The sequence below is a fragment of the Pseudomonas sp. zfem004 genome (assembly GCF_032621715.1).
Taxonomy (GTDB): Bacteria; Pseudomonadota; Gammaproteobacteria; order Pseudomonadales; family Pseudomonadaceae; genus Aquipseudomonas; species Aquipseudomonas sichuanensis.
The window spans coordinates 1-101,112 of sequence record NZ_JAVYJF010000024.1 but is presented as its reverse complement, the minus strand read 5'-3'; the positions used below and the strand labels follow the sequence as shown (position 1 = coordinate 101,112).

Annotated in this window: 90 protein-coding genes and 2 pseudogenes; 42 read left to right on the top strand and 50 right to left on the bottom strand. The window is 62.7% G+C overall.

The features are described 5' to 3' along the window. A partial coding sequence (locus tag RTH46_RS22170; protein ID WP_316906639.1) for an IS3 family transposase occupies positions 1–114 on the top strand: 114 nt, incomplete at its 5' end. Between the two features lie 124 nt (positions 115–238). Here RTH46_RS22170 and RTH46_RS22165 read toward each other — a convergent pair. The 4 genes from RTH46_RS22165 to RTH46_RS22150 all read right to left on the bottom strand — a co-directional run bounded on the left by RTH46_RS22165 (position 239) and on the right by RTH46_RS22150 (position 2,990). After that, positions 239–1,462, bottom strand: coding sequence for an amidohydrolase family protein (locus RTH46_RS22165; RefSeq protein WP_316906634.1), 1,224 nt, complete (start codon positions 1,460–1,462; stop codon positions 239–241). A gap of 47 nt (positions 1,463–1,509) precedes the next feature. Further along, positions 1,510–1,767, bottom strand: coding sequence for a DUF2790 domain-containing protein (locus RTH46_RS22160; RefSeq protein ID WP_316906633.1), 258 nt, complete (start codon positions 1,765–1,767; stop codon positions 1,510–1,512). Between the two features lie 66 nt (positions 1,768–1,833). Further along, a complete protein-coding gene (gene cynS / locus RTH46_RS22155; RefSeq protein ID WP_153786485.1) occupies positions 1,834–2,304 on the bottom strand; it encodes a cyanase in 471 nt (156 codons plus the stop codon). A 26-nt stretch (positions 2,305–2,330) separates the two neighbouring features. Next, entirely contained in the window at positions 2,331–2,990 is a 660-nt protein-coding gene (locus RTH46_RS22150) for a carbonic anhydrase (RefSeq protein ID WP_110993676.1), read from the bottom strand. Between the two features lie 112 nt (positions 2,991–3,102). Between RTH46_RS22150 and cynR the strand changes: the two genes are divergently transcribed. Beyond that, positions 3,103–4,014, top strand: coding sequence for a transcriptional regulator CynR (gene cynR, locus RTH46_RS22145; RefSeq protein WP_316906632.1), 912 nt, complete (start codon positions 3,103–3,105; stop codon positions 4,012–4,014). Positions 4,015–4,109: 95 nt separating this feature from the next. Here cynR and RTH46_RS22140 read toward each other — a convergent pair whose 3' ends face one another. Next, positions 4,110–5,024 carry a LysR family transcriptional regulator gene (locus RTH46_RS22140; RefSeq protein WP_153786475.1) on the bottom strand — a complete coding sequence of 305 codons (915 nt, stop codon included), beginning with the start codon at positions 5,022–5,024 and terminating at the stop codon, positions 4,110–4,112. 102 nt (positions 5,025–5,126) lie between these two features. On the opposite strand from RTH46_RS22140, the gene RTH46_RS22135 reads away from it, so the two are divergent. The 4 genes from RTH46_RS22135 (at position 5,127) to hutH (ending at position 9,387) form a co-directional block, all read left to right on the top strand. Beyond that, positions 5,127–6,095: an ABC transporter substrate-binding protein gene (locus tag RTH46_RS22135; RefSeq protein WP_153786474.1), complete on the top strand. Its 969-nt coding sequence runs from the start codon at positions 5,127–5,129 to the stop codon at positions 6,093–6,095. Between the two features lie 74 nt (positions 6,096–6,169). Next, positions 6,170–7,021, top strand: a complete 852-nt coding sequence (locus RTH46_RS22130; RefSeq protein ID WP_125463585.1) for an ABC transporter permease — start codon at positions 6,170–6,172, stop codon at positions 7,019–7,021. Further along, positions 7,018–7,851, top strand: a complete 834-nt coding sequence (locus RTH46_RS22125) for a glycine betaine/L-proline ABC transporter ATP-binding protein (RefSeq protein ID WP_316906631.1) — start codon at positions 7,018–7,020, stop codon at positions 7,849–7,851. Before RTH46_RS22130 ends, RTH46_RS22125 begins: the two co-directional genes overlap by 4 nt. Before the next feature lie 12 nt (positions 7,852–7,863). Next, a complete protein-coding gene (hutH, locus tag RTH46_RS22120; RefSeq protein ID WP_316906630.1) occupies positions 7,864–9,387 on the top strand; it encodes a histidine ammonia-lyase in 1,524 nt (507 codons plus the stop codon). A gap of 86 nt (positions 9,388–9,473) precedes the next feature. Here hutH and RTH46_RS22115 read toward each other — a convergent pair whose 3' ends face one another. From RTH46_RS22115 to RTH46_RS22105, 3 genes are all read right to left on the bottom strand, one after another. Continuing rightward, entirely contained in the window at positions 9,474–9,785 is a 312-nt protein-coding gene (locus tag RTH46_RS22115; protein WP_316906629.1) for a cupin, read from the bottom strand. 81 nt (positions 9,786–9,866) lie between these two features. Next, on the bottom strand, positions 9,867–10,361 hold the full coding sequence (locus tag RTH46_RS22110) for a GNAT family N-acetyltransferase (protein ID WP_316906628.1): 495 nt from the start codon (positions 10,359–10,361) through the stop codon (positions 9,867–9,869). Between the two features lie 269 nt (positions 10,362–10,630). After that, positions 10,631–11,062, bottom strand: a complete 432-nt coding sequence (locus tag RTH46_RS22105; RefSeq protein ID WP_316906627.1) for a GFA family protein — start codon at positions 11,060–11,062, stop codon at positions 10,631–10,633. Positions 11,063–11,103: 41 nt separating this feature from the next. Between RTH46_RS22105 and RTH46_RS22100 the strand changes: the two genes are divergently transcribed. Continuing rightward, on the top strand, positions 11,104–12,060 hold the full coding sequence (locus tag RTH46_RS22100; RefSeq protein WP_316906626.1) for a LysR family transcriptional regulator: 957 nt from the start codon (positions 11,104–11,106) through the stop codon (positions 12,058–12,060). A 255-nt stretch (positions 12,061–12,315) separates the two neighbouring features. Here the strand turns inward: RTH46_RS22100 and RTH46_RS22095 are convergent, their stop codons facing one another. After that, positions 12,316–13,272, bottom strand: a complete 957-nt coding sequence (locus RTH46_RS22095) for a GlxA family transcriptional regulator (RefSeq protein WP_316906625.1) — start codon at positions 13,270–13,272, stop codon at positions 12,316–12,318. Between RTH46_RS22095 and RTH46_RS22090 the strand changes: the two genes are divergently transcribed. The 6 genes from RTH46_RS22090 (at position 13,271) to RTH46_RS22065 (ending at position 18,974) form a co-directional block, all read left to right on the top strand. Next, positions 13,271–14,389 (top strand): SLAC1 anion channel family protein, encoded by a 1,119-nt coding sequence (locus RTH46_RS22090; RefSeq protein ID WP_316906624.1) that lies wholly within the window; start codon positions 13,271–13,273, stop codon positions 14,387–14,389. The two genes, RTH46_RS22095 and RTH46_RS22090, sit on opposite strands and share 2 nt — an antisense overlap. A gap of 77 nt (positions 14,390–14,466) precedes the next feature. Continuing rightward, the gene (locus tag RTH46_RS22085; RefSeq protein ID WP_316906623.1) at positions 14,467–14,793 is read left to right on the top strand and encodes a multidrug efflux SMR transporter; all 327 of its coding nucleotides are present in this window, start codon (positions 14,467–14,469) and stop codon (positions 14,791–14,793) included. 278 nt (positions 14,794–15,071) lie between these two features. After that, complete coding sequence (locus RTH46_RS22080) at positions 15,072–15,221, top strand: hypothetical protein (RefSeq protein ID WP_316906622.1); 150 nt, start codon at positions 15,072–15,074, stop codon at positions 15,219–15,221. A 236-nt stretch (positions 15,222–15,457) separates the two neighbouring features. Continuing rightward, the gene (locus RTH46_RS22075; RefSeq protein ID WP_316906621.1) at positions 15,458–17,482 is read left to right on the top strand and encodes an alkyl/aryl-sulfatase; all 2,025 of its coding nucleotides are present in this window, start codon (positions 15,458–15,460) and stop codon (positions 17,480–17,482) included. 432 nt (positions 17,483–17,914) lie between these two features. Beyond that, entirely contained in the window at positions 17,915–18,109 is a 195-nt protein-coding gene (locus RTH46_RS22070; RefSeq protein WP_153786459.1) for a hypothetical protein, read from the top strand. A gap of 481 nt (positions 18,110–18,590) precedes the next feature. Beyond that, on the top strand, positions 18,591–18,974 hold the full coding sequence (locus RTH46_RS22065) for a hypothetical protein (RefSeq protein WP_153788586.1): 384 nt from the start codon (positions 18,591–18,593) through the stop codon (positions 18,972–18,974). 64 nt (positions 18,975–19,038) lie between these two features. Here the strand turns inward: RTH46_RS22065 and RTH46_RS22060 are convergent, their stop codons facing one another. Beyond that, complete coding sequence (locus tag RTH46_RS22060; RefSeq protein WP_153788587.1) at positions 19,039–20,295, bottom strand: NADH:flavin oxidoreductase/NADH oxidase family protein; 1,257 nt, start codon at positions 20,293–20,295, stop codon at positions 19,039–19,041. Between the two features lie 106 nt (positions 20,296–20,401). Here RTH46_RS22060 and RTH46_RS22055 point away from each other — a divergent pair, with 106 nt between their 5' ends. Both RTH46_RS22055 and RTH46_RS22050 read left to right on the top strand, forming a co-directional pair. Then, a complete protein-coding gene (locus RTH46_RS22055; RefSeq protein ID WP_153788588.1) occupies positions 20,402–20,842 on the top strand; it encodes a MerR family transcriptional regulator in 441 nt (146 codons plus the stop codon). Between the two features lie 121 nt (positions 20,843–20,963). Beyond that, positions 20,964–21,881, top strand: coding sequence for an acetoacetate decarboxylase (locus RTH46_RS22050; RefSeq protein WP_153788589.1), 918 nt, complete (start codon positions 20,964–20,966; stop codon positions 21,879–21,881). Here RTH46_RS22050 and RTH46_RS22045 read toward each other — a convergent pair. Continuing rightward, positions 21,869–22,261 (bottom strand): hypothetical protein, encoded by a 393-nt coding sequence (locus RTH46_RS22045; RefSeq protein ID WP_153788590.1) that lies wholly within the window; start codon positions 22,259–22,261, stop codon positions 21,869–21,871. The two genes, RTH46_RS22050 and RTH46_RS22045, sit on opposite strands and share 13 nt — an antisense overlap. A 187-nt stretch (positions 22,262–22,448) precedes the next feature. On the opposite strand from RTH46_RS22045, the gene RTH46_RS22040 reads away from it, so the two are divergent. From RTH46_RS22040 to RTH46_RS22020, 5 genes are all read left to right on the top strand, one after another. Then, complete coding sequence (locus RTH46_RS22040; RefSeq protein ID WP_153788591.1) at positions 22,449–23,342, top strand: LysR substrate-binding domain-containing protein; 894 nt, start codon at positions 22,449–22,451, stop codon at positions 23,340–23,342. Positions 23,343–23,494: 152 nt separating this feature from the next. Beyond that, positions 23,495–24,199 (top strand): SDR family oxidoreductase, encoded by a 705-nt coding sequence (locus tag RTH46_RS22035; protein ID WP_125463622.1) that lies wholly within the window; start codon positions 23,495–23,497, stop codon positions 24,197–24,199. 78 nt (positions 24,200–24,277) lie between these two features. Then, on the top strand, positions 24,278–24,781 hold the full coding sequence (locus tag RTH46_RS22030; RefSeq protein WP_153788593.1) for a sigma-70 family RNA polymerase sigma factor: 504 nt from the start codon (positions 24,278–24,280) through the stop codon (positions 24,779–24,781). Further along, positions 24,778–25,740, top strand: coding sequence for a DUF4880 domain-containing protein (locus tag RTH46_RS22025; RefSeq protein ID WP_153788594.1), 963 nt, complete (start codon positions 24,778–24,780; stop codon positions 25,738–25,740). The genes RTH46_RS22030 and RTH46_RS22025 overlap by 4 nt, the downstream gene beginning before the upstream one ends. Before the next feature lie 121 nt (positions 25,741–25,861). Continuing rightward, complete coding sequence (locus tag RTH46_RS22020) at positions 25,862–28,270, top strand: TonB-dependent siderophore receptor (protein ID WP_316906620.1); 2,409 nt, start codon at positions 25,862–25,864, stop codon at positions 28,268–28,270. A 3-nt stretch (positions 28,271–28,273) separates the two neighbouring features. Here RTH46_RS22020 and RTH46_RS22015 read toward each other — a convergent pair whose 3' ends face one another. Together RTH46_RS22015 and RTH46_RS22010 are read right to left on the bottom strand one after the other, a co-directional pair. After that, the gene (locus RTH46_RS22015; protein ID WP_153788596.1) at positions 28,274–29,137 is read right to left on the bottom strand and encodes a sensor domain-containing diguanylate cyclase; all 864 of its coding nucleotides are present in this window, start codon (positions 29,135–29,137) and stop codon (positions 28,274–28,276) included. A 246-nt stretch (positions 29,138–29,383) separates the two neighbouring features. After that, positions 29,384–29,812 (bottom strand): molybdopterin-binding protein, encoded by a 429-nt coding sequence (locus RTH46_RS22010; RefSeq protein WP_316906619.1) that lies wholly within the window; start codon positions 29,810–29,812, stop codon positions 29,384–29,386. Between the two features lie 482 nt (positions 29,813–30,294). On the opposite strand from RTH46_RS22010, the gene RTH46_RS22005 reads away from it, so the two are divergent. Next, on the top strand, positions 30,295–31,653 hold the full coding sequence (locus RTH46_RS22005) for an 8-oxoguanine deaminase (RefSeq protein ID WP_153788598.1): 1,359 nt from the start codon (positions 30,295–30,297) through the stop codon (positions 31,651–31,653). A gap of 67 nt (positions 31,654–31,720) precedes the next feature. On the opposite strand, the gene RTH46_RS22000 is transcribed toward RTH46_RS22005, so the two are convergent. From RTH46_RS22000 to RTH46_RS21990, 3 genes are read right to left on the bottom strand one after another with little or no spacing between them, the layout of a single operon-like run. Then, positions 31,721–33,049: a TolC family outer membrane protein gene (locus tag RTH46_RS22000; protein ID WP_279847381.1), complete on the bottom strand. Its 1,329-nt coding sequence runs from the start codon at positions 33,047–33,049 to the stop codon at positions 31,721–31,723. Position 33,050: 1 nt separating this feature from the next. Then, positions 33,051–34,385 carry an HlyD family type I secretion periplasmic adaptor subunit gene (locus RTH46_RS21995; protein WP_256671405.1) on the bottom strand — a complete coding sequence of 445 codons (1,335 nt, stop codon included), beginning with the start codon at positions 34,383–34,385 and terminating at the stop codon, positions 33,051–33,053. Positions 34,386–34,397: 12 nt separating this feature from the next. Beyond that, positions 34,398–36,140 carry a type I secretion system permease/ATPase gene (locus RTH46_RS21990; protein WP_316906618.1) on the bottom strand — a complete coding sequence of 581 codons (1,743 nt, stop codon included), beginning with the start codon at positions 36,138–36,140 and terminating at the stop codon, positions 34,398–34,400. A gap of 652 nt (positions 36,141–36,792) precedes the next feature. Here RTH46_RS21990 and RTH46_RS21985 point away from each other — a divergent pair. Then, entirely contained in the window at positions 36,793–47,619 is a 10,827-nt protein-coding gene (locus tag RTH46_RS21985; protein ID WP_316906617.1) for a peroxidase family protein, read from the top strand. A 184-nt stretch (positions 47,620–47,803) separates the two neighbouring features. Here the strand turns inward: RTH46_RS21985 and RTH46_RS21980 are convergent, their stop codons facing one another. Beyond that, positions 47,804–48,157, bottom strand: a complete 354-nt coding sequence (locus tag RTH46_RS21980; protein ID WP_316906616.1) for a hypothetical protein — start codon at positions 48,155–48,157, stop codon at positions 47,804–47,806. Between the two features lie 233 nt (positions 48,158–48,390). Then, positions 48,391–48,846 carry a VOC family protein gene (locus RTH46_RS21975; RefSeq protein WP_316906615.1) on the bottom strand — a complete coding sequence of 152 codons (456 nt, stop codon included), beginning with the start codon at positions 48,844–48,846 and terminating at the stop codon, positions 48,391–48,393. 665 nt (positions 48,847–49,511) lie between these two features. Between RTH46_RS21975 and RTH46_RS21970 the strand changes: the two genes are divergently transcribed. Continuing rightward, positions 49,512–50,849, top strand: a complete 1,338-nt coding sequence (locus RTH46_RS21970; RefSeq protein WP_316906614.1) for a DUF1254 domain-containing protein — start codon at positions 49,512–49,514, stop codon at positions 50,847–50,849. Positions 50,850–50,891: 42 nt separating this feature from the next. Then, complete coding sequence (locus tag RTH46_RS21965) at positions 50,892–52,379, top strand: DUF1254 domain-containing protein (protein WP_316906613.1); 1,488 nt, start codon at positions 50,892–50,894, stop codon at positions 52,377–52,379. Between the two features lie 367 nt (positions 52,380–52,746). Here the strand turns inward: RTH46_RS21965 and RTH46_RS21960 are convergent, their stop codons facing one another. From RTH46_RS21960 to RTH46_RS21935, 6 genes are all read right to left on the bottom strand, one after another. Continuing rightward, positions 52,747–55,398, bottom strand: a complete 2,652-nt coding sequence (locus RTH46_RS21960) for an excinuclease ABC subunit UvrA (protein WP_316906612.1) — start codon at positions 55,396–55,398, stop codon at positions 52,747–52,749. A gap of 92 nt (positions 55,399–55,490) precedes the next feature. Next, positions 55,491–56,798 carry an NAD(P)/FAD-dependent oxidoreductase gene (locus tag RTH46_RS21955; RefSeq protein ID WP_316906611.1) on the bottom strand — a complete coding sequence of 436 codons (1,308 nt, stop codon included), beginning with the start codon at positions 56,796–56,798 and terminating at the stop codon, positions 55,491–55,493. Between the two features lie 18 nt (positions 56,799–56,816). Continuing rightward, complete coding sequence (fghA, locus tag RTH46_RS21950; RefSeq protein WP_316906610.1) at positions 56,817–57,647, bottom strand: S-formylglutathione hydrolase; 831 nt, start codon at positions 57,645–57,647, stop codon at positions 56,817–56,819. Positions 57,648–57,705: 58 nt separating this feature from the next. After that, positions 57,706–59,040: a DUF3422 family protein gene (locus RTH46_RS21945; protein WP_316906638.1), complete on the bottom strand. Its 1,335-nt coding sequence runs from the start codon at positions 59,038–59,040 to the stop codon at positions 57,706–57,708. Between the two features lie 157 nt (positions 59,041–59,197). Next, a complete protein-coding gene (locus RTH46_RS21940) occupies positions 59,198–59,596 on the bottom strand; it encodes a VOC family protein (RefSeq protein WP_316906609.1) in 399 nt (132 codons plus the stop codon). A 43-nt stretch (positions 59,597–59,639) separates the two neighbouring features. Beyond that, positions 59,640–60,749 (bottom strand): S-(hydroxymethyl)glutathione dehydrogenase/class III alcohol dehydrogenase, encoded by a 1,110-nt coding sequence (locus RTH46_RS21935; protein ID WP_316906608.1) that lies wholly within the window; start codon positions 60,747–60,749, stop codon positions 59,640–59,642. Between the two features lie 158 nt (positions 60,750–60,907). Between RTH46_RS21935 and RTH46_RS21930 the strand changes: the two genes are divergently transcribed. Then, positions 60,908–61,813 (top strand): LysR family transcriptional regulator, encoded by a 906-nt coding sequence (locus RTH46_RS21930; protein ID WP_316906607.1) that lies wholly within the window; start codon positions 60,908–60,910, stop codon positions 61,811–61,813. A gap of 53 nt (positions 61,814–61,866) precedes the next feature. Here the strand turns inward: RTH46_RS21930 and RTH46_RS21925 are convergent, their stop codons facing one another. The 3 genes from RTH46_RS21925 to RTH46_RS21915 all read right to left on the bottom strand — a co-directional run bounded on the left by RTH46_RS21925 (position 61,867) and on the right by RTH46_RS21915 (position 63,741). After that, a complete protein-coding gene (locus RTH46_RS21925) occupies positions 61,867–62,565 on the bottom strand; it encodes an anti-sigma factor domain-containing protein (RefSeq protein ID WP_316906606.1) in 699 nt (232 codons plus the stop codon). Then, positions 62,562–63,110, bottom strand: a complete 549-nt coding sequence (locus tag RTH46_RS21920) for a sigma-70 family RNA polymerase sigma factor (protein WP_279847365.1) — start codon at positions 63,108–63,110, stop codon at positions 62,562–62,564. The genes RTH46_RS21925 and RTH46_RS21920 overlap by 4 nt, the downstream gene beginning before the upstream one ends. Positions 63,111–63,213: 103 nt before the next feature. Further along, on the bottom strand, positions 63,214–63,741 hold the full coding sequence (locus RTH46_RS21915; RefSeq protein WP_316906605.1) for a DUF3455 domain-containing protein: 528 nt from the start codon (positions 63,739–63,741) through the stop codon (positions 63,214–63,216). A 319-nt stretch (positions 63,742–64,060) separates the two neighbouring features. On the opposite strand from RTH46_RS21915, the gene RTH46_RS21910 reads away from it, so the two are divergent. Then, positions 64,061–65,023, top strand: a complete 963-nt coding sequence (locus RTH46_RS21910) for a fimbrial protein (RefSeq protein ID WP_316906604.1) — start codon at positions 64,061–64,063, stop codon at positions 65,021–65,023. 380 nt (positions 65,024–65,403) lie between these two features. On the opposite strand, the gene RTH46_RS21905 is transcribed toward RTH46_RS21910, so the two are convergent. The 4 genes from RTH46_RS21905 to RTH46_RS21890 all read right to left on the bottom strand — a co-directional run bounded on the left by RTH46_RS21905 (position 65,404) and on the right by RTH46_RS21890 (position 71,629). Further along, the gene (locus RTH46_RS21905) at positions 65,404–66,537 is read right to left on the bottom strand and encodes an aminotransferase class V-fold PLP-dependent enzyme (protein WP_316906603.1); all 1,134 of its coding nucleotides are present in this window, start codon (positions 66,535–66,537) and stop codon (positions 65,404–65,406) included. 106 nt (positions 66,538–66,643) lie between these two features. After that, positions 66,644–67,723, bottom strand: a complete 1,080-nt coding sequence (locus RTH46_RS21900; RefSeq protein ID WP_316906637.1) for an alpha/beta hydrolase family protein — start codon at positions 67,721–67,723, stop codon at positions 66,644–66,646. 109 nt (positions 67,724–67,832) lie between these two features. After that, positions 67,833–70,136, bottom strand: coding sequence for a WD40 repeat domain-containing protein (locus RTH46_RS21895; RefSeq protein WP_316906602.1), 2,304 nt, complete (start codon positions 70,134–70,136; stop codon positions 67,833–67,835). A 266-nt stretch (positions 70,137–70,402) separates the two neighbouring features. After that, positions 70,403–71,629 (bottom strand): MFS transporter, encoded by a 1,227-nt coding sequence (locus RTH46_RS21890; RefSeq protein WP_316906601.1) that lies wholly within the window; start codon positions 71,627–71,629, stop codon positions 70,403–70,405. 218 nt (positions 71,630–71,847) lie between these two features. On the opposite strand from RTH46_RS21890, the pseudogene RTH46_RS21885 reads away from it, so the two are divergent. After that, positions 71,848–72,285, top strand: a pseudogene (locus RTH46_RS21885) (GNAT family N-acetyltransferase); the annotation flags it as partial. Positions 72,286–72,294: 9 nt separating this feature from the next. After that, positions 72,295–72,774: a GNAT family N-acetyltransferase gene (locus tag RTH46_RS21880; RefSeq protein WP_316906636.1), complete on the top strand. Its 480-nt coding sequence runs from the start codon at positions 72,295–72,297 to the stop codon at positions 72,772–72,774. Positions 72,775–72,816: 42 nt separating this feature from the next. Here the strand turns inward: RTH46_RS21880 and RTH46_RS21875 are convergent, their stop codons facing one another. The 4 genes from RTH46_RS21875 to RTH46_RS21860 are packed head-to-tail and all read right to left on the bottom strand — an operon-like array spanning position 72,817 to position 76,140. Continuing rightward, positions 72,817–73,200 (bottom strand): tautomerase family protein, encoded by a 384-nt coding sequence (locus RTH46_RS21875; RefSeq protein WP_153789109.1) that lies wholly within the window; start codon positions 73,198–73,200, stop codon positions 72,817–72,819. A 46-nt stretch (positions 73,201–73,246) separates the two neighbouring features. Continuing rightward, a complete protein-coding gene (locus RTH46_RS21870; protein WP_316906600.1) occupies positions 73,247–74,851 on the bottom strand; it encodes a hypothetical protein in 1,605 nt (534 codons plus the stop codon). Continuing rightward, complete coding sequence (locus RTH46_RS21865; protein ID WP_316906599.1) at positions 74,841–75,455, bottom strand: hypothetical protein; 615 nt, start codon at positions 75,453–75,455, stop codon at positions 74,841–74,843. The genes RTH46_RS21870 and RTH46_RS21865 overlap by 11 nt, the downstream gene beginning before the upstream one ends. After that, positions 75,439–76,140, bottom strand: a complete 702-nt coding sequence (locus RTH46_RS21860; protein ID WP_316906598.1) for a hypothetical protein — start codon at positions 76,138–76,140, stop codon at positions 75,439–75,441. Before RTH46_RS21860 ends, RTH46_RS21865 begins: the two co-directional genes overlap by 17 nt. A gap of 180 nt (positions 76,141–76,320) precedes the next feature. Here RTH46_RS21860 and RTH46_RS21855 point away from each other — a divergent pair, with 180 nt between their 5' ends. Beyond that, entirely contained in the window at positions 76,321–76,521 is a 201-nt protein-coding gene (locus tag RTH46_RS21855) for a DUF1289 domain-containing protein (protein WP_153789105.1), read from the top strand. A gap of 8 nt (positions 76,522–76,529) precedes the next feature. Here the strand turns inward: RTH46_RS21855 and RTH46_RS21850 are convergent, their stop codons facing one another. Next, complete coding sequence (locus RTH46_RS21850; RefSeq protein WP_316906597.1) at positions 76,530–77,096, bottom strand: hypothetical protein; 567 nt, start codon at positions 77,094–77,096, stop codon at positions 76,530–76,532. Between the two features lie 453 nt (positions 77,097–77,549). Further along, a complete protein-coding gene (locus RTH46_RS21845) occupies positions 77,550–77,996 on the bottom strand; it encodes a MarR family transcriptional regulator (RefSeq protein WP_316906596.1) in 447 nt (148 codons plus the stop codon). 81 nt (positions 77,997–78,077) lie between these two features. On the opposite strand from RTH46_RS21845, the gene RTH46_RS21840 reads away from it, so the two are divergent. The 8 genes from RTH46_RS21840 (at position 78,078) to RTH46_RS21805 (ending at position 83,951) form a co-directional block, all read left to right on the top strand. Then, positions 78,078–79,244, top strand: coding sequence for a PLP-dependent aminotransferase family protein (locus RTH46_RS21840; protein ID WP_316906595.1), 1,167 nt, complete (start codon positions 78,078–78,080; stop codon positions 79,242–79,244). A 160-nt stretch (positions 79,245–79,404) separates the two neighbouring features. After that, a complete protein-coding gene (locus RTH46_RS21835) occupies positions 79,405–79,809 on the top strand; it encodes a hypothetical protein (protein WP_153789101.1) in 405 nt (134 codons plus the stop codon). Positions 79,810–79,825: 16 nt separating this feature from the next. Beyond that, positions 79,826–80,170 carry a hypothetical protein gene (locus RTH46_RS21830; RefSeq protein ID WP_110995236.1) on the top strand — a complete coding sequence of 115 codons (345 nt, stop codon included), beginning with the start codon at positions 79,826–79,828 and terminating at the stop codon, positions 80,168–80,170. 465 nt (positions 80,171–80,635) lie between these two features. Then, entirely contained in the window at positions 80,636–80,893 is a 258-nt protein-coding gene (locus tag RTH46_RS21825; RefSeq protein ID WP_316906594.1) for a hypothetical protein, read from the top strand. Between the two features lie 34 nt (positions 80,894–80,927). After that, positions 80,928–81,215 carry a DUF3077 domain-containing protein gene (locus tag RTH46_RS21820; protein WP_153789099.1) on the top strand — a complete coding sequence of 96 codons (288 nt, stop codon included), beginning with the start codon at positions 80,928–80,930 and terminating at the stop codon, positions 81,213–81,215. A gap of 112 nt (positions 81,216–81,327) precedes the next feature. Further along, positions 81,328–83,526, top strand: a complete 2,199-nt coding sequence (locus tag RTH46_RS21815; protein ID WP_316906593.1) for an OsmC domain/YcaO domain-containing protein — start codon at positions 81,328–81,330, stop codon at positions 83,524–83,526. 105 nt (positions 83,527–83,631) lie between these two features. Then, entirely contained in the window at positions 83,632–83,772 is a 141-nt protein-coding gene (locus tag RTH46_RS21810; protein WP_153789117.1) for a PA0050 family protein, read from the top strand. A gap of 41 nt (positions 83,773–83,813) precedes the next feature. After that, on the top strand, positions 83,814–83,951 hold the full coding sequence (locus RTH46_RS21805; protein ID WP_167409849.1) for a PA0050 family protein: 138 nt from the start codon (positions 83,814–83,816) through the stop codon (positions 83,949–83,951). Positions 83,952–84,077: 126 nt separating this feature from the next. On the opposite strand, the gene RTH46_RS21800 is transcribed toward RTH46_RS21805, so the two are convergent. From RTH46_RS21800 to RTH46_RS21785, 4 genes are all read right to left on the bottom strand, one after another. Next, positions 84,078–84,365: a hypothetical protein gene (locus RTH46_RS21800; protein WP_316906592.1), complete on the bottom strand. Its 288-nt coding sequence runs from the start codon at positions 84,363–84,365 to the stop codon at positions 84,078–84,080. Positions 84,366–84,720: 355 nt separating this feature from the next. Further along, positions 84,721–85,005, bottom strand: a complete 285-nt coding sequence (locus RTH46_RS21795; RefSeq protein WP_316906591.1) for a hypothetical protein — start codon at positions 85,003–85,005, stop codon at positions 84,721–84,723. Further along, complete coding sequence (locus tag RTH46_RS21790; protein WP_316906590.1) at positions 85,002–85,718, bottom strand: DUF4225 domain-containing protein; 717 nt, start codon at positions 85,716–85,718, stop codon at positions 85,002–85,004. Before RTH46_RS21790 ends, RTH46_RS21795 begins: the two co-directional genes overlap by 4 nt. Next, positions 85,715–86,200, bottom strand: coding sequence for an Hcp family type VI secretion system effector (locus tag RTH46_RS21785; RefSeq protein ID WP_316906589.1), 486 nt, complete (start codon positions 86,198–86,200; stop codon positions 85,715–85,717). Before RTH46_RS21785 ends, RTH46_RS21790 begins: the two co-directional genes overlap by 4 nt. 522 nt (positions 86,201–86,722) lie before the next feature. Here RTH46_RS21785 and RTH46_RS21780 point away from each other — a divergent pair. The 3 genes and pseudogenes from RTH46_RS21780 to RTH46_RS21770 all read left to right on the top strand — a co-directional run bounded on the left by RTH46_RS21780 (position 86,723) and on the right by RTH46_RS21770 (position 88,765). After that, a complete protein-coding gene (locus RTH46_RS21780) occupies positions 86,723–87,625 on the top strand; it encodes a DMT family transporter (protein ID WP_316906588.1) in 903 nt (300 codons plus the stop codon). A gap of 72 nt (positions 87,626–87,697) precedes the next feature. After that, positions 87,698–88,255: pseudogene (locus tag RTH46_RS21775) on the top strand (HD domain-containing protein); the annotation flags it as partial. Further along, entirely contained in the window at positions 88,253–88,765 is a 513-nt protein-coding gene (locus RTH46_RS21770; protein ID WP_316906635.1) for an N-acetyltransferase, read from the top strand. The pseudogene RTH46_RS21775 and the gene RTH46_RS21770, both read left to right, overlap by 3 nt. A gap of 239 nt (positions 88,766–89,004) precedes the next feature. On the opposite strand, the gene dsdC is transcribed toward RTH46_RS21770, so the two are convergent. The 4 genes from dsdC to RTH46_RS21750 form a co-directional block, all read right to left on the bottom strand. Beyond that, complete coding sequence (gene dsdC / locus RTH46_RS21765) at positions 89,005–89,946, bottom strand: DNA-binding transcriptional regulator DsdC (protein ID WP_316906587.1); 942 nt, start codon at positions 89,944–89,946, stop codon at positions 89,005–89,007. Positions 89,947–89,958: 12 nt separating this feature from the next. After that, entirely contained in the window at positions 89,959–91,293 is a 1,335-nt protein-coding gene (locus RTH46_RS21760) for a D-serine ammonia-lyase (RefSeq protein ID WP_316906586.1), read from the bottom strand. 126 nt (positions 91,294–91,419) lie between these two features. Further along, complete coding sequence (locus RTH46_RS21755; protein WP_316906585.1) at positions 91,420–92,922, bottom strand: MDR family MFS transporter; 1,503 nt, start codon at positions 92,920–92,922, stop codon at positions 91,420–91,422. Then, the gene (locus RTH46_RS21750) at positions 92,919–93,578 is read right to left on the bottom strand and encodes a TetR/AcrR family transcriptional regulator (RefSeq protein WP_316906584.1); all 660 of its coding nucleotides are present in this window, start codon (positions 93,576–93,578) and stop codon (positions 92,919–92,921) included. Before RTH46_RS21750 ends, RTH46_RS21755 begins: the two co-directional genes overlap by 4 nt. A gap of 162 nt (positions 93,579–93,740) precedes the next feature. Between RTH46_RS21750 and RTH46_RS21745 the strand changes: the two genes are divergently transcribed. Next, entirely contained in the window at positions 93,741–94,181 is a 441-nt protein-coding gene (locus RTH46_RS21745) for a YMGG-like glycine zipper-containing protein (RefSeq protein WP_153789092.1), read from the top strand. Here the strand turns inward: RTH46_RS21745 and RTH46_RS21740 are convergent. Beyond that, positions 94,171–94,650 (bottom strand): cysteine hydrolase family protein, encoded by a 480-nt coding sequence (locus RTH46_RS21740; RefSeq protein WP_153789091.1) that lies wholly within the window; start codon positions 94,648–94,650, stop codon positions 94,171–94,173. The two genes, RTH46_RS21745 and RTH46_RS21740, sit on opposite strands and share 11 nt — an antisense overlap. A 204-nt stretch (positions 94,651–94,854) precedes the next feature. On the opposite strand from RTH46_RS21740, the gene RTH46_RS21735 reads away from it, so the two are divergent. After that, the gene (locus tag RTH46_RS21735) at positions 94,855–95,421 is read left to right on the top strand and encodes an AAA family ATPase (protein WP_279849169.1); all 567 of its coding nucleotides are present in this window, start codon (positions 94,855–94,857) and stop codon (positions 95,419–95,421) included. A 917-nt stretch (positions 95,422–96,338) separates the two neighbouring features. Here the strand turns inward: RTH46_RS21735 and RTH46_RS21730 are convergent. Genes RTH46_RS21730 through RTH46_RS21715 form a run of 4 tightly spaced genes read right to left on the bottom strand, consistent with a single transcriptional unit; the run spans position 96,339 to position 100,262 of the window. Beyond that, positions 96,339–97,487: an ABC transporter ATP-binding protein gene (locus tag RTH46_RS21730; protein ID WP_279847639.1), complete on the bottom strand. Its 1,149-nt coding sequence runs from the start codon at positions 97,485–97,487 to the stop codon at positions 96,339–96,341. Positions 97,488–97,506: 19 nt separating this feature from the next. Further along, positions 97,507–98,316 carry an ABC transporter permease gene (locus RTH46_RS21725; RefSeq protein WP_110996573.1) on the bottom strand — a complete coding sequence of 270 codons (810 nt, stop codon included), beginning with the start codon at positions 98,314–98,316 and terminating at the stop codon, positions 97,507–97,509. Between the two features lie 6 nt (positions 98,317–98,322). Next, positions 98,323–99,240, bottom strand: coding sequence for an ABC transporter permease (locus tag RTH46_RS21720; RefSeq protein ID WP_232881756.1), 918 nt, complete (start codon positions 99,238–99,240; stop codon positions 98,323–98,325). Continuing rightward, entirely contained in the window at positions 99,237–100,262 is a 1,026-nt protein-coding gene (locus RTH46_RS21715) for an ABC transporter substrate-binding protein (RefSeq protein ID WP_125858432.1), read from the bottom strand. Before RTH46_RS21715 ends, RTH46_RS21720 begins: the two co-directional genes overlap by 4 nt. Between the last annotated feature and the right edge of the window lie 850 nt (positions 100,263–101,112).

Genomic DNA, 101,112 nt, shown 5'->3' with positions numbered 1-101,112 from the left:
GAAGAACTGAAAGCGGGTCTGGACGAGTACATCCGCTACTACAACCATGACCGCATAAAGCAGAAACTGAACGGCCTGAGCCCTGTCGAGTACAGGGCCCAGGCCGCTAGCTAATCTGTCCAACTTTTTGGGGGCAGTCCAGAATCACTGCCAGCCTCACCGGCAGCTTTCGACCTAAAGCTGCCTTGCGATGATGCTGCTCTTGCTCATTCTTGACCACGAAATCTTCAAGACGGCCTCAAAATGCGACTGACCTACGATGCTCAGCCGTTGCCACCACCTTGCCGCGCTTGAGCACCATCAACCGTGTCGGTAGGTCGAGAATGACATCGGCCACAGCTCGGCAATCGACCAGCACCAGGTCGGCATCATTGCCCACCGCCAAACCGTGGTGTTTCAACCCCAAGGCTTTGGCCGGGTTTGTCGTGAGCATCGACAACACGGTGGCCTGATCATCCGCGCCGCCCAAGTGGCACGCCGGAATGGCCAGTTGCGCAATGTGTAGCAGGTCGCCAGTACCATACGGTGTGAATGCGTTCCGAATGTTGTTGGTGGCCAGACAAACCGTGACACCGCCGTCGCGCAACGCACGCACTGGCGTCAGGGCGCGCCTTACATTGTGACTGTCACCCCGAGCGCCCAGGTGCAGGTCGGTGGCGGGCAGGCACATCACGCTGATGTCGGCCTCACGCAGCAACGCGATGATTTCTGCCTGCCGCGCTGGCGAGACGGCGGCCAGGCTGGTCAGGTGCCCAACGCAGACCCGCCCTTGGTAGCCTTCGGCAATGGTTCGACGTGCCACGTACTCGATGGTCATGTGCTCGGCGTCATCGGCGAAGTCCTGGTGCAAGTCGATGTCCTTGCCGTAGCGCTTGGCCAAGTCAAAGACGAAATCAATGTGCTCCTGCGGCGACACGTCGTTGTAGGGAATGCCGCCCACCACATCAGCCCCCATCTCCATGGCCTGGGCCATCATGGCCTGCATGCCAGGCAGCTTGAGAATGCCTTCTTGCGGAAAGGCCACGACCTGGATGTCGATCACCTCGCGAAACTGCTCGCGCAGCTCCAGCACCACTTCGAGCCCGGTGAAGCCTTGGGCGGGGTCGAACTCGGCATGGGCGCGCACATGCGTGGTACCGGCTTGAACCAATGCGCGCAGCACCTGGATCGAACGTTCGCGGATATCCTCACGGGTCAGTGTGGGCTTCAGTTCGGCGGTGACGGCGATCGCTTCCTTCAAGGTGCCGGAACGATTGGCCTTGCGCTGCATGACGTTGGCTTTTTCCAGGTGCAGGTGGCCTTCGACAAAACCAGCAACAAGCACCTTGCCGTCGCCTTGGATTTCGCGTCCTGCCGTGGTGGTGATGTGTTGCGCGATCTCGGCGATTTTGCCTGCTTGCACAGCCACATCTACCAGTGTCTTGGCGTCGTCAATGCGTACATTTCGAAAGATAAGGTCCATCAACTTCAGTCCTCATGTTCAGTGCTGCAGCGCTGCGAAGGCCGGGCTCAGTTATTCGAGCAACCATTGCCCATCACGCGGTACTCAAGCACATGCTTATTGCCTTGAGAGTCTTCGTACGTCATGCGAGCGGGCACTACCTGGCAGACATCGGGGACCTCGCTCATGGAAATGACACGAGCTACATCGAGGTGCTGGGAGTAGCTGTACTGTTCAACCGGTACCTGCTCGACCTGTTGCTCAACGTCAGCAGCCATCGCCACGTTGCACAGCGCGCCGAGTATCAATGCGAACAACGCTTTCAATTTTGATCACCTTCAGGTTATGGCTCGGCCGCAAAATTGCGGCCGAGCCCATGTGTTGCAGCCAAATCAGAACGGTTTGGTGGGCAGGTATTTGCCATCCAGGGTGATCACTGCGCGCGAGCCGCCCTCGGGGTCTTCGACTTTCTTGATGTCCAGCTTGAAGTTGATGGCACTGATGATGCCGTCGCCGAACTTTTCATGAACCAGCGCCTTCAAGGTGGTGCCGTACACCTGCAACATCTCGTAAAAGCGGTAGATGGTCGGGTCGGTCGGGATACCATTTTGGATGCTGCCGCGCAGTGGCACGGTCTGCAGCAGTGCAATGCCGTCCGCGTCGAGGCCGAGCTTGTCACCCACCACCTGGGCAGCGCTCGCCGGCAACGGGTGCTGGCCCAACAGTGCCGCGGTGACGAACGCTTCGGACAAACCGGTGCCTTCGGTGATCTGGGCGAACGAGAGGTCTTTGCGGGCTTTGGCCAGCAAGATGACTTCGCTCAGGGCAAGGCGGGCGTTCTGGCTGATTTGCGATTGGATCATGGTGTTTCTCCTTGGTTGAAAGATGGTCAGGCAACGCGCTTGGGTTGGTGGGAAACGGCGTGCACTTCGGGGTTGTCGGCGAGGGATACGAATGTGCCGGTACTGCCATCGAAGGCCTCGATCAGCCCGCTTTCGATGTCGTAGATCCAGCCATGCAATGTCACGCGGCCTTCTTCCAGGGCCAGGCGCACCGAGGGGTGGGTCTGGATGTTGGCAAGCTGGGCGATCACGTTTTCGCGCACCATGGCTTCGACCTTGGCCTGCGGGCCGAAATGGTTGCGGGCTTCGTTAACCACTCGGGCGGAATCGGCGTAGCGCAGCCAGCCGGCCACAGCGGGCATGTGGTCCAGGCATTTGCAGGTGGCGATGGCCGTCATGGCGCCGCAATCGGAGTGGCCGCAGATGACGATGTCGGAAACCTGCAAGGCCGCCACGGCATATTCGACCGAGGCCGATACGCCCCCAGGCTCGGGCCCGTAGGACGGCACGATGTTGCCTGCATTGCGAATGACGAACAGGTCCCCGGGTTCGCGCTGGGTGACCAGCTCCGGTACCAGGCGGCTGTCGGAGCATGAGATGAACAGGGCACGTGGGCTCTGCTGGCTGGCCAGATCCTTGAACAGTTTGACGCGTTCGGGATAGGCGTCTTTCTGGAACTTCAGAAACCCGTCGATGATGTCTTTCATGGCTGACTCCTTGAGTGACGCGATGTGTTGAAGCAAAGGTTACGCAGCACTTTGAATAAGGTAAAAGTCTGATTTATGATCAGGCGGATCAGATAATCTTATAGGTGCAGCCATGCTTGCCCGGCACATCCAGTACTTCATCGCAGTGGCAAACCACCTCAGTTTCACGCGCGCCGCAGCGGCCTTGCATGTGTCTCAACCGGCCTTGTCGCAGCAGGTCCGGCAGTTGGAAGAGAGTCTCGGCACACCGTTGTTCGATCGTTCTGGCCGGACCACGCGATTGACGGATGCCGGCGAGGTGTACCTGCGCTATGCCAAGCGAGCCGCGCAGGAACTGCAGGAGGCAAAACGAGCCATTGATGATCTGGGTGATCTAAGCCGCGGATCACTTCGGCTGGGGGTAACACCGACATTCACCAGCTACCTCGTTGGCCCGCTGGTTGAAGCGTTCCATAGTCGGTACCCGAACATCACGCTGGTGCTGCGAGAGATCGCTCAAGAGGCGCTGGAAGAAATGTTGTTGGCCGACGAGGTTGACGTGGGCATTGCGTTCGACAACGGCCATCATCTGGATCTGGATACCCAAGCGCTACTGGTCGAAACCCTCGCGCTGGTGGTCGGCAAGCATCATCCGCTAGCCACGACGGGCAGCATTGATCTGGAGGCGTTGAGCTCAGAATCGTTGATACTCTTGAGCGCCGAATTCGCCACGCGTGAGCAGATCGACAGCTACTGCCGCCAGCACAACATTCGCCCTCACGTGCAAGTGGAAGCCAATACCATCAGTGCGCTTATCGAAGTGGTCAGCAGGACCACGCTCTCGACCTTGTTGCCGGCCAACATCGCCCTGGCTCACGAGCAGTTGGTCGCTATCGAGCTGGACCAGCAGCGCTTGCAACGCACTGCTGTTCTGATGCAACGAAAAGGGGTTTACCAAACGGCTGCAGCGAGGGCCTTTGTCGAACTGGCAATGAAAGTGGCCAAGCAATTTGAGGAGCTAGGCTGCTCCGATCAGCTGATGTAGACGGGGGCCAAATTCATTAGGCCAGCTCAGTTTACCTACGTACACGGGCGAAGCCTTTCCGCTAGCAGTCGTCATGTGGCATTCGCCCCCGTTGTTCATTCAGACGCAAACGACGGTCGCTCCGCAAACCATGCCACCGCCAGCTCCTTGAACGCCTCGGCCGAAGGCGTCAGTGGGTAGCGCTGATCATGCGCCAGCACGATGCTGTGGGTTGGCAGTTTCTCCAGAGTCGGCCGACAGACCAGTGCTTGACCATCATAACTACGGTCACCAAACGGCCGGGTATAGATCAGCGCCACGCCAAAGCCATTGGCGACGAGGCTGCGCTGCAACTCGAAGGTGCGCACACGGTGCACAACGGCGGGTGTAAGGTCGTAAAAGCTGAACAGATCCAGCACATGCTGCCAACTGTGGACTTGATCGGTGACTACCAGGGTGTATTCGGCGAGCGCCTTGAGGCTGACGCGCGGCTCCTTGGCCAACGGGTGGTCGGCTGACAGCAGCACCTGGGCGGTCAGTTGACACAGCTGCGTGCAATGCGTGTTCGGCGGCAAACCCAGGTCATAGGTGATGGCCAGTTCTATCGCGCCTTCACTGAGCCGTTTGCCAACATACTCGAAGCTGCCATCGCGCATATCGACCGTGACCCTGGGGCAGGACTCCTGCATCCGTCGCACGATTTGCGGCAGGCAATAGGGCGCCAGATCTTCAAAGCAGCCGACCACCAGTTCGCCGACGCACTCGCCGGCATTGGCATGGATCTCGGCAAAGGTCTGGGCTTCTGCCAGTACGCGACGGGCCTGGACCATGACGGTACGACCGAATGGGGTCAGCGATATGCCGAGGCCACGTTGGCGTATGAAGATCGATTGACCCAGCACCTCTTCCAGTTCGGTGATGGCCGCCGAAATGGAAGGTTGTGAAACATGAAGCTCCATGGCGGCAGTGGTCAGGTTTCCGTGCTTGGCCGCTGCGAGCGCGTAGCGAAGCTGGCGCAGTGTGAACTTCATAGGTTTTTCCGTGGTGATGCATCAGGACTTATTATTTTATCCTTTTTTTATGTTGTGAAATATTTCTCCTGCGCAGTGATCAACTTGTTTGGGAGCGTCACAATGACAATTACAAAGGCTCTGCTGACCACGACACTTTCTTTAGGGCTCCTGGCATCCGCTGGCGTCAGTCAGGCGGCAAGTTGGTGCGAGTCCGGCAAACCGGTGAAATTCGCCGGTTTGAACTGGGAAAGCGGGATGCTGCTCACCGAGGTGATGCAGTTCGTGCTGAAAAATGGCTATGGCTGTGACACCGACAGCCTGCCGGGTAACTCCATCTCCATGGAAAACGCCCTGAGCAGCAACGATATCCAGGTTTTCGCCGAGGAGTGGGTAGGGCGCAGCGAGGTCTGGAACAAGGCTGCGGCCGCCGGCAAGGTTGTCGGCGTCGGCTCGCCGGTGGTGGGCGCGGTCGAAGGCTGGTATGTGCCGCGTTATGTAATCGAAGGCGATGCCAAGCGCAAACTCGAAGCCAAGGCACCGAACCTCAAGAGCATCGCCGATCTGGGGCAGTACGCCCAGGTATTCAAGGATCCGGAAGAACCGGACAAGGGGCGCTTCTACAACTGCCCGGCCGGCTGGACCTGCGAGCTGGACAACAGCGAAATGCTCAAGAGTTATGGCCTGGAAAACACCTACACCAACTTCCGCCCGGGCACCGGCCCGGCACTGGATGCCGCCGTGCTGTCGAGCTACAAGCGCGGCGAGCCGATCCTCTTCTACTACTGGTCGCCAACCCCGCTGATGGGCCAGGCCGACCTGGTCAAGCTGGACGAGAAGCCCGGCGTGGATAAATCCGTGACCATCAAGGTGGGCGTGTCGAAGACCTTCCACGAACAGGCGCCGGAACTGGTGGCTGTGCTGGAAAAGGTCAATCTGCCGATCGATCTGCTGAACCAGAACCTGGCGCGCATGACCCGGGATCGTATCGAGTCGGCGGAACTGGCCAAGTTGTTCCTCAAGGAGCACCCCGAAGTTTGGCACAGCTGGGTCAGCGAAGACGCAGCCAAAAAGGTAGACGCGGCACTCTGAGGGTGTGGGCGGCTCCGGCGCCTGCCGGGCATGCCACATAGCAGTCCGCTTCATGCATTGCTCGAGAGAAATCCATGTTCCCCAAAAACTTCACGTTTTCCATTGCCGACTGGGTCAATGGCTGGGTCGATGCGCTGGTCACCAACTACGGTGACGTGTTCCGGCACATTTCCGACACCTTGCTGTGGGCCATCGTCAACCTCGAAGGCTTGCTGCGCGCAACACCCTGGTGGCTGATGCTGGCCATCGTCGGCGCTATCGCCTGGCACGCCACCCGTAGAATCGTACCCACGGCGGTGATCGTCGGCTTGCTCTTCCTGGTCGGTGCGGTCGGTCTCTGGGACAAGCTGATGCAGACCCTGGCGCTGATGCTGGTGGCAACGCTGATCTCGGTCCTGGTCGGCATTCCGCTGGGTATCCTCTCGGCGCGCAACGATCGCCTGCGGGCGGTGTTGATGCCGCTGCTCGACATCATGCAGACCATGCCCAGCTTCGTGTACCTGATCCCGGTATTGATGCTGTTCGGCCTGGGCAAGGTGCCGGCGATCTTTGCCACCGTCATCTACGCCGCCCCGCCGCTGATTCGCCTGACCGACCTGGGTATCCGCCAGGTGGATGGCGAGGTCATGGAAGCGATCAACGCGTTCGGTGCCAATCGCCTGCAACAATTGTTCGGCGTGCAGTTGCCCCTGGCGTTGCCGAGCATCATGGCCGGTATCAACCAGACCACCATGATGGCCCTGTCGATGGTGGTCATCGCCTCGATGATCGGTGCCCGTGGCCTGGGCGAAGACGTCCTGGTCGGCATCCAGACCCTGAACGTGGGCCGCGGCCTCGAAGCGGGCCTGGCCATTGTGATCCTGGCGGTCGTGATCGACCGCATTACTCAGGCCTACGGCCGGCCACGGCATGGGGTGGGCAAATGAGCACCAAGCAGACGATGAACAAGATCGAAGTCAAACATGTCTTCAAGATCTTCGGTGCGCGTGCCGAAGATGCCCTGAAACTGATCCAGCAGAACAAGAGCAAAGAGCAGGTCCTGGCCGAAACCGGCTGCGTGGTCGGGGTCAACGATCTCTCGTTGTCCATCGGCAGCGGTGAGATCTTCGTGATCATGGGCCTGTCGGGCTCGGGCAAGTCGACTCTGGTGCGTCACTTCAACCGCCTGATCGACCCCACCAGCGGCCAGATCCTGGTCGATGGCGAGGACATTCTGCAGTACGACATGCAAGCCCTGCGCGAATTCCGCCGGCGCAAGATCAGCATGGTGTTCCAGAGCTTCGGCCTGTTGCCGCACCGCACCGTGCTGGACAACGTCGCCTACGGCCTGAAGGTCCGTGGCGAGAACAAAGCCCTGTGCACCGAGCGTGCCCTGCACTGGATCAACACCGTGGGCCTCAAGGGTTACGAACGATCCTACCCGCACCAGTTGTCGGGCGGCATGCGCCAGCGTGTGGGCCTGGCGCGTGCTTTGGCCGCCGACACCGACATCATCCTTATGGACGAGGCCTTCAGTGCGCTCGACCCGCTGATTCGCGCCGAAATGCAGGACCAGTTGCTGGAACTGCAAAAGACCCTGCACAAGACCATCGTCTTCATTACGCATGACCTGGACGAGGCGGTGCGCATCGGCAACCGAATCGCCATTCTCAAGGACGGTCGCCTGATCCAGGTCGGCACGCCGAAAGAAATCCTCTACCAGCCTGCGGACGAATACGTCGATCGTTTCGTGCAGCGTCGCGTAGCTTCGCTTTAAGGAACCGCGTGTATGTCGTTTGCCGAAAAAATCATCATCGCCGACGCGCCCGTTCGCTGGCAGGACGTGGTGGCTGTGGCCCGGCATGGCGCGAAGCTTGAGCTGGCCCCATCGGCCTGGGTGCGGATCGAGAACGCCCAGGCGATCGTCCAGCGCATCGTTGCCAGCGGTGACCGCGCCTATGGCGTCAACACCGGGCTTGGTGCCTTGTGCAATGTCTCGTTGCAGGACGAACAACTCAGCCAGCTGTCACGCAACACCTTGCTCAGCCATGCCTGTGGCGTGGGCAGCGCGCTGTCGGACGAGCAGACCCGGGCGATCATGTGCGCGGCGATCATCAACTTCTGCCAGGGCCGTTCCGGCCTTCAGCGCAAGGTGGTCGAGGCGCTGCTGACCCTGCTAAACCAGCACATCACCCCGCAGGTTCCGAAGCAGGGGTCGGTGGGGTATCTGACCCACATGGCGCATATCAGCATCAGCTTGCTGGGCGTCGGCCAGGTCAGCTATCGCGGCCAGATCATGCCGGCGCAACAGGCCTTGGCCGAGGTCGGCCTGGCGCCGGTCAAACTGGGTGCCAAGGATGGCCTGTGCCTGGTCAACGGCACCCCGTGCATGACCGGCCTGAGCTGCCTGTCTCTGGATGACGCCACGCGTTTGAGCCAATGGGCGGACGTCATCAGCGCCATGAGCTTCGAGGCCCTGCGCGGCCAACTCGATGCCTTTGACCCTGAAATCATCGCGCTCAAACCGCACCCCGGCATGCAGCGGGTGGGCAGCAATCTGCGTCGCCTGCTCGACGGTAGCGAAGTCATTGCCAGCAGCCATGGCATCCGCACCCAGGACGCCTTGAGCATTCGCTCGATCCCGCAGGTTCATGGCGCCGCGCGCGATCAGCTGGAACACGCCGCAAGGCAGATCGAAACCGAACTCAACTCCACCACCGACAACCCGATGTTGCTGGGTACACCCGAGTCATACCGGGTGGTTTCCCAGGCGAATCCGCACGGCCAGTCGGTGGCCATGGCGGCCGACTTGCTGGCCATCGCGGTGGCCGAGATCGGGGCGATTGCCGAGCGTCGCCTCGATCGCCTGATCAACCCGTTGGTCAGCGGTCTGCCGGCCTTCCTGGTCAGCCAGCCGGGTGTGAACTCGGGCATGATGATTGTCCAGTACGTGGCCGCGTCGCTCTGTGCCGAAAACCGTCAGCTGGCACAGCCGGCCGTGATCGACAACTACGTCACCTCCGGGCTGCAGGAGGATCATCTGAGCATGGGCACCAATGCCGGGTTGAAGCTGCACCGCGCCCTGGAGAACTGCACGCAGATCCTCGCCATCGAATACCTGTTGGCGGCCCAGGCCTTCGAGTTCCTCAAGGAGCAGCGCTTTGGCGCAGGTACCCAGGTTGCCTGGCGGTTGTTGCGCGAACGGGTCCCGGCCTATGCCCAGGACCGTTGGCTGGCCCCGGATATCGCCAGCAGTGCATCGATCCTGAAGGACCCCGGCCTGCTTGGCGCGGCCTTCCCCGAGCTGCTGTGACGGGGGAGGGCGCCTGGCTGCTTTGAAGCGTGCGGGGCAAGTCCGAGTGCAGTCGGGGGGAGGCCGGCTGCAAACGGCAGTTCAACTCAAACGCTGCCTTCGCGTTCGATGACCAGAATCCGCGCTTCGCCGCGAGGATGGGCAACATGTTCACAACCAACCCCGGCGAAAAACACATCACCCACCCTCAATGTCACGACCTGTTCAGTGCCTGACTCGCGATAATGCATATCGACCGTGCCGTCGAGAACGGCGAATACCTCCTCGCCATCGTTGACATGCCACTTGTACGGCTGGTCAGTCCAGTGCAGCCGGACAGTTGTGCCATCCATGTTGGCGATGTCCTCTGCACCCCAGGCGCGAGTGGCTGTGAAATCCTTGCTACGAATAACTTTCATAGATCGTGGCTCTCGAAATGGCAGTGAACTTGTGCCAATGGCTTCCCAGCGACAAGGGCAGCTTTGGGGCGGGCGCGGTCACTATCGAGTTATGGATTTAGCCATTTCCGACGTTCCAGCCCAACCGATCTGCTCATAGACCGGCTTGCCCGTCTCGGTGGCGTGCAGGACCGCGAAGGTGATGCCTCGGCGAGCGAACTCGGCGTCGGCAGCTTGCATCAAGGCCGAAGCCAGGCCACGGCGGCGGTAGGCCGGCTGGACGTACACATTCAGCACGTACCCGCGCTTATCCAGGGTCGGGTGGGAGGGGTGGGGCGGCCAATCGATGCTCATCAGGCCGATGGCTGCGACCGGTTGCTCGCCATCCAGGAGTTTGAACCCGTAATACCGACCGTCACCGAGCCGCTCTTCCAGCCAGGGGCGAAAGTGTTGGGTCATGATCCGTAGTTCTTCCGGATCCTCGCCGGCTTCAAGAAACATGTCCTGGCGATGGGCGCAGATCATTTCTGCGTCAGAGGGGCCAACGGGCTGGCATTCCAGACCGGAAAACGCTGTACATCCTTGTAGTTCGATCATCGTTTATCCAGCGTCAGTGGCATTGATTGATGAGGTGGCAGCCTATGGCATTTTTCGGCGGATGTGCAATGGCTCGGCGGGGAAGGTGAGAAACATGAGAGGGTGAGGGCACCGACCTGGGTATCCCAAGAACTTGCGAGCGGAGAAGCTGCTTACGGCTAATAGCGGCCAATATTGAATGCCGGCTTGCGACCCTAAGCGGACGTAGTCAACACTGACAATCTTCCGTGCAACGAGCCACACACTCACTGATGAAAGAGCCAGCTCTTTTACCCTAGTGCTGCGGCGAATTCTTCTGGCGTCGGGCTATCCTGCCATTGCGCGATAGTACCTGGCAGCACCAGCCATGGCTGCTTGCGCCGTGTCCAGATATGAGCAATCGGCTCGAAACATTCAGAGCCTTCCAGGATGCCGGCCCGCACCACTCGCATGCCGGGCGCTGCCGTGGTCTCGTTGAACAGCCGGGTATGACATATACCGCAGACATGTTGGGTAGACGTTTGACCTTGGTGTTCATGCTCAAAGATCGTCGTTTCGCCAGACACCTGAACAGCCGACGCTGCGCTCAGCATGTGCAGACCAAACGCACTGCCGCTCCAGCGCTGGCAGTTCAAACAGTGGCAGGCATACAGCGGCGGCAATTGTTGCGCCACGATCTCAATGGTGATTAGCCCGCATCGGCACTGACCGGTGATTCTCATGCGTTGGTTCCTTATAATGACGCCCGGAAAAATGTGGGCGAATGATCGCTTTTCACGGGCTCGGGCAGAAGATCAAATTAGGAGCAACTGTTGGCCAAGAATGTATGAGCGGCATTGAATGGGAAAGCCAGCGTGTATTTCTCGCCGTGTTGCGCTCTGGCAGCCTGAGCGGCGCGGCGAAGTTGCTGGGCATCGCCCAGGCCACTGCGCGCCGGCGCCTCGACCATCTTGAGCACGCTCTCGGTGTGGGTCTGTTCACCCGCACATCACAAGGACTGACGCCTACTGCCGGAGCGCAGCGCCTGATCGAACATGTGGAGGCCATGGATCTGGCCGCGCAAACCTTCAACCGCATGGCCAGCTCTGAAGCGTCGATGGGGCACGGTACAGTCCGGTTGACCTGCGGCGAGTTGCTTGGCGTCGAGGTATTGCCCGACCTGCTGCGCCCTTTCCATTACGAACACGCCGGACTCAAACTTGAGTTGAGCATAAGCGATGCCCTTGAAGACATCGCCAGGCTGCAATCGGATATTGCGGTGCGGCTGATGCGGCCCAATGAAGCGGATATCACGGTGCGGCGTGTCGGCAGTTTGCAGATTGGCATCCATGCCAGTGCCGGGTGCCTGGAGCGATACGGTAATCCAGCCTCTCTGCAGTCGCTGCGCCAGCGGCCTCTGATCGGGCCAGATAGACGCTCAGCGGATTTGCGTCGGTTTATCGACTCTGGTCTGTGCGATGCCGACCAGCATTTCACCATCGCCTCTGATCATCACCTTGCTCAGCTGGCCGCTCTGAAAGCGGGCTTGGGCTTCGGACTCTGCCCGGCGCAAATCGCAAAAACGCACGGTCTGGTACATGTGTTACCAAACGATTTTGGCTTTGAGGTAGACGTGTGGATCGCAATGCACAATGACCTGCGCAAAATTACCAGGATCGCTCAGGTGTTCGAGGTTCTTGGAGAGCAGTTGCATCAGTATCTATGCTTGGCCGATCAGTGAGCAGCGTAGGCCGTGGTATCCACTGCTTGGTCTAAACGGCTGCAATGGGTCGTCAGCGGCCACGCGCGAAGGGCTGCTTTCGACTCATAGCTGCCAGTCAGATACGGAAGAATTCGGCCAGACCCGGACATTGAAATGCTGGCCCGATACAGTGGAGTGCCGTGGAACCAAGGCATTATTGAACGCACGTGTCTATCACAACGTCAGTTTGGCTGCTCCATCAGTGCCTCTCGATTTTAGCGGCCCCGTTTTACATCACTTTGAAGAAAACCGATTTCGATAGTCACTCGGACCGACTCCGAGACGGCGCGTGAAGGCTCTTCTGAAACCATCGGTATTGGCGTAACCCACAGTGTCGGCCAGGCGCTTGAGGGACACGTCTGAATCCTCGATCAAGCGCCTGGCGGCATCGATGCGCGCCAGTTCCACGAACTCGGCCGGTGTCGAGCCGGCTTCAGCCTTGAAGGTCCGGGCAAAGTTACGTTCGCTCATGCCGGCGCGTGCGGCGAGGGCGGGGACGCTGAGGTCGGCCTTCAGATGCTGCACCACGTAATCCTGCACATCCCTGATCACACTGCGTTCGGCTGTCTGGGCGGCTAAATGCGCGCTGAACTGCGATTGCCCGCCCGGTCGTTTGAAGAACATCACCATCTCTCGCGCCACACTCAGCGCCAGTTCCCTGCCGTGATCCTCTTCGACCAGTGCCAGGGCCAGGTCCATGCCTGCGGTGACCCCCGCCGAGGTGTAGAGGTTGCCGTCCTTGATGAAAATGCTGTCGGCGTCGACTTGGGTGTGTGGGTGCTCTTTGGCGAGTTTTGCGCTGGAATTCCAGTGGGTCGTGACCCGACGTCCGTCGAGCAGGCCGGCGGCGGCCAACAGGAACGTGCCGCTGCACACCGAGCCAATGCGGCGCACCGTCGTGGCCTGTTTGCGCAGCCACTGCTGCAAGGCAGGGTTGAGTGCGATCTCGTCGATGTGCGGACTGCCGGCCACGAGCAAGGTATCGATCCTGCCTTTACAGGTTTCGAAGGTCTCGTCGATGGCGAGCTTCAAACCGCTTGAGCCTTTGATCAGGCCTTTTTCGGTACCGATCACTTCGACCCGGTAGGCCCGTGGATTGCCCAGTTGCTTGGCCGCCTCGGCGAAGACATCAGCCGGACCGACCACATCCAGCAGCTGCACGCGGGGGAAGGCAAGGAAGGTGATGCGCATGATGTCTGTCCTCGTCGAACAATTGGCTGAATACGTCGTAGTTCTACAGTTTCAGCCAAAGCCAATTTGGCTGAAAATAACCTCAACGGCAAATTCAGTCAAACGGGAGACTGCCATGAACGCTGCATCCACCCCCAACGTCGCTGTGGCTCAATCGGTCACCACCAGCACGACTTCCATCAAAAACCTGCCCATCAATTTGTTTGGCTCAGTCATGGGGCTGGCTGGCCTGGGCCTGGCCTGGCGTTTGAATGGCCAGTACTTCGGTATCGGCGGCCAGCTGGGTGAGGCGATAGGCGCGTTTGCCGGCCTGGTATTCGTGTTGCTTACCCTGGGCTACCTGACCAAATGGTTCAAACATCCTGAAGCGGTGCGGGGCGAATTCAATCACCCGGTTGCCAGCAACTTTTTCGGCACCGTCACCATCGCGTTGTTACTGCTTTGCGCCGTGGCGGCGCCCCACAGCCCGCTGCTCGGCGAAGCACTGTGGATATTGGGCAGCGTACTGACCGTACTGCTCGCCGGCCTGGTGGTTTCGCGCCTGTTGTCGGGCGCGCAGGACCCCTTGAATGCAGTGCCCGCCTGGTTGATCCCGGGCGTTGCCACCCTTGATATCGCGGTCACCGGTGCGCACATGCCAATGGCCTGGGCTGCCGAGTTCAATCTGTTTGCACTGGCCGTGGGTGCGGTGCTGGCACTGGTTTTCTACACCCGGATCTTCTCGCGCCTGGTCCATCAGGCCCCCCTGGCCAAAGGCATGGTGCCTTCGCTGATGGTCCTGATTGCACCCTTTGAAGTTGGTTTCCTGGCGTACACCAACGTGTTTGGCGAGATCGACCGGTTTGCCAGCGTGCTGTTCTACTTCGGCCTGTTCCTGTTCGTGGTGCTGAGCTTCAAGGTGTTCCGTCGCGATGTGCCTTTTGCCCCTTCGTGGTGGGCAATCAGCTTTCCCATCGCGGCCCTGAGCAATGCGGCGCTGAAGTACGCGCATGCCCAGGACAACACTGTGCTGATGGCCATCGCTGTACTGATCCTGCTGTTCCTCACCGTGGCACTGAGCGTGCTGACTGTGAAAACGCTGTCCAGCCTCGTGCGCGGCAAACTGCTGGCCAACTGACGTTTCATCTCCGTTTACCTCCCCCTTTGGCGAGTCCTCGGTGGCTCGCCCTTTTTTGCCCTGAAAGGTCTCGCCCCATGACGAATACCGCCTCCTGGTTACTGTTGATCGTTGCCGGGTTCCTGGAGATCGCGTTTGCGATCGGACTCAAATCCGCCAATGGCATGGAGCGGCCCTGGTTGCTCGCCGGCACCTTCGTGGTGTTGGCCGGCAGCTTGTCTTTACTGACGATGGCCCTGCGGGTCCTGCCCGTTGGCACCGCCTATGCCGTGTGGACCGGCATCGGCGCCGCAGGCACGGCCCTCGTTGGCATGTATTGGTTGGGTGACGGGGTTTCGTTCTGGCGGTTCTTCTGGATTGGCTTGATCCTGATGAGTGTCGCCGGGCTACACTGGGGCGCCTAATCAGGTCGAATCAACTTTCATATTTTATGAAAAAGGAAAATAGTCGACGGTTGTTTTGAAATGTCAGCAGCGATTCATACTTTAAACAGAAAGCTTGTGTCGATTTCTGTCTGTCGCAATGGGCAGCTAAGGGTCGAAAGCGGACGTTCACCAGTGACTGCTTTCGACCGACAGCAGCCATTCGACACCGGCAGTAATTGGCTGGTAGCCACCAAGGCCTGCCGGCAGCCGGCTAGGTGAATGGCTTTGCCGGGAGGTTATGACGTCGAGCCATGCAGATGGACAGGTATGTGGGGAGTAATCAGACCGTCGGCAATGGCAATGGCAATGGCAATGGCAATGGCAATGGCTTCAAGCTTCGCGCTCCCGATATGGCGCGCACGTTGGAAAAGACGGCGCGCTACGTCATGGATCACTTTCCTCACTGAGGCAACCCAGTCACCCTTCGACTTGATCCACGTTGTATGCTGGCTCAGCCAATCTTGAGCACTCAGTGAATGCTACTGCATCAAATGATGGCTATTTGATTCTATCTTCTTGAGTGTCCGATAATTTAGATGCGAAGAGGACGAATTTAGAATCGTAGCTACTCTGTCCAAGGGACCTGAACCCCTGCTGGCAGTTGCCGAATCGGTACAGCGCATTAGTCATAAAGGAGCTTGCAATGACTTATTTGGCGAAGCCGTTCAGCAACTACAGCCGCTCTGCGTCGGCGGGCAGAATCTGGAAACTCAGTTCGACTTTCTTCTTGGCGACCGCCATGGCCATGGCATCACAAGCCTGGGCGCAAGAGCTGGCCAAGCCGGCCACTGCCGCCACCAAGGCCGCGAACGACGCCCTGCTCAAGGAGCTGCCGTTCAACGACAAGACTTCCTTCGAGCTGGCCCACAAGGGCTTTATCGCGCCCCTGCCGAAAGAGCCGATCAAGGGCCCCTCAGGCAACTTGATCTGGGACCCGGGCAAGTACGCGTTCATCAAGGAAGGCGAAGCAGCACCCGCTTCGACCAACCCCAGCCTCTGGCGGCAATCGCAGTTGATCAACATTTCCGGCCTGTTTGAAGTTACCGACGGCATCTATCAGGTGCGTAACTACGATCTGTCGAACATGACCATTGTCGAGGGCAAGGAAGGCATCACCATCTTCGACCCACTGATCTCCTCGGAAACCGCCAAGGCAGCGCTCGACCTTTACTATCAGCATCGGCCGAAAAAACCGGTAGTTGCCGTGATCTACACCCATAGTCACGTCGACCATTACGGCGGTGTGCGCGGCGTGGTGAACGAGGACGACGTCAAGGCCGGAAAGGTCAAGATCTATGCGCCCAAGGGCTTCCTCGAGCATGCCGTGGCCGAGAACGTGATGGCCGGTACCGCCATGAGCCGCCGTGCCAGCTACATGTACGGCAACCTGCTGCCGCCAAGCGAAACTGGCCAGCTCGGTGCCGGCCTGGGCACCACCACCTCCGCCGGCACCGTGACCCTGATTCCGCCCACCGACATCATCGAGAAGACCGGCGAAAAGCGCACGATCGACGGCCTGACATACGAGTTCCTCTATGCGCCAGGCAGCGAGGCCCCGGCCGAGATGCTCTATTACATTCACGAGAAGAAGGCGCTGAACACCGCCGAGGACTCCACGCACACCTTGCACAACACCTATTCCCTGCGCGGGGCGAAGATTCGCGAGCCTCTGCCTTGGTCCAAATACCTCAACGAAGCGCTAAAAATGTGGGGTGACGACGTGCAGGTCATGTACGCCATGCACCATTGGCCGGTCTGGGGCAACAAGGAGGTCAAGGATCAGCTGTCATCGCAGCGGGACATGTATCGCTATATCAACGATGAGACCCTGCGCCTGGCCAACAAGGGCTACACCATGACCGAGATCGCCGAGCAGGTGAAATTGCCTCCGTCGATCGCCAACCGCTTCTCCAACCGCGGCTACTACGGCTCGCTCAACCACAACGTCAAGGCCACCTACGTGCTGCACCTGGGCTGGTTCATTGGCAACCCCGCCACCTTGTGGGAGCTGCCGCCGGATGAGCAAGCCAAGCGCTACGTCGACATGATGGGCGGAGCCGACGCTGTGCTGAAAAAGGCCAAGGAGTACTACGACAAGGGTGACTATCGTTGGGTGGCCGAGGTGGTCAACCATGTCGTCTTCGCCGACCCGAGTAACCAAGCGGCGAAGAATCTTCAAGCCGACACGCTGGAGCAACTGGGTTACCAGGCCGAGAGTGGCCCGTGGCGCAACTTCTATCTGACCGGTGCCCAGGAACTGCGCAATGGTGTACAGAAACTGCCAACACCGGACACGGCGAGCCCAGACACCGTCAAGGCGATGGATCTTGACCTGTTCTTCGACTTCCTGGCCATGCGTCTGAAAGGGCCTGAAGTGGGTGACAAGCACATCACCCTCAACCTGGACTTCACCGACCTCAAGCAGAAGTACACGCTGGAGATGGTCAATGGCGTACTCAACCACACCGAGGGCATGCAAGCCAAGGATGCCGACGCAAGCATCAGCCTGACCCGTGACACGTTGAACAACATCATGCTCAAGCAGACCACGCTCAAGGATGCAGTCAGCAAAGGCGATGTGAAGATCGACGGTGCCGAGGGCAAGCTTGAGGAGCTGATGAGCTACATGGATAACTTCGAGTTCTGGTTCCCGATCGTCACACCTTGAATACTTGCTTGATGCAGTTGGGCGGCAAGCAGGACACCGAGTATTCGGTGTCCTGCTGTTTCTAACGTGTGGAGCAAGGGACTATGACCACGACATATGGAATCAGCAGGCGAAAGCGCGAATAGCCCTACTCAGCGGAAAAGGCATTTAGGTCTTGTACTAAAAGTATGGTCATCCATCGTTGTGGGCGCGGCGGTGCGCTGATGCGACTTGCCTCGCGATCTGCAGCATCTTCCGGCGGATGCGCAATGGCTCGGCGGGGAAGGGGAGCAACATGACAGGGCGCGGGCGTTGAACTGGGCATCCCCAGAACCTGCGAGCTGTGAAGCTGCTAAAGGCCCAGAGTGTGTAAAACACATAGACAAGCCCCTGCTATGACTCCTCAGAATTCATCGCCAGAGAAAAGCGACAAGGGAGCGCAAAGATCAAAAAATGGATTTCATCTCTGACTTTTTATTCACGCTGTTAGCTCACCGAGTAGGCGTTTACGTGCTGGGCTTGTTTTGTGGGGGCCGGTTCAAGGGAGAAAGCGGGTTTGCCTGGGGCTGGGCTGTCGCGGTTGGTGGGTTAGTACTGTTCGCACCGTTCGTGGCTTTCATCGCCTTGCTTATTTATGCAAGAGGGTGAACTGAAGACCGTTGAATCACTCCTGACTTTGCTGGCTCGTGAAGACCGCGACTGCCCCAATTGGGTAAACGGCCCCAGAATGACATCCAATAAGCAGCTATCTTGAGAAACCGGTTTATGCCGTATGCAGCCCCTGGCGAAGGTCTGCTCTGGGTCGAAAGCAGTTATTCACGACCGGCAACTAACGACCCGAAGCTGTCATTGAGCCCAAAAACAATCTTTGTGGGAGCGGGTTTATCGAGGCGTCGAACCGCCGCGAACACCGGCACAGCCGGTGCCATCCACCGCGGCGCCTGCTTCGCGGCGGTTCGGCGTCCCGATAAACCCGCTCCCACAGAGTGCGCGTCGCGCCAACGGGTCCCTTTTTCCAGCGTCTGCTTCGGGTCGATAACGGCCATTCAAGGCCCACATACCCGAACCTTCAGGTAGAACATACATCGCCGCCTCGAGTAAGGTGATCGTTTCTGAAATGGATTTCGCCATGAAAGACACACGCCAGTCGCAAGCTGATTTTCTCCAGATCGAAGCACGACTGAACAACCGTCGATTCTCGGTAGCCAGCAACACCCAAGGGTTATCGGGCGCCGGCACGGTCTTCCATTATTCAGTCGCCGCTGGCGCCATCAACAGCACTTATCAAGGCGGACGGATCCGTGCAGGTCACCAGGTAGGCCGCGTGACAGGCCCCGATACCATCGAGCTGCTGTTTCAGTGCTTGACGACCGAGGGCGAGCTTCTTGCCGGCTGGTCCCGGGGTACGGTGGGTGTTGATCAAGCAGGCCGCACGACCCTGCACTTTGTTTGGGGTTGGTTATCTGGCGCCACTGGAGGGGGTGAGTCCCATTACGTCGAACTGATCGGGTAATACAACGCCGACCCGTCTGGCTCGTGTTCGCTCTGCGCGTCAGGATGCAGCCCCGGTCCAGGACTCAAACCGCACCCGAGCAACCCTCGCGCTTGCCCGTCTCGCGCATCCACCGCCGATACTGCCGCGTGCGCAGCGCATTGGCCAATTGCTGCAACACCAGCGCCCGCAACGGCGACACCTGCGGATCCGGCGCTCGCCCAAGGCTCAGCCGACGCAGCTGGAACTTGACCACCGCCATGTTGGCCAACGACGCCAGCGCCTTGTTCTTCCAGCTGATCGGCCGCAGTTGCGGCGCCGGGTCGACGCCACGCCGCCAGTCCTTAGGCAGGCTTGGGGCGATGGCCAGGGCCGAGCCGATGCCGACCATCTCTACGCCACTGGCCACCACCTGTTCGGCGACCGGCAGGCGGCGTATGCCGCCGGTGACCATCAGCGGCATTTGCGCGACCTGGCGAATGTCGCGGGCGAAGTCGAGGAAGTAGGCCTCGCGGGCGAGGGTGCGGCCGTCGCGGGCGTCGCCCTGCATGGCCGGGGCTTCGTAGCTGCCGCCGGACAGCTCGATCAGGTCGACGCCCTGGCCGTTGAGCAGCGCGACCACCTGGCGTGCGTCGTCGGCGCTGAAACCGCCGCGCTGGAAGTCGGCGGAGTTGAGCTTGACCGCTACCGCGAAGCCGGGCGAGACCACCTTGCGCACGGCTTTCACCACCTCCAGCAACAGCCGTGCGCGGTTTTCCAGCGGGCCGCCCCATTCGTCGGTGCGGGTGTTGCTCAACGGGGAGAGGAACTGGCTGAGCAGGTAGCCGTGGGCGGCGTGGATTTCGACGCCAGTGAAACCGGCTTGTTCGGCCAACTGCGCGGTCCGGGCGAAGCGGGCGATCACCTCGGCGATGATGGGCGCGGTCATCGCCCGTGGGGTGGCGAAGTGCTTGGACATGCTGCCCAGCGCCAATGGCACGGCCGAGGGTGCCCAGGTCTGCTGGCCGAGGTTGGCCTGCATCTGCCGGCCGGGGTGGTTGATCTGCAACCAGAACTGCGCGCCTCGCGAGCGACCGATCCGCGCCCAGCGTTTGAACGGTTCCAGTTGCCCGTCGTGCTCCAGCACCACACCGCCCGGGCCGGTCATGGCGCGGCTGTCGATCATCACGTTGCCGCTGATCAGCAGGCCGGCGCCACCGTCGGCCCAGGCCTGGTACAGGCGCATCAGGCGCTCGGAAGGGGCCTGGTCGGTCTGCGCCATGTTCTCTTCCATGGCGGCCTTGGCGATACGGTTCGGCACCAGCGAACCATTGGGCAGGGTGAGCGGAGTGAACACATTCATTGCATGGGCCTCGAGGGGGAGTGGCCCGACCTTAAGCTTAAAGGCAACTTTAAGGTCAACAGTTTTTGTGGGATAACTCCAGTAAACGTATTCAGCGAGGTGAATGATGAAAATCGGTGAGCTGGCCAAGCGCAGCGGCCTGGCGGCGTCGCGTATCCGCTTCTACGAGGCCAGCGGGCTGATCAAGGCGGTCGAGCGCCGGGCCAATGGCTACCGTGACTATGGGCCGCAAGCGCTGTGGATCCTGGAGATCATCACCGGTGCCCAACGCGCGGGCTTTTCACTGGAAGAGATTCGCCACCTGCTGCCGGTGGGGCCCAATGCCTGGCAGAAGGACGGCCTGCTCGACGGCCTCAAGCGCAAGGTGGCCGAGATCGAAGCCATGCAGCAGCGCCTGGCGCAGAACAGGGCGCAGCTGCTGATCGCCATCGACAGCATCGAGAACCGGCCCGAGGGCATGCCCTGCGACGACAACACCCAGCGGGTGCTGGAGCGCCTGCGCGAGGAAAGCGCAGGTGCGGCCAAGGCTCACCGGGTCGTGGAGTGAGCCTTGGATGAACGCTTGACCTTCAAGTTGAGTTGAACCTTAGAGTGATTGACGCGGGCTGATCATCGGCACGCCCCCTCGGCTGCCCGGCGGGTCAATCTTCGAGAAAGGTCAAGCAGATATGGACAGGCGCTACACCCAGGTCGAGTTCGGCACGCAGCAGGTCGAGGTGCTGGAAGGAGGGTACTACGACCGCTTCCGGATGAACCCCGACCTCGACCAGGTGGCGCGCGACCCGGCCGCCGGAGACATCGCGTATTTCCGGCGCATCCCCAAGCAACTGGTGCAGTCCCGGGTCGGGCTGGTCTGGGCGCCGAATTTCTACTACCGCTCGGCCAGCATCCAGCTGTTGTACCTGGCCCCACTCGGGCGCCTGCGGGCAAGCCTACCGGAGGTCCTCGAACCCTTGAGCCCGTTGCCCGGGTACGGCTTGGTGGCGCTCAACTTCTTTTCCTATGGCGTGTGCGACAACGATCCTTACGACGAAGTGTCCGTGGCCATCGTCGTCCGCCGCCCCGGCGCCCGGGGACCCCAGGTGCTGGAGTTGCTGGATGCGATGCGTCGGCGCAGCTTCTTCGCCCATGTGCTGGCGCTGCCGGTCAACACCGAGATCGCCCGGGTGCGTGGAGTGCTGGGCTATCAGTTGCCCAAGTGGCGCGCGCCGATCGAGGTGGATATCGGCGCCCGCGTGCAGGCGCGGATCGCCGCAACCGACGGCAGGCCGGACCTGAGCCTGCAAGCGCCGTTGCCCGCGCTGAGCACGGTGGCGTCGCAATCGAGGATGGGCACCACGACCATGGTTCATCAGGTCGACGGGCAATGGCAGCAGACCCAGGTGCTGACCAATCCGCTGTCCTATGCCCAGCGCCTGCTGCCCCGGGGCGTGAAACTGGTGCGCCATGGCGGCCCGTTGAGCCAGTTGCTCGACGGGCTGGGGGCGTCGACCCTGGTGCGCTTGGATGTGATCAAGGAGGCGCAGGTGGTGCTGCACCTGCCCGCGCCTTTGGATGGGCTGGAGCAGGCCAGTCAGCGGCGATAGTAGCGGCGGTCATCGTAGTAGCGATCGTGCCGGGCGCGGTCGTGATAACGCTCCCAGTTGTGCCGCCGTTCCATTTCGCGGCGGTATTGTTCACGGCGCCACTGTTCTTTGCGCCATTGCTCGCGGCGCCAGTCTTCGCGGCGGTCGTGCCAGCGGTCATCACGGTAGTAGCGGTCGTCATGGGCCAGCAGCGTTGCCGGCTGCTCGGCGACCGTGCTGGCCAGGCTCGGCCAGGGGTTGGCGGGGGCCGGGGCCTGGGGCGCCGCCACTTCGGCAGCGGGCACGGGGTTGGACGTCTTCATCGGCGAAGCGTTCGCCGAGCCCACTGCCACAAGGGCGAACAGGCCAAGGAGCAGCATGCGTGGGGTAGGTAGTTTCATGGGTGAAGACAGCCTCTGAAAGACAGTAGAAGGTGTGGCCAGCCGCCCGCGTTAGCGTTTCGCTTCGGGCTTGTGCAGATAGACCGGCAAAAAAGAAAAAGTTCTGGGGCCGGGCGCTTTTATAGCCATGGCTGGAAACCCTTGGCACACTGGAGCGCACTCTGCAGCCAATAGAATCCCTACCGCCATGTCAGCCGCATTCCCCTCGCTGCCCTCACTCAATGCCCTGCGCATGTTCGAGGTGGTCGCCCGCCACCTGAATTTCCGCCTCGCCGCCGAGGAACTGGGTGTCACTCAGGCGGCGGTGGCCCAGCAGATTCGCGGCCTGGAGGCCAGCCTGAACATCCGCCTGTTCGAGCGCCTGCCCCGTGGCCTGGGCCTGACCGACGCCGGGCGCGCCTACAGCACCAGCGTGCGCGGCGCATTGGCGATGATCGACGAGGCGACCCGGCTGCTGCGCCCTCAACCTTCGCAACTCACGGTCAGCGTGACACCGACTTTTGCGGCGAAATGGCTGATCCCCAGGCTCGGCGATTTCGCCGAAAGCAACCCCGACATCGACCTGCGCCTGCTGGCAACCGATCGGCTGTCGCACTTCCACACCGATGGCGTCGACCTGGCCGTGCGCTACGGCCAGCCGCCGTTCGGTGCGGGGCTCAACGCCGAGTTGCTGATGGCGCAGCGCCTGGTGGCGGTGGCCAGCCCGCAGTTGCTGGCAGAAAAAGGTGCACCGGACACCTTTGCGGCGCTGCAGGGGTTTGTCGCGTTGCACGACGCCCATGACTTCTGGCCCGCGTTCACGGCGGCGCTGTTCCCCGGGCAGGGGCCGGGGGCGGCGCGCAACCTGCGCTTCAACCAGACCTCGCTGGCGATCGAGGCGGCCGCAGGCGGGCAGGGCATCGCGCTGGCCAGCCACGCTTTCGTCAAGGGCGATATTGCCGCCGGCAGGCTGGTCCAGGTGTTCCCCCAGCAGCTGCAGCTGGACAATGCGTTCTACCTGGTATGGCCGCGCAAGGCGCAGCAGCCTGCTGCACTGGCAGTGGTCAAGACTTGGCTCAAAGAGCAAGTAGGCGATAGTTGAGCTACTGGCTTTCGAAGGCCTGGCTGTCTCCCTCAAAAGCTGCGCGGCTGCTAGGGTGAGTGAGTACCTGTAGGAGCGGCGAAGTGGTCTGCACGGGCCCTGCAGCCTGGCACCCTCGAACCATCATGTTCTTGTTCAATGCTGGAGGCAGCATGTCAGTACAGAAAGTGGCAATCATCACCGCCGGCGGCAGCGGCATGGGCGCAGCCGCGGCCCGGCGCCTGGCCGCCGACGGCTTCAAGGTCGGCATCCTGTCGTCGTCAGGCAAGGGCGAGGCGCTGGCCAATGAGCTGGGCGGTATCGGCGTGACTGGCAGCAACCAGTCCGTCGAAGACCTGCAACGCCTGGTAGACGCGGTCATGGCCAAGTGGGGCCGGGTGGATGTGCTGGTCAACAGCGCCGGCCACGGCCCCCGCGCGCCGATCCTGGAAATCAGCGACGAAGACTGGCACAAGGGCATGGAAGTGTACCTGCTCAACGTGATCCGCCCGGCGCGGCTGGTGACGCCGATCATGCAGCGCCAGCAGGGCGGGGTGATCATCAATATTTCCACCGCCTGGGCCTTCGAACCCAGCGACATGTTCCCCACCTCGGCGGTGTTCCGCTCGGGGCTGGCGGCGTTCAGCAAGGTCTTCGCCGACACCTACGCAGCCGACAACGTACGCATCAACAATGTGCTGCCGGGCTGGATCGACAGCCTGCCGAAAACCGAGCAGCGCCGCGACATGGTGCCGATGAAACGCTACGGCACCAGCGAGGAGATCGCCGCCACCATCGCCTTCCTGGCCAGTGACGGCGCAGCCTACATCACCGGGCAGAACATCAAGGTCGATGGTGGTTTGACCCGCAGCGTGTGAAACACGCGTCTGGATGCAAATGAATGATAAGTATTACCATGTGCGACTTTCATTCATTTGCCGCCGGAGATCCGCGCCATGAACCCAGCCAACCGCCATGTCGTCGGCGATCTCTACCTGCGGCACCACAGCTGGGTAGTGAGCGTGCTGCGCAACCGGTTGGGTAACCGCGAACAGGCGCTGGACCTGGCCCAGGACACCTTCGTCAGGTTGTTGCGCAGCGAGCTGCCGACGCAGTTGCGCGAGCCTCGCGCCTATTTGGCGACCATCGCCGGGCGCCTGTGCCTGCAGCACTTTCGCCGCCAGGCGCTGGAGCGCGCCTACCTGGACAGCCTGGCGCTGCTGGAACCGCAGCATCAGCCCTCGGAGGAAACCCGCCTGCTGGTGCTCGAAGCACTGGATGCGGTAGGGCAGGTGCTCGATGGCCTGGGCAGCCGCGTGCGCGAGGTGTTCCTGCTGTCGCAACTCGACGGCCTGACCTACGCGCAGATCGCCGAGCGCCAAGGATTGACCGTCAATGTAGTGCAGAAAGCCATGCTCAAGGCCTATCGGCACTGCTACGCGTCGGTCTACGGCGAATGAAGCCGCAGCAGGCAGATACGCAACGGCTGGACCCGGCCGTGGTCGAGCAGGCCATGCTGTGGATGGTGCGCCTGCAGTCGGGGGCCAGCAGCGAGGCCGAGCGGCTGGCCTGCCAGCGTTGGCGCCAGGCGAGCGCGGCCCACGAACTGGCCTGGCAGCGCCTGGATGGCCTGGGCCAGGGCCTGCGTAGCGGTACGCAGGGCGTGCCGGCGGCGCGCAGCCTGCTGCAGGCGCGCAGCCGGGTGTCGCGGCGGGCCGTGCTCGGCGGGCTGGCCGGTGCCGGGGTGCTGCTTGCCAGCGGCTATGGCGTGCATCAGCGCAGCGTGCTGCCGACGCTGCTCAGCGACTACGGCACCGCCACCGGCGAGCGGCGCAGCTGGCGCCTGGCCGCGGGGCTGACTGTCCAGCTTGATACGGGCAGTGCACTGGATGGCGATCAGGTGGCCGGCCAGCAGGTGCTGACCCTCAACCGTGGGCGGGTGCTGCTGGAAGCAGGGCAGGCTGTCGGCATCAGCGTGCGTGCGGGGCAGGCGCGGATCCTGCCGGGCGTGGGAGCGCGGCTGGTGGTTCAACAGCAGGTGGCCGCCACCTTGGTGCAGGTGCTCGACGGCAGGGCGCTGGTGGAAGACGGGCAGGGTGTGCGTGCCGGGCTGGAAGGCGGCTGGCAGCAGCTGTTCACGGCAACCGGCGCTGGCAGCGTGACGCCATTGCCGGTGGGCACAGCGGCCTGGACCCAAGGGCAGCTGGTGGCCGAGCGCATGGCGCTGGGTAGTCTGTTGGCCGAGCTGGACCGCTATCGCAAAGGGGTATTGCGCTGCGATCCGCAGGTGGCCGGGTTGCAAGTCAGTGGCACGTTCTCGCTGGACCAGCCGGAGGCCAGCCTGGACCTGCTGGCCGAGGTGTTGCCGGTGCGGGTGCAGCGGGTGCTGGGCTATTGGGCCACGGTAGTGCCGGCCTGAATTTCACAGTGCAAAAAATATTGCCCATACCCGGCAGGTTTTCGTTTCTCGCGCATCAGTACAGGCAAACGCGCTGAATTTGCAGCGCATCGCCCACGCCTGTCTGCCAAGGATTGTCTCGATGCTGTGTCGCCTTACCCCTCTCGCAAGCCCGCTGTTGCTCGGCCTGGCCGTGGCCGCGTGGCATCTTCCCGCCCAGGCCGATGAGCGCCGTTTCGATATCGCCCCTGGCAGCCTCGACAGCGTGCTCGGGCAGTTCGGCCAGCAGGCCGGGGTGATGGTCGCCGTCGACTCCCAGGCCTCCCGGGGCGTGCAGAGCCCCGGCCTGCGTGGCCAGTTCGCGGTCGAGCAGGGCCTGGCCATGCTGCTGGTCGGCACCGGGCTGCAGCCGGTGCAGGTCAGCAGCGACCGTTACCGGCTGATCCCCCGGGCAGCCGACAGCGGTGTCATGGAACTCGGCGCCACCAGCGTCAACGCCACCGGGCTCGGTGCGACCACCGAGGGCACCGGTTCCTACACCACCGGGGTGACCAGCACCGCCACCAAGATGAACCTGTCGATCCGCGAGACCCCGCAGAGCATCAGCGTGATCACCCGCCAGTTCATGGACGACCAGCAGCTCACCAGCATGGCCGACGTGCTCAAGCAGACCCCGGGCATCACCATGTCCCAGGATGGCGGCGAGCGCTTCAACATCTACTCGCGTGGCAGCGGCCTGAACACCTACCAGTTCGACGGCATCACCACCTACCAGGAAAACCAGACCCGCACCATGCCCAGTACCCTGCTGGACATGGCGATCTACGACCGGGTCGAGGTGGTGCGCGGCGCCACCGGCCTGATGACCGGCGCCGGCGATCCCAGCGGTGTGGTCAACGTGGTGCGCAAGCGCCCGACCCGGGACTTCCAGGCCTATGTGCAGGGTGGCCTGGGCTCATGGAACTATCGGCGCCTGGAGGCCGATGTGTCCGGCCCGCTGACCAGCGAAGGCGACCTGCGTGGGCGCCTGGTAGCGGCCAAGCAGACCAATCACACCTTCATGGACTGGTACCAGCAGGACAAGGACATCGCCTACGGCGCGCTGGAAGCCGACCTTACCGACACCACCCTGCTGCGGGTCAGCATCGACCACCAGCGCTATCGACCCACCGGCGCCCAGGGTGTGCCGCTGATCTACAACAACGGCACGCCGACCGACTTCTCCCGCTCCACCAGCTCCGGTGCGCGGTGGAACCTGGACCGCTTCGAGACCACCAACTACACCATCGGCCTCGAGCAGCAACTGGCCGGCGACTGGCAGCTGAAAGTCGGCACCACCTACATGGATGTCGACCGCTACGCGTTGTCGGGTGCCTATTACAGCTCCTCGAACAACTCCAACATCAGGCCTGACGGCACCGCCAAGATCGACCAGAGCGACGCCACCGCCACCCAGCGCCAGCGCGCGATCGATGCCACCTTGCAAGGGCCGTTCGAACTGTTCGGGCAGACCCACGAACTGATCTTCGGCGCCAACTACTTCGACTACGTCAATCGCCATCACTCCGAGGGCACCGATGACGCGATCGTCGACTTCAACAACTGGGGCAACGAACTGCCCAAGCCGAACACCGACTTGTTCACGCCGGTGCTGGACTACGATGTCGACACCCGCCAGAGCGGCTACTTCACTGCCGCGCGTTTCAACCTGAGCGACAGCCTGCACCTGATCCTCGGCTCCCGGGTCAGCAACTACCGCTATCACTACTACCTGCGCAGCCTGCCCAACGGCGCCCCCAGCGCCTACAGCATGACCGAGCGCGGCGTGGTCACGCCCTACGCCGGGCTGGTCTACGACCTCACCCCCGAGCAGTCGGTGTACGTCAGCTACACCGACATCTTCAAGCCGCAGTCCGCCCGCGACCGCGACGGCAAGTACCTGGAGCCGGTGGTGGGGAAAAACTACGAGACGGGATGGAAGGGCGAGTTCTATGACGGGCGCCTGAACAGCAGCGTGTCGCTTTACCTGGTCGAGCGCGACAACGTCGCCGAGCTCGATGGCGGCGCCAAGGTGCCGGGCACTCGCGACCAGGAAGACGCCTACCGCGCCGTCAGCGGCGCCAAGACCAAGGGCATCGACATGGAGCTGGCCGGCGAGTTGGCCACGGGCTGGAACGTGCAGGCTGGCTACAGCCATTCGCGCACCGAGGACGCCGATGGCCAGCGGCTGACCAGCCAGCTGCCGATGGACACCTTCCGGTTGTGGAACACCTACCAGCTGCCGGGAGACTGGCAGCGCCTGACCCTGGGCGGCGGGGTCAACTGGAACTCCAGCAACTCGGTGTATTTCTCCCGGTACAGCACCCGCATCACCCAGGACGACTACGCCGTGGTCAACCTGATGGCTCGCTACCGCTTCAATGAGCACCTGAGCAGCACGCTGAACCTCAACAACCTGTTCGACGAGAAGTACTACACCGGCTTCTCCGGCAGCTGGGGGCACTACGGCGCGCCACGCAACGTGATGATGAACCTGCGCTACGACTTCTGACCCTCAACCCGCCGCCCGGCGCCGCCGTTTCTGCTGGTACATGTCGTCGTCGGCGCGGCTGAGCAGGGTGTCGGCGTCCTCACCGTCATCGGGGTAGCAGGCTACGCCGATGCTGCAGCTGGGCATGCCGATAGCGCCGAACTCAGGGCCCAGTGGCTCGGCCATGACGGCGAGGATCTGGGCGATCTGCTCGGCAACCGCCGCGGCCGACGAGATATCCGGCAGCAATATCGTGAACTCGTCGCCGCCCATGCGCGCCACCGTGTCGGTGGCCGCCACGCAGGCTTCCAGGCGCCGGGCAATGGTGCACAGCACGCGGTCGCCCGCCGCATGCCCGTGGACATCGTTGATGCCCTTGAAGTCGTTGATATCCAGGAACAGCAGCGCCAGTGGGCGCTGCTGGTGCTTTGCACTGTGTAGCGCCGCAGCCAGACGGTCGTTGAACAGCGAGCGGTTGCACAGTCGGGTCAGCGGGTCGTGATGGGCGAGAAAGCGCAGCTCCTGCTCGGCCTGGGTCAGGGCGGTCACGTTGCGCGCCACGCCGATCCGCGCACCCACCTCGTCGGACCAGAACGCCGCCCACAGGATGTGCACCACCGCACCGTCCTTGCGGATGTAACGGTTACGGAAGTCGAAATGGGCGTGGCCGTTCATGATGCGGATGATCGAGGCGCGGGTCGCCTCCAGGTCATCCGGGTGCATGTAGCGGGTGATCGGGGTGCCGGTGAGTTCGTCGGCGCGGTAGCCCAGCAAGGCTTCGCAGGCATTGCTGACGAACACGATGGTATTGTCCCGGTCGACCACGAACACGGTGTCCAGCATCAGGTGGATCAGCTTGGGGTAGAGCGCTTGCAGGTCAACGGGCATGGGGCTGGGAGTCCGCTACGGTGGGCTCGATCGTGGCCTGATCGCGAAGGGCGGCGGCGAGTGGCCCGGTCGGCAGCGGGGCAGGGCCAGGCAACGGTTCGCGGCGCCGGCCAGCATACACAGTGGCGGGTGGCTGTCACCAGTAGCGGCGGACGAAATGGACGGGCGTGCAGCAGCGCCTGTCGTGTATGGGCAGGTGATGTAGCGGGCAGGCCAGGGCGCCGAGCGGTGCCCTGGCCGGGATCATCAGGCCGGTACGCCGAGGATGATGTGCGAGGCCTTGATGACGGCGGTCGCATTGACGCCTGGGGCCAGGCCCAGCTCCTGCACGGCATCGCGGGTGACGATGGCGTGAACCTGGGTACCGCCGGCGAGTTCGAGGGTCACTTCGGCGTTGACCGAACCGTCGGTGACTTTCACCACCTTGCCATTCAGGCAGTTGCGGGCGGACAGGCGAATGTCGCTGGCCTCGGTCATCAGCATCACCCAGGGTGCCTTGACTAGGGCGATGGCCTCGGCGCCTGGCTTGAGCCCCAGGCTGTTGACGCTCTCGACGGTGACCACTGCCACCAGGGGTTCGCCACCGGCCAACTCGAGGCTGACCTCGCTGTTGACGGCGCCGGGGCGCACGTCACGGACCTTGCCTTTGAACACGTTGCGGGCACTGACTTTCATGACGTTCTCCTTGATGATGAAAAATCTGACTGCAGTGTCAGGATTTCGCTATGTAGTTTCCAGCATAGCGATGCAGCGAGAGCTTTTTGTATACAGAAACCGTCAGTTCTGCTTACATTGTCCGGCGCCTACGACAGCGGCAATCGCCGGTGCGTATTGCGACGGTTACCCATCATGCAACACCCAACGCTGCTCGAACCCTACGAGCCTCTTGCGCGAATCCCGTTCAACGCTGATGCATGCTTCAGCGCCCCCACGAGCGACGGACGCGCTGCCATACCTTTCACGCCGCAAACCCGTCCATGCCTGTCAGGGCCCTTGGCCCATGCCTTGGCACGTGCGGATTCAGCCGCGGCACGGTATCGCCTGCCGTTCATCGCGACACTGCCTGCGCAGCTGCACTGAACGCTCCATTCAGGCCGCCTAGGGCGGCCTGTGCAAACATCATGTTGAATGCGACCCCTTGCGGGAGAGGAACCCCCATGCCCAAGACAATGCTGGTCAAGAACGCCGAGCTGCTGGTGACGATGGACGGCGAACGCCGGGAAATCAAGCGCGGCGGCCTGTACATCGAAGACAACATCATCAAGCAGGTCGGCCCTAGCGACAGCCTGCCGCAAACCGCCGATGTGGTGCTGGACATGGCCGGCAAGGTGGTCATCCCCGGCCTGGTCAACACCCACCACCACATGTACCAGAGCCTCACCCGCGTGGTGCCTGCCGCCCAGGACGGCGAGCTGTTCAACTGGCTGACCAACCTGTACCCGATCTGGGCGCGGCTGACCCCGGAGATGATCGCGGTGTCGACCCAGACCGCCATGGCCGAGCTGATCCTGTCGGGCTGCACCACCTCCAGCGACCACCTCTATATCTACCCCAACGGCTGCAAGCTCGACGACAGCATCCACGCCGCCGAGGAAATCGGCATGCGCTTCCACGCCGCGCGCGGCAGCATGAGCGTCGGCCGCAGCCAGGGCGGCCTGCCGCCGGATTCGGTGGTGGAGAAAGAGAGCGACATCCTCAAGGAGTCCCAGCGCCTGATCGAGGACTACCACGACGCCAGCCATGGCTCGATGCGCCGCGTGGTGGTGGCGCCGTGCTCGCCGTTCTCGGTGAGCCGTGACCTGATGCGCGAAGCCGCGGTGCTGGCGCGCGAGTACGGTGTGTCGCTGCACACCCACCTGGCCGAAAACGTCAACGACATCGCCTACAGCCGCGAGAAGTTCGGCATGACCCCCGCCGAATACGCCGAAGACCTCGGCTGGGTCGGCCACGATGTCTGGCACGCCCACTGCGTGCAGCTCGACCAGCACGGCATCGAACTGTTCGCCCGCACCGGCACCGGTGTGGCCCACTGCCCCTGCTCGAACATGCGCCTGGCCTCGGGCATCGCGCCGATCCGCAAGATGCGCGACCACGGCGTGCCGGTGGGCCTGGGGGTGGACGGCTCGGCCTCCAACGATGGCGCGAGCATGATCGGCGAAGTGCGCCAGGCGCTGCTGTTGCAGCGGGTCGGTTTCGGCCCCGATGCCATGACCGCGCGCGAGGCCCTGGAAATCGCCACCCTGGGCGGCGCCAAGGTGCTCAACCGAAACGACATCGGCGCCCTGGCCCCGGGCATGGTCGCCGACTTCGTCGCCTTCAGCCTCGGCCACGTGGCCTACGCAGGCGCCTTGCACGACCCGCTGGCGGCCCTGGTGTTCTGCACCCCGACTCACGTCGACACCAGCGTGATCAATGGCCGGGTGGTGGTGCAGGACGGGCGTATCACCACCGTGGATCTGCCTCTGGTGCTGGAGCGTCACAACCAGCTGGCGTGGCAGTTGGTCAGCGGCGAGTGATCTGCCAGGCGCCGACGTGCAGCGTTACCACATAGACTGCCGGGGCCGCAAAGCGGCCCCAGCTCTATCACTTGCTCACCAACAACTCCGGCCCCAGGTAATCGTTGATCTGGTCGATATCATCATCCCCCAGGCTCCCCACCGACGAGGCCAGGCGCAGGCGCGACATCAGGTAGCGCAACTTGGCCTCGAACAGGTCATGCCTGGCCACGAACAACAGCTCCTCGGCATTGAGCACATCCGAGTTGGTGCTGGTGCCGCCCTCCTTGAAGCCCTTGCGGGTCGACAGCAATGAGCGCTCGTTGGACACCACGGCTTTTTCCAGCGCGCGAATGCGCAGGGCGCCGCTCTGCACACCGCGAAACTCCCGGGTGGTGCCGGTGATGACTTCCTGGCGGGTGGCGTCAAGTTCGTCCTGGGCCTTGGCGCTGTTGGCGCTGGCCTGGCGGCTGAGGGCGCTGACGCCGCCGCCGCTGTACAACGGGATGTTGATTTCCAGGCCGATCGAACTGTAGTGGTTGCGCTGGTTCAGCTCCGACAGCGACTGGCTTTCGCCGGCGGTGTAGCCGGCGACGAAGTCCAGGGTCGGCCAGTGGCCGGCCTTGGCCCGTTTCACTTCTTCTTCGGCGATCTCCTGGCTGTGGCGGCGTGCATGGATCAGCGGGCTGTCGGCCTGGGCCCTGACCAGCCAATCCTGCAAGTTGCCAGGCAGCAGCGGTGGGGTGGCGAAGCCCGGTTGCAGGGTGGTCAGCGATTCAGGGGTTTCACCGATGTACTCGGCGAGCTGGCGGCGGGCGTTGACCAGGTTGTCCTGCGCTTCGATCAGCTCGGCCTCGGCCAGGTCGCGGCGCGCGGCCGACTCGTCGATGTCGGTGATGGTGCCGTCGCCCAGTTCCATGCGCCGTTTCGCCGAGGCCAATTGCTCTTCGAAGGCGCTCAGCTTGGCGTGGGCCAGGCTGATGGTCTCGCTGGCCAGCAGCACGTTGAAGTAACTCTCGGCCAGGCGTACCGCAGCGTCCTGGCTCTTGGCATCGAATACCGCCACGCTGTAGTCGGCGCGTTGCTGGCCCTGGCGGTACTCGGCCATCTTCTGCTTGTTGAACAGCGGCTGGCGCAGGCGCAGGTTGGCGCCGGTGGAGTCGTAGTCGAGGTCGTTGTTGATGCCGTTCTGGCGCTGGTTGCCGTTGACCTTGTTGGTGTAGGCCGAGGCGTTGATCTGCGGTAGCAGGCCGGCTCGGCCGATGGCTCGGTTCTCGGCGCCGGCCTCTTGTTCATGCACGGCTGCGCGGTACACCGGGCCCTGGTACTGCAGCAGGTCCCAGGCTTGCTTGAGGTCCATGGCGCCGGCGGGCAGGGCCAGGCCCAGCAGGCACAGGCACAGGCAATGACGGTTCATATCATTGCTCCTTGAAGGCGCTGTCGACGCGCTCGATCATCGGCTTGAGCAGGTAGCTCAGCAGGTTGCGTTCGCCGGTCTTGATGGTGACGCTGGCGGGCATGCCGGGGCGGATATGGTTGCTGCCCAGCAGGGCCATGCCGGCCTGGGTCACCTCCACCTGGGCCAGGTAGAACGGCTGCTTGCTCTCTTCGTCCATCAGCCGGTCGGCCGAGACGGTCTTGACCCGCCCGGGGATGTTGGGGGTCTGGGCATGGTTGAAGGCCGGGAAGGACAGGTCCACCGCAAGCCCCGGGACCATCTTGTCGATGGCCTGCACCGGGATCATCGCGTCCACCTGCAGCGGCTCGTCGAGCGGCACCACCTCCATGATCTTGGCGCCGGGCTGGATGATCCCGCCGACCGTGGCGATGCTCAGGGCCTGGACCATGCCGTCGATCGGCGAGCGGATCACCGTGTGCGCCACTTCATAATCCAGCGCGCGCAGGCGGTCGGCCAGGGTGGTGCTCTCCTTGGCGGTGTCGGTCAGCTGCGATTGCACCTCTTTGCGGTAGTCGTGCTGGCGCTGCAGGATGCGCAGGCGGATCTCGCTGGTCTGGCTGCGCACTCGGGCGATGTTGTTGAGGTTCTCGGCCTGGCCGGCGGACAGGTCGGCATGGCTGCGTTCCAGTTCCAGCAGGCGGTTGCGCGGCACATAGCCTTCGGCGGCGAGGGTGCGGGTGCCGTGCAGTTCCTGGTCGAGGAAGCCGATCTGCGAGGCGCGCGCGCCATACACCTGCTGCAGGCCCTTGAGCTGCACCGCCGAGGCCGTGAGGTTCTCTTCGAGGATGTCGATCTCGCCGGCCAGGCCCGCGCGGCGGGTATCGAGCAGGTGTTCCTGCAAGTCCATCGCTGCCAGCAGGCGGTGGTCGCCGGCGAAGCGGGCAAGCAGGTCGGGGTCGTAGGTCACTGTGTCCTGGCCGTCACGCTCGGCCTCCAGGCGGTTCTCCACGGTCTTGCTGACGATGTACTGGGCGCTGACCGCGCCTTGTTCGGCCACGGCGCGCAGGGCATCCAGACGCACCAGTTCCTGGCCTTTCTTCACCACGTCGCCTTCGCGCACCAGGATCGCTTCCACGGTGCCGCCGGTCAGGTGTTGTACCGCCTTGCGGTTGCTGGTGACCTTGACCGTGCCGGTGGCCACCACGCCGGCATCCAGCGGCGCCAGCCACGACCACATCAAAAAACCGCCAAAGCCGGCGAGCATCAACCACAGGCCGCAGCGGGCGGGGCGGGTGACGTTCATGTCGATGCCGTGGTCGAGGGCGTTCCCGGTGGTTTCAGTGGGCATGTTCATCTGCATGATCTGTCACTCCCGTGCCTTGACCGAGGCCAGTGGGGTCGGTGCCGTCGCGCCTGCCGGTATCACGCTGGCCTTGCGCAGTGCGGCGAACACTTCGTCGCGGCTGCCGAGCATTTGCACGGTGCCGTCGCGCAGCATCAGCACCTTGTCGACGGCGCACAGCACATTGGGCCGGTGCGAGACCAGGATCACCGTCGCGCCCCGCGCCTTGAGCTCGGCCATGGCGTCCACCAGGGCCTTTTCGCCGAGGTCGTCGAGGTTGGCGTTGGGCTCGTCCAGCACGATCAGGCTGGGCTCGCCGTACAGCGCGCGGGCCAGGGCGATGCGTTGCTTCTGGCCACCGGACAGCGGGCTGCCGTCATTGCCCAGGCGGGTGTCGTAGCCCTGGGGCAGGCGCAGGATCATCTCGTGCACGCCGCTGATCCTGGCGGCGCGGATCACCGCGTCACTGTCCACCTCGCCAAAGCGCGCGATGTTGTCGGCGATGCTGCCTTCGAACAGCTCCACATCCTGGGGCAGGTAGCCGAGCCAGGGGCCCAGCTCGGCCTTGTTCCAGGTGAACAGGTCGGCGCCGTCCAGGCGCACCTTGCCAGCCTGGGTCGGCCATACGCCGACCAGCAGGCGGGCGAGGGTGGACTTGCCCGAGGCGGACGGGCCGATGATGCCCAGGCTTTCACCCGGTGTAAGGCTGAAGCTCACCCCGCGCAGGATGGTGTTGCCGGTGCCGGGGGCGCCGGCAAACACGTTCTCCACCGCGAGCATGCCCAGCGGGCGCTGCAGCGACATGCTCGGCGGCCGCTTTGGATAGTCGTGCAACAGCGTGTTGAGCCGGCCCCAGGCCAGGCGGCAAGCGAGCAGTTGCTTCCACGAGGCGATCACCTGTTCCACCGGGGCCAGGGCGCGGCCGGTGAGGATCGAGCAGGCGATCATCATTCCCGGGGTGATCTTGCCTTCGATCGCCAGCAGCGCGCCGCTGCCGAGGATCAGCGACTGCAGGGTGATGCGCACGAAGCGTCCGGTGCTGCTGATCAGCGCGGCGCGGTCGGAGGCCAGGGTCTGCATCTGCAGGATGCGCAGGTGGCCCTTGAACCAGCGCTGGCTGATGGCCGGCAGCATGCCCATGGCCTCGATCACCTCGGCGTTGCGCAGGTTGTTGTTGGCGTAGTTGGCCGACGACAGCGCCGCCTGGTTGGCTTCGGCCAGCGGCTGGTGGGTGGCCTTTTCGGTGAGCCAGGCCAGGCCTACCAGGATCATCGAACCGATCAGCGTGACCAGCCCCAGCAGCGGATGGATCAGGTAGGCGACCAGCAGGTAGATCGGCGTCCAGGGCGCGTCGAAGAAGGCGAATAGGCCATTGCCGGTGAGGAACTGACGCAGCTGCGCCAGGTCCTGCAGGGCCTGGCCGGGGCTGCCGCCGGCGCGGCTGAGATTGCGCTCGAAGGCGGCGCTGAAGGTGCGTCGGTTGAGTGCCATGTCCAGGCAGTTGCCCACCCGGATCAGCACCCGGGTGCGCAGCATCTCCAGGGTGGACATCAGCAGGAACAGGCCCACCACAAGCACCGTCAGCATGGCCAGGGTGGTGACGTTGCGGCTCACCAGTGCACGGTCGTAGACCTGCAGCATGTACACGGCAGGTGTCAACATCATGACGTTTATCACTCCGCTGAAACCTGCCAGCGAATAGAAACTGCGTCGCATTTGAAACAGTGCGTCGGCGAGCTCAGTGCGGGTGGATGTGTGCTTGGGCATGAGGCCTCCCTCCAGAAAACCGGGTGCTCTTGCGGCAGCCCAGGTAGCAGTAGGTGTGGAAGCTGATTGGCACGCAGGCTGGTCGCTCTTTTGGCGGGTAATCCGAACTCGCTGCAGTACCCCACAAGCAGGAGCGTAGGTTGTGAGAAATATTTTGTAATACGTTTTTGCTCTATGGATTCCTCGCAATTTTCATTAAAAACAGCCAGTTGAGAATGATTAGCGGGATCCAATCTTTTTTATCGACGTAATATTGACAATTTTTTTGCCTACAACTTTAGTCTTAGTCAGTTCGTCGGAACTTTGCCCGAAGCCCTGTTGTCGCCACGGCACCGCGAGCCCCCGCTGACATTCCTGTGGGAGCAGAACATGACCAGCCCTCTGTTCTTGTACCGAGTGAATGGGCTCTACAGGACGTTATCCCCCACCTCTCGTGGTCACGGCCCACCCAGGGCCTGGGTTCGTCGCGCCTGAGCGCCCGACGCACCTGAACCTGCGCGAACTCCAGGCACGTAGCCCGCCAGGCGGGTAACGGTTTTGCGCGCCCCGTTTCGCCACAAGAAAACGCTGCAAACCGTGCACGCCCATGAACGGGCGCGACGGGCGCCTGCGCCCCGCGCTCGCCCCCCATACCGATCGAGGTCAACCGAAAATGGCCAATTTCAGCAAGTCCGACCTGGAGTTCATCCTCAAGCAGATCTTCATCGCCGAAGCCCATGCCAGCGGCGCCAGCCTTATCGAGCTGCTGCCCAACAGCCAGGTGCCGTTCGGCCTGCGTACCGTCGATGGCAGCTACAACAATCTGGTGGCCGGGCAGAGCGAGTTCGGTGCCGCCGACAATTCCTTCCTGCGCCTGCTCGATGCCCAGTACCGCGCGGCCTACGCCGCCAGCGGCACGGTGGTCGACGCACAGCCGCGCACCATCAGCAACCTGATCGTCGACCAGACCGCGCACAACCCGGCGGCGGTCGAGGCCAATGGCGGCGCCGCGCCGGTGATCAGCCCCGGCGTGGACGGTGTGTTCGGCACCGCCGACGACAAAGAAGTGTTCTTCATCCCCAACGAGTCGCCGGATGCCGGCCTGACCGCCGGCTTCAACTCCTGGATGACGTTCTTCGGCCAGTTCTTCGACCACGGCCTGGACCTGGTCACCAAAACCAGCAGCGCCGTGGTGTTCATACCGCTGCAGCCCGACGACCCGTTGTACGTGCCGGGCGGGCAGACCAACTTCATGGTGCTGCCGCGCGCGGTGCACACCGCCGGCGCCGATGGCGTGCTCGGCACCGCCGACGATGGCCAGCTCAACACCACCTCGCCGTTCGTCGATCAGAGCCAGACCTACAGCTCGCACCCCTCGCACCAGGTATTCCTGCGCGAATACACCCTCGATGCCGGCGGCGACCCGGTGGCCACCGGCCGCTTGATCACCAACCGCGATCTGGGCGCCGACGGCAAGTTCGGCACCGCCGACGATGGCAGTGGCGAGAACGGCGGCATGGCCACCTGGGCGGTGGTCAAGGCCCAGGCCCGCGACATCCTCGGCATCGACCTGACCGACGCCAACGTGCACAACGTGCCGCTGCTGGCCACCGATGCCTATGGCAACTTCATCAAGGGCCCCAACGGCATGCCGCAGGTGGTGATCCGTATCGGCAATGGCGCCGACGGCATCGCGGGCACCGCCGATGACGTGACCCAACTGGTAGAGGGCAACCGCGCCGCGCCGATCAGCCTGGCCAACGCGGTGAGCACCGGCCATGGCTTCCTTGATGACATCGCCCACAATGCCGAGCCGGTCTCGGTCGGTGGCGTGCTGCAGGCCGATGCCGACAACAGCATCGGCAACGCCCAGACCCCAGGCCCGGGCGGCAGCAACCTGACCTACGACAACGAACTGCTCGACGCCCACTACATCGCCGGCGACGGTCGCGCCAACGAGAACATCGGCCTGACCGCCGTGCACCATGTGTTCCACTCCGAGCACAACCGCCTGGTGCAGCAATCCAAGGACACCATCCTCGCCTCGGCTGACCTGGCCTTCCTCAATGAGTGGCTGGTGGATGATGTGGCCGCACTGCCGACCACGGCCGCCGAGGTCGCCGCCCTGGTATGGGATGGCGAGCGGCTGTTCCAGGCCGCCAAGTTCGGCACCGAAATGCAGTACCAGCACCTGGTGTTCGAGGAATTCGCCCGCACCATCCAGCCGCAGGTGGACGAGTTCCTCGCCCCCAACGGTTACGACACCTCGATCAACCCGGCGATCCTCGCCGAGTTCGCCCACGTGGTGTACCGCTTCGGCCACTCGATGCTGACCGAGACCGTCGACCGCTTCGACCCCGCGTTCAACCCGGTTCTCAGCGACCCGAACAATCCCGACCAGCAATTGGGCCTGATTGCCGCCTTCCTCAACCCGCTGGCCTTCGCCGGCAGCGGCGCCACCGCCGACGAAGCGGCCGGGGCGATCATCCGCGGCGTGACCCGCCAGCTGGGCAACGAGATCGACGAATTCGTCACCGAAGCGCTGCGCAACAACCTGCTGGGCCTGCCGCTGGACCTGCCGGCGCTAAACCTTGCCCGTGGCCGTGACACTGGCATCCCCAGCCTCAACCAGGCGCGCCGCGAGTTCTATCATTCCACCGGCGACAGCCAGCTCAAGCCGTATATCAGCTGGGTCGACTTCGCCGAGCACCTCAAGCACCCGGCCTCGCTGGTCAACTTCATCGCCGCCTATGGCAGCCACAGCAGCATCACCTCGGCGACCACGCTGGAAGACAAACGCGCCGCCGCCCTGGCGCTGGTGTTCGGCGGCACGGGGGCACCGGGCGACCGCCTGGACTTCCTCAACGGCACCGGGGCCTGGGCCAACGTCACCCTGGCCGGCAAGGACGGCGTGATGAACACCGCCGACGACGTCAGTGGCGTGACCATCACCGGCGTCGACAGCATCGACTTCTGGGTTGGCGGCCTGGCCGAGCAGAAAATGCCGTTCGGCGGCATGCTCGGCTCAAGCTTCAACTTCGTCTTCGAAACCCAGCTCGAAGCGCTGCAGAACGGCGACCGTTTCTATTACCTGTCGCGCACCGCGGGCCTGAACTTCGGCACCGAGCTTGAGAACAACTCGTTCGCCAAGCTGATCATGCTCAACACCGATGTCACCCACCTGTCCAACACGGTGTTCCTCACCCCGACCTTCACCCTGGAGGTCAACCAGGCCAACCAGTACACCGGCCTGGGCGCAGACGGCCGTGCCGACCCCACTGGCGGGCTGATGATCAACGGCGTGGAGATCGTGCCGCTGGTGATCCGTGACAACCCCGACACCGTGGGTGGCGACAGCAACTTCCTGCACTACACCGGTGAAGACCACGTGGTGCTCGGCGGCACTGCCGGCGACGACATCATCATTTCCGGCGAGGGCGACGACACCCTGTATGGCGACGGCGGCAACGACCGCCTCGAAGGCGGTGCCGGCAACGATGCGGTGCTGGGTGGCGCGGGCGACGACATCATCACCGACTCGTTCGGCGACAACCGCCTGGAAGGCAACGCTGGCAACGACGTGATCATTGCCGGCAGCATGCTGGCCGCCGGCAACCTGATCCTCGGCGGCGACGGCCAGGACTTCATCGTCACCACCGAAGACATCACCACCACCTTCGGCGGCCAGGGCGACGACTTCATCCTCGGCGCCAAGACCAACCTGCCGCCCACCGGCAACGAAGGCGACGACTGGATCGAGAAGGGCACCCAGGACGGCGCGCCGGGCGACAACTTCGCACCGCTGCTCACCGATGACGTGGTCGGCAACGACATCTTCGTCGGCGGAGGCGGCTTCGATGAAATGATCGGCGAGGGCGGCGACGACATCTTTGTCGGCAGCGATGCCCAGGACAAGATGGACGGCATGTCCGGTTTCGACTGGATCACCTACAAGAACGACAAGGTGGGCGTCACCGCCGACCTGAGCCTGGCCGCGCTGGCCCAGCCCCATGGCAACGCGCCGAACCAGAACGCCGGGGTGTTCAACCCGGTCGGCGCCTCGCCGGCCTCGATCCTCGATCGCTTCGCCGAAGTGGAGGGGTTGTCCGGCTCCAATTTCGCCGACGTGCTCAAGGGCGATGACGTGGATGCGGTGACCATCCTCAACCACGGCGGCGCCACCGGCGGTGCCTTGACCAACGTCCAGCTGATCCGCGGACTGCAGCAGTTCCTGGCCGATGCCGGGCTGCCGACCACAGGTTTTGCCACCGGCAACATCATCCTCGGTGGTAACGGCAGTGACCTGATCGAAGGCCGTGGCGGCGATGACCTGATCGACGGCGACAAGTGGATCAACGTGCGCATCGCGGTGTATGCCCCGGGCGACGTCAACCACACCGGCCCCGAGATCGCCAGCTTCGACAGCATGGTCGACATGATCCCGTTCATGCTCGACCGCACCTACAACCCCGGCCAGCTCAAGGCGGTGCGCGAGATCCTGCCCGGTACCTCCACCGGTGGCGCGGCCTATGACACCGCGATCTACCAGGGTGTGCAGGCCGACTACACGGTGACCCGTGACACCCGTGGCACCGCCGATGTCTCGGACGACGTGTGGACGGTGACCGACAGCGATGTTGGCCGTGACGGCACCGATACCCTGCTGCATATCGAGCGCCTGCAATTCGCCGACGGCCAGCAGATCCTGGTGCCCGGCGGCAACGCCCAGCCCACCGGCCAGCCAACGCTCACCGACAGCAACGGCGGGGCGATCACCGTGGGCGACATGCTCACCGTCAGCGTGGCGGGGGTGCGCGATGGCGACAACGTCAGCGCCGGCAACCCGCTGGGTACGCTCGCCAACAGTTCAGTGTCGTACTACTGGCAGTTCGAGGCCGACCCGGGCAGCGGCGTGTACCAGGACATCATCCTGCTGCCGGCCGGCGACCTGGCATTCCAGAGCGCCGACGGCACGGCGTTCAAGGTCTCGCCGGACCTTGCCGGCCTGTCGCTGCGGGTCAAGGCGATCTACCAGGACGCCCACGGCACCACCGAAATCCTGTTCTCCCAGCCCACCACAGTGGTAGAGCCCGGCGCGCCGGTGGTGCCCACGGCACCAACCCCGGTGGTGGATGCCAGCGATGGCGGCGCCGGTCTGCACATGGTGCGCTCGGACCTCAACTTCATCCTCGCCCAGATCAAGATCGCCGAGGCGGACGCGGCGGGGCAGGACATCCTCTCGTTGATCCCCAACATCCGCGCGCCGCTAGGCCTGCGTGCGGTCGATGGTTCGAACAACAACCTGATGAACCTCAACGGCAACAACCACACCGAATACGGTGCCGCCGACAACGTGTTCCCACGCCTGAGCGACCCCGTGTTCAATTCGGCCGAAGGCGCCCCGGCCGGTTTCTTTGGCCCAGGTTCCCCGGCCAGCCCTGCGACCACGTACCAGCAGACCAGCGGCAACGTGTTCGACTCGCAGCCGCGCACCATCAGCAACCTGATCGTCGACCAGACCTCGAACAACCCGGCCGCCTATGCCACCGCCTATGACCCCGGTGCCAACGGCCACCTCGACTTCGGCGCGCCAGGCAGTGACGACGTGCTCAAGGATGGCGTGCGCATCGTGGCCAGCCCCGGCCTGGATGGCCAGTTCGGCACCAATGACGACCACGACGTGTACCTGTTCGAGAACACCGCGCCGGATGCCGGCCTGTCCGCGCCATTCAACGCCTGGATGACCTTCTTCGGGCAGTTCTTCGACCACGGCCTGGACCTGGTGACCAAGGGCGGCTCGGGCACCATCTTCATCCCGCTGCAACCGGACGACCCGCTGTACGTGCCGGGCGGGCACTCCAACTTCATGGTGCTGACCCGCGCCACCAACCTGCCCGGCGCCGACGGCGTGCTGGGCACTGCCGACGATGTCCACGAACACACCAACACCACCACGCCGTTCGTCGACCAGAACCAGACCTACAGCTCGCACCCGTCGCACCAGGTGTTCCTGCGCGGCTACCAGCTGACCGACCACGGCCCGATCGCCACCGGCCGCCTGATCACCAACCGTGACCTGGGCGCCGACGGCAAGTACGGCACCGGCGACGACAGCGAGATCGGCGGCATGGCCACCTGGAAAGTGGTCAAGGCCCAGGCCAACGATGTGCTGGGTATCCACCTCACCGACGCCGACGTGGACAACGTGCCGCTGCTGGCCACCGACGCCTACGGCAACTTCATCAAGGGGCCCAACGGCTACCCGATGGTGGTGATGAAGGGCGTGGACGGCCTGGGCGGTACTGCCGACGACGTGCTGGTCGAAGGCAACCCACTGGCGCCGATCGACCTGACCAATGCCGTGCGCACCGGCCACCAGTTCCTTGCCGACATCGCCCACAACGCCGTGCCGGTGTTCAGCGGTGGCGTGCTGGCGCCGGACGCCGGCGATGCGATAGGCAACGCCGTGCCGTTCAACCCGCAGACCGGTGCCAACACCGCCTACGACAACGAACTGCTCGACGCCCACTACATCGCCGGTGACGGCCGGGTCAACGAGAACATCGGCCTGACCGCGGTGCATGCGATCTTCCACTCCGAGCACAACCGGCTGGTGGCGCAGACCAAGGACACCGTGCTCGACTCCCACGATGTGGCCTTCCTCAACGAGTGGTTGCTCGACCCGGTGGCGGCGTTGCCCGTCACCCAGGCCGAGATCGACGCGCTGGTATGGAACGGCGAGCGGTTGTTCCAGGCCGCCAAGTTCGGCACCGAGATGCAGTACCAGCACCTGGTGTTCGAGGAGTTCGCCCGCACCATCCAGCCGCGGGTCGACCTGTTCTTCGCCCCGACCCAGGTGTATGACGTCGACCTCGATGCCTCGATCGTCGCCGAGTTCGCGCACACCGTGTACCGCTTTGGCCACTCGATGCTGACCGAAACCGTTGACCGCTTCGACATCGACTTTAACGTGATCGGCGACCCGGCCAGCGCCAACCCCGACCAGCAGATGGGCCTGATCGCAGCGTTCCTCAACCCGCTGGCCTATGCCGCCAGTGGCGTGACGCCCGAGGAGGCGACCAGTGCCATCGTGCGCGGGGTGACCCGCCAGGCCGGCAACGAGATCGACGAGTTCGTCACCGAGGCGCTGCGCAACAACCTGCTGGGCCTGCCGCTGGACCTGCCGGCGATCAACATTGCCCGTGGCCGCGATGTCGGCATCCCGTCGCTCAACGCCCTGCGTCGCGACATCTATGGCCAGACCGGCGACACCCAGCTCAAGCCGTACACCAGCTGGGTCGACCTGGTGCAGCACCTCAAGCACCCGGAATCGCTGATCAACTTCATCGCCGCCTACGGTACCCACGCCAGCATCACCTCGGCGACCACCCTCGAGGGCAAGCGTGACGCCGCCCTGGCCCTGGTGTTCGGTGGCGATGGTGCGCCCAGCGACCGCCTGGACTTCCTCAATGGCAGCGGCGCATGGGCCAACGTGACCAAGGCCGGCAAGGATGGCCTGCTGGGCACCGCCGACGACCTCAAGGGGGTGACCATCACCGGGGTGGATGCCATCGACCTGTGGATCGGCGGCCTGGCCGAAGCGAAGACGCCGTTCGGCGGCATGCTCGGCAGCACCTTCAACTTCGTGTTCGAGAACCAGCTGGAGAAACTGCAGGACGGTGACCGCTTCTATTACCTGGAACGCACCGCCGGCCTGTCGATGAACGCCGAGCTGGAAAGCAACTCGTTCGCCAAGCTGATCATGGCCAACACCTCGGCCACCCACCTGCCGGGCCTGGTGTTCTCCGACCCTGGCTTCTACCTGGAAGTGGACCGCTCCAAGCAGTACAACGACGGCCTGGGCAACGCCGACCCGCTGGACGACAGCGGTCATCAGGTGGTGTTCCGCGACAACCCGCTGACCGCTGGCCCTGACGGCAACTACATCCGCTACACCGGTGACGAGCACATCGTGCTCGGTGGCACCAACGGCGATGACATCCTCATCGCCAGCGAGGGTGACGACACGGTGTGGGGCGATGCCGGCAACGACCGCATCGACGGTGGCGACGGCAACGACCAGCTGCGCGGTGGTGCCGGCGACGACATCATCAGCGACACCGGCGGCGACGATAACATCCAGGGCGGCGACGGCAACGATGTGCTGCACGGCGGCAACGGCATCAACCTGATCATCGGCGGCTTCGGCAACGACTTCATCGTCACCGGTGAGGATGCCAGCGAAGCCATCGGTGGCCAGGGCAACGACTTCATCCTGGGCAGCAAGGCCAACGAGCAGGACATGGGCAACGAAGGCGACGACTGGATCGAGAAGGGCACCTCGGACGGTGCGCCCGGCGACAACTTCGACCCGCTCGGCAACGACCCGATCATCGGCAACGACGTGTTCATCGGCGGTAACGAGAACGACAAGTTCAACGGTGAAGGCGGCGATGACATCATGGTCGGCAGCCTCGGCTTCGGCGACCGCTACATCGGCGGCTCCGGCTATGACTGGGCGACCTTCAAGGACCTGGCCCAGGGCGTCTCCATCGACTACAGCGACCGCTTCTTCGATGTGCCGCTGGTACCGGGCTCGGGCGCATCGGCGCTGGTGCGCTTCGACATCATGGAAGGCCTGTCGGGCTCGGCCCATGGCGACTTCCTGCGCGGCGACAACGAGGATGCCACCTCGCTGCCCACCGCCGGGGCCACTGGCAGCGTGCTGACCAACATCGGCCTGATCAACGGCCTGGTCGACCTGCTGGCGGCCGGCGCGACCTTCTTCGATGGCGGCAACATCATCCTGGGCGGCAGCGGCAGCGACCTCATCGAAGGGCGCGGCGGCGACGACATCCTCGACGGTGACAAGTGGCTGAACGTGCGCATCAGCGTGCGCGCCAACCATGACGGAACCGGCCCGGAAATCGCCACCTTCGACAGCATGGAACCGATGGTGCCGCTGATGCTCAACGGCACCTACAACCCCGGGCAGCTGGTGATCGTGCGGGAGATCCTCAGTGGCGACAACAGCTACGACACCGCGGTGTTCAGCGGCATCGCCACCGACTACCGCATCAGCATCGAGGGCGACACGGTCATCGTCACCGATACCGTGGTGGGCCGTGACGGCGTGGACCGCCTGACCGGCATCGAACGCCTGCAGTTTGCCGACAGCGCCCAGGCCTCGGGTGTGGGGACCGCTGTCAACAATGGCCCGTCGGGCCACCTGGCGATCCTCGATGACGCCAGCGGCGCGCGGGCCGATGCCCCGGTGGCCGGGCAGTTGCTGCGGGTGAGCAACCGTGGCGTGCACGACGCCGACAACGTCGGCGCAGGCAACGCCAGCGGCGCGGTGACCGGGCCTGTGGCCTACTACTGGCAGGTCGAGACCATCCCCGGCACCGGTGTGTATGAAGACATCACCTTTGTCGCCGCCGGTGAAGCGTCACGGGCGACCGGCAGCACCTACCGGGTGGCGGACGATGTGGCGGGGCTGAACATCCGCGTGCGGGCGGTGTACCAGGACGCCAAGGGCACACTGGAAATCGTCGACTCCTCGGCCAACAGCGCCCCCAGCGCAGGGCCGACCGTGACCGGGCTGGCGGCGCAGAACCAGGTGCTCACCGCCAACCTGGCGGCCATCGTCGACGCCGACGGCCTGAGCAACCCGCAGTTCAGCGTGCAGTGGCAGTCGAACGTGGGCGTGGGCTGGGTGAACATCCCGGGTGCCACCGGCACCAGCTTCACCCTTGGCCAGGCCCAGGTCGGCCAGCAGATACGCGTGCTGGTGAACTACGTGGATGACTTCGGCGTGGCCGAGGTGGCGACCTCCGACCCGACGCTGCCGGTGCTCAACGTCAACGACGCGCCAACCGGCGCGGTGCTGATCAGCGACACCACACCGGACCAGGGCCAGACCCTGACCGCGCTGACCGGCAGCATCGCCGACCTCGACGGCCTGGGCGCCTTCAGCTTCCAGTGGCAGCAGGGGCTGGGCGGCAACTTCAACGACATTGCCGGCGCCACGTCGGCCAGCTTCACCCCGGGCCTGGCCCAGGGCAATCAGCAACTGCGGGTGATCGTGCGCTACACCGACGGCTTCGGCAAACAGGAGGTGGTGACCTCGGCGGCCACGGCGGCGGTGGCGGTGATACCGGGTATCGTGCTGCAAGGCACCAACGCGGCCAACACCCTCAACGGCACGGTGGGCAACGATGTGCTGCTGGGCCTGGGCGGTAACGACACGCTCAATGGCCTGGCCGGGTTCGACCAACTGTTCGGCGGCGTCGGTAACGACACGCTCAACGGCGGCGACGGTGACGACGTGCTCAATGGCGAGGACGGCAACGATGTCCTCAACGGCGGGCTGGGCGCCGACACCATGAACGGCGGTGCCGGCAACGACACCTTCGTGGTCGACAACCTCGGCGACAGCGTCTCCGAAGTGGCCGGCGGCGGTGTCGACCTGGTGCAGACCAGCCTGGCCAGCTACCTGTTGGGCAACGAGCTCGAGAACCTGACCTACACCGGCAGCGCCAACTTCACCGGTACCGGCAACGCGCTGGCCAACACCATCACCGGCAGCAGCGGCAACGACACGCTCAATGGCGGTGCCGGTGATGACCGGCTGGTGGGCGGCGCCGGCAACGATACCTATGTGATCGATGCCGGCAACGATGTGGTGGTCGAGGCCGCCGGCGGCGGTATCGATACCGTGCGCACCTCGCTGGCCAGCTACGCGCTGACCGCCAACGTCGAGAACCTGACCTACACCGGCGCGGGCAACTTCACAGGCTTGGGCAACGACCTCGCCAACGTCATCACCGGCGGTGCCGGCAACGACACCCTCAGTGGTGCCGGTGGCGACGATACCCTCAACGGCAACGCCGGCAACGACACGCTCAATGGCGATGCCGGCAACGACCAGCTGTTCGGCGGCCTGGGCAACGACACCCTCAATGGCGGTGGCAACAATGACAGCCTCGATGGCGGTGACGGCGACGATGCGCTCAACGGCGGCAATGGTGACGACATCCTGCTGGGCGGGTTGGGCAACGACAACCTCGATGGCGGTGTCGGCGTCGATCAGCTTGACGGCGGTGCGGGTAACGACACCGTGCTCGGTGGTGGCGGCAACGACACCTTGCTGGGCGGGGCCGGCGATGACTTCATCGATGGCGGCGCGGGCAACGACACGGTCACCGGCGGGGCGGGCAACGACTCGCTGGTGGCGCTCGACGGCAACGATGTCTTCGTGTTTGCCGCAGGCTTCGGCGCCGACCAGGTGTTCGGCTTCGATGCTGCCCCGGCGGGCGGCCAGGACCGGCTGGACATCTCGGCGATGAACATCACGGCGGCGACCTTTGCCGCCAACGTGACCATCGCCGATGTGGGGGCCGATACCCTGGTCAGCTTCGCCGGTGCCACCGACACCATTCGCCTGGTGGGGGTAGGGGATGCGACCAGTGTGACGGCGGCGGATTTCCTGCTGACGTGATGTGTGCAACGAGTTGAAGCGGTAGAAGGAGGGCAAGGACGCCCTCCTGCTTCATGTGTGGGTGTTCGGTAAGGCCACTTGAACGAGGCCGGCCCGGTCACGTAGTGTCTGTTCGATACCCAACCGCTCGTCGAGCGGTAAGTCGCGGTAGCGAGCCACCGACGAGCGCCGATAAAGCTGGGGGTCATCCGCCTTTCTTGAGCGGTTCCTGATGCCCGCAGATAGAGCAATAGACGAGTTTTCCGCTGCCGGCGCTCAAGCGATCAATCGCCATCTTCCCTAAAGCTGACGCTGCAGCGGTGGCGGCGACCATCGCAAGTTTACCGAGGACACCACCACCTGAGTTGCTTGCCGCTTTCGCCGCGAGGGCTGTTACGCCAACGGCACCGGCAGTGGTGGAGGCTGCTGTCGCGGCAGCAGCGGCAGTTGCGGTCGTCGCTACAACTGCGCCGGTAAAGTGCGTATTGGACAGTTTGGCCAGCTCGCGTTGGGTGACGATCCGGGCGCTGGGGGCTTTGCACTGGTTGCAACGAATCATTTTTCCACTCCCTGATGAATTGAGTTGCTGCCTGCTCGCGGCTGGTTAGGGTACATCCTGGTCAGCATGTCCTTTGAGCCCGCTTACGCATTGTATTCAAGTACCGTGGATGCTTTCACCCCTTGTATAGGGTATGGGCCGGCACGGACGGAAGACTTGAGACATGCCTCGGCCTCCGAGGCCGCTCAATAGCCGTTTGCGGACGACCGGGCGAGTTGCCTGGCGGGCTCGTGTCAGTCAAATGCCCCCTCGATGAACGCCTCCAACGCCTGCGCCTCGATGATCTCGATGGAAAAATGCCCAAAGCGCTTAGGCAACCAGATGATCCGCGCCCCGGCCGGCGATTGCAGGTCACCGCGTGCCAGCGGCTGGCCATTCTCGTTCTCTGGCTGCACGCCGTTGGCCACCAGCTGGTCATAGGCCACTTCGATATCCAGCGTCGAGTAGCAGTGGCGGTAGATCATGCCTTCGCCGTGCTCGTCCAGCAGCACCTTGAGATTGCCCGCCAGCGGTTGCACCAGCATGAACCGCTCCTGGCCCATGCGGGCGATGGCGTAGCGCACGTGCAAGCCGCCGCGTTCCCACACCTGGGTGGTGGAAATCTCGGCGCCGAGGATCTGTTGGTAATAGGCGCAGGCCGGTTCGAGTTGGTTGACCAGTACATCCACGTGGCTGAACGTGAGTTGCATCGTGACACTCCCCTGGCTGAGGGGCTGGAGCATAACTCAGCTGATGTGCCCAATGGCGGACCAGGTATGCGCCCAATGGAATCCGGCCTATGTCGGGTGGTGGCCGCAAACCTCGCGGTATCTCGTTCGGTGTGCTACCCAGCGCTGCCGGTGAGGCTGGCAGTAATTCTGTGGGAGCGGCGGTGCGCCGATGCGACTTGCCCCGCGAAGAGGGCGGCCCATGAAAAGGAGTAGCCTGGCACGGGCTAGGCCCGTGTTCGCGGGGCAAGCCCGCTCCCACGAAGGCCAGCGTTGGGCTCACCGGCAGCTTTGGGTCGAAAGCTGTCAATCACGACCGGCAGCTTTTGACTCAGAGCGGGTAGCTATCTGCACGAGCTTTTGGCTGTTTTCCACGCCGTGGCAGGCCACTTGCAGGATGACCGTCTAGACTTCGAGACGGTTTGGAGAGCGATACGCTGAGTGTGGAATAGGCCATGCCGTTCGCCGAAGTTCGCTGATTCGTCTCCTTGGGTCCCTCACCTGCAAGGACGTCGACTATGCGAACGGCACAAACAGGCTTTAGCGCAGCCATCCTGGCCTTGTCACTCAGCGCTCCACTTGCTCAAGCCGCCGAACAACCCCAGCCAAGCGCGCCTGCGCTCACCCAGCCCAGCACGGATGCGCTCATGCATCCGGCGTACGTGAAAACCATCGCGCGCATGGCCTATCTCTGGGGCTGGCCGATGGTCAACATGATCAACCGCTACGAGCGCATCACCAAGGCGCCTCACCCGGGGCTGCTGGGCGGCATCCTGCCAGCGGCGCCGCGCGGCCAGCTGGGCATGCTGCACGATTACATCACTCCTGCCGAAACCTTTGTCACCTGCCCCAACCAGGATGTGGTGTACGGCCTTGGCTTCTTCTCCCTGGACGACGAGCCCGTGATCGCCCAGGTGCCGGACTTCGGCGAGCGCTTCTGGGTCTATGCCATGTACGACCAGCGCACCGATCAGTTCGGCGAACTCGGCAAGCCCTATGCCAGCAAGCCCGGTTTCTACCTGCTGGTGGGCCCGAACTGGAAAGGCGAGAAACCCGACGGGGTAGAAGCCATCATCCGCAGCCCCACGGCGTTGGCCAACACCATCCCTCGGGTGTTCATGGACGACACGGATGCCGACCGTGCGGCTATCCAGCAACAGCTCAACCAGATCGTCTTCTACCCGCTCAAAGACTTTGACGGCAAGATGAAGTCCATCGACTGGAAGAAAACCCCCGACATCCCGGTGCCCAATGCCGACAGCGCCAGCCAGGGCGAAACCAAGTGGGTCATCCCGGAGAAATTCTTCGATCAGTTCCCGCAAGTGCTGGACACCGTTGCGCCACTGCCCGGGGAGGAAGCGCTTTACGCGCAGTTCCGGCAACTCATGGCAATCGCCGCAAAAGACCCGGCCATCAAGAAACTGATGGTCGAAGAGGCCAAGCTGGCCGACAAGGAACTGATCGCGCCGTTCTTCCAGTGGAAACACAACGGCCGCCCAGCGGGCAATGGCTGGAACCGCTCGACCAACAATGCCCAATGGGGCGTGGACTATTTCAATCGCACCGGCACCTCCAAGTCGAACATGTTCGACAACCGCCCCAATGAAACCCAGTACTACTACACCGACTTCGATGGCAATGGTGCCCAACTCAATGGCGCCCACAGCTACGAAGTCACCTTCGCCAAAGGCGAGGAGCCACCAGTGCAGGGCTTCTGGTCGCTGACGTTGTACAACCAGCACCACCTGTTCAGCGCCAATGCGCTCAATCGATACTCGCTGGGCACCAAGAACAAAGACCTCAAGCGCAATGCCGATGGCTCGCTGACGGTCTACATAGGCCCGGTATCCCCCGGCAAGGACAAAGAGAACAACTGGCTGCCATCACCTGAAGAGTCCATCTCGCTGTATATCCGGGCCTACTGGGGCAAAGAGCCGATCCTGGATGCGAGCTGGAAGCCGCCGGTGATCAAGAAGATCAAGTAAGCCTCGCGTTGCGATTATTGTCATTGCACAGGAGATTGTTCGATGAGCACCATTCGACGGGTATTTACGCTGTCCTCCCTGGCTGCTGCGCTGGCAATCCTGCCGATGGCGCAGGCGGCGGACCAGGCACCGGCTTCGCCGCTGATCAAACAGATCAACAACGGCAACTGGCTTGAGCCCAAAGAAGCCGAAAGCCTGCGCGATGAGCTGTATTACCAGCGCGCCATCTACGCCTACATGACCATGCTGCCGGCACTCAACACCATTGGCATGAAAGACGGTTCGGAGAAAGCCTTCGGCGCCGGCTACAACGTGTTGCCGATCTGGAAGCAACGCATGGACGCGCGGACCATGGTGCCCACGCCCAACGCCGACGTGATCTACTCGATGAGCTACCTGGACCTGAAGCAGACCGGCCCGCTGGTGGTAAAGGCGCCTGGCAATGTCATCGGCATGTTCACCGATTTCTTCCAGCGCACGCTGACCGATGTCGGTGCCATCGGCCCCGACCGCGCACGCGGCGGCCTCTATCTGCTGCTGCCGCCGGACTACAACGGGCCCGTGCCGGGCGGCTACTTCCCGGTCAAGTCACGCACCTACAACGTTTTCCTGTTTTTCCGCACCGTCATGGCCAAAGGCGACGGCAAGCCTGACCCGACGCCGGCGGTCGCCAATGCCGAAACCACGCGGGTCTACCCGTTGTTCACTGTGGAGAAAGACGTCAAGCCGATGCAGTTTCCCGACGCCAGCGGCAAGGCCCTGAACATGATGTATCCGGTCGACAACACGTACTGGACCAAGCTCAAGGCCTTCGTCGACTATGAGCCGGTCGAAGCCATCGACCCTGAGTTGCGCGGTGTGCTGGCCTCGATCGGCATCATCAAGGGCGAACCTTTCAAGCCCACCGCCAGGCAGGACGAGCTGCTGAAGAAGGCTGTCGAGACTGCACCCAAGATGATCCTGGCCAATCGACAACTGGGTCGCGAAGACAAGCGCAACCTCTATTACACCGACCGCCAGTACGAAAACACCTGGGCAGGCGGTACCAACGACTGGATGCAGGACAGTTACCTGGACGTCAACCAGCGCGCCAACTTCTTCCAGTTTGCCTACTCTTCGGCACCGGCCATGGTGATGCACACCACCGGGGCCGGTTCGAAGTATCCCTTTACCGGGCGCGACAAGGACGGCAAGTTCCTCGAAGGCGGCAGCACCTACAAACTGCGCCTGCCACCGAACCCGCCCGCTGCGTTGTTCTGGGCCGTGACGGCGTACAACATCACCGACGGCACGATGCCCGAAACCAAGCAACTGCTGCCCTCCACCAATGGCTACTACGACATTCCCAAGCAGGCGGATGGTTCGCTGGAGATCTGGTTCGGCCCCGAAAAACCGGCAGAAGTGGCGGACGCAGCCTTCATCCAGACCATACCGGGACGGAATTTCCTCGTGGCCTTGCGCTTGTATGGGACTGAGGACGCCTTTTACGACCAGACATGGAAGCCGGATGATGTGGTGAAGGTCAGGTAAGACGATTTCTGATCGCCACAACCAGGAGCTGTGTGTCGAAAGTAGCCATTCACGACGGGCAGCTAACGACCCAAAGCTGCCGGTGAGCTCAACAGTAATCTTTGTGGGAGCGGGCTTGCCCCGCGAACACGGGCGTAGCCCGTGCCAGGCTACTCCTTTTCATGGGCCGGCCTCTTCGCGGGGCAAGCCCGCTCCCACAGAACCACTGCCAGCCTCACCGGCAGCTTCGGGTCGTGAATGGCTGCTTTCGACCCATAGCTGCCCTTCATCACGGGCAGCAAGTCATCAGCCGATAGATACGCAGCTCCTGCTCACAGTTGTCTCGGAGGTCAGAAGGCCTCCATGAAGGCCTGGCCACTTCAACAGGCTACTGGGCGAGCGCCAATTCCTTCGCAAGAAAGGGTGCGGTTCGGCTATTTGCCATTCGAGCCACCTGCTGAGGGGAACCCGCCGCCACGATGCTGCCGCCGGCAGCGCCCGCACCGGGCCCCACGTCGATCACCCAGTCGGCCTGGGCCACCGCGCGCATGTCGTGCTCGATCATCACCACGGTGTTGCCGGCATCGACCAAACGCTGCAACTGCACCAGCAACCGATCGGCATCCGCCGCATGCAGCCCGGTGGTCGGTTCATCGAGCACGTACAGGCTGCGGCCGCGTTGGCTGCGTTGAAGCTCGGTCGCCAGCTTGATGCGCTGTGCCTCACCACCGGAAAGTTCCGTGGCCGGCTGCCCCAGGCGCAGGTAGCCCAACCCGATATCACGCAGCAATTGGAGGGGCCGGGCCACGGCGTCTTCACCCGCAAAGAACTCGCTGGCTTCGTCCACGGTCATCTGCAGCACCGCAGCGATGTTGCGCCCATTCCATTGCACTTCCAGCGTCGCGTCGTTGTAGCGTGCGCCATGGCACGTCGGGCACGGCGCATACACACTGGGCATGAACAGCAGCTCCACGCTGACGAAGCCCTCACCCTCGCAGGTCTCGCAGCGCCCCTTGGCCACGTTGAACGAGAAGCGTCCGGCGTCATATCGGCGGCGACGCGCATCGGGCGTGGCGGCGAACAGCTTGCGCACGTGGTCGAACAGGCCGGTGTAAGTGGCCAGATTGGACCGGGGCGTGCGCCCGATCGGCTTCTGATCCACCTGCACCAGGCGCTGAACGGCGTCCACGTCACCGGCCAGATGACCGCCGGTCGCTTCGATCACTGCCGGCCCTTCGCTGGTGGCGCTTTGGGCAGCATCGTCTTCAGGCTCGTGGCCCAGGTGCAGCAGCACCAGCTCCGGCAGGGCCTGCGCGACAAGGCTGGACTTGCCAGAGCCGGAGATGCCGGTGACCGCTGTCAGCACGCCCAGCGGAATACGCGCATCCACGCCACGCAGGTTATGCCGGTGGATGCCCTGCAGCTGCAGCCAGCCGGTCGCTTCGCGTGCTCGGCGCCCCGGCGTGGGGATTTCGTCGAACAGGTAGCGTGCAGTGTGCGACTCGGCAATCTTGCGCAGGCCATCCGGCTCGCCGCTGTAGAGCACGCGACCGCCACGTTCCCCGGCATCCGGCCCGACATCGACGAGCCATTGCGCGCGGCGCATCAGGGCCAGGTCGTGCTCCACCACGAAAACCGAATTGCCAGCGTCGCGCAGCCGGTCGAGTGCGTCATACAGGGCCTGGCTGTCGGAGGGGTGCAGCCCCGCCGAGGGCTCGTCGAGCACGTACACGACGCCGAACAGCAGGGAACTCAACTGTGTGGCCAGTCGCAGGCGTTGCAATTCGCCGGCCGAAAGCGTCGGTGTGGCGCGGTCCAGCGTCAGGTATCCAAGCCCCAGGCCACGCAGTTGGTGCAGGCGTGCCATCACTCCAGCGGCCAGGCGCTGCGCGGCGAGACGCTTTTCTTCCGACAGCGCGCTGGTGCGGCGCACGTCGGGCGAAACTGCATGGACGGAACGGCCGGAAGCAGCGCGTTCGGCACGGTCGCGCCGAGTCGTTTGCTTGTCCGTATCCGCCCCCGCGGCATGGGCGCGGAAATCGCCCTGGGCAATGGGGTCGAGCAGGGCAGCCAGCTGGTCCAGCGGCATCTGCATGAAAGCGCCGATGTCCACGCCGGCGAAGGTCACCGACAGCGCCTCGGGCTTGAGCCGCTTGCCGTGGCAGGCGGGGCACGGCTTGCCTTCCATGAAGCGGGACACGCGCTTTCTCATCAGCGCGCTCTGGGTATTGGCAAAGGTGTGCAGCACATAGCGTCGGGCGCCGGTGAACGTGCCCATGTAGCTCGGCTCCATCTTGCGCTTGAGCGCGGCGCGGGTTTCGGCAGGCGTGAAGCCGGCGTACACCGGCACCGTCGGTGTTTCCTCGGTGAACAGAATCCAGTCGCGGTCCTTCTTCGACAGGTCCTTCCACGGCCGGTCAACGTCGTAGCCCATGCTGACCAGGATGTCGCGCAGGTTCTGCCCTTGCCAGGCGGGGGGCCAGGAGGCGATCGCCCGCTCGCGGATGCTCAAGGAGGGATCGGGCACCATGATGGCCTCGGTCACCTCATACACATGGCCCAAGCCGTGGCAGGTCGGGCACGCCCCTTGCGGCGTATTGGGTGAAAAGTCCTCGGCGTACAGCATCGGCTGGTTGGCCGGGTAAGCGCCGGCACGCGAATACATCATCCGCACCAGGCTGGAGAGGGTGGTCACACTGCCCACGGAGGAACGCGTGTTGCTGGAGCCTCGCTGCTGCTGCAGCGCCACCGCCGGCGGCAGGCCATCGATCGCATCGACGTCCGGCACGCCGACCTGGTCGATCAGTCGCCGCGCATAGGGGGCCACAGACTCGAAGTAGCGCCGCTGAGCCTCGGCATAGATAGTGCCAAAGGCAAGCGAGGACTTCCCGGAGCCGGAGACACCCGAGAACACCACCAGCGCGTTGCGCGGGATGGAAACGTCCACCTCTTTGAGGTTGTTCTCGCGCGCACCGCGCACCTGCACGAGGCCGCTGGCTGCGGCAGTACAAGAGGATTCACCGAAAGAAGCTTCTGGCATGTTCGTATCCTGTAGTTCGTGAGGTAGCGATGGGCCGATTTCGCGGCAGGTCGGTCAAGCGTCCGGGCTTGCCCACCTCGAATGTGAGACGCTCAATCAAGTGAGCCAGCTTTATCCAGCGCCTTGGGCGCTTTGTCGGTAATCGCAGGCATGATGATGCGAGAGCCACGGTAGCCGATGCTGTGGTTCCATGCCCAGCTCAACGCGACGCTGAGACGATTTCGCGTGCCGATCAGAAAGTAGATATGCGCGAGTTTCCAGATCCACCACGCAAAGGCACCACGCAGTTTCACCCGCCCCATGTCAATGACTGCCAGGCTGCGGCCAATGGTGGCCAGGTTCCCCTGATGCCGGTACTTGAAAGGCCCGTCGGCAGGCTTGCCCTGCAAACGCCGGCCAATGAGGTTGGCGACGTACTTCCCTTGCTGTTTGGCTGCCGGGGCGATGCCCGGTACGGGCTTGCCATCGGCCATGGTGCACGAGGCGGTATCACCAATGACGAAGACCTCCGGGTGACCGGCCACCGTCAGGTCGGGTTCAACGACCACTCGACCAGCACGATCGGACGCGGCACCCAACCAGCGAGCCGCCGGAGACGCCTGGACGCCGGCGGCCCAGACGATGGTCTTGGCCGAAAGGCGCTGGCCGCCATGCACCACGCCGTCAGCCGAGCATTCGGTGACCGGCGAACCCAGCACGACCTCGACCCCGAGCTTCTCGAGCGCTCGGCGCGTATAGGCCGACAGATCCTCTGGGAAGACCGACAACAGGCGCGGCCCCGCCTCGATCAGCACAACACGCGATGTGCTCGGGTCGATTGAGCGAAAGTCACGGGTCAGCGTGTCGCGTGCAAGCTCGGCGATGGTTCCGGCCAATTCAACCCCGGTGGGCCCACCACCGATGATGACGAACGTCTGCAGCGCGGCACGCTGTTGCGGGTCGCTGGTGCGCTCTGCCTCCTCGAAGGCCGCGAGGATTCGGCCCCGAATGGTCGTGGCATCTTCCAGCGTTTTCAAACCCGGTGCGAAAGCCCCCCATTCGTCGTGTCCGAAGTAGGCATGGGTGGCACCTGTCGCGAGCACGAGCGTGTCGTAGGTTTGCCGCGATCCATTGTTGAGAATGACCTGGCGCGCGTTCTGGTCGATACCTTCCACTTCCGCCATCAAGGTGTTCACTTCCGGGCGATTGCGAAACAGATGGCGAATAGGCCAGGCGATCTCCGATGTCGAAAGTGACGCCCCTGCAACCTGGTAAAGCAAGGGTTGGAACAGGTGATGATTGCGCCGATCGATGATCGTCACATCGACCTCGGCGCCCGCAAGCCGGTTGGCAACCTCGATCCCGCCGAAGCCCGCTCCGATGATGACGACGTGATGTCGGTTTTCAGAGGTCTTTTTCATGACCTGGTCTCCTCTGTGTCAGCGTTTCAGCGCCGATGCGTGATGTGCCATATGCTCGCCAATGAAACTGGCAATGAAGTAGTAGCTGTGGTCATGGCCTGGGCGCAGATTCAACCTGAGCGGGTGCCCCGTCTCGTCGCAGGCTTTGCGCAGCAGTTCGGGCTGAAGCTGGCTGTCCAGGAACTCGTCGGCCAAGCCCTGATCCACCAGCAACGGCAAACGCTCCTGCACAGTGCGAATCAGTTCCACGGTGTCGTACTGCTTCCAGGCTTCCCGATCGCTGCCCAGGTACGCCTCGAAGGCTTTTTGCCCCCAGGGAACCTGGGTCGGGGCGACGATGGGCGAGAAGGCCGAGACGCTTTGATAACGGCCCGGGTTGCGCAGGGCGATGACCAGGGCGCCATGCCCACCCATGGAGTGGCCGCTGATGCTCCGCTGTGCTGTCACGGGAAAGTGGGCCTCGATCAGCGCCGGTAGTTCCTGCGCGACGTAGTCATACATCCGAAAGTTCGCAGCCCAGGGTTGCTGCGTGGCATTGACGTAGAAACCCGCACCCTGCCCAAGGTCATAGGCAGGATCGTCGGCAATGCCTTCGCCGCGAGGGCTGCTATCGGGCGCGACGACGGCAATGCCATGTTCGGCCGCGTAGCGCTGGACGGCGGACTTGGTGATGAAGTTCTGCTCGGTGCAGGTCAGGCCTGAAAGCCAGTACAGCACCGGCACCTTGCCGTGCTGCGCTTGCGCAGGCAGATAGACGCCGACTTTCATCGTGCAACCGAGTGTTGTGGAGGCGTGCTGATAGACGTCCTGCCAACCATCAAAGCTGGCGTGATGTTCGAGGCGTTCCATGTTGTTCTCCAATGTTCAAACGAACGGCACAGCGATCGCGTGCCAGGACGGCGGCGCGTCAGGAAGATTTCTGGTCCGCTGCCGTGTCGCCGTGGGCGTGCCTGATCCTGCGCACCACCCACCAGATCGACAGCATCACCATGGGCACCAGAGCCGCCGTCACCGGCGCCACAACGTTGTGGATGATCGCGATGCCTTTGAGCAGATAGCCGAGAAGACTCACGACGTAATAAGAAATTGCCGCGACCGACAGGCCTTCGACGGTTTGCTGAAGGCGCAATTGCATCTTGGCCCGGTTGTTCATCGAAGCCAGCAGATCGCGGTTCTGGCGTTCGAGTTCGACGTCGACCCAGGAACGCAGCAGCGCGATGGCCCGGGTAAGCTTGTCGGAGAGCTTGGCCTGGCGCTCCTTTACCGATTGGCATGTGCGCATGGCCGGAGCGATGCGACGCTGCAGGAAGTCCGCCCAGGTGCAGTACCCGGATACGGCTTCTTCAGAGAGCGCAGCCAGCCTTTCTTCGACTATCTCGTAGTAGGCACGGCTGGCGCCGAAGCGATAGAGATTCGCTGCAACGCCAGCTTCCAGCTCGGCAGCCAGGCCGGTCAGTTCGGAAAGCAGCACGTCGTTGTCGCGCCGTTCTGCCAGGCTCGTGCACATCTCTTCGGTGATCGTTGCAAGGCGCGACTCCATGCGTCGCAGCTTCGCCCCCATCGATCGTGTCAGCGGCAGGGACAGCAACGCCAAGGTGCGGTATGTCTCGACCTCCAACAGACGTTGAGCCAGCGCTCCCGCCCGTGCTGGGGTCAAGTCGCGGGTAAGGACGAGGATCTGCGTCAGGCCATCCTCATCCTGTCTGAAGTCGGTCAGGATGGCGGCAGAGCCGTTCTCCACCAGCGAGTAGCACAGGCCGGCAGGATCGAAGCGATTGGCTTCCTGTTCCGTTTCCGGCGTCCATGGCAGAAGTTTCAAACGGATGCCGGATATGACCGGGCCCGGAGCCACAAACCCATGCTTGAACGGATTCTCGCCGCACGGCTCTCCCGTCTCGCAATCCAGCGAAGCGCACCAGAGATAGGTCGAGAACTCGGTGTGCTTTTCGCAGTGCAGGCCTCCCTCATCCCATGTCACGCCATGAAGCGGCGTAGCGTGGTCGGGTTCGCCAGTATTGAAACGATGAGATAACGTGCTCATCGCCATTTGATCCTTGGCCACGTCGCCTTCAGTCATGAAAGCGAGCTGCAGTATGCCGCGAGGGGCCTGAAGCAACAGATGCGGGCGCGCGTGCACTTCGTCCACGGCTGCCGCACGATCGGCAAAGGCCGGCATGCCGTACACGGTGGTGGTCGGGGAGGGGAGCGCGGTCGTCGTGTTGGTGTGAGCCGGTTCTTTCATAACGACCTCATCTCTGATTGGTTGAAAACACACTTCAAGGCTCAAGCCCGCAGCCATGCGTTTCACACATGGCTGCGGGCCGTTCTTCATCAGCTGGCACCGTCGCTGTACAGCGGCTTGTGCTGACCCGTTCAGAACGCCCTCAGCCTTGTTGCTTTCAGACGAAGGTGTACGAACAGACCTTGTTGCCCGCCGGATCACGCAGGTAGGCCGCATAGGCCCCCGGCAGGTGACTACGTGCGCCAGGTTGCCCCTCGTCTGTGCCGCCTGCGGCAAGGCCGGCGGCGTGGAAGGCATCCACTTCGGCGGGAGTGGCGGCCGCAAAGCCGATCGTCATGCCGTTGCTGGAGGGCGCTTCACCATTGCCCGGGCGGGCGACGATGAAAGCCGGCTTTTCGCGACCGAAAAGCACCCAGCCATTGCCGAACGGGCCGAGGTTGTTGATGCCGAGGGCACCCAGTGCGGCGTCGTAGAATGCGGCCGACTTCTGAACGTCGGCGGCACCGATGAAGACGTGCGAGAAGATGCCGTCGCCGGAGATGACAGGATTGGACATGGCTAATTTCCTTGATGGTTGGTGTTGAGTGGTTTGTGGGTGATCAGTAGTGGATCACTGTGCGAATCGACTTGCCTTCATGCATCAGGTCGAAGGCCTTGTTGATGTCTTCGAGGCCCATGGTGTGGGTGACGAAGGGGGCGAGGTCGATCTCGCCTTTCATGGCGTCTTCCACCATGCCCGGGAGTTGGGAACGCCCCTTGACGCCGCCGAATGCCGAGCCCTTCCAGGTGCGGCCGGTAACCAGCTGGAACGGACGGGTAGAGATTTCCTTGCCGGCACCGGCCACGCCGATGACGATCGATTGGCCCCAACCACGGTGGGCTGCTTCCAGGGCCGAACGCATCACGTTGACGTTACCGATGCACTCGAAGGTGTGATCGACACCCCAGCCGGTCATCTCGATGAGCACCTCGTGGATCGGCTTGTCGAAGTCCTTCGGGTTAAGGCATTCGGTGGCGCCGAAGGTACGAGCCAGTTCGAACTTCGCCGGATTGGTGTCGATGGCGATGATGCGACCCGCCTTGGCCTGGCGTGCACCCTGAATCGCCGCGAGACCGATGCCGCCGAGGCCGAAGATGGCCACCGAGTCGCCCGGCTGCACTTTGGCCGTGTTGTGAACGGCGCCGATGCCGGTGGTCACACCGCAACCCAGCAGGCAGACATGCTCGGGGTTGGCGTTCGGGTTGATCTTGGCCAGCGAGACTTCGGCGACCACCGTGTATTCGCTGAAGGTCGAGCAGCCCATGTAGTGGTAAAGCGGCTGGCCGTTGTACGAGAAGCGGGTCGTGCCATCGGGCATCAAGCCCTTGCCCTGGGTGGCGCGAACCGCAACACACAGGTTGGTCTTGCCGGACTTGCAGAACAGGCACTCGCCGCATTCGGCGGTGTACAGCGGAATGACGTGATCGCCAGGTTTGACGCTGGTCACACCTTCACCCACCTCCACCACGATACCCGCCCCCTCGTGGCCCAGTACGACCGGGAACAGACCTTCGGGGTCGTCGCCCGACAGGGTGAAGGCGTCGGTATGGCAAACGCCAGTATTGGTGATCCTGACGAGCACTTCGCCCTTGCGCGGCGGCTCGACGTCGATCTCAACGATTTCCAGCGGCTTTCCAGGCCCGAAGGCGACTGCGGCACGTGATTTCATGATGTCGTTTCCTCGTTAACTGGTTCAGGAGCGGAGCATTCCGCTGTGTTGTCAGTTTGAGAAACGGCAGAGGTGTTGTATATGGAATTGTCGCGATTTTATAATTCCTCAATTTGGAATAATTGGCGTATGACGATACTGGCCATGAGGCGTGGGCAATGACCAAAGATATCGAACTGCTGCGCATATTCCGGGTGGCGGCCGAAAGCAGCAGTTTTCGCGACGCAGCCGTGCGTCTGGGGACTTCCCCGCAAGGCGTCACGCGAGCCATTCAGCAACTGGAGAGGCACTACGGCGAGGTGCTGTTCCATCGCAGTACGCGACAGGTGCGCATTACCGCCTATGCCGAAGGCCTGCTGGAGCAGGTACGTCCCGTGCTGGAGCGGTTCGAGGATCTATGGCGACCGCCTGTGGCCGATCAGCAGGATGTGCTGTCGGGCACGGTGCGCATCACCGCACCGCACAGCCTGGGTACCAGAGCCGTTCTACCGGCGTTGGAGCGCGTTGCCGAGCGTCATCCCGGGATCACCCTGGATGTGCGCCTGTCCGACCGCATCAGCAATACGGTCGACGACGGGATCGACGTTGGCATCCGGGTCGGGTTCATGCGCGATAGTCGCTTCGTCGCGCGCAGGGCAGGCGACATGAGGCTGCCCATCGTTGCTGCGCCACGTCTTATCGAGAAAGTAGGCGCACCTGGCGATATCGATGCGCTGGCCGGCCTGCCGATCGCCGCAGCTCTGGACACCAATACCGGCCGCCCCTGGCCCTGGCATTTCAAAGCGGGACAGCAGTGGATACCCGCAGCTCCCACCCTTATTGCCGACAATGCCGACATGGAAATAGGCGCGGCATTGGCCGGGGTTGCCTTCGCCCAACTGGCGGACTACATGGCGGCTCCCTACATTGCCAGCGGGCAACTCGTGCAGGTGTTGCAAGACGAAGAACCTCCGGCATGGGGGTTGTACGTCTATCGACCTCAGCGTGGCCCCGTTCCGGGAAGGGTTCGAGTGGTGTTTGATGAAATGCTGGCGGCTGTTGGGGCGCTGCCAGCTTTGCGCTGACACGCCGCAACGCGCTGTTGGACCTGCGTCGTGGAAAGCGAGGCACTTTTGGGTCAGATCACTTTCACCGCGCGGCCAATGAACTTGACCGGCCCCGTCGGCAGCCCGGTGGGCGAACCGCCGGATTTCTCCAATGTCAGCTCGAACAATTGATTGGCTTCCAGCGGTGGCAGGCTCTGTAGCGGAACGCGATAGGGCTCTCCGGGCTTGACCAGGCCCAGTGAAACCGGTGCGCGCCACTGTTCGCCCTTGGTCCAGAACTGCAGGGCCATGCCTTCGGGGACAACATCCCGGCCAAGCGGGATCAGCTCGATCATGCGGCTGTCGCTGGTCTGCACCACCCAGCCGGCGGTCTGGCTGCTCGGCGCCACCAACACCACCACGAATTGAGTGGTGGGCGGGGGCGCAGTCAGCAAGGTAAACGCCAGGACCGCGCTTGCAGCCAGCCCCGCAGCACTCAGTCCTTGCCACAGGCCGAGGCGTCGCCACCATTTGACGCGCTGTTGTACGGAGGGTGCGGCAAGCTCATTCAGGCTGCGCTGAATACGGCCCCACAGGCGGGCGCTCGGTGGTTGCGGTGCAGCCAGCGCGGTCAGCTCCAGCAAACGTGCCTCCCAGGCATCCACGGCGGCGCGCAAAGCCGGATCGTTGCCCAGGCGCTCGGTCACTGTGGCGTGTTGCTGTGGCGACAGGGTTCCCAGCACGAACTCGCCGGCGAGGCTGTCCAGTTCCTCGGTAGTACCCGGCTTCATTCCAGGCACTCCCGCAATGCCTTGAGGCTGCGCTTGATCCAGGCTTTGACGGTGCCCAATGGCGCCCCCAGCAGCCCGGCGATTTCGGCGTGGCTGCAGCCGTCCACATAGGCGTGCAGGATGCAACGCTGCGGTGCAGGCTGCAGTTTTTCAAGGCAACGGTAGATCTTCGCCGATCCTGACCAGAGGTCAATGTCATCGAATCCCCCGTGCAATGTGGGCGTCGTATCCATATCGGCTTCGTCCAGCACGGTTTCACGGCGGGTATCGCGGATCGAATTCAGCGCCAGGTGACGGGTGATGCTGTAGATCCAGCCGCGCGCCGAGCCGCGTGCGGGGTCGAAGCTGGCGGCGCGGGTCCAGATGCGGATGAACGCATCGTGGACGATATCTTCTGCGCTGGCGTCGTCACGCGCGATGCGCCGGGCAACGCCCAGCAGGCGCGCGCCTTCGTGGTCGTAAAGTGCCTGCAGGGCGCGCCGGTCGCCCTGTGCGCAGGCCTCAAGGCAGCGGTGGAAGTCGAAGGGGGCGACAGGCGAGTTCAACGTGTGCAGCTTCCTTGTGTCATGCAAGGTACCCCGGCCATCCAGCCGGGGGCTTGCCAACGAGCGTAGATGAACGATTGCAAGGTGTCTGCTCAAGTGCGTCTTACTTGGCTGTCCAGAACACATAGTCGGCCTGGTACTGGACGACCTGCCTGGCACCTTTGTTCTGCGCCGTGCAGTCGCTGGCCGGCGCCACCCCGCCGCGGGTGGCCAGGCGCTGGATATAGCTGACCCCCTGCATGGCGCCTTTGCCTTCGGCCGGGTTGGCCTTGACCAGTTGATAGGGGATGGCGCCCTTGTCTGCGGGGGCCACTGCCAGCTGGGTGCCGGTGACTTTCGATCCATCCTTGGCCTGCCAGGTGGCGGGTGGGCCGTAGTAATCGCCCACCTGTTTGCCGGCACGGTCATTGAGCACGGCCTTGGGGCCGACGAAGGTCCATTCGGTCTGGCCGGGGGTGTTGGCCTTGTCGCGGCACTCGTAGGTGATCTCGCCGACACCGACGGTCTCGAGCAAGACGCGATGGCCATCGGGGACCTTGACCGCATCTGGCAGTGCGGATTGGGCGTGAGCGGGTTGCAGCGCCAGGGCGAGGCTGCAGGCGAGCAGGCAGGTGGAGGGTTTGAGGCTCATGGGTCGTGCTCCTGACAGGTCATTTGGCTGGGCAGTTACTGGCTGCCCATAAGCAATACCCGCCAACGGGTGGACTGGATGCACTTTGTGGGGAAAAAAGCTCATCACGACCGGCAGCTGACGATCCAGAGCGGACGGTGGCGAATGCCCGCAATCGGCCAAAAGCGGACGCTGGACAGGACAGCTACCCAACCTGGACCAAATTCCACCTAGCGTATCGCCATCGAGTACCATCGGCTCCACGCACTAAGAATCGTCTGATTTATTTAACAAGCACCAACCCTTTATGGTGTTAATTAAATATTTCGGAATTTGTTCTGTGCGCAAACTCATGATAAAAAAGAAAGTGCCATTAATTATTATATTTCTGCTTTGCTGTTTTGTGAGTGCGGCATCAGCAACATGCCGCTTCGTTAACAATACTAAACAGTACTTAACCCGAATAGACATTCCGAATACAATTGCAATCCCGCGTGACGCCCCCGTCGGTTCAATTTTATTCGAAAGCCCCGATAGAGTCTTTGAGAATGGTGAAGACCCAACATTCTCGTGCGACGTTGATACTCCCACAGGGGTAAAAAATAATGTAGGAACCACCACGCCTGGCACGACGTCCTTTCCGATAGGTAACACAGGGATGTCCTGGCAGTGGGTATATAAGTCTAACGCCCGACACGGCTATCCTTATAGCACTACGCCGGCCAATAAAAGCTATTGGTTCAATAACACTACCCACCATATACGAATTATAAAAACGGGCGATATCACTAGTGGTGCAAAAATACCTTCGGGAGTGCTAGGCTTTTATGCTGTTGGCGATTTAGCCGTCATAGGCATAAAAACGAATGAAAGCGTTATAACCTCAATGTCTTGCGAGACCCCAGACATCACTGTTGAAATGGGGGGTGATTATAAGCTAAGCGACTTTAATCTCGCCACAAGAACCACAAGAAGGGTAGATTTCAATTTAATATTAAATAACTGCCCGGCCGGCATCAGGAGCGTGCGTTATATGCTCAAGGAAAACACCGCGCCGATTAACGAATCTCAAGGCATTGTCTCACTTAACAAAAGCTCAACCGCCAAGGGCGTCGCCTTACAGCTGTTCGACGCGAACGGCAATCCCATTCCATTGAAAACTCCTCAAAACTTCGCAGGCTACGGTATTAATGGAGGGAATTTCATGATCCCCATGAGTGCCAGCTACTATCGCATGCATTCTGAATCATTGGAGCCGGGCACGGCGAATACCGAAGTGACGTTCATCATGACCTACCTCTGACGTTAATCGTCATAGGTACCGAAGTTGCAGAAACATCTTCTACCACCCACTGACACTCTGCCGATGATCGTCCACCATGTTGAAGATCAATGCCGAATGAGTAATTGACGGCCAAGAGAATAATGCTGGTACTCCAGCACGGTCATGAGCTTTCGCCGGTTCTCCCGCTCGCACATTAATCCGTACGAGCAGGCTAGAGACCAGCATGGCGGAGTCGGTGGCTGCCGGGACCCTACTGGCAGCGGTGGAGTCTGCACTGCAGGTGCCTGCTTGCCTTAACTGAGGTGTATGACAGCTTTGGGTCGAAAGCGGTCAATTACGAGCGGCAGCTTTCGACCCAACGTGGGCTCCCGCAGCTGTGCTGCCGCCCGGAGAAAAGCTCAGTTCAACATCACTTCGTCCAGTGCCTGCTCAAGCGTGCTGACCGTACGCTCGATATTGTGCAGTTTTTCGAGCCCGAACAGACCGATACGGAAGGTCTGGAAGTCGGCCGGCTCGTCGCATTGCAACGGCACACCGGCAGCGATCTGCAGGCCGTGCTCGGCAAATTTCTTGCCGTTCTTGATGTCGGCATCATCGGTGTAGCTCACCACTACGCCCGGGGCTTGGAACCCGGTTGCGGCCACGCTCCTGATGCCTTTGCCGGTCAACATGGCGCGCACCCGCTTGCCCAGAGCCCACTGTTCGTCGCGGACCTTGTCGAAGCCGTAGGCTTGCGTCTCGTTCATCACGTCGTTGAATCGCGCCAGCGCATCGCTGGGCATGGTCGCATGGTAGGCATGTCCGCCCTGTTCGTAGGCCTGCATGATCTGCAGCCACTTTTTCAGGTCGCAGGCAAAGCTGCTGCTTTGCGTGTGCTCGATGCGCTCGAGGGCCAAGGCACTGAGCATCACCAGGGCGCAGCAAGGGGAGGCGCTCCAGCCTTTCTGCGGTGCGCTGATCAGCAGGTCGACGGCGCACTTGTGCATATCGACCCAAAGCGTGCCTGAGGCGATGCAGTCCAGCACGAACAGGCCGCCCACCGCATGCACGGCGTCGCCGACAGCGCGCAGGTAATCGTCGGGCAGGATGATCCCGGATGAGGTTTCAACGTGGGGGGCGAAGACAATCTGCGGCTTGTGCGTCTCGATGGCCGCCAGCACTTCGTCCAGAGGTGGTGGCGCGTAGGCTGCCTGGCGACCGGTGTCGACCGGCCGGGCTTTGAGCACCGTGGTGGCCGCCGGGATGTTGCCCATCTCAAGGATCTGGCTCCAGCGATAACTGAACCAGCCGTTGCGGATCACCAGGCATTGCTGGCCGGTGGCAAACTGTCGCGCTACCGCTTCCATGCCGAATGTACCGCTGCCCGGCACTACCGCAACAGCCTGGGCGTTGTAGACCTGTTTCAGGGTCTTGGAGATGTTCTTCATCACCCCCTGAAATGTCTGCGACATGTGATTGAGGGAGCGGTCGGTGTAGACCACCGAGTACTCGACCAGCCCCTCAGGATCAATGCAGGGATAAAGCTTCGACATACGGTGACTCCTTTACCAGAGATGTCATTGGTATGGACCCTGTTCCAAGCCCTGGCAAATGACAAGATTGATTGGGGCTGGACGTTCAAGTTAGCAGCCAGGCAGCTCAGATTCCTGTGGGGGCGCGAATCACCAAGCTGTCTTGCTTGTAGCCAGGTGATTGCTCCAGAAACGCTGCGATCAGCGATGAAACCTGCTGCTGTATGACATCCCGCGCACGGCCGTTCTCGCCATCGAGGCAAATAATGCCATCACCCGGTACTTCGGCCTCGAGCACTGTCTGCGCGCCCGGCTTGCATATCGACATGAAGGAGAAATGGCTGGCGTCGCTGATCTCGACGTAACGACTGGACGCTGCAGGCAGGCGTTTGGCCAGGTTGGCCGACTCCAGTTCTGCGGGCAGTTCGCGCGACGGCACGCCCGCTGCGATTACCAGGGCGGGTACCGGCAGGGCGGCCAGGCTTTGACCGGTCAGCCCCCGCGAAAGGCCCAGGTCCAGAGCGACTACCGCCGTGACGCGTTCGTCGCGCCAATCGGCGCCCAGCGCAGCCTTGCCCTCTGTGGTACTTGCGGGTTTCATCTGTGCGTAAACGGTGCAACTGGCTAACTCTGGATGGGCGTTGCAGTCTTGTTCGAAGCGCTCTGGATCGAAGCGCGCCCCGGCGATTTCCAGGGCGGTCCAGCCGCCGAGCGAGTGGCCCACGGCTGCAATTCGGCCATCGGCGAGCGCACCGAATTTTTCAGGTTGAGCGACGACCGCATCGATGGCCCGACCCAGATCAACGGGGCGCTGCCATAACTGCGCCGCTGCTTGCGGGCTGCGGTCATGGGTCGTGGTGCCAGGGTGGTTGACTGCGGCGACGATGTAGCCTTTGTGGGCCAGCGCACTGGCCAGCCAGACCTGATTGCGCCAGTTGCCCTGGTAACCATGGGATAGCACCACCAACGGATGTTTACCGGCGGCAGGCGCCGCGTCACGAACCGCCGAAGCACCGACGAACACCGCATTGTCGCCAATCAGTTGTGTGTCGGTGATGGCTTTACTCGGATACCAGACCACCATCTCCAGTGCACGGTCATTGTGCGGATCCGTCAGCGTGGAGGCGCGGAAGCCGACGGAGTTGCCGTCGGCCCATACGGTGGTTGTCATGCAGGCCAGCAACAGTGCGGAGAATGTTGTTTTCAATGTCGTCTCTTCCTTGATTGGACGGATGTGTGGCACTTGGGCCCGGGGTGGGGCGCTTTCACCTTCCATGGGCGCCCGGGGCATTAAAGCCCACAATCCTCGCATCGATCTAGGGTGCAGTGACTGTTTCTGCGAGTACTTCGTTCAACAAACCTGGAATCCAGCTGATGTCGCGGCATGCCTGGGGGCTCAGACGGTTTGCGGCATTCTCCCTACTGTAAAGGCGCACCGCGTTATTGGTTTCAATAGAGGAGGTGTCGAAGCGACCTTTGTCGTCGATCACCGTCCATGTTCCGTTTTTCTCGAAGATCAACCGAGCCGCGGGCGCAGCTTGCCCGATTTTCCAGATGTTCACTGCCCCTGAACTGGACAGCCCGGCGAAGAAGTTATCGTTGAGCGCAGTGATGGTTCCGACTGCGCCGTCCGCCTTGTAATCGATGAGGGTGTGGGCTGGCAGAGCCTCTTTTGCGGCGTGAGGCGTTGCCAGTGAAATAATGTGCACCGTCGCGCCATTGGCATAAATGAGCGACTGCCCGTCGGCGGAAAAGTCGAAGCCATCGCCCAGTGCCCTTTCACGTGTGATTGTTTTTATCAGTGTGTCGTTACGCCAGTCCCTGACTTCAATGTTCGGGTCGCGGGTGAAGGCGATCCACGCATGAGTCGGGGAGAACTTAATCATGGTCGTGACGTCGGGAATGACTGTCTTGAAGGTGCCTTGTCCGGTGTGGGCATCGAAGACCTGCAGGTCAGGTGGCTGGAATCGAGCAATGGATTGTTGATCAGCGCTGATTGCCATGGCCGAAACAGCGCCCTGAAATGACAGCGTCTTCTTGGCGGCACCTGTGAAATCCACCTGGTACAGCGTGGTGTTGGTGGAAAGCAGAACGCTGTTCAGTTCGGACGCGGTTGCATTTTCCCCGATACTGTCGGACCAGGCCTCCACGGCCGTTTTGATTCGCTCAAGATCCTCTTGCGTGACAGACGCCATCAGCAATCCCGAGCTTTCGCCCAAGGCCGCGACTGACAGGCCTTTGCTGTTCGCGGGTAGACGCACTGGTTCATCCGTGCCGTTCTGGTTCCCGATTGACCAGTTCCCGTCAGACCGTTCGTAAATACGCATGGTGGTTTCGGGTGCCATCCACGCCGCATGGGTCGCAACCACGTCGACTGGCTTGCTGAACGGGGTGATCTTGCGGTCTTTGATGCTGAGTGAGTAGTCGAATTTCTGGCCACTCAGGAAGAGCCGGCCCGGTGGCTGGGGAACCAGCGAGGGAATCTGCAGGCGGCCCTGGATGCGCTGTGCAACGGCGCCGTCTTTCCCTACCGAGGCGATCTCGAGCCCCTCATTCCCCGACATCCGCAGCAGTCGAGGGCTTCCATCTTCTCCAAGGGCAAGGATTTCTTTCGATTGTGTTTCATTGATGACTTTGCCGGACTGAACATCAACGACAAACGAACGCAATTCACCCAATTCCGAAATCACGAGGAATCGCCCTTGCTCACTGAACGTGAAGCGTGGGAATGAAAAGGGGGCAAGTTTTACGCGATGGGTTTCTTCACCGCTGCGTGCATTGACGATGTGAAGGTAGCCCGTTTCATCCATCCATGCGCCGACACTGCCTGACCGGTCCAGGATCACGGAATCCTGCGGCGTGACATTCAATTCGGTGCGCCACAACACTGCATTGTCTTGTGCGCTCACCATGAGCAGGGCGTAGTTCGTGGTGGATACTTCATTGCCGCTCAGTACGTCCTCCACGCCTGGAGGCTGCTCAGCAATCATGGTTTTTGTCAGGACCAGTGCCTGATTGTACAGTGTGGCTGACGCTATCAGTGTTGTCCCGGACAGGGTTTCAAATCTACCGGTGGGCTCCAGGTTGTTCGAAAACCATTCTATCGTGCCGCGCGGAACGGCAAACTGAGTCAGCGCAGCGCCGCCATTGATGGGGCAATCGAAGCCCAGTATCGGAGACAGTCCGGCTGCGCCAGGTTTGGCCACAACCTCGCCCGTATCCGGATTGAGCAGCCGCAGTGTGCCTGAGTCGCTGCCCGCCACGAGAAGCCGGCTTTTATCGATGAAACACAATTGCTGCAGGCGCTCCTGCGGGAACGACCAGCGCCGAATAGCGTCACCTGTGGCCAGGTCTCTGACGGTGATATCCATGACCGCGCCATAACCGTCGTCAGCGTCGGTGGCCAGCAGGGTGCTGTCTGTTGAAATGGCAAGGTGCCCGCCCAAGGTGCCGGGCTCTTCTACCAGCAACGGGTTTTTGCATGCTGATTCTTGTGCCGCAACGTCGAGCGCGAGGCATGCGCCACAGGCGATAAACAAAGCGATGTGCAGCAATGGCCGGCGGCGAGGAAACAGCGGGGTAAGCCAATAGTCTTTCCACCACGCAAGCCAGATATTCATGACCCTCTCCAACCCTGCTGCTCGTTTCAGCATGGCGTTGCGATCTGCGCTCAAGCGCTCGACGTAGTCAGGTCACGGACTGAATTGTCTTCCTTGTCGGAAGGAGATTACAGAGCGCCATTAACTTAAGAGGTTAGGTGAGCGGATCAGAGGGTCAACTGATTCAATTGAAATAACACGGCTTGAATCGAGTGCGTTCAGATGAGTCGAGAGTAGCCCCGTACAGATGACCGGACGAGGCTACGCGTCTGTTAGCGTTAATACGGTCAGCCGGGCTGTGCCGCCAGGCTGTTGCTGACATTGCGCCCCAGCACCAGCACCGTGACGAACCCGCACCCCACCAACGCCGTGGCCAGGCTCAACAGCACCGAGCTGCCCAGCTGGTCGACGATACGCCCGCCAAAGAACGAGCCCAGCGCAATGATCACCTGGAACATGGCAACGAACAGCGGCATGCCGCGTTCGACATCCTTGGGCGCCACCACGAACATCCAGATGCTGGCGCAGGCCGGGAAGGCGCCGAAGGCAAAGCCCCAGAGCGCGATCAGCATCGCAGCGCCGGTCATGCCGGTGGCGAAGTAGGGGAACAGCGCGGTGCTCACGGCAATCATCAGTGCCACCAGCATCAGCGTGTGGCGCACGCTGCGGTTGGCGGCGAAACCGGCGAACAGGTTGCCTACTACCCCGGCCACGCCATAGAGCAGTAGCAACGAGCCAATGGTTGGCCCATCGAAGCCGGCACTCTGTTTGAAGAACGGCGCTACATAGGTGTAAGCAGCAAAGTGCGCCAGGCCAATCAGCAATACGGCGATCAAGCCCACCCGTGCCTGTGGGTTGATGAACAAGGCCGGCAGGTCGCTGACGCGGATGGCCCTGTCCGGGTTGAGCCGCGGCAGCAGGAAGATCTGCGCCAGCAGCACCGGCACGCCCACCAGCGCGGTGGCCAGGAAGGTCATGCGCCAGCCCATCAGGCCGCTCAGCCAGGTGCCGGCGGGCACGCCCAGCACGGTGGCCAGGGTCACGCCGACCATGATGATCGAGGTGGCCTGGGCCACGCCCACGCCCTTGGGCGCAAGGCGGCCGCTGAGGGCAATGGCGGTGGCCCAGAAGCCACCGATGCTGATACCCAGCAGCACACGGCCGAACAGCAGCAGGCTGAAGTCGCTGGCGTAGGCCACGACGGCGTTGGCGATGATCATGACCAGGGTCAGGCCGATCAGCAGGTAGCGGCGGTCCAGGGCGCCAATGCCCACCGACAGCAAGGGGGCGGCGAGGGCGGCCATGATGCCCGGCAGGGTCACCATCAGGCCGGCCTGGCCGGCGCTGATGCCCAGGTCGCTGGCAACGTCGTTGAGTACGCCCACCGGGAGAAACTCGCTGGTCACCAGGGCGAAAGCGCCCACGGCGACCGAGAGAATCGCCAGCCACTGCTGGCTGACGCTCTGTTGATCATGTTCGGGAAGGCCCTGAGGGGCCTGGCTGGGGCTTGGCATGGTGCTGGGTTCCAAGGGGGAAGGTCGCCTGAAGGCAGGCGCGGGGAGCGGGAGGCAATTGGGAGGCGATTATAAGAGTCGGTTTTGCCAAGCCGACAGACGGGGCCTTCGATAGTAATCATCAGTGCAATCGATAAGACCCGCCGGGACGCCGTACGCGACTGCGCAGTGAGTTGCTATGCTGCCGGCTTCATCGGCAACGACAAGGACGTTTGAAGATGACCGCAACCCTGCGTCAGGCTTCGCCCGCTGATATCGAGCTGCTGTTCGATATCCGCACCAGCGTGAAACAGAACCACCTCTCCCGTGAACAACTGCATGCCATGGGCATTACGGCGGTCGCGCTCGCTGATGCCATCGGCAGTGGCCCCTGCGCCTGGATTGCCGAATGGCATCAGGAGCCTGCCGGGTTTGTCATGGTGGATCACGACGAAGGGGAAGTGTTCGCCCTGTTCGTACGCCCGCAGCATGAAGGCAAAGGTTTGGGGCGCTTGCTGTTGCAGCGGGCAGAACAAGCGCTGTTCCAGCGTCACGAGCAGATCCACCTGACCACCGACGGCAATGAAGTCATTCGAGCGAATGGCTTTTACCAGCGATTGGGGTGGACTTGCATCGAGGCGGTCGATGACCGGGATGTGCGCTATGAGAAGCGTCGCGTAGAGGGCATGGATATTCGCCTGACGACGACGCAGGATTGGCAGCGCTTGAAGCAGGTGCGGCTTGCCGCGCTTCTGGACAGCCCCACAGCCTTTGGCGTGAGTTACCAGGCCGCCGTCCGCTACAGCGATGAGCAATGGCAGCAACGTGCCTCATCGACGGGCACGGCGTTCTGGTTGGCTGTGCTTGGCGAGAGGCCGCTGGGGATGGTCGGGGCTGCGGTCAGTGACGCAGGGCGCTTCAACCTGATTGGCATGTGGATCGACCCTGCGGCCCGGGGCAGCGGCGCTGCGGCCCGCCTGGTCGAGGCGGTCAAGGCTCGGGCGCTGGAGCGTGGTCATGACCGTGTCTTCCTTGATGTCGCGCCGGAGAATGCCCGGGCGGTGGGGTTCTATTCGAGGCAGGGCTTTGTCTTCCTCGACGAATGGGAAGCGCTGGAGAGTCATCCGCAGATCAAGGTGCAGACAATGGTTTGGGTTGCAGGGTGATGATGCAGGGCTCTGCCTCGGTGAGCGCAAAGCCCGACTTGCTCATATGGCGTATTGCGCGACCCCGTGGCCGAACGACCAGTTCTCCTTGCGCACCTCGACCAGGTTGATGAACACATCCTCCATGCGCACCCCCGCCTGCTGGTTGAGCCCTTCGGCGATGGCCAGGTACAACGCCTGCTTCTGCTCGACGGTGCGCCCTTCGCTGAGGGTGATCTGGATGAACACCTGGCCGTCCGAGCGCTGGATGCCCAGGTACTGCGGGTCGTTCACCAGGCGGTCATGGTCATGCTCGGTCAGGATCTGGAAGTTGTCATGCTCGGGGACGTTGATGGTGCGCTTCATGCTGGCATAGACGACCTCACCGATTTTGCGCACATGGTTGCGGTCGGGGTGCTTTTTGATATCGATACGGACCAGAGGCATGACGGGCTCCTTGCGAAGGATCATGGGAGAGGCAAAACCAGCAGCCTCAGTCGGTGGGGGAAATGAACCAGGAGACGCTGTATTCGAGAGGGGCGTTCGCTGTTTTGTCTTTTTTTCTCGCGTCGAGCGACAAGTTCGCTCTGCTGTAACCGGTCAGGTTTTCGAACGTCAAGCTGCGTTCGGGGTCATCAGGCTTTTCGTCAGAGGTGATTTCGACGCCATCGGCGTCACACAGTTTCTTGAAAGCTCCGGCAGTGGCCTCGTACACCTTGATCGCCTCTTGAAGGCTATCGCCCGAGTAGAGCGTGATGATCGCGAATGGGTTGGATACCTGCTGGTGCAGGGTGACATCCGCAGCTCCGGGCACGGCGATCTTCGAATGGAACGTGTCGTCGCTGATCCCCGGAAATACGGGGTCCGCCACGATATCCGCGAAGTTTTTCTTCGCGGCCATGCCGATTCGCACCAATGCCGAAGCCATCTGTTCGGGCGCACTCGAACCTAGATTTTTCCAGTTGTTATTGCAGTTTGGCGTGGCCACTTTGTTACCAAGGTAGGTGGCGGATACCAGTGCATGCTTGTCGAGAGGATAGTCCCAGGTAAAGCCTGATCGCTGATCCGGGTCGTAGGAGGCAAACGTATAGGTCCCTGAAAGGACACCTTTCGAACGGGGTGGAATCTCTACCGAACTGTAAGCGGCGTCCGATATGACGTAGTCCTCATAACGATCGTCGGCGCCTTTTGGGTAGCTGCCGGAAAGCACGATCAAGTTGATGGCCACGGTGTACGGTGCCGTATTGGTAATGGTGTAGTTGTACTTCTTGTGGATGCGATAGTTCTCATCGGTCTCTATGGTGTCATCGTTAACGTCCATCCTGGTGTTCATCGCAATTGCGTTGACCGCCGTCTGTGTCGTACGGGTGATCGCGTTGCAAAGTGTCATGCTCCAGGCCCGTTCATCACTGATATCGTTCGGACCCAGCAGATTCTGTATGGCAGCGCGTGCCTGTTCGGCCCGTTCGCCTTGTTGATTGGTAGCAGTCATCCAGGTGTGCATGGCACGTATCAGGCCGAACTGCACGGCCAGTGCCCGTTCGCGCTTGTCGAGGTGCCCGGACAAGGTCTTCGAGGCAACATCCTGCTGTTCGGCATGGGCGCCAAGCTGTTTGAACTGACGCGCCGTCGCCAGCAGCTCTTTCCCTCCCGCGCCGGTCTTGTCAGACAGCGAGATCCCCATGATCTGGGTTTCAAGCGTCGCCGTGGCCGCCAGCATGTCTGCCTGGCATTCAAAGGCCTTGCGGGACGGGTCGGCAGGGGAAACGTCGGGGATGTCGTGGCTTTGCGCGACATGAACCAGTTCGTGGAGCATCACGAAGCGCAGTGCGGATTGGACCTGATTCTCTGGCAGGTCGCGGGTGAAGTGTGCAAGGAAGTCCTTGCCGACCAGGATGTTGCCATCGACCCCCGTGGCTATCTGGTTGCCCTCGACCTTTTGCAGTGAGGTCGCCGGGATGTGCCAGCGCTGCTCGGCCAGCTGTTTCATTTCGTCGAAGACAGCGTCGATGGTCTCGCTGCGTGCGCTTGTCGATACCGCCAGGGCGCAGAGCAGGCACATGCACTGGACGAGCGCGAATGTTCTTTCAAGGCGCATGACTCAACCTCTCGCCAGGGCGTGCTGGCGCGGCCAGGCCATAGGCAATGGAGATGACGGTGCAGGCCAGGGAGCACCAGATGACCAGGAATATGACGACCAGGGAAGCAAAGCGGGCGAGCAGCGCAGTGGGGGCGTACATGCGCTCGGTGACCCCGGCATAATCGGCCAGCAGCTCGGAGCATGTGGGCGTCTGCGACGCGTCGAAAGTTGCCAGGTAGTTCAACAAGTCTGCTGTCGGTGTCAGGCCGATCACCAGGCGCACTTCCTGGGTGTATTGGCAGGTCCAGAGTGAGCGCAGGATCATGAACGAGAAGAAAGCCAGCAGGAACAGCCCGCCACTGACAAGGGCCAGGCGAGTCCAGAACGGTCTGGTTTTGCGCTCGCTCGCCCGGTAGGCGAAGAGGGTGATGAACCCGGTGATCAGGGCGACCAGTACATTGGCGCAGGCCAGCACCGTGCTGTCGAGGTCCGAGACGGATGAGAGCTTGATGGCGAAGCTGAAGTTCGCGCAGAAGGTAATGGCAATCCAGGTCGACACGGCCAGGATCGGTTTCCACAGCGCTTTTACATCCGGCGGCGAGGGGTCAGAAGTTGGAGACATCTATTCTCACCTCCTCGGTGGGCTTGGACGACAGACCGATCAGAAGGTCTCGGCTAAGCAGGAGTGTTTTCCCCTTGTACAGCTGCAGCCGATAGCGCCCGGGCGGCATGGGCAGTGACGCCTGGTTGGTATCCGAGGCAAAAGGGAAGCGTGCATGGCTTTTCTGCGTGGCGTCGCGAAAGGGGTTGCAGGTCACCGTGTACCCCGGTTCATCTTTGTTGCCGCGATAGGTGACGACGCTGACCGTTACCAGCATGGGCCTGTCGAAAGGGGAGAAGCCGGAGGTACTGAACAGGAACTGGCGTTTCAGTTCGGCGTCCTGCCGGACTGCGCTCATGACTTCAATGGCTTCTTTGGGGTTGTGGGTGCCAAGCGCACGGGAAAGTTGCTCGCGATAGGCCTCTATCGATGCATTGAATGCTGTGGGAAGGGGGGCGTCACGTCCATTGAACTCTTTGACGATCGCGTCAAAGGCGCTTGAGGTCTTGTCGATCTCGGCCTGCAGCGCTTCGTTGTCCGCACTGTTCTGGTCTGACAATTGAGCCAGCAAGGGATATAGCGAAGCGAACGCTTCTGTGCCGAAACTGGAAGCGTGGCCATAAGGGATGCAGAGAAATACATAGAGCACCGTCATGGCAAACGAACGGACGATGCCGCTTCGTTTTGGTGTGTATCCTTTAGGCACTTTCACTCCTCCACTGGTCAGGGAGCAGTCATGCGTCTTCTCAGCGTAGGCGAGCCGGTCTTGCCGTCAACTGGCCCCGGGGGCTCTCCGTTGCACGCAACAGGCTGTCGGCCTGGGGCTGGGCAGGTGGCAGGCCGGCGCATCTGGCGTATCATCCGCGCCCGCAACCGGAGCAGCCCCATGGCCAAAGACATCGACAACCCCTGCGTCTCGCTGTGCCAGCTCAACAGCGAGCTGTGCGTGAGCTGCGGCCGCACCCGCGAAGAAATCCGCAAATGGCGCGGCATGAAGCGCCCGGAAAAGATGGCGACGGTGCAGCGCGCCGCCACCCGGATGAAGGCCATCGTCAAGAAGAACGCCAAACGCCAGGCGAACGACTAGCGCCGCGTTCAGAAGCTTTCCAGGCCAGCCTCGATGCCGGCCTGCTGCGCCAGTTCGATCATGCTGTCGACCTGGTCGGCTGCAACGATGCAGCCCACGTATTCGTCGCCGCCGGTGTCCAGTTGCAGGAAGCGTTTGCCCTGGCCCGCCAGCCAATGGTCAAAGCCGCTCAGCACCTGGGCCATGGTCTGGGTGCCGTTATGTTCATAGGCATAGCTCTCGGTCACGCCGCTGGCCTTCACCAGGTAGGGGGCCAGATACTCGAAACTGTCGAAGCCGTTCCAGTCCACGGCCAGCAGCGCCCGCTGTTCAACCGGCAAGACCTTGTCCGGGGCCAGCAAGGCCAGGCTCAACGCGCTGGTCGGCTCCTCGCCCTGGCCATAGATGCGCAGCACCCGCCTGACCAGCCGGGCGCGCTCCTGCTCGGGCAGGTGCGCCAGCAGGGCTTGGGAGAAGGCCTTGAGGCCTGGGCGGTAGGGGTGCAGCTCGCGCATGATCGCGGCGTCGCTGAGCGTCGGCTCATCCGGTGGCGGCTGGGTGAAACGGCCGCCGAACAAACGGTCGAAAAGTCCCATTCTGTGTCCTGAGTTCTGCGTGACGGGCTCAAGAGAGCATAGCCACTGCCATGCACCAAGGCAGGCGCCGGTACTTCCACCGGAATAATTGGCCCGAAACAAACTGTGGGAGCTGGCTTGCCAGCGATGCGCCGCGCGGGCGGCGCTCGATCTTGAGGGCGCTGCAGAGCTATCGTCATACACCTAGTGGCCTACATGAGATTTCAAGACAGGCCCTTGGGCGTCACACCGCTGGCCCTGGGTAATCAGGATTGGGTGAAGGCCACCAGGTGTCCGCCGGTGTTTTTGTAGCGCCTATGAGATCGAGCGCCGCCCGCGCGGCGCATCGCTGGCAAGCCAGCTCCCACATCTGTTTCGGGCCAGTTATTCCTGATGTTTCATCGATATACGCTTTGTTGGCATGGCGCGGTATCGCGGTGGGCATTGTGAAGTCGCGGCCATGTCTCAAATGTCTCAATCAGTTGAAGGCGGATTCCCGGCCAGTGCCTGGTTGACCGCCATCCAGCCATTGACTGCCGCTTCGCCGGCTTCGGCAAACACCCGCTCCAGCAGCTTCACCTGCTCGCGGCGCAGGGCCTGTTCCAGGCGCGCGCCTTCTTCGGTCAACTGGAGCAGGCGCATGCGCTTGTCGGCCTCGGACGGCAGGCTGTCCACCAAACGCATTTCCATCAACTGGCGCAGCGGCATGTTCAAGGCCTGCTTGCTGACCCCGAGCACGGCCAGCAGTTCCTTGACGCTCAGGTTCGGGTAACGGGCGATGAAAAACACGATCCGCTGGTGCACCCGGCCCAGGCCCCGGCGTTCGAGCATTTCGTCAGCCTTGGCGGTGAACGCCTGGTAGCCGAAGAAGAACGCCTCCATGGCCTGTTGCTGGGAGGCTGGGTTTTTAAGGTCAAGCATATTGACTTATCCGTGAGGGTCGTCGTAATTTCGGTCAAGCAGTTTGACTTATTTACCCCACGCCCCGCTACCGGTGATCCCATGGCCTTTTCTGAACGTGTCACGCGCCTCAAGAGTTCCCTGATCCGTGAAATCCTCGCCGCGGCCCAGCGCCCGGAGGTGATGTCGTTCGCCGGCGGCCTGCCGGCCGAGGCCATGCTGCCCAAAGTGATGTGGGATGAAATGCCGGTCACCATGGGCCAGTACGGCATGAGCGAGGGCGAGCCGGCCCTTCGCGAAGCCTTGGCAGCCGAGGCGCGGGCGTTGGGCATCGACTGCCAGGCCAGCCAGGTGCTGGTGGTCAGCGGCTCACAGCAGGCGCTGGACCTGGCGGCCAAGCTGTACCTCGACAAGGGCACCGAAGTGCTGCTGGAGGCCCCGACCTACCTGGCCGCGCTGCAGATCTTCCAGCTGTTCGGCGCCGATTGCCTGGCCGTGCCGATGGAAGCCGACGGGCCAGACCTGGCCGCCTTGCGTCAGCGCCTGCAACAGCATCGCCCGGCGTTCATCTACCTGATCCCGACCTTCCAGAACCCGTCCGGCCTGCGCTACAGCGAGGCCAAGCGCGACGCCGTGGCGGCATTGCTGGACGAGTTCGGCGTCACCCTGATCGAAGACGAGCCTTACCGCGAGCTGAGCTTCGACGGTGCCAGCGCCACACCCATCGTCAGCCGCCTGCGCAAGGCCAGCTGGATCTACACCGGCACCGTGTCGAAAACCTTGTTGCCGGGGTTGCGGGTCGGCTACTTGATCGCCAGCCCGGACCTGTTCCCGTACCTGCTGCGACTCAAGCAGGCCGCCGACCTGCACACCAACCGCGTCGGCCAGTGGCAGGTGCTGCAGTGGTTGGGCAGCGAGCAGCATCAGCAGCACCTGGCGACTCTGCGTGACTATTACCGCGAGCGTCGCGATGCGTTCCAGGCCTCGCTGCAAACGCACTTCGCCGACCTTGCCGACTGGCAGCAGCCCGAGGGCGGGCTGTTCTTCTGGCTGACCCTCAAGCAGCCGTTGGACACCCGTACTTTGCTCCAGGCCGCATTGGCGGTGGATGTGGCGTTCATGCCGGGCGAGCCGTTCTTCCCCGAGCCGGACCGGCATCATGGGCATTTGCGGCTGAACTTCAGCCATGTGGCGCCGGGGCAGTTGGAGGAAGGGTTGCGGCGCTTGGCGCAGGTGGTGCGGGAGGGGCAGCGGGCGAGGGCGGCGTGAATCTTCGCCGACGCTATCGCGGGGCAAGCCCGCTCCCACAGGACCGTGTGCGTCAACGTGGGAGCGGGCTTGCCCCGCGATAGGACCTTGTACTTGCCATCAGGCATTTCTCAACCATCCTTCTTCCTGGCGACCCCTCGCTCCCCAAGGAGAACCAAGGATGTTCAAGCATCGCTTCGTCCCCGCCATGCTGCTGGGCGCATTGGCCCTGGCCCTCACGGCCTGCAGCAGCATCGACGCCCGCACCACCGAATACGTCGGCGCACCGCACCCGGCACCGACCCTGCCCGGTAGCGTGGAGATCCTGCGCAGCGAGCCGACCCGGCCCCATGTGCGCTTGGGAGAGATCGTCATTGATGCCGGTACCGATGCGTCGGCCTCGGTCAGCCAAATCGAGCAGAAGCTGCGTAGCGAGGCGGCAGGCATTGGCGGCGATGCCGTGGTGGTGGTGTACGACCGCATCCAGCCGGTGGCCGCCTATGTCAGCGGGCCGCTGTGGGACCGCGATATCCGCTCCATCGAGGGACGCAAGTTGAAGGGCATCGTTATTCGCTATAACCGCTGAATCGGGAGCGCGGGCCATGCGCAGGCTGTGGCGAAAGTACCTCGAACTGCTTGAGGCCGACCTGAGCACAAAGGTCTTCGACAACTTCAAGAATTTGCTGGTGTGCGCGCTATTGTTTGCGGCGGGGACCGAGGCTATTCATGGCAATCAGCAGGTTCTGCTGGGGCTGTGGGTGTCGAGCTTTACCGGATGGGGGCTGATCCTGGTCTCGGCGTTGCTGTTGCTGCTCAATGTCAGCGATACCTTGCATCGATTGGCCAAGTTGCCTTATCACACGGTATTGCAGGTGATTTTGTGCGTGCTTTATCTGGTGCTGGCTTCGCGGGTGGTTGAGATTGTGTGGAGTTTTCGGGCGGAGTAGGTCTTGAGTCTGGCGCAGCGTCATCAGCGCGCATCTCTAAATCGAGGTGAGCCAACAAGGCGGGCCAGTCTCTCCTGTGCCATTACCTGGTCCGCCTTGTTGGTACGACGCGGAATCTCGGTGCGCGCTGAAGGCCTCTTTCCTACAAGAATGAATCGGATTATCCCTATTCCACGTAGTCCCCTTCCGAAGCATGCTTTCCCGGCTTTTGCGCCATCAAACTGAGGTCTAGTCTCGGCACGCCGCTGCAAATTCAGCGGCCGGGTCTGCAAGCCCGTTGCTTGGTCGGTCTCAGTCCACCCCACGAAGCCATCGGCTTCGTTCTATGGTGGCTGCGTGCGGGTGGTCTTCGGGCCAGCCGGGAATTGACCTCCAAGCCCGGTCTTGCAGGCCCGTACGTAGCCGCCTCCCTATCATCTGCAAGTGATCTGGCAGCGGTCCCACTCGTTATGTGCGGAGGTTGTCATGCTCAAAATCGTCCCCGACCCACCCCATCCCCCCGATATCCCCCAATACCTCGAAGACACCCTGGTCGAAGCCATGGAGCACGCCCTGTGTGGCTTGGCCGTGGCCCATCAATCCCTCACCTTCCTGCCCCGATCACCGGCCACGATCATGCTGATGACCGTGACGCACGAACTCGACGCCCTGCGCACCCTGGTGGAATGCGCGCTGGCCCAGTTGCAGCGCAGGGCACAGCCCAGCGAGCACACGCTGCACTGAGCGCCTGCATGCAAACCCCAAGCGAGGATGTCACATGAAAAACGACTTACCCGAAGGCATCGGCAAACTCGGCTACACCGTCGGCGCGGCCACCTGCATCGCGGGCGTGGGCGAGGGCACGCGGCTGTTTCGCGTAGAGCCCGGTAACTGCGCCGACCACGCCCTGGAGCAGGCCAGCGAACTGCTGGACAGCGCCCGCCGGGCGTCATTCATCGGTGTGATGGAAAACGACCCGGTGCTGGTCTGGGCCGGGTATTTTCTCGGCGACCTGGCCAAGGCCCTGATGGATGACGCACACATGGGCATGCGCAAAACCCCATGAGCGCACGGCCGGGCGGCCTGTTACCGGTCGCCCGGCGGCATGCCAAGACATTCGCCGGCGAATCCCGGATAATACCCGCCATTTTCCGCCCCGCTTCCTGGTACCCCCTCGCATGGAAATCAAGGTCAATTTTCTCGACAACCTCCGTCTCGAAGCCAAGTTCGACGACTTCACGGTGATCGCCGACCAGCCGATCCGCTACAAAGGCGATGGCTCGGCCCCGGGGCCGTTCGACTACTTCCTGGCGTCCTCGGCGCTGTGCGCGGCGTACTTCGTCAAGCTGTACTGCCAGACCCGCGACATCCCCACCGAGAACATCCGCCTGTCGCAGAACAACATCGTCGACCCGGAGAACCGCTACAACCAGATCTTCAAGATCCAGGTCGAGCTGCCCGAAGACATCAGCGACAAGGACCGCCAGGGTATCCTGCGTTCCATCGACCGCTGCACCGTGAAGAAAGTGGTGCAGACCGGCCCCGAGTTCATCATCGAACAGGTCGACAACCTCGACGCCGACGCCCAGGCGCTGCTGATGCCGGTGTCCGACAGCACCACCTACATCCCCGGCAAGGACCTGCCGCTGGAGCAGACCATCGCCAACATGTCGGCGATCCTCGCCAACCTGGGGATGAAGATCGAGATCGCCTCGTGGCGCAACATCGTGCCCAACGTGTGGTCGCTGCACGTGCGCGACGCGCAGTCGCCGATGTGCTTCACCAACGGCAAGGGCGCCACCAAGGAAGCCGCGCTGGCCTCGGCGCTGGGCGAGTTCATCGAGCGCCTGAACTGCAACTTCTTCTACAACGACCAGTTCTGGGGCGAGGACATCGCCAATGCGGCGTTCGTGCATTACCCCAACGAGCAATGGTTCAAGCCCGGGCCAAAGGATGCGCTGCCGGAGGAGATCCTCGACGAGCACTGCCTGGCGATCTTCAACCCCGACGGCGAGTTGCGCGGCTCGCACCTGTACGACACCAACTCGGGCAACAAGGAGCGCGGCATCTGTTCGCTGCCGTTCGTGCGCCAGTCCGACGGTGAAACGGTGTACTTCCCGTCCAACCTGATCGAAAACCTGTACCTGAGCAACGGCATGAGCGCCGGCAACACCCTGGCCGAAGCCCAGGTGCAGTGCCTGTCGGAGATCTTCGAGCGTGCGGTCAAGCGCGAGATCCTCGAAGACGAGCTGTGCCTGCCGGACGTGCCGCAGGAGGTGCTGGCCAAGTACCCGGGCATCGTCGCTGGTATCCAGGGGCTGGAAGAGCAGGGCTTCCCGGTGCTGGTCAAGGACGCCTCGCTGGGCGGTGAATTCCCGGTGATGTGCGTGACCCTGATGAACCCGCGCACCGGCGGCGTGTTCGCCTCGTTCGGCGCCCACCCAAGCTTCGAAGTGGCGCTGGAGCGCAGCCTCACCGAACTGCTGCAGGGCCGCAGCTTCGAAGGCCTGAACGACCTGCCGCAGCCAACCTTCGACAGCCTGGCACTGACCGAGCCGAACAACTTCGTCGAGCACTTCATCGACTCCAGTGGTGTGGTGTCGTGGCGCTTCTTCGGCGCCAAGCCCGACCACGAATTCGTCGAGTGGGACTTCAGCGGCCATGGCGAGGACTCCAACGTACAAGAGGCCGACACCTTGTTTGGCATCCTCCAGGACATGGGCAAGGAAGTGTACATGGCCGTGTACGACGACCTTGGCGCCACCGCCTGCCGCATCCTGGTGCCGGGCTACTCGGAGATCTACCCGGTCGAGGACCTGATCTGGGACAACACCAACCGCGCGCTGGGTTTCCGTGCCGACATCCTCAACCTGCACAGCCTCGACAACCGTTCGCTGAAGCTGCTGCTCAAGCGCCTGGACAATGCCGAGGTAGATGACTACACCACCATCACCACGCTGATCGGCGTGGAGTTCGACGACAACACGGTGTGGGGCCAGCTGACCATCCTCGAGCTGAAGCTGCTGATCCAGCTGGCGGTGCAGCGCTTCGACGAGGCCAAGGAACTGGTGGAGATGTTCCTGCAGTTCAACGACAACACCGTTGAGCGCGGGCTGTTCTACCAGGCGCTGAACGTGGTGCTGGAGGTGGTGCTGGACGACGAGCTGGAGATGGAAGATTACGAGCACAACTTCCGTCGCATGTTCGGCAACGAGCGCATGGACGCGGTGCTGGGCTCGGTGGATGGCAGCGTGCGCTTCCACGGCCTGACCCCGACCAGCATGAAACTCGAAGGCCTGGACCGCCACCTGCGCCTGGTGGACAGCTACAAGAAGCTGCACGCGGCGCGGGCGAAGGCGGCTGGCTTGCAGGGCTGATCAGCGAAAGCTGGCGCGATCGCCGGGTCTGGTCTTAGCTGTCCCGGGGCCGGCGGTTCATGCGCCGGCCATCCCGAAGGACAGACCAGGACCAAGGAGGTCATGTTGAAAAGCAAACTGCTGGCGGCATCGCTGCTGCTGTGGATGTGCTCGATGACGGCGTACGCTGATTGCGCAGTGCTGGGGCCGCAACCGGACCCTTGCGCGGGGCCTGTGCTCGGCCCCACCGAGTGCGTCTGCCCCTGAGGCAAACAAGGAATGTTCGAAAGAAGACCAGGAGGTCGAAAATGAAGAAGGTGCTGTTGGCTGTGCTGTTTTCCCTGGGGTTCTCGCTGACCGCCCAGGCCTCGTGCCCGGTGTTCGGGCCGGGTAAGGACCCATGCGCAGGGCCAGTATTCGGGCCGTCTACCTGCCAATGCCCGTGAGTTTTGCATTGTAGGAATGGGGCTGCTTCGCAGCCCTTTTCTGGATGGTCCAATATTCCTTGGCAAGTTTGTAAAGCGTCCCAGCATAGCACTCACCCTCAAAGCAAACCCGCCTACAATATTCAATCATTTGTGGCGTACCGAAATAGACCATGCATGAAAGAAAATCATAATCAGCGTGCCGACATTCAGCACTATTAGGTCTCGATAAAAATTGTCACCATAATCAATTTCCACGAAAAATGTCTTATCATTTTTCAAGATCAACATATAAAATGCCCCCATTGCAAAGCCATGTAAATGAGCTAGCACTTCCCGAAATATGCTGCTATTTTCAGAGTACAAATGTCGTCGAAGAAATAGTGTTGATGGTACATCCGCCAGGATCACTAGCGCAAATTCAAAGATGCTCACTTCTTAAACTACTCATTGAGCTATTGTGTGGTCGCGCCATTTGTAAGCCCCTCCATAAAAACTGCAAATCTACTCATCTATTTCACTGCCATCTCTTTAGCAACGGAATAGTACCTGTAGAGCCTCAATGCATCCGCTTTTAGAGCAGGCCGAAGCAACGCCCCTTCGACAGCGCTGCATCGGCGGACAATTAGGCTGGCGTACCCTCCCGCCCGGTACGCCCTAAACTTTTATAAATTTCACGATAGTCTTTTCTGGCCGGTCCCTCCATATATCTCGTCTTTCATGGAATTATCTTGCATTCCCACGAAAGGCCACCATGTCCCTGCTGTTCGGCTATAACCAAAACTTAGGGTCAGTCAACGCTACGTGAGGTCATAGCCCAAATGTGGAAAAAGACCATTGCCGCAGTAAGGACAACCACAAACCAGAAACCGAAATCAGTTATCGAATTATGGGAGAAACGGATGAACCCATCTCCACCCATTAGTTCAATATAAACACCCCCCATATAGGCATTGAACAATAACGAGCCTAAAAATTGCAAAAATCTATCCAGGTTCTTGAAAACAAATTTATTCAGCAGCAAGCTGATTGCGACATCGCATGTTGCAAAAAGCCCAAGAAGAAGTAAATTCACTTTCTGTATTCATCCATCCATTGCTTAATGGTCAGGCCGGATGTGAGGGACTCGAATAAAAGCCCTCCCTTACCTAATTGTCTTATTTTTCGTTCTTTGTCAGCATCCATGTATCGATATAGCCGCCATGCGTCTCGCCTTGGAATTTTTCGCCACAACGCCCGCCCCGAAAGGAAAAGATCCGCCGTGTAGTACGCGAGATTGCCATCCTGCTCGCTATACCCCAGGCTCTTGGCTGCGTCCTGATAGAGCTCCCTCACAGGCCCGACCACATCGGTTCGACCTTCGTAGAGACCCCGGGCATTTTCGTAAAGGTTGTTACCTCCATGCATGATCAACGGCGCCCCGTGAATCACGCATGTGGAACCAAGACTCCCTATGCAGCTCCCTAACCCCTCAGCAAATTGCGAGACACCGCCAGCCATGCCTCCCAACTGGGTAAATATCCGCGTCGCCTGCGAGTAGAGACTCTTCTTCTCGGCCTGAATCCGTTCGAGCCCTTGCTCCGGGGTGATGCGTCGCTCGTACACATCATCCATCACACGCCGCGCGTAATAAGCCAGTTCCCGATTGAACTGCATCCGCAACCGCCGATCGCTTAGGTGTTTAGCACTAATCCCACAGCCATAGCTGATCAACCGAGACGCCGCCGCATTCACCTCCCAATACGCTTCATCCAGCCGCTCACCATATTCTTCGTCACGCTGGCTCATAACTCCTCACCCCAGCTGGCGTACCCGGTGGTTCCGGCGGCGTGATGAATCCAGCTGATGGTCCGATAGCTGATAAGCAGCCGCTCCTCGGCATCCTGGTCGGTCAAGAGCACCGCGTGGGGCACATCCAGCTCCTGGCCAACGATCACCGCGCCCTCCAACCTTACGGAGAAGTACTTCTCCCGATGACCTGCCGGATGAATGCGGTACAGCTGGATATCGCAGTCGAGCACTTCACGGCTGTCCACGGCCTGGGCCAGCAAGGGTGTGGACTTGTCGATGAGCTTGGTGACCATAACGGGCTGGTGGGTGCCGCGCTGGGTGTTGTCCGGGTTGGCAATACCGTGGCTGAACGACATCACCATGATCTCGTCCTGGTGCGCGACCTGGCACCTGTTGCCGATGGACGCCTGGGTATTGCAGCCCGACGAAATCAAACCTTGCCGCTTGCCGGTAATGCTCATGTATCCGTTGAAAGCCATGGGCTGCACTCCTTGTAGAGAAAGGATCGCAGCCTACGAAAACGCTCATGGCGTGTATGCCGGGCGCTTCTGAAAAATCCGGCCTTCGCGGAACGTTTTGTTTATTGAGCATGGGTGCTACGGGCTTCGCCCGTGTTCGCGGGGCAAGCCCGCTCCCACAGAGATCGCGCTAGCTTAAGCAGTTGAGCAGGGCAGTTGCTCCTACAGGGTGGGCGTGTTCATCTGGCAAGGCTATGTCGCTCTCCGCCACCGCGCACGTCGCATTCAGACAAGCACACGTCTTTGCCAATCTGCTCCCGCCACCGCCAAAACCGAATAATTGATCCATCGGTCAACCCTGCGCCACGGGCTGGCTGGCGCGACACCTACGAGTAAGCAGCCTCGTCTCACAATTCCAACGCTGCGGCGCCCCGTGCCCCGGACCACCGGCAGGCATCCATAACTAGAAAACCCGAACAACCCCCAACGTGCGCCTTGCCGTCGACGGCCTTGGTGCACGCGTGCTTGTGAGACTTGACTGCCATGATCGCTACCACCGTTTCTGCCGCCGATTCGTCGGGCGGCCACCGCAATGCGTTGCTCGTCGCCCATATCGCCGCCGTGCTGTTTGGCCTTACCGGCATCCTTGGCGCACTGATCGAGGCCGATGCCAGCCTGATCACCTTCGGCCGCGCCACCTTCGCCTTCATCGCCCTGGGCTTTGTCGCCGGGCTCAAGGGCACGCGCCTGCTCGATGCGCTGAAGTGGCGCAACCTGCCGGTGCTGGCCGTGACCGGTGGCTTGCTCGCCGCCCATTGGCTGACCTTCTTCGTGGCGGTCAAGGTCGGAGGCGTGGCCGTGGCCACCCTTGGCTTCGCCAGTTTCCCGGCGTTCATCGCGCTGATCGACGTCACCGTATTCCGCGAGCGCATCGGTGCGGTCGAAACCCTGTTGCTGCTGATGGTCACGGCCGGCCTGGTGCTGGTGGTGCCCTCGTTCGACCTGCTCGACAGCGGCACCGTCGGCCTGCTGTGGGGCCTGGCCTCGGGCCTGGCGTTCGCCCTGCTGGCGGTGGCCAACCGCCGCCGCCCGGCGGGCATGAATGCTCTGCAGGTGTCGTTCTGGCAGAACCTCGTAGTAGCGATCGTCGTGGCACCGCTTGCCTTCAGCCACCTGGCGACCAGCAGCCTGAGCGCCTCGGACTGGATCAACCTAGCGCTGCTGGGGGTGTTCTGCACCGGGCTTTCGCAGTTTCTGTTCGTCAAGAGCCTGGACGGGCTGCAGGCGCGCACGGCGGGCATGATCATCGCGCTGGAGCCGGTGTACGCCATCGCCTGCGCCTGGTGGCTGTTCGGCGAACAGCCTTCGCTGCGCATGGCGGCGGGTGCGGCGCTGATCGTGCTGGCCACGGTGTTCTGCGCCTGGCGCAAGGCGCCGAGCCACTAAGCCGGCAACACCCTCTACCTGTCCGGGCACGCATGGTTTATGGTGCCAGCCTGCAATCTGGAGGGTAACGACATGGACATCGACAAACTGCACGGCCGCCTGGAGTTCCTGCGCCAGGCGGAGCAGCTCAAAAGCGTGCTCAGAAGCGCGCACACCTCAAACGGGCGGGCCGAGAGCACCGCCGAGCACACCTGGCGCCTGTGCCTGATGGCCATGACCTTCGCCGACGAACTGGCCGGCCTGGACCTGCTCAAGGTGCTCAAGATGTGCGTCATCCATGACCTGGGCGAAGCCATCCATGGCGATATCCCGGCCGTCAGCAAGCATGCGTTCCCCGACAAGAGCGAGCAGGAACGCACCGACCTGCAGACGCTGCTGTCCAGCCTGGACGCGCCGCTGCAGGCCGAGCTCCTGGCGCTGTGGGAAGACTACGAAGCCGCGGGTTCGCCGGAAGCCCAGGCGGTGAAGGCCCTGGACAAACTCGAAACCCTGCTGCAGCACAACCAGGGCCGCAACCCGCCGGATTTCGACTACGCCTTCAACCTGAGCTACGGCAAGCGCTACACGGCGGCCACCCCGCTGTTCGCGGCGCTGCGCCAGCTGATAGACGCCGACACCCGCAGCAACCTGCACCCGAATCTCGATATCCGTGACGAGCAGCCCGGTGATATCGACGCCATCAGCCGGCTGACCGAGGCGGCCTTCGCCAACGCCGAACATAGCAGCCACACCGAGCAGTTCATCGTCACGGCACTACGCAAGGCCGGGCAGCTCACGGTGTCGCTGGTGGCCGAGGAGGGTGGGGTGCTGGTCGGCCATGTCGCCATTTCCCCGGTGACCATTACATCCGGCGCCAATGGTTGGTTCGGCCTGGGGCCGATTTCCGTTGCACCGTCGCGCCAGGGCCAAGGCATCGGTACGGCGTTGATGCAGGCCGCGTTGGCCGAGCTGCAGCGCCTGGGTGGTCAGGGCTGTGTGGTGCTGGGTGATCCGGCCTACTACGGGCGTTTCGGTTTCAAGGCCGAGCCGGCGCTGGTGCTACCCGGTGTGCCGGCGGAGTACTTCCAGGCCCTCACCCTGGACGGGCCGGTACCCAGTGGCCAGGTGAGCTATCACCCGGCGTTCGAAGCACAGGCCTGAGGGTTGGGGCTGGAGAACGGTCATCTTGTAGGAGCAACTGTCTTGTACTGCCTGCGTTTAACTCATCGCAGGCTGCTCCCCCACAATTACAACGCTTGGCTTCGAAACGGCGCGTATCCTGTGGGAGCGGGTTTACCCGCGAACACCGGCAGAGCCGGTGCCATCCACCGCGCCGCCTGCTTCGCGGGTAAACCCGCTCCCACACAGAACATGATATGCCTGCGAAGGCCGCATAGCGCTCAGCCGCTTCCCATAGCCGATTGCTGCAACCACTCGATCAACACCTGCAACCGCCGCGGCATCGGCTCGTGGGGCGGGTGCACCAGGTAATAGCCGCAGCGGTCTGCCTCGACGAAGTCGCCGAACGGCAAAACCAGCTCGCCGTTGGCGATACGTGCCTTGACCAACTGCTCACGGCCAATGGCGACGCCCACATGGTTCACCGCAGCCAGGGTGCACAGGTCGGAGCGGTCGAAGGTGAGGAAGCGCTCCGGCAGCGACACATCCAGCGCCATGCGCTGCAACCACGAGCGCCACTCGGCATCGTGCGCCGCGTTGTCCCAGGCCGCGACATCGTGCAGCAAGGTACAGCCGCCCAACCCCTGGATGCCGCCCTGCAGCCCATGCCGCCGGGCGTACTCGGGCGAGCACACCGGCGCGATCCGCTCCGCCATCAGCGGCGTGCTGACCAGCCCCGGGTAATGCCCGTCCGAATAGCACAGCACCAGGTCGACCTTGCGGGTTCGGTAGTCGATGCTCTCGTTGCCGACGCGGATGTCCAGCTGGATATCCGGGTACTGCACCGTGAACTCGGCCAGCCGCGGCACCAGCCAGCACTGCGCCACCGATGGCCGCACATACAAGGTCAGTTGCCCGGCCACCTGGCCATGGGCGCGGTCGCAGACCGCTTCAGACAGCGCATCCATGGTGCGCTGCATGATCTGGAACACGCGCTCGCCGTCCTCGGTAAGCGTGACCTTGCGCGGCAAACGGTGGAACAGCTTGAGCGCCAGTTGCTGTTCCAGCCGGCCGATCCGGTGGCTCACCGCGCTGGCGGTCAGGCACAGCTCGTCGGCCGCCCGGGCAAAACTCAGGTGCCGGGCAGCCACCAGGAAGGTGTGCAGGTTGGCCAGGTGCGCGCCATTGAGTTTCGGCGCGAGCAGGTGGGCGGGGGCGGGCATGGGCGCTCCTGTTCAGTCGCGGGCTTTGGCGAGGTAAGCGGCATATTCGTCGGCAGGCACCATGCTGCCGCCGGTGCCCCAGACCAGGTGCGTGGCCTTGGCCATGCGCGCAGGCGTCAAACCGTTGCGCTCCAGGTAATCCGCCGCGCCCAGCACCTGCAGCAGGCCCGGCACGCCGGCCAGCGCCGAGGGTTCCAGGCGCGCCTGCTCCAGGTCGTGGGCCAGGGCCAGCAGGCGATACAGTTCTTCATCGGTGACGGTGTAGTAGCCATCGATCAACCGCTGCATGGCCTTACCGACGAACCCGGAAGGCCGGCCCACCGCCAGGCCATCTGCGGCGGTGAGGTTGTCGATGCCGAAGTCCTGCACGCTGACCGCATCGTGCAGCCCGGTGTACACCCCCAGCAGCATGCACGGCGAATGGGTCGGTTCGGCGAACAGGCAATGCACATGGTCGCCGAAGGCCAGCTTCAGGCCGAATGCCACGCCGCCAGGCCCGCCGCCCACGCCGCAGGGCAGGTAGACGAACAGCGGGTGTTCGGCATCCACGCTGATCTCCGCCTGCGCGAACTGCCTGGCCAGGCGCTCGGCGGCCACGGCGTAGCCGAGGAACAGGTGCGGCGAGTTCTCGTCGTCGACGAAGTAGCAGGCCGGGTCGGCTTCGGCTTGTTGCCGCCCTTGCTCCACCGCCACGCTGTAGTCGGAGGCGTATTCGACCACTGTCACGCCATGGCCGCGTAGCTTGTCCTTCTTCCACTGACGTGCATCGGCCGACATGTGCACGGTTGCCTGGAAGCCCAGCCTGGCGCTCATGATGCCGATGGACAGGCCCAGGTTGCCGGTGGAGCCGACGGCCACTTTGTACTGCCCGAAGAACGCCCGGGCCTGGTCACTGGCCAGCGCCCGGTAGTCGCTGTCCAGGGTGATCAGCCCGGCAGCCAGCGCCAGGTCTTCGGCATGCTTGAGCACTTCGTGGATACCGCCACGGGCCTTGATCGAGCCGGAGATCGGCAGTTCGCTGTCGGCCTTGAGCCACAATGCGCCGCTGGGTGGCAGGCCGGCCTCCTGCAGCAGGGTGCGCTGCAGGTTGGGCAGCGGGCGGATCGGCGACTCGATGATGCCGCCGCTGGCCGCCGTTTCCGGGAACACCGTGGCCAGGTAGGGCGCGAAGCGCGCGAGGCGGGCGCTGGCGGCGGCAACGTCGGCGGCGTCCAGGCCGACATCGTTCAGCGCCTGGGCGACAGGGGCGATGCCGGGGTTGAACCAGTGGGTCGGCTGCAAGGCCACCAGCTCGCGGATCAGGGGGTGGCTCTGGCACCAGGCTTCAAGCGTTTTTCCGAGAATCATGGATGGCTCCTGGGTTGTTCCGTGCGAGGTGTCGTTGTTTTCGCGAATTAGAGCGCAGCGCCCCGGGGCCGGACAAACGATCGATCGTCAGGCCATGCATGACCGGGTGTCATGTGTCGGCAGGGCTCAGGCCACCGCCTTGCGCAGCGGCACTTCACGCAACAGCCAGCTCAGCGCGAAGGCCTGGCAAGTGACCAGGCAGGCCACCAGGAACACTCCATGCATCGCCCCGGAGAAGGCGGCGAGGTAGGCCTGCTGCAGGGGCGCGGCCAGGGCATGCACCTGTTCGGGTGACAGGCTGGTCGGCGCCGGGGTATCGGCCGGGAACGCCTGCGCCAGGCGTTCGAGCAGTGCGTGGGAGAACAGGGCGCCGAACACCGACACGCCGATGGCGCCGCCGATCGAGCGGAACAGGGTTGCCCCCGAAGTGGCCACGCCCATGTGGCGCGGCTCGACGCTGTTCTGCACGGCCAGCACCAGCACTTGCATGACCATCCCCAGGCCCGCGCCGAGCAAGCCCATGTACAGGTTCATCACCGCCATCGGTGTGTGCTCGTCGAGCCGGCTGAGCAGGGCCAGGGCAATCGCCTGCAGCAAGGTGCCGAGGATCGGGAACATCCGGTAGCGCCCCCAGCGGCTGATCAGCCGCCCGGTGATGGCCGACACCACCAGCAGCCCGCCCATCAGCGGCAGCATCTGCAGCCCGGCACTGGTCGGCGTGGCGTTTTTCACCACCTGCAGGTACAGCGGCAGGAAGGTCACCGAGCCGAACAGCGACATGCCGACGATGAAACCGATCAGCCCGGCCAGGGCGAAGGTGCGGTGACCGAACAGGTGCAGCGGCATGATCGGCTCGGCGGCACGGCGCTGTTCATGGATGAAGCCCACCAGGCCGATCAGCGCGAACAGCGACAGGCACAGGATGTCGAGCGAGCCCCACGCCAGCAGGTTGCCGCCAAGGCTGGTAATCAGCACCACGCAGGCCAGGGTCAGGGTAAGGAAGCACGCGCCGACGTAGTCGATCACGTGCTTCACCCGCGCCACGTGCGGGCGGAACACGCTGCCGATCACCAGCAGAGCCAGCAGGCCCAGGGGCAGGTTGATGTAGAAGATCCAGCGCCACGACAGCTGCTCGACCAGAAAGCCACCGATCAGCGGCCCGACCACCGTGGCCAGGCCGAACACGCCGCCGAACAGGCCCTGGTAGCGACCGCGTTCGGCAGGTGGGATCACATCGCCGATGGCGGCCATCGCCACCACCATCAGCCCGCCACCGCCCAGCCCCTGCAGGGCGCGCAGCAGCACCAGCTCGGTCATGTTCTGGGCCATGCCGCACAGTGCCGAGCCCACCAGGAACAGCACGATGGCCACCTGCAGCACGCGCTTGCGGCCATACAGGTCGCCGAACTTGCCGTACAGCGGCACTACCACGGTGGAGGCCAGCAGGTAGGCGGTGACCACCCAGGACAGCCAGCGCAGCCCGCCCAGTTCGCTGACGATGGTGGGCAGGGCGGTGGAGACGATGGTCTGGTCCAGTGCGGCGAGGAACATCACCAGCAGCAGGGCGCCGAGCAGCAGGGGGATTGGCGGGTGGGCATCGCGTTCGAGCGCAGTCAATGGAGTTGTCATGGGTTGGCCTGGGCGAGGGGGGATTGGCCGGCGTCCCGCAGGCCGGCGAGGGCGAAGCGGTACAGCTGCTCGCAGACTTGCGCGCAGGGCATGCCGAGAATTTCCTGCACGGCGCCGGAGCCTCCACGCGGGCCGATCAGTAGCATCGCCCAGGGCGCAGTGACGCAGAGGATGCAGCGGGTCAGCGCGGGGTCGTCGAGGGCGAGGCCGCTGATCTCGCTGAACAGCCCCTTGAGCAGCATGAGCTTTTGCGGCGCCGTGCCCTGCAAGGCCTGGCCATGGCTGCTGGGGGTGAGCAGTTCGGCGGCAAGCACCCGCAGGTGCCAGCTTCCCTGGCCTGAACTGGCCTTGTGCACGACCTGCTCGATCAGTGCGCGCAGTTTGTCCGTGGCAGGCTGCGGTGCCTGGAGGATGCGCTGCAGGTTGCTGATATCGAGGAAGCGCCGGCGCGCTTCGTCGAGCACCGCCAGGTACAGGCCGTTGCGGCTGCCGAAGTGGTAGTTGATCGAGGCCAGGTCGACCTCGGCCTTGGCGGCCACCGCCTTGTTGCTGGATTCGGCGAAACCCTGGGCGGCAAACAGCTCGCCGGCGGCTTCGAGAATGCGCGTGCGGGTGGCTTCACCGTCCTTGCGCGGTTCGCGGGGGGCTGTGGACATGGTCGGGCTCCGAGGGTGGGTCGTGGTCGGAGCTTGCTCGGGGCTAAATTTAAATTCAATTTAAATTTACGTCAGAATGACGAGAGGTCGCTGCCCGGGGCCTTGCAGGGTGGAGGCGCGCCTATCCTTTCATTCGGCACTTCAATCGAGTGGAGGTGGAGCATGCGAACCGTCACATGGGGCTGCCTGCTGGTGCTGCTGGCGGCATCGGCCCAGGCCCAGACCGTCACGCCGCTCAAGGGCCAGAGCAGCCAGCAGATGCAGCAGGACATGGCCGATTGCAACAGCGTCGCCAGCAATTCGGCGACTGGCAGTGCGCATGTGGGGGGCCGGGTCAAGGGCGCCGCCGCCGGGGCGGTGGCGGGCGCTGCCGGTGCCCAGGTGCGTGGCAACCAGCACGACGAGGTATACGACCGCATGAGCGACGATGCCAAGCAGCAGTACCGGCAGAACCGCGCCGGCGAAACGGCTGCCGCCGGTGCAGCCGTGGGTGGCATGCGCCAACGCCAGGAGCGTCGCCAGGACCGCCGCGGCCAGGATGAGGCCCAGGCCAGTGCCTACAGTGGTTGCCTGCAGGGGCGGGGGTATCAGGTCAGCCCTTGAGCCCGGCGATCACTTCGGCGGCGGTGGTGACCTGGCCGAAGTGGTGTTGCCACAGGCTGATGCCCAACTGCCCCGAGCGGTCCAGCGACGAGCCCATGGTGAGGTCGGTGATCAAGGTCGGGCACAGCCCCGCATCGAACAGGGCGAAGCCTGCGGCCAGCACGCAGGTTTCGGTCTGCAGGCCGCACACCAGCACGCGCTCGACGCCCAGGCCCTTGAGGTACTCGAGGGTTTCGGTGGTTTGCCCGTAGCCGTGCTTGACGAACACTTTGTCGGCCTCGACCAGCGCCACATCCTCGCTGGCCGGGTGCCAGCCGAGCTGGCGCTGGAACGGGGTGACCTGTTCATCGTGCAGTTCGATCGAGGCGACGGTGGGGATATGCGCCGACAGCGCGCGGATGCCGTCCACCAGCTTTTCCGAAGGGCTGAAGGTGGATTGCACGTCGACGATGAGCAGGGCTTGGCGCATGAATGGGGTCCGGTCCGGGTTGCAGGGGCGGGGAGTATAACGTCGTGCCGCGATCGCCGCCGAAGGCTTCTATGCTGATCCTGTCCTGTGGCAAAAACCTGTGGCTCCCCCTGGCATTTTGCGGTCAACGGCTTCTGGAAGCCGCTGTTCGGCGCCATGCCCCGGCGGTACACTCGCCGGCTTTTTTGCAGCGAGGGAATGCAAATGCAGCGCATCGTGATTCTGGGCAATTCCGGTAGCGGCAAATCGACCCTGGCACGGGCCATCGGCGAGCGCTTGGGGTTGCCGGTGGTGCACCTGGACCGGTTGTTCTGGTCGCCGGGCTGGGTGGAGCCTGAGGCCGAGGTGTTCCGTGATCAGGTGCGCCTGGCGGTGGCGGGGGATGCGTGGGTGTGCGAGGGCAACTATTCGCGGCGTACGTTCGATCTACGGTTGCCGCGGGCGGACTTGATCATCTGGCTGGATACGCCGCGCTGGGTTTGCCTGAAGCGGGTGGTACTGCGGTCGTTGAGCCGGCGGCCGCGGGCTGACTTGCCGGCGGGTTGCAGTGAGCGGTTGAACTGGGAGTTTGTGGAGTTCTTGAAGTTTGTCTGGGGGTTCGATGGGGCCTACCGGCGGGGGATCGAGGCGATGCGGGTGGCGATTGGGCCTGGGGTGCCGGTGGTTCATTTGCGGGGGCGGCGGGAGATTGCGGGGTTTCTTGGGGAGATGGATGGGGTGGTGGGGAGAGGGGCTATCAGTGATGGGGGGGAGGGGCGAAGTTCGGTTTGATGGTGGCGTCTTGTCGTTTGATATTTTGTGGTTAGATCGTTAATCAGTTTATTGACTGCTCTGTTGCTCTGTTAGTTGTTTGTTTTCATATTTGTATGTGCATTCATTTGCGATGTCGACGCATAGTCACCTTTCCGCCCTTACGGCGGGTTACTTTGGTCTTGGCCAAAGTAACCAAAGCCGCTCGCTCCCATCATACGGCCCCTACGCTGCGCTTCGGGGTCCCTTCGCTCCCGCAAGTCTACATCTCGCGCCTTCGGCTAACGCCGAAGGGTGCTGCGCACCAGGGCCCTCCAGACGCCTACGCTCAGCCTCCTGAAGTCGCGAAGTTAGGGGCGGCGCCTGGGCTGGCGTTAGCTGTCGCTAGTCAGGTTAAGTGGGAACTCCGGATTGCAACCGCTGGCAAGTTAGGGGCGGCGCCTGGGCTGGCGTTAGCTGTCGCTAGTTGGACTAAGTGGGAACTCAGGATTGCAATCGCTGGCAAGCCAGCTCCCACAGGTTAGTGCGAAACTCACAGACTTGCGCTGTACCTGTGGGAGCCGGCTTGCCGGCGATAGGGCCCGAATAAACAATACATAAACAACAGCCAGGCTCAGATATACGCATTACTGCTCTTGATCTGCTCTTGATCTGCTCTTGATCTGCTCTTGATCTGCTCTTGATCTGCTCTTGATCTTGCTTCTAAGCGCGCGATAGTCCAGGCAACACAAATTGCGACTTCAGGAGGCCGAGTGGAGGTGACTGGAGGGCCCCCCGGAGCGCAGCGCAGGGGCCGTATGATGGAGCGGGCGGCTTTGCCTACTTTGGCCAAGACCAAAGTAGGCCGCCGTAAGGGCGGAAAGGTGACTATGCGTCGCCATCGCCGCTGAATGCGCATACATCTATCAAAACAAACACTCTGAGGGCCGAAGCCCAAATCAATGCGCCCCAGCCCCCTTACTCAAATCACTCTCCGCCCATTCGGTATAAATACAGGCATCCGCCACCGCCCACCGCACCTTGACCTTATCCCCCGCCCGCATCGGCATCCCCGCCGCCGACAACGCCTTGACCGTCAGCTCCGTCCCGCCTTGGGTCACCACATGGCAGGTCTGGCTCTCCCCGAGGAACAGCACCTCACCAACCGTGGCTGCCACCTCGTTCCAGCCCGCCGGCAAAGGCTCGCGGGCAGCCTGTTCAGCCGTCAGGGCCAGGGCCTTCTCCGGCCTGACCATGATCAGCGCATCCTGCCCCGCAGCCAGTCCCGGCGTCAGGCGAATAGCCACCGGCTGCCCTTCGAAGCTGCCAGCCCCATGGCTGCTCGCCTTGATCCGCAGGAAGTTGGAATTGCCCAGGAACGAAGCGACAAACGCATTCGGCGGGTTCTGATACAAGTCATACCCAGTGCCCAGCCCGACAATCTTGCCGTGGCTGAAAATGGCGATGCGCTGCGACAGGCGCATCGCCTCCTCCTGGTCGTGGGTCACGTAAACAATGGTGATCCCGAGCCGACGGTGCAGCTGACGCAGCTCGTCCTGCAGGTCTTCACGCAGTTTCTTGTCCAGCGCGCCGAGCGGTTCGTCCATCAGCAGGATGCGCGGCTCGTATACCAGCGCCCGGGCGATCGCCACCCGCTGCTGCTGCCCGCCGGACATCTGCGAGGGCTTGCGGTGGGCGAACTTCTCCAGCTGCACCAGCTTGAGCATGGCGTCCACGCGCTTGTTGGTCTCGGCCGCGCCGAGCTTGCGGATCGCCAGGGGGAAAGCGATGTTGTCGCGCACGTTCAGGTGCGGGAACAACGAGTAGCGCTGGAACACCATGCCGATGTCACGCTTGTGCGGCGGCACGTTGACCAGCGACTGGCCGTCCACCAGGATCTCGCCGCTGCTGGGTGTCTCGAACCCGGCCAGCATCGACAGGGTGGTGGACTTGCCCGAGCCACTGGAGCCGAGGAAGGTGAGGAACTCGCCGTCCTGGATCTCGAGGTCGAGGTTGTCCACGGCGGTGAAGTCGCCGTAGTGCTTGTTCAGGCCGCGCAGGCTGACCAGGGTCTTGTTCGGCGCGTCGTCTTTGATCACTGCACTCATTGTTGTTTTCTCCGGGCGCTCAGGCGTTGTTTTCGGTGCGCCGGCGCAAGGCGGCGGCAATGACCATGACCAGCAGCGACAGGCCGATCAGCAGCGTCGAGGCGACGGCGATCACCGGGCTGAGGTCCTGGCGCAGGGTGGTCCACATTTTTACCGGCAGGGTCTGCAGGTCGGGGCTGGCCATCATCACGCTCAGCACCACTTCGTCCCACGACACCAGGAAGGCGAACAGGCCACCGGCGATCATCCCCGGGCGAATCGCCGGGAAGGTCACCTTGACGATCGCCTGCAGGCGCGAGGCGCCGCAGATCACCGCAGCATCCTCGATCGACTGGTCGAACAGCTTCAGCGAGTTGATGATCGAGATGATGGTGAAGGGCAGGGCGACGATCACGTGGCTGACCACAAAGGCGAACAGCGTGCCGGTGTAGCCCAGCTTGAGAAACAGCGCATAAACCGCCACAGCGATGATCACCAGCGGCACGATCATCGGCATGGTGAACAGGCCGTACAGCAGTTCACGGCCCGGGAAGCGGCCACGTACCAGGGCGAACGCAGTGGGCAGGCCGAGGGCCACGGCAGCGAAAGTGGTCAGCACGGCGACCTTGAGGCTGGCCAGCGCGGCGTCCATCCACTCGGGGTTGGAGAAGAACTGCACGTACCATTTCACGGTCCAGCCCGGCGGCGGGAACACCAGCCACTGGGACGAGCCGAACGACAGCAGGATGATGAACACCACCGGCAGCAGCAGGAACGCGGCGATGACCCCGGTGGTCAGGTACAGGCCCGTGCGCAGCGGGCGGCTCATGGCATTGGGTGACAGCAGCATGGCGGATTACCTCGCGTTACCGACCGGGGATTCCGGCTGCAGTTTCAGGTACAGGTAGAAGAGCACCAGGGTGATCACCACCAGCAGGGCGGCAGCGGCACTGGCCAGGCCCCAGTTCAGGAACGATTGCACCTGCTGGATGATGAACTCGGGCAGCATCATGTTCTGCGCACCGCCCAGCAGGGCCGGCGTCACGTAGTAACCGAGGGACATGACGAACACCATCAGCGCGCCGGAGAACAGCCCCGAGCGGCACAGCGGCAGGAACACCTTCCAGAAGTTGGTCCAGGGACTGGCGCCGCAGATGGAACCGGCCTGCAGCACCATCGGGTCGATGGCGTGCATGGTCGCCTGCAGCGGCAGCACGATGAACGGGATCATGATGTAGCTCATGCCGATCACCACGCCGGTGAGGTTGTGCACCATCTCCAGCGGCGCATCGATGATGCCCAGCGCCATCAACAGCTTGTTGATCACCCCCGAACTCTGCAGCAGCACCAGCCAGGAGTAGGTGCGCGCCAGCAGGCTGGTCCACATCGACAGCAGCACGATGTTAAGCAGCCAGCGGCCCCAGCCCTTGGGCACCAGGGTGATTGCCCAGGCCAGCGGGAAGCCCAGCAGCACGCTGATCAGGGTCACAAGGCCTGCCACCGAGAAGGTGTTGAACAGCACCCGGGCGTAGGCCGAGTTGGCGAACAGCTGCTCGTAGTTGCCCAGCCCAGGCACCGGTTCCAGTACCCCGCGCAGCAACAGGCCGATCAGCGGGGCGAAGAAGAACAGGCCAAGAAACAGCAGGGCCGGCAGCAGGTTGCGGCTGCCGCGCCAGCGTTGGCTCAGGGGCGGGCGGCGGTCGTCCGCCCGTGGCGCGCCGGTGCCGCTGGGGGCACCTTGCGCGTTGTGCAGGGCATTGATGGCGACTTTCATTTGACCAGCCACTCATTCCAACGGGCCGCGATGGCCTGGCCGTTCTTGGCCCAGTAGGCGAAGTCCAGGGTCACCTGGTCCTGGGCGTAGGCGGTCGGCAGGTTCTTGGCGAGGTCCTTGTCGAGCTTGGCGACGCTGTCGACGTTTACTGGGGCATAGGCGGTCTTGTTGGCGAACTCGGCCTGGCCTTCGGCGCTACTGGCGTTGGCCAGGAATTTCATGGCCGCGTCCTTGTTCTTGGCGCCTTTGGGGATGACCAGGAAATCGGCCATGACCAGGTTCTGCTTCCAGCTCACGCCGACCGGTGCGCCGTCCTGCTGCAGGGCGTACACGCGGCCGTTCCAGAACTGTCCGAGCGAGGCTTCACCCGAGGCCAGCAGTTGCTGCGACTGGGCGCCGCCGCCCCACCAGACGATGTCCTGCTTGATGGTGTCGAGCTTCTTGAAGGCGCGGTCCAGGTCCAGCGGGTAAAGCTTGTCGGGTGCTACGCCGTCGGCCAGCAGGGCCAGTTCGAGCACGCCGGGGCTGGGCCATTTGTACAGGGCGCGCTTGCCGGGGTAGGTCTTGGTGTCGAACAGCGCCGACCAGTCCACCGGCTTGTTGGCGCCGAGCTTGCCTTCGTTGTAGCCGAGCACGAAGGAGAAGAAGAACGAGCCGACGCCATGGTCGGAGACGAAGCGCGGGTCGATCTTGTCGCGCTTGATCTGGTTGAAATCGAGGGGTTCGAGCAGGCCTTCGCTGGCGGCGCGCAGGGCAAAGTCGGCTTCGACGTCGACCACGTCCCACTGCACGTTGCCGCTTTCAACCATCGCCTTGAGCTTGCCGTAGTCGGTGGGGCCGTCCTGCACGACCTTGATGCCGGATGCCTTGCTGAAAGGTTCGGCCCATGCCGCTTTCTGCGCATCCTGGGTGGTGCCGCCCCAGCTGACGAAGTTCAGGCTGTCGGCCGCCTGGGTGGCCTGGCAGGCCAGGGTCAGCAGGCTGGCGGACAGCACTGCGGTTACTCGTTTGCTCAACAGCATGGTTACGCCCTCGTTGCTTTTGTTATTCGAGGCGGGGCTGGTGGTGCGCCCGCCAATAGTGTTCGGGGAGCTGATTTCACTGTGTGTCGCTGGCCGTCTTGTGATTGTAGGTTCGGCCGAAGAATTCAAGGTCTACGGGATATCATATTATGGTATTCCAAACTTTTGGCAAGAGGGATGGGCGACCGGCCATCACTCAATCGCATCCTTGAACGAAAACCCGTGGGAGCGGGCTTGCTCCGCGATTGCGCCAGACGCGTGTAGATGCTGTGTGGTTTGACGCAATCGCGGGGCAAGCCCGCTCCCACGATGCCCATGCCATTTCAGAGTCCAACGCTGTCTGCATCTGGTCCCCTGCCAGCAAGCCCAGGCACTGCATCCAGTTGCTGGATGAGTAGTTGGCGAATCATCGTCCTGTGGGTGATCGGGGCGTTTGCAGCGGCCGGGTTACACCTTCAGCGGAACCAGACCACCTGGATATGCCCGACATCCTGCTGAGAATCGTCCTACAAGCGCTCGGACGGGTCCTGCATCTTCCGTTGAGAAACCCCGCTAGCTTGGCAACTTTTCCCCTGGCGGGGCGACGCTGTGCGAGCCCTTGCCAGACTGACCTGACAAGGGACAACGGATGTTCGACTCAACACCTACAGAGCTCCGTTGAGAAACCCCGCTAGCTTGGCAACTTTTCCCCTGGCGGGGCGACGCTGTGCGAGCCCTTGCCAGACTGACCTGACAAGGGACAACGGATGTTCGACTCAACACCTACAGAGCGCCTGCGCTTCCACGTGCCGGCGGTTCAGCACGATCTTCAGGTACTGGCGTTCGACGGCGACGACGCCATCAGCAAGCT

Bases quoted from the DNA above. Each gene is read 5' to 3' on its own strand.
- RTH46_RS22065 (WP_153788586.1), top strand. From the start codon at position 18,591: ATGAAAGACACACGCCAGTCGCAAGCTGATTTTCTCCAGATCGAAGCA.
- RTH46_RS22040 (WP_153788591.1), top strand. From the start codon at position 22,449: ATGTCAGCCGCATTCCCCTCGCTGCCCTCACTCAATGCCCTGCGCATG.
- RTH46_RS22125 (WP_316906631.1), top strand. From the start codon at position 7,018: ATGAGCACCAAGCAGACGATGAACAAGATCGAAGTCAAACATGTCTTC.
- RTH46_RS22110 (WP_316906628.1), bottom strand. From the start codon at position 10,361: ATGATCGAACTACAAGGATGTACAGCGTTTTCCGGTCTGGAATGCCAG.
- RTH46_RS22080 (WP_316906622.1), top strand. From the start codon at position 15,072: ATGGACAGGTATGTGGGGAGTAATCAGACCGTCGGCAATGGCAATGGC.
- RTH46_RS21805 (WP_167409849.1), top strand. From the start codon at position 83,814: ATGAAGAAGGTGCTGTTGGCTGTGCTGTTTTCCCTGGGGTTCTCGCTG.
- RTH46_RS22020 (WP_316906620.1), top strand. From the start codon at position 25,862: ATGCTGTGTCGCCTTACCCCTCTCGCAAGCCCGCTGTTGCTCGGCCTG.
- hutH (WP_316906630.1), top strand. From the start codon at position 7,864: ATGTCGTTTGCCGAAAAAATCATCATCGCCGACGCGCCCGTTCGCTGG.
- RTH46_RS22005 (WP_153788598.1), top strand. From the start codon at position 30,295: ATGCCCAAGACAATGCTGGTCAAGAACGCCGAGCTGCTGGTGACGATG.
- RTH46_RS22075 (WP_316906621.1), top strand. From the start codon at position 15,458: ATGACTTATTTGGCGAAGCCGTTCAGCAACTACAGCCGCTCTGCGTCG.
- RTH46_RS22130 (WP_125463585.1), top strand. From the start codon at position 6,170: ATGTTCCCCAAAAACTTCACGTTTTCCATTGCCGACTGGGTCAATGGC.
- RTH46_RS21845 (WP_316906596.1), bottom strand. From the start codon at position 77,996: ATGCTTGACCTTAAAAACCCAGCCTCCCAGCAACAGGCCATGGAGGCG.
- cynS (WP_153786485.1), bottom strand. From the start codon at position 2,304: ATGATCCAATCGCAAATCAGCCAGAACGCCCGCCTTGCCCTGAGCGAA.
- RTH46_RS21945 (WP_316906638.1), bottom strand. From the start codon at position 59,040: ATGAAAGAACCGGCTCACACCAACACGACGACCGCGCTCCCCTCCCCG.
- RTH46_RS21925 (WP_316906606.1), bottom strand. From the start codon at position 62,565: ATGAAGCCGGGTACTACCGAGGAACTGGACAGCCTCGCCGGCGAGTTC.
- RTH46_RS22165 (WP_316906634.1), bottom strand. From the start codon at position 1,462: ATGGACCTTATCTTTCGAAATGTACGCATTGACGACGCCAAGACACTG.
- RTH46_RS22010 (WP_316906619.1), bottom strand. From the start codon at position 29,812: ATGAAAGTCAGTGCCCGCAACGTGTTCAAAGGCAAGGTCCGTGACGTG.
- RTH46_RS22000 (WP_279847381.1), bottom strand. From the start codon at position 33,049: ATGAACCGTCATTGCCTGTGCCTGTGCCTGCTGGGCCTGGCCCTGCCC.
- RTH46_RS21785 (WP_316906589.1), bottom strand. From the start codon at position 86,200: ATGGCTTTCAACGGATACATGAGCATTACCGGCAAGCGGCAAGGTTTG.
- RTH46_RS22030 (WP_153788593.1), top strand. From the start codon at position 24,278: ATGAACCCAGCCAACCGCCATGTCGTCGGCGATCTCTACCTGCGGCAC.
- RTH46_RS21930 (WP_316906607.1), top strand. From the start codon at position 60,908: ATGACCAAAGATATCGAACTGCTGCGCATATTCCGGGTGGCGGCCGAA.
- RTH46_RS21760 (WP_316906586.1), bottom strand. From the start codon at position 91,293: ATGATTCTCGGAAAAACGCTTGAAGCCTGGTGCCAGAGCCACCCCCTG.
- RTH46_RS22055 (WP_153788588.1), top strand. From the start codon at position 20,402: ATGAAAATCGGTGAGCTGGCCAAGCGCAGCGGCCTGGCGGCGTCGCGT.
- RTH46_RS22060 (WP_153788587.1), bottom strand. From the start codon at position 20,295: ATGAATGTGTTCACTCCGCTCACCCTGCCCAATGGTTCGCTGGTGCCG.
- RTH46_RS22115 (WP_316906629.1), bottom strand. From the start codon at position 9,785: ATGAAAGTTATTCGTAGCAAGGATTTCACAGCCACTCGCGCCTGGGGT.
- RTH46_RS22045 (WP_153788590.1), bottom strand. From the start codon at position 22,261: ATGAAACTACCTACCCCACGCATGCTGCTCCTTGGCCTGTTCGCCCTT.
- dsdC (WP_316906587.1), bottom strand. From the start codon at position 89,946: ATGCCCGCCCCCGCCCACCTGCTCGCGCCGAAACTCAATGGCGCGCAC.
- RTH46_RS22035 (WP_125463622.1), top strand. From the start codon at position 23,495: ATGTCAGTACAGAAAGTGGCAATCATCACCGCCGGCGGCAGCGGCATG.
- RTH46_RS21725 (WP_110996573.1), bottom strand. From the start codon at position 98,316: ATGCTGCTGTCACCCAATGCCATGAGCCGCCCGCTGCGCACGGGCCTG.
- RTH46_RS22140 (WP_153786475.1), bottom strand. From the start codon at position 5,024: ATGAAGTTCACACTGCGCCAGCTTCGCTACGCGCTCGCAGCGGCCAAG.
- RTH46_RS21735 (WP_279849169.1), top strand. From the start codon at position 94,855: ATGCAGCGCATCGTGATTCTGGGCAATTCCGGTAGCGGCAAATCGACC.
- RTH46_RS21740 (WP_153789091.1), bottom strand. From the start codon at position 94,650: ATGCGCCAAGCCCTGCTCATCGTCGACGTGCAATCCACCTTCAGCCCT.
- RTH46_RS21955 (WP_316906611.1), bottom strand. From the start codon at position 56,798: ATGAAAAAGACCTCTGAAAACCGACATCACGTCGTCATCATCGGAGCG.
- RTH46_RS21965 (WP_316906613.1), top strand. From the start codon at position 50,892: ATGAGCACCATTCGACGGGTATTTACGCTGTCCTCCCTGGCTGCTGCG.
- RTH46_RS22025 (WP_153788594.1), top strand. From the start codon at position 24,778: ATGAAGCCGCAGCAGGCAGATACGCAACGGCTGGACCCGGCCGTGGTC.
- RTH46_RS21750 (WP_316906584.1), bottom strand. From the start codon at position 93,578: ATGTCCACAGCCCCCCGCGAACCGCGCAAGGACGGTGAAGCCACCCGC.
- RTH46_RS22095 (WP_316906625.1), bottom strand. From the start codon at position 13,272: ATGCGCATCACCTTCCTTGCCTTCCCCCGCGTGCAGCTGCTGGATGTG.
- RTH46_RS21975 (WP_316906615.1), bottom strand. From the start codon at position 48,846: ATGCAACTCACGTTCAGCCACGTGGATGTACTGGTCAACCAACTCGAA.
- RTH46_RS22085 (WP_316906623.1), top strand. From the start codon at position 14,467: ATGACGAATACCGCCTCCTGGTTACTGTTGATCGTTGCCGGGTTCCTG.
- RTH46_RS22150 (WP_110993676.1), bottom strand. From the start codon at position 2,990: ATGAAAGACATCATCGACGGGTTTCTGAAGTTCCAGAAAGACGCCTAT.
- RTH46_RS21960 (WP_316906612.1), bottom strand. From the start codon at position 55,398: ATGCCAGAAGCTTCTTTCGGTGAATCCTCTTGTACTGCCGCAGCCAGC.
- RTH46_RS21895 (WP_316906602.1), bottom strand. From the start codon at position 70,136: ATGAATATCTGGCTTGCGTGGTGGAAAGACTATTGGCTTACCCCGCTG.
- RTH46_RS21935 (WP_316906608.1), bottom strand. From the start codon at position 60,749: ATGAAATCACGTGCCGCAGTCGCCTTCGGGCCTGGAAAGCCGCTGGAA.
- RTH46_RS21815 (WP_316906593.1), top strand. From the start codon at position 81,328: ATGGAAATCAAGGTCAATTTTCTCGACAACCTCCGTCTCGAAGCCAAG.
- RTH46_RS21985 (WP_316906617.1), top strand. From the start codon at position 36,793: ATGGCCAATTTCAGCAAGTCCGACCTGGAGTTCATCCTCAAGCAGATC.
- RTH46_RS21995 (WP_256671405.1), bottom strand. From the start codon at position 34,385: ATGAACATGCCCACTGAAACCACCGGGAACGCCCTCGACCACGGCATC.
- RTH46_RS21840 (WP_316906595.1), top strand. From the start codon at position 78,078: ATGGCCTTTTCTGAACGTGTCACGCGCCTCAAGAGTTCCCTGATCCGT.
- RTH46_RS21905 (WP_316906603.1), bottom strand. From the start codon at position 66,537: ATGTCGAAGCTTTATCCCTGCATTGATCCTGAGGGGCTGGTCGAGTAC.
- RTH46_RS21870 (WP_316906600.1), bottom strand. From the start codon at position 74,851: ATGCGCCTTGAAAGAACATTCGCGCTCGTCCAGTGCATGTGCCTGCTC.
- fghA (WP_316906610.1), bottom strand. From the start codon at position 57,647: ATGGAACGCCTCGAACATCACGCCAGCTTTGATGGTTGGCAGGACGTC.
- RTH46_RS21865 (WP_316906599.1), bottom strand. From the start codon at position 75,455: ATGTCTCCAACTTCTGACCCCTCGCCGCCGGATGTAAAAGCGCTGTGG.
- RTH46_RS21835 (WP_153789101.1), top strand. From the start codon at position 79,405: ATGTTCAAGCATCGCTTCGTCCCCGCCATGCTGCTGGGCGCATTGGCC.
- RTH46_RS21875 (WP_153789109.1), bottom strand. From the start codon at position 73,200: ATGCCTCTGGTCCGTATCGATATCAAAAAGCACCCCGACCGCAACCAT.
- RTH46_RS21830 (WP_110995236.1), top strand. From the start codon at position 79,826: ATGCGCAGGCTGTGGCGAAAGTACCTCGAACTGCTTGAGGCCGACCTG.
- RTH46_RS21790 (WP_316906590.1), bottom strand. From the start codon at position 85,718: ATGAGCCAGCGTGACGAAGAATATGGTGAGCGGCTGGATGAAGCGTAT.
- RTH46_RS21825 (WP_316906594.1), top strand. From the start codon at position 80,636: ATGCTCAAAATCGTCCCCGACCCACCCCATCCCCCCGATATCCCCCAA.
- RTH46_RS21850 (WP_316906597.1), bottom strand. From the start codon at position 77,096: ATGGGACTTTTCGACCGTTTGTTCGGCGGCCGTTTCACCCAGCCGCCA.
- RTH46_RS21940 (WP_316906609.1), bottom strand. From the start codon at position 59,596: ATGTCCAATCCTGTCATCTCCGGCGACGGCATCTTCTCGCACGTCTTC.
- RTH46_RS21980 (WP_316906616.1), bottom strand. From the start codon at position 48,157: ATGATTCGTTGCAACCAGTGCAAAGCCCCCAGCGCCCGGATCGTCACC.
- RTH46_RS22090 (WP_316906624.1), top strand. From the start codon at position 13,271: ATGATGTCTGTCCTCGTCGAACAATTGGCTGAATACGTCGTAGTTCTA.
- RTH46_RS21890 (WP_316906601.1), bottom strand. From the start codon at position 71,629: ATGCCAAGCCCCAGCCAGGCCCCTCAGGGCCTTCCCGAACATGATCAA.
- RTH46_RS21745 (WP_153789092.1), top strand. From the start codon at position 93,741: ATGCGAACCGTCACATGGGGCTGCCTGCTGGTGCTGCTGGCGGCATCG.
- RTH46_RS22105 (WP_316906627.1), bottom strand. From the start codon at position 11,062: ATGAGAATCACCGGTCAGTGCCGATGCGGGCTAATCACCATTGAGATC.
- RTH46_RS22100 (WP_316906626.1), top strand. From the start codon at position 11,104: ATGATCGCTTTTCACGGGCTCGGGCAGAAGATCAAATTAGGAGCAACT.
- RTH46_RS21715 (WP_125858432.1), bottom strand. From the start codon at position 100,262: ATGCTGTTGAGCAAACGAGTAACCGCAGTGCTGTCCGCCAGCCTGCTG.
- RTH46_RS21880 (WP_316906636.1), top strand. From the start codon at position 72,295: ATGGATATTCGCCTGACGACGACGCAGGATTGGCAGCGCTTGAAGCAG.
- RTH46_RS21990 (WP_316906618.1), bottom strand. From the start codon at position 36,140: ATGCCCAAGCACACATCCACCCGCACTGAGCTCGCCGACGCACTGTTT.
- RTH46_RS22070 (WP_153786459.1), top strand. From the start codon at position 17,915: ATGGATTTCATCTCTGACTTTTTATTCACGCTGTTAGCTCACCGAGTA.
- cynR (WP_316906632.1), top strand. From the start codon at position 3,103: ATGCTTGCCCGGCACATCCAGTACTTCATCGCAGTGGCAAACCACCTC.
- RTH46_RS21855 (WP_153789105.1), top strand. From the start codon at position 76,321: ATGGCCAAAGACATCGACAACCCCTGCGTCTCGCTGTGCCAGCTCAAC.
- RTH46_RS22015 (WP_153788596.1), bottom strand. From the start codon at position 29,137: ATGCCCGTTGACCTGCAAGCGCTCTACCCCAAGCTGATCCACCTGATG.
- RTH46_RS22050 (WP_153788589.1), top strand. From the start codon at position 20,964: ATGGACAGGCGCTACACCCAGGTCGAGTTCGGCACGCAGCAGGTCGAG.
- RTH46_RS21970 (WP_316906614.1), top strand. From the start codon at position 49,512: ATGCATCCGGCGTACGTGAAAACCATCGCGCGCATGGCCTATCTCTGG.
- RTH46_RS21915 (WP_316906605.1), bottom strand. From the start codon at position 63,741: ATGAGCCTCAAACCCTCCACCTGCCTGCTCGCCTGCAGCCTCGCCCTG.
- RTH46_RS21720 (WP_232881756.1), bottom strand. From the start codon at position 99,240: ATGAAAGTCGCCATCAATGCCCTGCACAACGCGCAAGGTGCCCCCAGC.
- RTH46_RS21755 (WP_316906585.1), bottom strand. From the start codon at position 92,922: ATGACAACTCCATTGACTGCGCTCGAACGCGATGCCCACCCGCCAATC.
- RTH46_RS21730 (WP_279847639.1), bottom strand. From the start codon at position 97,487: ATGAGTGCAGTGATCAAAGACGACGCGCCGAACAAGACCCTGGTCAGC.
- RTH46_RS22135 (WP_153786474.1), top strand. From the start codon at position 5,127: ATGACAATTACAAAGGCTCTGCTGACCACGACACTTTCTTTAGGGCTC.
- RTH46_RS21780 (WP_316906588.1), top strand. From the start codon at position 86,723: ATGATCGCTACCACCGTTTCTGCCGCCGATTCGTCGGGCGGCCACCGC.
- RTH46_RS21820 (WP_153789099.1), top strand. From the start codon at position 80,928: ATGAAAAACGACTTACCCGAAGGCATCGGCAAACTCGGCTACACCGTC.